Below are 115343 nucleotides of genomic sequence, written 5' to 3' on the forward strand. Positions count from 1 at the left end.
CTGCCAGCGTCCGCCAAGGTCGATCCTATCCGGTAACGCTTCCCGCCGCGATCGTCAACACCATCACCTACGGTACCGGTCGGGTGCTTACCTTTCTCGTCGGGTTGTTCAATTCGGACATGCAATTGAACGAGCGCGGGTATTACTTCACCGTGCTGGTGTATGGGCTCTTTGCCGCCGTCTCCGTGCAGAAGAGTGTGCGAGACAGGCTCGAAGGCATTCCGGTTACAGGCATCTACTACGGCCTGAGCTGGGTGTCGGTGTTGTTGGCTGTCCTGCTGCTTTGCGTGGGTCTTTTTAACGCCACGCTGGCGTTGAGCGAGAAGGGCTTTTACGGCATGTCGTTCGCACTGGCATTGTTCGGCGCCATCGCGGTGCAGAAGAACACCCGCGACATTCAGGCAGCCAAGCCACATGTCATTGATGGCGATCTGGTTCGCCTTTCGGAAGACGGCGTGGGCGCGGAACGCTAAGCGTATCCAACAGCCAAGAGCTTATTACACAAGAGGGCAAGCACCATGGGCGCAGCAGAACACGTACTCGGCATTGGCAGCCACCGCACCGTCAAGGTAACGAGCGCAGCGATCCCCCAATTGTTGGGCGAATCGCAGTTGGAATTCGTGCGCGTGTCTGGCTGCGAGAGCTTGAGCGAACTGTTCACCTACACCGTCGACCTGCGCCCGGTCAACGTGGTTGCCGCCCAAACGATGCTCGAAGCCGATCTCGACGATGCCATTGGTTTGGAGATGACGCTCACGATTGAGTTGGGCGGCATGGGTACAGGCCTGCTAGGTGGAGTCGGTGCGGGCTCTCGCGAAATCACCGGCATCATCAGCGCGGTCGAACAGGTTGGCGGCGTCTCCGACAACAAGTTGTATCGGTTTACCCTGCGCCCCTGGCTGTGGCTTGCCACCCAGACGTCTGATTACAAAGCCTTCCAGAACAAGACCGTCATCGAAATCTTGGATGAAGTCCTGGGCGACTACATCTACAGCGTCGAAAAGCGCCTGGACACCAGCGTCTACCCTAAGCTCGAATGGGAAGTCCAGCACGGCGAGACCGACGCCCACTTCATCCAGCGCCTCACCGAAGAATGGGGCATCACCTACTTCTTCGAACACGACAGCGGCCACCACCGCCTCGTGCTCGTCTCCGAATCCGGCGCCTGGCGCAAATTCCCCAGCGCCGCCTACCACACCCTGCCAATCTACCCGCAAGGCTCCAAGGTCGATGAGGAACACCTCACCCGCTTCGAACCCATCCACCGCCTGCGCACCGGCAAGATCATCCTCAAGGACTACGACCCTCGTGCCCCCAAGGCTGATCTCACCACCGACGACGGCCTGCCGCGTGACACGCACTATTCCGAGTACGAGCGCTACGAATACGCCCCCGGCACCTATGTAGACCGAAGCGAAGGCGACCTGCGTGCCCGCATCCGTATGGAAGAGCGCCGCGCCAAGGGCAAACGTCTGCGCGGCGCCGGCGCCCTGCGTGGCGTCGCAGCCGGCTGCACCTACCAGATCGCCAACCACGACACCCGAGCACTGAACCGCGAAGTGCTCGTCATCCGCACTGAACTCCAACTTGAGGATGTTGGCGTCCAAAGCGGCAGCACCCAACGCTACGCCTGTTACGTCAGCTTCGAGGCTCAGCCTACGGATGAAGTCTTCCGCCCCGAGCACACCGCTCACAAGCCGCGCGTGCGCGGCATCCAGCGCGCCGTCGTCACCGGCCCCGAGAACCAAGAGCTTTGGACCAACGACCACGGCTGCGTCAAAGTCCAGTTCGAGTGGGACCGCTACGGCCAATACGACGAGAACAGCTCCCCCTGGATTCGCGTCGCCAACGCCTGGTCCGGCGACCAATACGGCGGCATGCACATCCCCCGTATCGGTCAGGAAGTGCTCGTTGACTACCTCAACGGCGACCCCAACAAGCCCATCGTCATCGGGCGCGCGCCCAACCAGTTGAACCTGCCGCCCTGGAGTCTGCCCGGCCAGCACGCGCTCTCGGGCATCGCCAGCAAGGAGCTGTTCGGCCGGCGGCGCAACCACCTGGTGATGGACGACACGCAGGGACAGATACAGTCGCAATTGTCGTCGGACTATCTGCTGTCACAACTGAGCATTGGCCATATCACTCGTATCCCAGATTCGGGTGGTCGGAAGGACAAGCGCGGTGAAGGGGCGGAACTGCGTACCGATGGCCACATGGCGCTGCGCTCCGCCAAGGGCACGTTGCTCAGCACGGAGGCGCGCCAGAATGTCCTGGGTCATGCGTTGGACATGCGGGAGACCATCGCTCGCCTGAAGGAAGCGCTCAGTATTGCCGAAACCTTGCATGAAGCCTCATCCAGCGTGCTGGCCCAGGTTGACGAGCAGAAGGGCGTTGCGGATGCCATTCAAGCGCAGAACGATGCCATCAAGGGCTCAGGCGAAGCATTGGGAGAACTGACATCTCCTCATGTCGTGGTATCGAGTGCCGCCGGCATAGCTGCCACTGCGGAAGAAAGCACGCACCTGCACAGCAAACAGCACACCTCTCTGACGACGGGGGAGCACTTGTCCTTCAACGTGGGCAAGAGCTTACTGGCAAGCGTCAAAGACATGGTGTCCATCTGCGCTCACAAGCTCGGCATCAAATTGTTTGCCAGCCGCGGCCCCGTGGATATCCAGGCGCAGAAAGACTCAATGAATCTTCTCGCCAAGCTCGGCATCAGCATCGTCAGCACCGAAGACAGCATTCGCATCATCGCCAAGAAGGAATTGCTGATTGGTGGGGGTGGCAGCCATACCCGATACAACGCCGGAGGCATTACCCATCTGACAGACGGGAAATACATCGCCCATGCAGCCAACCACGCATGGCCGGCAGAGCAGAGCCTGCCAATCGAGATGCCACTGACACCGAAGCCGATTTGTATCGAGTGCCTGCTCAAGGCGATGAAGGCAGGCAGCGCGCTCGCCGCTGTGTAATCCAAAAGGGAAGACATGTACTTTGCTGTTGATCCACTGAATGTGGTGGATGTCACCGACAAGCTGGTGAAACTCATTGCGTTCAATCCGGAGGCAAACTGGACTGCGGTTGTCGATAGTGCTTTCGACTACGGCCGTGGCAAGTGCGATTACCCTGGATCTCCAGAGGCCCTGTACGCCTGCGACGAGTTGGACGCCATGCAGGAGGTTTCGCCACTTCTTGTCCCGCTGGTGACCGGGAAGCCCGCACTATTGGACGAGCAACTAAGCGGTTTGGCGAAGCATTGCTCAGGCCGACCAATGCTCAGTGTGGTGGCGTCACCCAAGAATGCCGAGGAGCTCAAACCAAACTGGCAGAAGTGCGCACGTGTCACCACTGACGACGGGCAGAAGCTGCTGCTGCGTTTTGCCGATACGCGAGTACTGCCGGTCTTGCCAGAAGTCCTACACCCAGCGTCGTGGGCCGCGTTGACACACGAGCTCAGCCAATGGTGGTACGTGGACCGCGCTGGAACTATTGCGCACGTCCCTGTTGCTACTGTCGACACAGCGCCCAAGTTTCCATTCGCCATCGGGAAACGAGAGTTCAAAAAATTGCTGGAACAGGGCGAGCCGGATTCGGTCATCGATGCAATTTCCAGGCAGTTGGCTGAGATCCTGCCGCCCTCCAACAAGGCAGCGTTTTTCGAGCGGATCGAGATCGTGTGCGAGTTTGCACGCGCACGCGAAATCGATGCGTTTCCAGATGTTGTCGCCTTGGGGATCTTCGATACCTTGAATGGCCATCAAAGCCTGAGCAACCCGAAGCTACTCAACCTCGTGGCAGAGCGTGGGTGGAAGCGAGGAGAGATGGCTGCGGCGCTAACCAAGTTGTTCGATTGAGTGGCAAGAAGTGCTTGATAGGAGGGCAAGAGTGAAAAGACTGATGACGTTCTGGACTCGACGAATTCACCGGCACCTGTTGCTATTGCTCGGGGCATTGGTGCTTGGGTGCGCGATGACCGGGCAGGTGAACGCAATGGATATTGTCGGATACAACTACACAGATGAAGTTGTTTCGGCGTTCTCCGTGAATGGCTATCCCGGCCCGAATATCTACCCACACGGAGGTGGTGGTGGGGGGGGCGTTTGCTGCATTTCGGTTCCTGAAGAATGGACGCCTGGGATGACGGTCACCGTGAAATGGACCGCCCACCGCAATGCAAATCCGATTCCTTGGAAGACAAGGGTTGTCGAAGTGCCGCGCTATACACCTGATGACATCAGTCGATTTGCGGTGCACTTCTTTCCGGGCGATGAGGTCAGGGTACTTGTTACTACAAAGGGGCCGGGCCATCCCAACTATCCATATCCCTCACCGAAGGTGGGGAGGAAGCGGCCATGACAACAATTTCGCCCAGCCTACCTTTTTCCCACCGGAGGTTCGAGTTGATAAATGCGATGAACTCTTGGATTCAACACATCTACGCTCGTTGGCTCCTATTGCCGGCACTGCTTGCAGGATGTGCGATGACAGGGCAGGTGAACGCAATGGATATTGTCGGATACAACTACACCGATGACGTTGTCGAGGCATTTAGCGTAAACGGTTATCCAGGCCCGAATATCTATCCACACGGAGGTGGAGGGGGATTCGTTTGCTGCATTTCGGTTCCGCAGGAGTGGAAGCCCGGGATGACGGTCACCGTGAAATGGACCGATGATCGTAATGCCGACCCGATTCCTTGGAAGACACGCGTTGTCGAGGTGCCGCGCTATACGCATGAGGACATGGGTGTCTTTGCAGTGCATTTCTTCCCGGGTGATGAGGTTAAGGTTTTGGTAACCGACAAACTTGCAGGCCACGCTGACTATCCCTACCCCGTACCGCAGGTGGGTAGGAGGCGGCCATGACAACGATCTCGCCCTCGCTATTTCCCACCGATGGTCTTCGCGTGCTGTCGCCACGTGAAGCCATGCAACGTGCGGCTGCTCTTGCTTGTACCTTGCCCAAGGACGATGCCCCTGCATGTACGGGGCAAGTCAATGTCAGCATTTTTTTTGACGGCACTGGAAACAACCGCCTAGAAGACTACGAAGGCATTGCTGCTGCAGACCAAGTCAGGGCCATGAAGGCTGGCGTTTCGCCTGCGCTGCCAGAATCGTTTTCCCCGCAGCGGCGCAAGCATACGAACGTTGTTCGTTTGTTTCATGTCCACAAAGACGATCGACCCAGTGGCTTTTTTCGTTACTACATACCGGGCGTAGGTACGCCGTTCGCGGAAATTGGAGATGCAGGTGGCACCCGTGGCAGTGCTGCTGCTGCTGGTGGAGAGGCTCGCATTCTGTGGGCATTCACACGCTTGCTGAACGCTGTGTATGGCTATGTACTTACAGGCTTTTTGGTCAAGGATGATCAAGCCAAGACAATATCCAACAGCCTATCGAGTGCCTTCAGCCCAGGCTGGCAGCGCCGAACTGCATTAAAGAACTGGCAAGACAAGCTCAAGGCTGCCTTGAGCGGGAAAAAGCCTGAAGTCACGCAAATCAATCTGTCGGTTTTCGGGTTCTCGCGCGGCGCGGCAGAGGCGCGCACGTTCGCGAACTGGTTGTTCGAGGTATGTGAGCAGCAAGACGGCGGCTGGCTATTTGCCGGCATTCCGATTCGTTTCCATTTCCTCGGCATTCTCGACACGGTGGCCTCAGTCGGTGTCGCCGATGCGACTGGCAACGGTATCTCAGAAGGCCATCAGAGCTGGGCTGACCACACGATGGAAATTCATCCAGCCATCGAGCAGTGCGTTCATTACGTGGCGGGGCACGAGGTTCGTGCATGCTTCCCTTTGGATTCTGTGCGGGTGCGAGATGCCTATCCTCCCAACGCCAAGGAGGTGATGTATCCGGGCGCTCACTCAGACGTGGGGGGCGGGTACCCACCGAACGCACTCGGCATCTCGCCAACACCGAACAGCTTCATGAGCACGATTCCTGGCGCAGACATGTACCACGAGGCGCGCCAAGCAGGCGTGCCATTGAAGCACATAGACGAGTTGAGCAAGGGTGACCGCGCTGACCTGACGCCGGCGCCAGAGGTTATTGCTGATTTCAACAACTACGTCCTTGCAAGCAAGATTGGTGATGGGCAGGTTGAAGACATGCATGCCCGGCATATGAGTCTCTATTTCAGCTATCGGTTCAAGTACCGGCTGAACTACAAGGAGCGTCCGTGGTTTGAGCGCGCGTCAGAGGAAGACAAGGCCTGCCTCACCAAGACATCCAGAACCGTCATGGAGCGCATGAGTACGCTTTATGGCCATCTGCTCCCGGTCGACCCCAGTTATGACGCCAGGGCTGCATTGGCCAACAACGACGCTGCGATGAAGTCCGCAGGAATGGAAGGTCAGTACAAAAACAACGTACCTTACCAGCAGCTTCGTAAGGTCATGGCATCCATTGATCCAACCAAACTGTCAGCCCCGATAGAGCGGCTATTCGACGAATACGTTCACGACTCGATGGCAGGTTTCATTGGCTTTGGCATGAATGAGTACAAGGTCAATGGCATGGGCATCATGAAATTCCGCAGGATCTTCGACAAAAACGGATAAATCTATTGTGGCGTCGGTAATTTGTATTGCTGTTGAGGCGCTAGATTTCGGTTTAAATAAGAGTGGAAGACGGTGAAAATAAAAGGCTGGATCTGTCAGGGAGATGCTGCGGCGTGTGGTGCGGTGGTTATTGATGGCATTCCCGAAAGCGATGCGCGTGGGCGAAAAGTGAGCTACGTGGGTGCGCGCATGAGTTGCGACCATCGTTGCGTCATTGCTGAAGGACAGTCGACCATGAGCATGCGGGGAAAGATGCTAGTGCTCAATGGTCACAAGACAACAAAAGGGTGTCCGCTGACTTCGCAGTTGAACCATCAGACTGGTCATGGCGATGTGTCAGAAGCACTCATGCATACGGACTACGTCCAAGACTCGGCCGGGCAATGGGTGCCCAAGAAATTTGACGAGAGCATCCAATTCAAGAGTGCAGAAGGCACACCGTTAAGCGGCGTGTACTACAGCATCCTCATGGAAGATGGCAGCCAACACTCAGGCGTGACAGACAAACAGGGTTATACCCAACGAATCGAGACGGCAGGCAAGCTCAAGATGATCCGCGCAAAACTCAGCCCGGATGGCCGAGTTTCCGGAGACCTCGGGGGTGAGTGATTACGTAGACAACCCGTCTCGTGTGTGGAATTTTGATTTTTCAGATACCTACACAACCTCGGAAGGTATTGGGACCTCCTCAAGGCGGGTCCAAGTCCCGGTGGTGAATCTCTACAACTACAAGGACTTGGAGAACATCACCAGAGAGGAGATTTTTGTATGGGTGCTGATTGATCAAATATTAGTGCACTTCATCGGTGTTGACATTGCCGCGGCCGCTGCGGTGGTGGCGGGCCAGCCATTCATACCAACGAGAGCAAAGTTTGGTGGAGCAACAAAAGGGACATCTCCCTTGTCGATCGTCTCCAGGCGTGCCGTGAATAAGCAAATGCCATTTCGACTGCCGATGATTACAGGCAGGTCGCTCAGTACATTGAAAATCTCAATGACAAAGCGACTGGGTGCCTGGGGTGGAAGAACCGTCCCCATTGTAGGTTGGATCATCCTGGCCTACGACGTGGAGGAAATCATTCGGCATACCTTGGTCAACTACAACAAGCTGGCGAAGCCCGGGGACAAATTATGGTGAATGAAGCGATTTGGACGAGGCTTGTGAAGATCGCTCAGGAGCATCGAGCCTACAGCATCTTTCCACCAGCGAAGCGCGATGCGATCACGCCTAAGACGCGCGTGGTTGAGGACCTCAATTTACAAGGCGAGCTTGCAGAGGATTTTCTGGAAGATGTTGTTCAAGCGTTCCTGGATTTTGAGCTTTCAGAAGGTAGAGGTGACTTCAATTTTGATCGCTACTTTGCATCAGAAATCAGCCGGCGTTCGATGCGCGGCCTTCTGTACCTGCTTTATCCGAAAGCTAAGAAATCAGATCAGGAGAAAAAGGCTGTATTGACTCCTGGCATGCTGCAGGATGCGATTTCAAGAGGCTACTGGGACAGTGCCAGATATGCGAACTGGAACGATGGAGATTGAGTTGGGTGTGTATAAGCCAATGCGTTTAGGAAATCGAGAGGTCATGGAACATATCAGGATGAAGCAGCCCCTATCCTTCCCGATTGTGGTGGGAGCGTAGGTCATGCTTCTCTACACATGGCGCCGTCAGGTCCGTCATCATCATCATCATCACGATTTCATTGCGTTGGCGTGTGTCGTACTTGCATTGCTCGCAGGTTGTGCCAGCACCCCCCCACAGAACGAGCAGATGAAGCTCGATCTGGAGATCGAGGCCAAGTCGACGGTGAATCCGGACGATAAAGACCGCGCCTCGCCGGTGCTCGTGCGTGTGTACGATCTCAAGAGTGAGAACGCTTTCGAGAACGCCGATTACTTCTCGCTCGACAAGAACGACAAGACGCTGCTGAATCAGGACTTGCTGGTACGAGACGAGTTCATCCTCCGCCCTGGCGATTCGCGCGACATCGAACGCAAGCTGAACCCTGAAACGAAGGCGATCGGCTTTCTGGTGGGCTATCGCGATCTGGGTAAGGCCACCTGGCGTGTCGTGCACAAGCTGCCACCGGCTCCGGAGGCTGCGTGGTATCGGGCCGTTGTTCCCGCACGCAAGATCAAGCTGCAAGTGGTCCTTGACCAACAAAGCATCACATTAACCAAGCCTGACTGATTCCATGAGTTGGTATAACAAAGTCGTCTGGAGCGAAGGGTTGTTTCTGCGCCCGCAGCTCTTCCAGCAGCAGGAGCGCTATCTGGAGCATTTCGCCCACAAACGCGCCGCTGCCTTGAGCCCGTTCTTTTGGGGGTTCCATCACTACGCCATCGATGCGGAGGCGCTTGCCTTGGGCAAACTGGTGGTGTCTGGCGCGGCAGGTGTGTTTCAAGATGGCACTCCGTTTGATGCGCCAGCCCACGCTGTGCTTCCCGCGCCGTTGGCGCTGCGGCATGAACACCTGAATCAACTGGTGTACCTTGCCGTGCCCATCCGAACGCCCAACGCAGAGGAAACGAATTTTGGCGACGCTGCCGATTCGCTGGCGCGCTATCGCGCCTTCGAAGAGGAGTTACTGGATGCGAACTCCATCGCCCAGGGGCCCAAGTTGGTTCAACTCTCAGACCTGCGCTTGCGTTTGTTGCCAGAGAAGGAACTGACCAACTCATGGATGGGCCTGCCCCTGGCCAAGGTGGCGGAAATCCGCGCGGACGGTAGCGCCAAGCTGGACCCCGCTTTGATCCCCCCCGTCAATGTGTATCCGGCCAGCAACCAGCTGATGACGTGGCTGACGGAGCTTCAGAGTCTGCTACACCTGCGGGCGGAGTCGATGGCGAAGAACCTCACTGCAGGCAGTACACGTGGCGGCGACGCGGCAGAGATTTCCGAGTATCTGATACTGCAGCTGCTGAATCGCTACGAGCCGGTGCTGACCCATCTTCTGGATGCCAAGGCGGCTTCCCCGGAGACGTTGTACGTACACCTATCTGCGCTGGCCGGTGAGCTTTCCACCTTTGTGAGAACCGACACGCGGCGGCCGCGCAAGTACCCGCCGTATCAGCACGCAGAGCCGCACACGTGCATCAAGCCGCTGGTGGACGATCTGCGCTACCTGCTCAACGTTGTTCTGGAGCGTGGGGCACAACGTATCGAACTGCGTGACCAAGCGCACGGTTTGCGGGTCGCAGTGCTTGAGCCAACGGAGATTGGGCGCTTCTCGACTTTTGTGCTGGCTGTGCATTCGCAAATGCCGGCCGATGTTCTGATGCATCAGTTTCCAGCCCAGGCCAAATTGGGGCCGTCTGAACGGCTGGCCGAGTTGATTCGTTCTCATCTGCCGGGCATCCCGATGGCGGGTATGCCGGTGCCGCCGCGGCAGATTCCGTTCAATGCCGGTCATGTCTATTTCGAATTGAAACAAGACCATCCACTGTGGGAGCAGGTCGCCCGCTATGGTGGGCTTGCCATGCATGTCGCGGGCCATTTTCCTGATCTGCGTCTGGAACTGTGGGGCGTGCGATGAACAAGCGAGCCGATCTGTCAACAATGGGGCTCGAAGACCATATTGTCGCGCCCGAGCAAGACCAACCCGCTACCGCAGCGGCCAGCCCGCAAGCCTCACCCCCTCAGCCGGCACGCGTGCGACGCACACCTTGGCAGTGGCAGGCTCAGGAAACGCAAGACGAATGCGTCGCCCGGATCCTGAAGGAGCCGAATCCTCTGTTGGAAGCGGCGCAACCGTTGCTGCGCGCACTCGCGGAAATGCCAGAAAACCTGCCTGGCTTCCAAGAGCAAGAGACGCAGGGCGATGACAAACAAGATTCAGTCGAGGAGGATGCTGGAGAGGCGCCACATCCCCAAAGTGCAGCAGTAGCGCTGCGCCATCTTCTAGCAGAAGAACTCAATCGGTTTCAACAGATTTGCGAGCGCGCTAATATTCGGCGTGACCACATTCTGGGTGCGCGCTACCTGCTATGCACGGCGCTGGATGAAGCTGCCCATAGGAAGCCATGGGGCACAAAGGGGTGGCCTCAGCACTCTTTGCTGGTCAGCTTCCACCAGGATACAGAGGGCGGCAACAAGTCTTTTCATGTACTGGGCCGGCTGGTCAACAGCCCCGAAGAACACCTGGAGCTGATCGAGGTGTTCTATCAGGTGCTATCCCTGGGGTTCATTGGCCGATACGTTAACCAGACCGATCGAGACCGGCATTTGGATGCCGTCCGCCAACGTCTGCTCAATCTGATCTCCAGCAAACGAGAAGAGGTTCCGCGCGAGCTCTCTCCGCACTGGCGCGGCGCGGCGCCGGGCCGTTTTGGCCTGCTGCGGTCCATCCCCGTATGGGTCAATATTGCTGTACTCGCCTTGGTGGCGTTCGGGCTCTTCGGTTGGTTCAAATACCAACTGATGTTCCACACACACGACGTTGAACAAGTGATTCTGGCCATCGGAAAGGTTACGCCTCCCGAGCCGCCAAAGGCGTTGCGTTTAGCGGAGCTGCTCAAGGGTGAAATCGCCCGTGGTGTTGTCCGTGTGGACGAAGATGCAACGCGTAGCGACGTGATCTTCCGTGGTGACGACATGTTCGGCGGCGGTCGGGCCGAGGTCAGCCGGAAGATCCTCCCGCTGTTGGACAAGGTGGCGGCCGAGATCAGCAAAGTGAACGGCAAAGTCACCGTGATCGGCCATAGCGACAACGTGCCCATCAAGACTGCCAAATTTCCCTCCAACCAAGCGCTCTCGGACGAGCGGGCGGCAACGGTGGTGGAGTATCTGGCCAGCAAGGGCGTAGCCAAGGGCCGGTTGGAGGCGATTGGCAAGGGCGATACCGAGCCGGTGGCGGATAACAAGACGGCGGCGGGTCGCGCACAGAATCGGCGCGTCGAGATCGTCGTGACGCAGTAACGGAATCAAGCGATGGAAATGTTGAAACGAATTGGCGCAATGCTGTTCTCGCGACAGGCTCTTGCGTTCGTTGTCGCGTTGTTGGTGGCGGCTGCCATTTGGTTTATTGGCCCGCTTCTCCGCTTCAGCGGCATGCAGCCATGGGCCAGTGTTGGCATGCGCGTCACCGCTATCGTGCTGCTGCTGGCGTTTGTGCTCTTCTGGCTGGCAGGGTGGCCGGTTTCCACCATTGGGGTGGCGGCGCTGAGCCTGCTGATCTGGCACGCGGGGCCGCTGCTCGCGATCGGGCATGGCAAGCCGTTGGAGCCGACGTCCATCCGCATTCTGCTGATTGCGGGCATTGTGTTTCTGTTTGTGGCTTACGCATTTTATCTGTTGGTCAAGCGCGCCCGTACAGACCGCACATTCCTTGAGCAGGTGCTTAATTTTGGCGGCAAGCCCAAGGAAGCCGTAGCGAAAGTTGAGATCACTCAGCTTGCTGACGAGATTCAACGTGCGTTGCGGCAACTCAAGGGTATGCGGGGCGTTAGCGGCTTCCGCCGCCTGGTGGAGAACAAGCGCTATCTGTACGAGCTGCCGTGGTTCATGATGATCGGCCCCGCCGGGGCCGGTAAGACGACCGCGCTGCTCAACGCTGGCTTGCAGTTTCCGATTGCGGACCAGATGCGCGCTTCGGTCGGCCCGCACGCGGGAACCGCTCATACGGACTGGTGGCTGACCAACGACGCGGTGCTGATTGACACAGCGGGGCGCTATACAACACGTGAGTCGAACGCAGCCATTGATTCTGCCGAGTGGCAAGGGCTTCTTGGATTGTTGCGCAAGTATCGGACGCGAGCACCCATCAACGGTGCACTGCTGGCCGTGAGCAGTACTGACTTGCTGACGTTGTCCCCAGAAGAACGCATAGCGCAAGCCTCCATGCTGCGCGCGCGACTGGCGGAGCTGCGGGACGATCTCGGTATTCAGTTTCCAGTGTACGTCGTTGTTACCAAGCTTGATCAGTTGGTCGGCTTTACCGAGTACTTCCAATACCTATCCAGCGAAGGACGCACTCAGCCGTGGGGGTTCACGCTGCCGCTGGGCGACAAGAAAGGCAAGCGCGGTATGCCTACGTTTGACGTTTTGGCGCGCTGCCGAGAAGAGATGGTGTTACTGGTCGAGCGCTTGCGAGGCAGGCTCAATAACCGCTTCTATGAGGAGTTTGACGAGGCACGGCGTAAGCGCATGCTCGCATTCCGCCCGGAATTCGCCAGCCTGACGCAGCCGCTGATGGAAATGCTGGAGCACGTCTTCCTGGATTCGCGCTTCGATGAAACGGAGCGGCGCCATATGCTGCGCGGGGTGTACTTCACCAGTGCCACCCAGTCCGAACATGTGGTGGCGGGAGACTACAGCACGATCTTCCGCAAACTTGAGCGTGGCGAGGGCCTGCTTAAGGCTTTTGGCGACGAGCCTGAGAAAGACATAGGTAACGGTATTGCCATCGACGCGGCCAAGACGACGGGCAATCGAAGCTATTTCCTGCAGGACGTGCTGAAGCAGATTGTCGTGCCAGAGGCGTATCTGGTTAAGCCGAACTTGCGTTGGGAAATCCGCTTCCGATTGCTGCGTCTGCTCGGGCATGCATTGAGTTTGGTGGCTTTCCTGTGGCTGGTTGGCGCGCTATATGTCAGCTTCGGGCATAACAAGGACTACTTGGCTACGGTGCAAAGTAAGGCCAAGGCCTTGGCCAGCACGGTCACGGCGTTCTTCAAGAAGCCGCAGCCGGAGGCAATGCCGGAAGTACTGGCGGCGGCGCACGATCTGCCTGCCTACCATGGCTTGAATCCGACGGCTCCTGACCTCGATTGGCGCTTCGGCCTCTACACGGCTCCACCCCTGTTGGCCGCCGCCAAGATCACCGATATTCGGTTGCAGGACACGTTGCTTGTGCCCTATCTCGTACGCCGTGTGGAAAGCGTACTTTCCTCGGCCATCAGCAGCAAAGACGCCAAGTTAACCTACGATACCTTGCGTGTCTACCTGATGTTGTACGACAAGGCGCAGTTCAACGCCTCCGATGTGCGAAGCTGGGTACAAAACGATTGGGCGACAGGGGGTGGGGCGGATGCGTTTGGTGGCCGCGTTGCCATCGCAGAGCATCTGAACAATCTGCTCGATGGCAGTCGGCCAATCCAATCGCCGTACGCCAAGAATGAAATACTGATTCGCTCGGCCCGTGATTTCTTGGATGGCAACACTTCGACCGAGCGCCTATACGACCGGGCCAAGGCCGCCATGATGGAAGAGGCACCGCCCGACTTCACGCTCGTGCGTTCGATTGGCCCGCAGGCTGGCACGGTCTTCTCCCGCGCCAGCGGAGAGCCGATCGAGCGGGGAATCCCGGGCCTGTTTACTTATGCAGGCTACCACGAGTTGTTCAATGTCCGGTAGCCCGAGTTCGTCAACAAAGCCCAATCGATTGACGCGTGGGTGATGGGGCGAACAGGCATCGACGCTCAAAAAAAAACGCTTGAAGGGACCGCTGGCAAGCTGACCGGCGACGATCCTCTTACCAAGGAAATTCGTCGCCTGTACTTGACCGAGTACGCCCAACACTGGTCGGAGTTCCTGGCAGACATTCGGGCGCTGACAGGAAACAACCTGGCCTTCGACCTGGAAGTCTTGCGCAACTTCGCCGCGCCAGATTCGCCGCTGGCGCGTCTAGGGCGCGCCGTTACCAGGGAGACGACGCTTAGCCAGCCCATGGAGCAGGAAGCCCCGTCGCTGGCCGACAAGGCGCTCGCCGTGCTGGACAAGAAATCCGGCAAAATCAGCGGCTTTGCAGCGCGTGCGGAAGCGCGCCAAGAACGCGAGCTGGTCGACGGCCGCTTTGCCGCCTTGCGAGAGGTCGTCACAGGGCAAGCCGATGTGGCGACACCCAGTGCTCAAGCCGCGAGCGGTAAGCCGCGCCTGGATGCCATTGCTAGCATGGTGAATGCTTATTACACCACGCTTGTAGTGGCGAGCAACGCGCTGGATACACGTAATCTACCGCCGCCCGCAGATGCAGGCGCTCAATTGCGCATGGAAGCGGCGAAGCTGCCCGCCCCTTTTAAGGAGGTGCTGGCCGACTTGGTGGTGCAGGGCACGCGCGACGTCAACAAGGGCATCGGCGACATTCTGATCGCCCAGATGAACGCCATGATTGGCGAAAGCTGCCGCAGCGCAATTGATGGAAAGTACCCCTTCAACCCCACCTCTGCCCAAGATGTGGATACAGAGGATTTCTCTCGGGTCTTTGCCTCGGGCGGCGTACTGGACGATTTCTTCCAACAGGTGCTGGCGCCGCACGTAGATACCACCATTTCCCCGTGGCGTTACAAGCTAACTGCCCCCGACGTACCCCCAGTGGCAGGCCCGAGCCTGATCCCATTTCAACGCGCCAAGGAAATCCGGGAGGTCTTCTTCCGTGACCCAGGTGCCAAGAAAATGGCTTGGAAGGTTGACCTGAAGGTGGTGGAGCTCGACCCGGAGATCGTTGAGCTGAACATGGACTTCGATGGCCAGAGCCAACGATATGTGCACGGCCCTATCATTCCACTCAAGGTGACATGGCCAGGCCCACGTGGCGGGCAGGGGGCAGAGATCACCGCCAACCCGCGTGCTCGCCCCGAAACCTCTATGCTCACGGCGAACGGCCCGTGGGCCATGATGCGCGTCATTGCCAAGGGCAAGCTCGCCGGTTCCGTATCGCCCAGCCATTTTGTTGCTGAGTACACCTTTGATGGTCGCAAGGCCAAGCTCGACATCAATACTGGCAGCTTGGCGAACCCGTGGACGACCGGGTTGCTGCAAGGCTTCCAGTGCCCAGGGAGATCTGGTTGATTTCGGCCCCCTCCATCTTTGGCAAGCTGCCGGCGCTGGGCGACTATGTTCGCCACAATGCGCCGCTGGAGCAGGTCGAGGCGTGGCGCGCATGGTTTGATGCCGCCGATGCGGAGTCGTCCAGGCGGCAATCACCGCCGCCACACCACGCACATCAATACAAGTACGGTCGCGCGACGTTTCTGTTGCTGTCGGCGCGTGAGTTGGTTTTTCCTGGTGATGGTTACGTGGTGGGTGTTGCGATGCCATCCCATGATCGCGTGGGGCGGCGGTATCCGCTAGTGGTTTGGCAGAGTGCTACTGGCTATTGGGCAGAGCAGCTTCTCGAGGCCCCCGCGACGTGGCTCACCAACCTTGCCAGAACCATGTATGAGCACGTCCATCTGCGCGAGAAACAGAATTTGGCTGCTGCCGTGGATGCGCTTTGGGCGTGGCACCGACCCTACTGGCGCAGCCGTTATGGAATCCGTTTCACGCAGAACATTGGTTCCCACTATGCCGGGACGCTTCTCAGCCCTCGGCTCACACGCCCCTTGGTTCGCCACGATTGGCCTGAGCCTCGCTTACAACGAGGTAGCGGTGGTTGCCTTTGGCAGGTGGATTGCGTCTGCGCCTCTCAAGTCGCAAGTGCAAGCGAGTTGATGCGCTTGATTGCCGAGCTTTAAGCACATGATGTTCACGAATCAAGCGGGCACGCAAAGTGCCGCCAGGAACCACATCCTTCGGCTTGCCCAACCGCTGTTCTGGCTGCTGGACGAGCTGTCGCCGGAATTGAAATCGCTGGCACGGCTGGATGCGCTCAAATCGGAAGCGCGCGTGCGTTTGGCGACCTTCAAGGCCGCCAGTCATGCGGCCGGGCTCAAGGCTGACGGCGTGGAAGCCGTTCACTACTGCTTTTGCGCCGCGATGGATCAGGCGGGAAGCCGCGTGCGTGGCCGCGCAAACAGCCTTCGCGGCGTATGGCTTCAGCCAGGTTTGTTGGCAGAGCTTTACGGTGAGAACAGTGCAGGCCATCGGTGCCGCGCCTGGATCGCCACCTTGCAGCAAGCGCCGAACGTGTTTAGGGATGCGCTCGAAGTGCTCGGCCAATTGATCGACCGTGGGCTGCACGACGAGTATGGGGCTCCGTTGCCGAAACCGGAGCTAGCACGCCAAAGCACAGAAGCACCCGTGCCGATGGCTGCCCAAACTGCAGCACCAAATCCGATACCGGTCCCAAGCGCAGCCGACTCCGGCCCAAAGATGTTCTTCGTGCACGAGGAGCCGCAGAAGCGCAGCCGCGCTCCTGTTGTCATCACGGCTATCGTTGCTGTGCTGGCGGTTGTGCTTGCGCTGGTGGCCTATTTCCAGCACCGCGCCAATCAAGCATTGGCGGGCAAGGTCGAACAACTATCCACGCAGGTCGCTACCGTCGAATCCGCGCAAAGCGATGCTTTGGCGCACCTGGTGGTCAGCGCTGATCTAGGGTTCGCGCCAGGCCGGGCAGAATTGACGCCAATGCTTGTACGTCAACTGGACGGGCTTGCGACAGCGTTGGCCGCGACGCGCGGCACGATCAAGATCGTGGGCCACACCGACGACTCGCTCGGCCCAAAAGGGAGCCTGGAGTCGAATCTTGCACTATCCGAAGCCCGTGCCATGGCGGTTGGGCGCTATCTACACGGGCGAGGCATCGCTATGAGCAGGATGACCATCATCGGGCGTGGCGCACAAGACCCGGTTGGTGACAATCGAACCGCTGCGGGCAGAGCGTTGAACCGGCGTGTGGAAATCATGCTGGATCGCCTGCGAGACGCGGCGTCCTGATGAAACCTAAAGCTGCGGTCAACGGGTGGCTGTACACGCGGACGGATGCGAAGGCGGAGGCTCGATGGCGCAGATAGGGGGGCGGAGGCGTACGTGAATAGCTCCACAAAGATGGCATGGCTTTGTTATCGAGGCCACGCTTGGCGAGCATCATGCGCCGCAATCTTACAAGGCCATTGGTGCCGGGAGTGCGCGAATATGGCCAAGATTAGTAACGCCAAATCTGAGGCTCGCCTTCATTATCAACTGGCAGGCGGCACTCAGATTGATTTGGAGAAGGAAGCAGCGGTAAGCACGTGCACGTCAGATGGAGAATGGTGATGTTAGGGTTGTTTGTTTGGCCCAAGTATGACGACCTTAAGGTCCGCTGGGGTGCCCCCACGATGATCCTTATCGGTGCGGGCCGCGATGAGAACGACAAGGAAGGCCTGGCTTGGTACATCAACAAGCACATGGCAAGGGAAAACGAGGTGGCACGGCCTGTGCTGATCAAGTCCTTGAAGGACCATTTCGGCTTGCAGTTCCAGTAGGCCGTTGCGAGATCGCGGCCCGTAGAGATTGTGCCCCGCTTCGGCGGGGCATTTTCTTATCGACGATCTGCGATGCACGCCCAGGACAGGGAAGGGCGCGACTAGGCTTGTGCGGTGCTATCAGTTGGCTGAGGCGTTGTCGAGCACGTTACCAGTTTCGCGCCTGCCCACTGTGGCAAGAGCAGCCACTCCAATTCCGACCGAACATCTTCCTGTAGTGGGATCGGCGGAAACGGCCAGCACATCTCGGCCTCGGGGCAGACAACGGCGAGTCGGCCCGTCGGTAGCACTCGTAGTGAGAAGGTTGGCGTCGTCACTCCCTTTGACTCTACCTCTGCCATCACCAGGCTCTACCTTGAAACCTGCTTTTCCGACCCCGCCATACACGTATGGCCGCTCCAACTGAGACAAGGAGTGCTCGGCTGCATCAACCGATTTTTCTGCTGCGCGCGCTGCAATAGCGGCGTCTTTGGCGCCTTTAGCCATCAGACGCAACTGGCGCCAAAACATGAAGAACTGGCCGACCCCGACAGCAACCAGCAAGAACGTCGCAATACCTAGCCACTTTGTCCAGACGGCTAAGTTGTGATCGTCAGCTTCCTTCGCCTCGTCCTTGACACTCTTCACGACAACGGGTTGCTCGTCAGTGCCTCGCATGTCCCCGCGTGCGGGCATGCTGGCCGGGCTGCCAAGAGTTTTTTCGTATTGTCGGGTGTCGACCGCCGAGCAAAGCACCGAGAATCAGGTACGAGAGATACGTGCAGCCGGTTTCAACATCGAATCGCGTCGTGTAGTGGTGGAGGTAGTGTCCGGGTCGGTTGCTGCGAGTTAGCGGCAAGGTTTCGCCAAGCTGCGTGACCGCCTGGAAGCCGGGGATGTGTTGGTGGTGACGAAGCTAGACCGGCTAGGGCGCAACGCTATGGATGTCCGCATGACGGTCGAGGACTTGCAACAGGCAGGGGTGCGTGTGCACTGTTTGGCGCTGGGTGGGGCAGATCTAACCAGTGCTGCGGGCAAGATGACGATGTCCGTGCTGACGGCGGTCGCGGAATTCGAGCGCGACTTGTTGCTAGAGCGCACCGCCTCTGGACTTGCTAGGGCAAGAGAGGCCGGCAAGATTCTGGGCCGTCCACGCGCGTTGACGGCCAAGCAAGAAGTCCTGGTTCAACGGCGCCTCGCCCAAGGGGATGCCGTCGCCGCCATCGCCCGAGACTTGGACACAAGCCGCCAGACAGTGATGCGGGTACGGTCCCGCATGTCGGTCGAGCTATCGAGTTGAGCTGTCGCGGTGGTTGGCAACCGGTTGCAAAATCTCTGCCGATTTCAAAGCCATTGCTGGAATGTTGTTGCGGCACGTCAGTTAATCTGAATTCAATATTTCTAAATTCAGATTTAAGTTGCTCGCAACGTCGCGCATTTGCATCGAATTTACGGTTGTTGATTATCAGTAAGGCTGTTTCGATTATCATCCGCGCACACAGCAAAAAGGCAATCGCTCTGCACCAGACAGGGCGAGGCCGCCAGGGGTTTGTTCCGTTCCAGACGGGGCAGGGAGTGCTTTCGCACGAGACGACATCTCGGGCGCGCTTTTGTGTGTCACCGCTTTGTTGGGTCTTCGACCCAGCACTCCTCTAGTCAGCGCCACGTGCTGACCTGCCTTATCGCCTGATCAGGAAGTGCCCGCGCTGTTGTCAGCGCTTGCCTGCTGTCTGTCGTCGTCCCTTTTGTGGCCTGCTTAGCGAACGCTAATGCGTCCGGCAGCAGGCTGTTGCCGTCTGCCGTGTCAGTAGAAAAACACCATGAGCGCCAAGCCTTTCCGAGCGGTCTTCGTCGTCGCATCCGACGAGCATGTGGCAGAAGACATGACGAGTCGTCATGGCCGCGTGCGGCGCTCGCTGTTGATCCGTGCGTTCGCAATGGCGGTCGCCGTGGTGTCCTGGCTCGGCCCGGTGCAAATTTCCTGGCAAGTTGCGCGTCAGAGCGCAGCCATCATCGCCGTTCGTGGCAAAGACTCTCACGTTCCAATTGCTGATCTGCTGGCGTCGTGGCGCACGACTGGCAGCCTGTTGGTGCGTTGGGGCATGCAACAGGCAGACGCTGCGCCGATCACCGATCCCGCCGCGCCGATCCGTTTCACGCCCACCATCACGCAGACCACGGCGGGGGTGCCGACCATCAACGTAACGGCTCCGAACGCGAGCGGCCTGTCGCTGAATCAGCTACGTTCGCTCACGGTCGATCAGAGTGGGCTGGTGTACAACAACTCATTGACTGGGGGCGGCACCTTCCTGGGCGGGAATGTCGCGGGCAATTCGAACCTCGCCGCGTCTGGGCCAGCGTCCACGATCCTCACGCAAATCACCAGCACCGACGCGATCCGACTGAACGGCACCGTCGAGGTGTTTGGGGCGCCGGCGTCCTTGATCTTCGCGGCGCCGGGCGGCTTCTTCTTGGCGGGGGCCGGGTTCACCAACAGCCCCAAAGTCACCCTATCCACGGGCGTGCCGCAGTTCCTCAACAGCAGCGGTGCAAGCGTTCCGTTCGATCAGGCCACCGCTGTCGGCTACTCGGTCACGAGCGGCCGCATCCAGATCGATCCGGTGGCCGGCACGATAAACGGTGCTGGCATCGAGGGCACGGTCGGGGCGATCAATCTCATCGGCCAAACGATCGGCGTCAATGCCGCTCTTTATGCAGGGCAGCAACTGAACTTGATCGCAGGTAACCAGCTGGTGACGCCGGTCGCCACCGGCACCGGCCGCGCAGGCTCAGATTGGCAGGTGAGCGCCAACGGCCAGAATACTGCCGCAAATAGCGCGAGCGCACAGAACGGCCTCGCGATCGACGCCACCGCGTTCGGCGCGATGACGAGCGGTCAAATCAAAATCGTATCGACCGCACAGGGGCTGGGGGTACGTACCGCTGCCGACATGGCCGCGAACACGTCCAACGTGAACATCGACAGCAACGGCAACGTCTCGGTCGGCAACGTCTACGCGCAGCAAAACGTCGGCATCAACTCAACGGCCAACGTCTCCACCACGGGCACCATTCGTGCGCCGCAGGACATCGCGCTGACGGCCGGCGGCGACCTCAGTGTCGGTGGTCCGACCCTGACCGGCAATAACCTGACCTTGAATGCCGGCGGCAACATTAGCGGCGCTGGCAGCCTCTCAGCGACCAATGCGCTCACCGCCACGGCGGGGAATAGCGTGAACCTGGGCGGCAATCTCAACGCCGGCAGCATCGCGGTGACTGCCAAGGGTCAGGACGGCTCCGGCGACATCACGCTGGGCGGTACCGTCTCCTCCCCCGGCACCATCGCGCTCAATGCGGCGCGTGATACGACCATCGCCGGTTCCTTGACCGGTAGTGGAGACCTTACCCTTGCTACCCAGCGCAACCTGCTAGTTTCCGGCAGCATGGGCACCACGTCGGGCAATCTCGGCTTGGCGGCACGGACCGGCAGCGTACAAGTCACCGGCAGCGTGGCCGCACCGCAAGATTTGACGGTCACCGCTGGCACCGATGCGCTGCTGGGCGGCACGATCACGGCCGGTCGCAACGTTTCCGTGACGGCGCAAGGCGGCTCGGCGGACCTTTCCGGCACGCTGACGCACAACGGTAACCTGAACGTCACGGCAGCACAGAACGCTTCCGTCGACGGCCAGGTCAACACGGGCGGCACCGCAAGCCTGCAGGCGCAGTCTGGCAACGTGAACGTGGGCGGCAAGCTCGTCTCCAACGGCGCCTTGAATGCGACCGCCGGCCAAGACGTGTCCGTCACCGGCAGCGCGACGAGCACCAGCACCATTACCACAACAGCCGGTCGCAACCTCTCAGTGGGCGGCACCGTTGCTTCCACAGGCGACACGCAACTGACTGCCACGACCGGCACGCTCTCAACCTCGGGCGTCGTGCAGTCCGGCGGTAACCTGAACACGACGTCGCAAGGCACAATGACCCTAGACGGCATCGTATCGGCCAATCAGGCCGTTACCGCGCAGTCAACGGGCGCGGATGTGAACGCGACGGGCGCGCTGACTGCGCACGGCGGCCCGTTGACGCTCACCGGTGCCACCGACGCCACGGTCAGCGGTACGACCCAATCGGCCGGCGATACCGCGATCACCGCAGCCCAAGGCAGCGCCACCCTGGCTGGCAAGACCACCACGTTGGGCCAGCTCAGTGCCACGGGTGGACAGAACGTCACGGTGACGGGCGCCACGCAGTCGGTGGGCGACACGACGCTGACCGCGACGCAGGGCACCACGACGCTTGCCGGCACGACCGTGGCCGGCGGCAACCTGAACGCATCGGCCGGGCAGGATGTGACGGTAACCGGCACCGTGCAAAGCGGCATCGCCACCGCCCTCAATGCCGGGCGCGATCTGGCCGTGACCTCAACCGGCGCGGTGACAACGAACACGACGCTCAATGCCACCGCCGGCCGGAACCTGGCGGTAGCAGGCAGCGCGATCTCCGGTACCGACACGCAGCTTGTCGCCACGGGCGGGACGTTGACGACAGCGGGGGCGGTTCTCTCCGGCGGCAACCTGAGCGCCACAGCCCATGGGGATGCATCGCTGGGCGGCATCGTGTATGCGGCCAAGGATGTCAGCGCACAGTCCACCGCTGCCAGCGTCACCGTTCCGGGCAGCGTCACGGCAGCCAACGGCAACCTGATCGTGAAGGCAGCCACCGATTCGACCGTCAGCGGCACAACGGTATCGGCCGGCAACACTACGATCCAGGCCGCGCAAGGCAACGCGACGCTCGGAGGCAAGGTCACCGCCCTCGGTGATCTCGCCGCTTCGGCGGGGCAGGATCTGTCCGTGAGCGGGACCGCCCAAAGCACAGGCGCCTGGACCCTTACCGCTGGCCGGGATGCCACGATCGCGAGCACCGGCTCAGCCACGGCGGGCGCAGCGCTGACCGCCACGGCGGACCGCAACCTTGCTATGGCCGGCGCCACAGCCTCGGGCGGTGACACCATGCTCACCGCGAGCACAGGCGCGCTGTCGACCTCTGGGGCCGTGCTGTCTTCAGGCAGCGTGGCGGCCAACGGGCAAACCGGCACCGCCCTGGGCGGCACCGTCTACGCGGCGCAGAATGTTGCCGCGCAATCGAACGCGGGCACGACGAGCGCGACCGGTAACGTGATCGCCTACAGCGGCAATGTCGCGCTCGCGGGGACCAACGTCGCAGTGTCTGGCGCCACCCAATCCGGCGGCGACACGACGCTTACCGCGACGCAGGGCAACACCAGCATCGACGGCCAGGCCTACGCACTTGGCAAACTGACCGCAACCGCCACCCGGGACATCACGGGGGCGGGCGCCACGGCAAGCTTGGGCGACACCACCCTGAATGCGGGGGGCAACATCGCGCTGACCGGCAGCAGCCAGACAGCCGGCAACCTGACGGCAACGGCTGCCAACGGCGTGTCCATCGCCGCGCTGCCCGTCGTGGGCGGCAATGCGACGCTGACAGGCACCAACGTCTCGTTGGGCCGTGCTGGCGCCACCACCCAGGTCAACGGGACGCTTACCGCCACCGGTACCCAAAGCGTTGCCACGGCCGGCACGCTCACTACCAGCTCGGCGAACCTGATCGGCGGCACGGTGACCAATACGGGCACCGTGAGCGCGTCGAACGCGTTGACCGCTACGGGCTCCACGATCACCAATTCGGGCACGCTTGGTGGCGCTACGACCACGGTCCACGGCACGAACGTGGGGAACTCGGGCCTGATCGGCGGCCAGACCGTCAATGTGACGGCCGACAACAGCCTGAACAACCAGAACGGCACGCTGCTCGGCACGAAGACGCTGAACGTCACGACCAGCACGCTCGCCAGCAATCAAAATGGCGTCATCTTCGCGGGAGACCCGACCGGCAAGACTACGGGGGGCGACCTGACCCTGACGATCTCCGGCGGCAACGGTAGCTTCAACAATGCAGGCGGGCAAAGCCTCGCGGCCAACAATGCCACGCTGAACCTGTCGAACCAGGCGCTCGATGGCGCTAACCCGAATCTGGGGACCATCAACGCCGGCAACCAGCTCACCTACAACGTCGGGGCCGTGAACAACACGGGAAGCTGGACCCTGGGCGGCAACAGCGCCACGGTCAATGCCGCTAACGGCATCACGAACTCGGGTTCGATTCAGCATGCCAACGACCTGACCCTCAATACGCCAGGCTCGGTGAGCAATACCGGTCAGATCGTGGCCGGTCACGACTTGACGGTCTCGGGCGGCACGGTGAGCAATGCGGGCGGTGCAACGCTGCACGCCGACAACGACCTCTCCGTGACGGGTGCAACCACCAATCGCGGCACGGTCGAGGCGCTCAATGACATCAAGATCGCCGGCACCGGCTACGACAATGCCGGCGCACTCACGCAGGCCAACCGCGACGTCAACATCAACGTCTCGGGCGATGTGCTGAACCAGGGCGGCACGATTGGCGCTAAGCGCGATGTGAACCTGGTCGCAAGCCGAGTCATTAACGATGCCACTGCACCGAATGGCAGCGGCACCACCGTGGTGACCGGCCAAGAGGTGAATTCCACCTACTGGTCGCAGATTCAGATCGGCACCAAGCAGGTCATGTTGCCGGTTCCCGGTGCGGGGTCGGCAGATGGTGGTCCAGTGTTTGGACCGTATACCTTCGCTGTCACGATCGGCGATTTGAAGCCGAATGCCAACGGCGTGATCTCTGCGTACCAAGGCGTTGAGAATTACACGCCCAGCAGCGGCGGTGGCGACAATGGACCACAAACGCAGCAATTGAACCTGTGGCACCTTGGCGGGACGCCCGATACCACCAGCTTCCCGAGCGCCGATTACAAACCGGCGCCCGGGACGCCGACGCCCTTCATCACGCTACCGACCGTCACGCGTACCGAGACCACCACGGGCAGCGGTACGGGCGGCATCATCCAGGCCGGGCGCAACCTCTCGGTGACGGCCTCCACGCTGTCGAACAATGGCGGGCAGATTAGCGCCGCCAACGACATCAAGATGGCGGTCGGGACGCTGAACAATGGCACCTCGGCGAGCGTGACCAAGACCATCACTGAGTCGCTCGATCAGGGCACGGTCAACGCCTTCATGCAGCAGCTGGCGAGCCAGTTGGGCTACAACGCCATCTCGTCGAACAATCCGCTGGCCGTGCTTAATGACGGATGTCTGCCGACCGAGTGCTACAACAGTGGCAACGGCAACGGCCCGCCCCCGGGGCCGGAGGCACCGCACTGGGTCTGGTTCGGTCCGTCTTCGTCCATGGGGTTCAACGGTGATGTCACCGCCCAAAACGGCCTCGCCGGTTTCACGGCTACGCCGCCCGCACCGCAAACCACGGTGCAGCAGACGGCTGGTAAGCAGGGTGTGATTGCCGCCGGTGGCAACATCGACCTGACGCAAGTCGGAACCTTGAATAACGGCGGCCAGATCGCCGCTGCCGGCAACATCAGCCTTGGCGGCTCGGTCAACAACGTCGGTCAACTGAACGTCAACCGCACCACGCTGCCCGGCTGTGTGGGCAATCCGGCAACCTGTACCGATCCGGGCGTTGCGCCGGGTGGTGGCGGTAGCCCGTACCACGAGGTGATTGATCCCAAACAGCAGGTGGCCAGCATCATTGCGGGCGGCACGCTCACGGCCAATCTGTCGCAACTGACGAACCAGACCGCCACGATCGCGGCGGCGGGGCCCGTGCAAATCACCGCGCCGACGGTGACGAACACCGGAGCGACGATCCAATCGACCGCCAGCTCGGTGACGATCAACGCGGCCACCAGCCTGGTCAACCAGGCCGCGCCTACCACGACGGTCTACGCGAGCCACGGCTCGGACACGTCCGCCTGCGGCAAGGTGGGCGGCACCGCGTGTGCTACCGCCACGCAGACCGCCACGGGCGACGCCGGCATGATCCTCGCCGCGACGGATCTGAACATCAATGCCGGGGCTGTACACAACAATGGCGGCGCAATCGTGGCGCCGGGGGCGGTCTCCATCACGACGGGCAGCTTTGATAACAGCCCTGTCTTCCTGCGCCAGTATTACCACTGGTCGTACTACAACCAGAACTCGACGGCCAGCGACACGTGGGGCTGCGACGTGGCTGGGGACATCTCGGGTTGCCAGCGCGTGTTCGGCAGCAATCTGGCCAACGGCTGGAACGGCACGGCCGAGAACGCCCCGACGATTAGTCAACTGAACTCGTACGTGAGCGGCGGCAATCTTGCCATCCGCTCAGGTGGCGCGCTCATCAACAGCGGCAACATCGAAGGTACGGCCGTCTCGCTGACTGGCGCCTCGATCTCCAACGGCATCTCCAACCCGTCGATCCAGACGCCCCCGTCGACGAGCGGCAAACAGGTAATCAGCCTGGGGCCGGTCGGCACGCCGAACGCGCAATTGCCGGTGACCGGCACACCGGACAGTTTCACCGGGCCGACGACGACTCTGCAGAAGGGTGTGCCGAATCCCACGAATCCGGGCACGTCGAACGGTCAGTATCAGTTCAATCCGGTGATCGTGACGGGGCAACCGGTGAGTCCCGGTCAAGCGGGCCCAAGCGGCGCGCAGGCCGCAAACGTGCCGACGTTGGGTAACCCGAGCGCAGGTGGTGCCGTCAACGGCATCACGTGGCACTTCAACGCGCCGTCGGCGGGTAGTGCGCTGACGACGCCGACCGGCAGCGCGACGACGCAGTATCTGACCAACACCCCGGCGACGGCGGTGCTGGGTGGCATTGGCCCGCAGACGCTCATCAATGCACTGCCGGCCGACCTGCGCCCGGGAAGCACGCCGTTCTATTACGACCCGCAGGCCGAGAATGCGCGACTGGACCAGCAGGCGCTGGCAACAACCGGCCGCACAAGCTTCATCAATGGCCTGACGTACGACAACCAGAACCACCTGACGGTTGACGATCAAGAAAAGCTGGTCCTATATCAGAACGCGGTCGACTACGCGAAGGCCCACAACATCCAGGTGGGGCAGGCGTTGACACCCGACCAGCTGGCTGCGCTCGACAAGCCGATGCTGTGGTACGTGACACAGCAGGTGCCGGACCCGAGTTGCATGAGCGGCGCATGCCCGATGGTGAGCGCGTTGGTGCCGCAGGTGTATCTGCCGCCGGGCTACTCGGGCATCGAGCCGGGTGGCTCGATCGTGGCGAGCAAGAGCCTGGACCTGATCGCCAACAATCCGATCCAGAACACCGGCACGCTGGGCTCGTATGGTTCGCTCACGAGCAACACGACCATCGTTAACCAGCAGCGCGCGGCCGAGATGACGGCGGCGTGGCAGCCGATCGAGGATGGGTGGGCACGTACCACCGGTCAGCAAGGGCAAGCCAATAGCGGCTTCATGTTTGCGGCCAATGCGGCGGACATCGCTGGCCAAGTGCAGAACATCAACGGTGTCCTGGCCCAGCTCAATGCAGATGGGTCGATGAGCGCAGCGGAGTCGGCGCGTGTGGCGCAAGCCATTCAAGCCAACATGGCTGCGGTGACGAGCACGCACACCGACACCTTCGTGCGCGAGGAGGGATGGGCTGGGAAGGTCTTCTCGGGCGTGGTCATGACAATGATTACTGTCATGAGCGGCATGACGTTTGGTCCCGTCATGGGCGCCATGATGAGCTCCACCTTCGGGCAGTTGGCAGCCACAGGTGAAGTCGGCCTCGGGGACGTCTTCAAGGCAGGCGCCGTTGCGGCGCTGACCTACGGCATCTCGAACGGCGTCTCGATCGACGAGAACGGTGCACTTGGAATTGCCGAGCATTTCGGACAGGGAAGCACGCTTGCCAACCTGGCTGGCGCACAAAACATCGCTGGCACCAACCTCGCGCAGGCGAGCGTCAGCGGCGCGAGCAACTTTGCGCTGCAAGCCGAGGCGATTCTTGTGATGAGCGGGGCAACGGCCGCGATCAACACCGCCGCATACGGCGGAAGCTTTGGGCGCTCATTCCTGAATAGCCTTGCATCGAATGCGGGGGCTGCTGCGGCAAATGCGCTGGGCACGTATAGCCCGGGCATTGGCGAAACAAACGCTACTGCGACTTCCATCGCAGGGAACGTGCTCGGCCACGTTGCGATCGGCTGCGCGATTTCCGCGATGGAGGGTACAGGTTGCGCTGGCGGCGCGGCAGGGGGTCTCGCTGGCGCAGTTGCCGCGCCGTTAATCGGCATGGCTCTGAACGCGCCGGCGGGCGGTCCGAATCCGGCTCTGGACCTGCTGACTGTGGCGATGACGGGGATTGCAGGCGGTGCCCTGGCACATGCCATTGGTGGCAATGAAATGGCCGGTGTGACAACGGGCCAGAACGCCGCGCAGAACAACTGGTTGAACCATCGTGCGCCCTTTGTAGGGGCGCTCTCTGAACAGCAGCGGTACGACAACGCAAATGCCGCCTGCCAGCAGAATGGCGAACAGTGTGGCACCGCCCAGGATTTGGCTACCAAGTCTCAGCAGCGGGATGCCGCTTTGGAGGGCGCTTGCTCAGGAGGGGCATCCTCTGGCTGTACGAGCGCCATGCTGGATGCCGTAGCAGCGGGAAATGTAATTCGAATTATCGGAGGCAAAGTATATGCCCTTGACCCCAATGCGTCGTTGATCGTAGCGTCGCCGACCGGGCCAAATATGGCGGCGGTGACGTTGGACACTATGTTGGGCTCACCGTTTGCAGGAATATTCGGAGGAGTCGCCTATCTCAGAGACAATCCAGATCCGGCTGCTGGTTACTACGGCGCCTTGTACGGGACCAGCATCGACGGTTACCTGGCGGGGATTTCCGGCTTCCAGATGCCGCAAGCGCCGAAACCTGGATCATTGGCGGCCGGGCCCAAAATTCCCCCCAAGCTGGATGCTTTGACAAATCCGGAGCAAGGTCCCGTCATTCCTTCTGATTGGCTCTCCAGGCCGGGGAGAACGGCGGGCAGTACCATCTATTATCCACCGGGCACCGATCCAAGTGCCCCAGGGAGTACTTATATTCGAGTTATGCCGCCCGGCTCGACGCAGGTACCTGGCCTTGGGAATGGCTATTGGATATCAGTGGTTAATGGTCAGCCGATTAATCCGGCTAATGGCTCGCCTAATGCAACTCGAGGTGACATTCATGTCCCGTTGCCGCCTAACTCTATGCCCCCTCCAAGATAGGAGTTGTTATGATTGAAAAAGCTGATTTAGATGAAATCGTTGGGCGAGAAATTATTGGTGTTGCTATAAATCCATACTCGGTTTCCATGTCTTTTGGTGATAATAATTCCACTGGATGGATCTTGATTCAATGCGATTTCTCACTAAAAATTCTGGGCGAAGAGCATTTTGGGAGTGCGGCAGATCAAGAGTCGGCTGCTTTCCTGAAAAAATGTTTGGGTGAGAAAGTTATAGGTGCGGATTTTGGGGGCGATAGCACGCTGTCGCTATATTTTGATAAGGGCGGATACCTTCGCATGATTCCGATGAAAGATGGATTGGAGTCTTATGTTCTCCATACGAGAAACGGAATCGTTCCTATTTCGGATTGCTGACCGATATAAATTCCTGCCCGTATTGTTGATGGCGTAAAGCGACATTCGAAAAGTTTCATTTCGATGCGTTGGGGCGACTACTCCAGGAGACGCTCGCAACGCTGAAAACTGATTTATCTGCTCACGATCAGAATGATGTCCGTGAATACATTTAGCACGGCGAACACGGGGTTGCATGTGAATTGCTCGCATTCGATGAGGTGATCTTGGATATAAGCAAGAATAGGCGATATCTGATATCTGATATTTGATCCGGTGAGAGGGTGCCCGGCTGGTTTGCGCATTCGATATGAGTGCGCTGACTGCGGCGAAATACTCGAATCACTTCCCGAACACGCTGCTGCCTGCAAGTGCCGAAACATAATTTTTGACTCCGAGGTGGGCCGCATTTCCGTGAAGGACGCGGGTCAGTTTCGTATCTTTGAACTGTTTTGAACTGCTTTGAACAGACCCTAGATTCGAACCGGAGGTCTTACTGCATTGCTGCTTTACAAGGTCACGAGCGAAGTCAGTCGGATGTGATAACTCATCTTATTCCGTCCACGTGCCACCTTGTCCAGTGGTGGCGATAGAGGGAAACGTGCTCGTAAAGGAATGACGATCGCCGAACTACGTGTGCATTTCACGCACCTGATCAACACCTATGTGACCGATCCGGACCAGAGATCAAGGCTGCTCACACTTGTCAGGTTGGATGATGTTCCTGCGAAAGGAATTTTGGTTGAACTGACGGCATATCTTTCGGCGTGCATTACAGAGCATGATGCGAAGGTAATCAAAGATATTGCGTTCTATTTTTGCTAACCGGAGATGTTGCGGGCGTCGGCTCAGAGAGTCGAGTGATGGCGCCTACCACCGGCACTGAAGATCAGAACTGTGAACCATAGTACAAGGCCAATTGGATTCGGCCGACAAGTTTGTAGAAGGGGAGTTCTTGTGGAATCACCACATCGCGTGGCCGGATTGGCCGTGCTGACCGGCTTGTGCACAGTTTTAGTGCCGCCATTTGCGACTGCGGGTGGCATTGTTCCCGACGGTGGCACAGCTACATCTGTCACGACCGGCGCATCGGGTCGACAAGCAGTCAACATTGCCCCCAGCGTCGCTGGCGTCTCGCACAACACCTATTCGTCCTTCAACGTTGGCACGGCAGGCGCGGACCTCAACAACACGACAGTTGCCGCCCGCACCATCGTCAACCAGGTCACCAGCACCAACCCGTCTCTAATCCAGGGCAACATCGCCGTGCTGGGTCCGCGTGCCAACGTAATCCTGGCCAACCCCAACGGCATTACCGTGGACGGCGGCTCGTTCACCAACACGGGCAACGTGGCGCTCACCACCGGACAGGTGTCGTTTAACGACTTCACCAACAGTGCGGGTCAACTGCAGCGCAACGTGGTGCTCAACACCAACGCAGGCTCCATCAACATTGGTCCGGGCGGCTTGGCCGGCACGATGCTCAACCTGGAACTGATTGCCAAGCAGGTCCGGGTGGCCGGTGCGGTGCAGAACAGCTACACGGACCCCAACAGCCGCGTGCGCGTTGTCGCGGGTGACAGCCGCGCCGAAGTCGACACCAGCGTCTCCCCCACCGACAACCTCGACCCCTGGATTAGCTACAGCAGCACGGGTACCGGTACACCCCTGGGCTATGCAATCGACATCGCCTCGGGCGGATCGCTGACGGGCGGGCGGATTGAACTGATCGCCACCGACCAGGGTGCTGGCGTGCGTCATGCCGGTGCTGCCTATGCAACAGCGGGCGATTTCGTCGTCAGCAGCACGGGCAATCTGCAACTGGTGTCTGGCAGCGTCCAGGCGGCCAACGATGTGCTCGTCAACTCCGCCGGCCTGACCGGCAACGGCTCGTTGAGCGCCAACCGCAACATCCAGATCGCCTCGAACACTGTACGTCTGGACAGCAGCACCTTGACGGCCGGTACCAGTAGCCAAACGGGCAACATCATCATCGGCAGCGCTGGCCAGGTCCACACGGAACCCGTCACCATCGACCGCAGCACACTGACCGCCACCGGCGGTGTGGGCCTCTACGACGCCGGCCCCGGCGTGTCCATGACTGCCACGCAATTGACAGCAGCCGAGAACGTCGTCGCCAAGGTTGCCTCCTTGTCGCTCAACGCTGACGGCACCGGACAGACGCAGTGGACCTCGCAACAGGGCACCGTAGCGATCACAGCACCCGGCGCCGTCCAGCTCGCCGGCAGCAAGGTTGATGGGGTCGGCGGCACATCGATCCAGGCCGGCTCCATCGCGCTCGCGTCCGCAAACGGCAATGCCAGCACCGTCCAATCGTCGGGCGGTGACGTTGCACTGAACGCCGCAGGCGGCTACAGTCAGACTGACTCCAGCGTGATCGCTGCAGGCAATGCCACGATCCACGGCAGCAACGTCACCATCACCTCCTCCGCGCTACCAGCGACCGTCGCCGCATTGGCCGGCGGTGTACTGATTCAGAGCGAAACCGATCTCACCAATACCGGTGGTCTGATCCAAGGCCAGACCCGTAACACGAGCCAGGCGGCTTCAGAGGGCGCCGTCACGTTGCTCGCAGGCCGCACAATCCGCAATGACGCCACACCTAGCACGCAAGGCATTGTCTTCGGGCAGAACGACGACGTGGTACTGCGCGCCGGTGGCGATATCGTCAACCACCAGAGCCGCATCCTCTCCAACGCCAAGCTCATCCTGGCGGCTCAGGGTGACGTGCAAAACCTGCTCGACAAATCCTCAGGCGCCAACGGTGAACAACCGACTGCCTGGACCAGCAGCGGTACCCGCTGGCTGATCCTGCGCAATCACAGCTCGGGCTTCGATGTGGACTACGGCACCATCCCAGCCTTGGGCCAGGTGCCGTACCTGGTGTCGCAGACCGGCACCACAATCAGCGGGCGCAACGTCAGCAACATCGGTGGCCAGATTCTCGGCAACGAAAAAGCCGACATCACCATCACCGCCGTCAACACCTTCCACAACGAAACGCTGGCCACCGGCAGCGCGCACTTCTACCGCTCGTGCACGATCTTCTGCCGAGAAACCGCTTCCAGCACAGTGTCCACCACGGGCGGCGCCATTTCGGCGGGTGGCAACCTGACGATCAATGCCGGGACGCTGGCCGAGAACATCGGCGGCCAAGTCCTGTCGCTGGGCAACCTGACTATCACCGCACCCAAGGTCCGCGCGGTCGGTATCACGGGTTACACGGCGCTCGCGCGTGATCGCGGCTTCAAGGCGTTCTTCGGGGATAGCTGGGCACGCCTGTACGCAGCGGACGTGGGCGGCGCTTGGCTTGCAGCAAAGGGGTTGACCATCAACGGCCAAGGCCAGATCGAAGGCGGCAGCTTCGACGGGCAGACGGTGACAGCCAGCAACGGCATCACGACCGTACGCGCTAAATCGCGCCAACCGGTGTCGATCGAGTCCCATCTGGGCCTGACCTCGTGGCTGTGGCAGTGAGGCGAGTCCATATGAAGCTGAAGCCTCTCGCCATCGCGGCGTTGTTGCTGACCGGTGTCGCCCACGCCCAAACGCCGCCCCTTGAAGACCCGGCCCAGCGCGCACTGCGTGAGCGCCAGGAAGCCGAGCGCCGCCGCGAAGCCACGCAACCGCCGGCGCAGATCGCGGTGCCGGCCGCCGTACCGGAGACGGCCACGGTTGACTCTGTGGTGGAAGCCGGCGCCACGTTCGCGATTCACCGCATCGAGTTGACCGGCAACACGGTGCTCGATGCGGCCACGGTCGCGCGCATCACACAGCCGTTCGTCAACCACGATCTCGGCACCAATCGCATCAACCTGCTGCTGCGCCGCCTCACAGAAGCGTTCGTACAGCAAGGGTTCGTGACGACCCGCGCGTACCTGCCGCCACAGAATCTCAAGGACGGGGTGCTGACCATTGCCGTGTTGCCGGGCAAGGTGGAAAGCCTGCAAATCAACGGCCAGACCGTCAAGACGACGGTTCCAAATCAGCCGACCGCAGAAAGCTCGCGCAACGGCGGGTGGCTCACCGACGCCGGCACCGTTTGGTCCATGCCCGCCGTGGGCGACACGCTAAAACTGACGGACCTGGAGCAAGGCGTGGACCAAATCAACCGTCTGCGCCGCAACCAGGCCGAAGTCCAGATCCTGCCGGGGCAAAGCCCAGGCGGCTCTGTCATCGCATTGACGAACCAGCCAGGCGACCGGTTCCGCTTCAACGTCGGAACGGACAACTACGGTAGTCGCGCCACAGGTGTGACACGTCTGCGTGCGGGCATCGACGCCGACAATGCCCTTGGCTTCCAAGAAGCGCTCTCTCTGTCCTACATCGGCACGACCGACACCAATGCCGCGATCGCCTCGGCGGCCGTGCCATTCGGCTACAACACCTTCAGCTATACCGGCTCGATTTCTGAGTACAACAACCTGATCGGTGACACGGCGCTGGTCTACGGTCGCACCTTTGCGCACACCTTTGGGTGGAATCGGGTCATCGAGCGCGACTCGGCAGGCCGTACGGCGTTTGACGTCACACTCACGCACCGACACACCGAGCGCGAGGTCAACAACCTGCTGCTCGATCCGCAATTTCTGACTGTCCTGCGCGTGGCGATCAACGGATTGCGCAAGTTCGCCGTCGATGGTCAAGGTGCCTATGCCACCTGGGAAGCCGGACTGTCGCGCGGCATGCGCACGCTGGGTGCCAGCCAGGACGCGCCCGACATCATGCGCGACGAGGCACACAGCCAGTTCTGGAAGCTCGATGGCAATGCCAGCACGCAATTGCCGCTGCCGAAGGTCGGTAACGCCGCGCTGGCCTACCGTGGTCAGGTACAGGCGCAGTGGTCCAACGTGGCGTTATTCGGCTCGGAGCAGATATTTGCGGGTGGCATGAGTTCGGTGCGGGGGTTCCGCGAGGGACTCATCAGCGGCGACCGGGGACTGACCTTGCGCAATGAAGTCGTGTGGGCCAACGCGCCCGCGCTGTGGGGCATCCGTATCGAGCCCTACGCCTTTTTGGACGGTGGCCAGACGCAGCTCGTTGCCACGCAGCGCTGGCAGTACCTCGCCGGCACGGGGCTCGGCTTGCGCTTATCGAGAAGCCTTGGCAAGAGCGCTTTCACCAGCGAGCTGCTGCTCGGTCGCGCGCTGGTGCAACCTGCCGCGTTTGGTAGTAAACCCGCCGTCTTGTTAGCTACATTGAATTGGTCGTACTGAAAAACCGGAACCGATATGAACGCATTGATTCGTCGCACAACTTTGGCCGTACTTTCGCTGACTGCCATGGCCACTTCGTTCGCACACGCCGATGGGCTGCCAGCGGGTGTCGTGGCGAGTGTCAACGGCACGCAGATCACGCAAGCGCAACTTGACCGAGCCGTCGCGCAAAGCGGTGCAGGCGCCAATCCGAACGTGATCCAGGCGATCAAGCAGCAACTGATCGCGCGTGAACTGTTCCGCCAGCAAGCAGCCAAGAATCCGACCTACGACAAGCTCCCCGCCGTTCAGCAGGCTGCGAAGGAAGCACACGATGCCGCTGTCACGCAGGCTTGGCTCAAGGACAACATCAAGCCGTCACCGGTGACCGATGAGCAGGTCAAAGCGCGCTATGACGCCATTGTTTCCAGCTTGGGCGACAAGGAATACAAGGCCCGAGTGATTCAGGTGGGCGACGATGTGACGGCCACGCAGGTCATCACGCAACTCAAGCAGGGCACAGACTTTGCCAAGCTGGCGCAGCAATACAGCACAGCGCCGAACAAGGCGCGCGGCGGCGAGTTGGATTGGGTGAGCTTCAAGGTGCCTGTGGAAGAGGGCAAGTTGCAGAATCTGCCGCTGCCGCTGGCGCGCGAGATTGTAGTGCTGCAGCCGGGGGCAATCAGTGCTAATCCGGTCGAAGTCGGTAATCAGCGCTACATCGTGAAGGTAGATGCGGTGCGCCCCACACAGGTGCCGGCGTACGACTCAGTGAAGCCGGCGATTAAGCAGGCGCTGGAGACGGCTGAGCTTGAGCGAGCAACGGTGCAGCTCGTGGGCGGTTTGCTCAAGACCGCCAAGGTAGTGCAGTAACTGCGCACTATGACGATTGAGATCTTTACTGGAGGGCGGCGCAGCTTTCGGGGTGAGGGAGCGGTCCTCACAGTCATTGAAGGGATCTTGCGCGCCCAAGGTGAAGACGCCGTCATTCTCCGTAACGTGCGCGTCGTGGTTCCACACGCCGAAACCAAACGCACTGCCGAAGTCGATCTGTTCGTTGCGACCACGCGCGTAACGCTGGCTATTCAGGTCAAGAATTACCGACTGCGGGTGCTTGGTGGTGTAACTGGAGATTGGACCAGCCCGGATGCGAAGTCAGATTCGAACAGGGCAAACGCGTGGGAAGATGCGCTGGAAGGCGCGTACGCCTTGCAAAACGTCGTCGCGGGAATTGCTGGCATGACCCTCGCCCGGCCGTTGCCGGTAGTGCTCTTCGCACGAGGTATTCCGGACGGCTCGCAATTGCCCCACGGTGTCAACGGAGTGGTGATCTGCGGACCGGACGGGCTTTCCGAATTGTTGGCCGGAACACATTCGCGAGCACAGGCGTGGTCACTTGATCTGGTGAGGGACTTTGCCACCAAGAACCGGTTGGGCTCTAAAGTCGCCTCGGAACCAAACCGAGCCTGGCGCCAGCCGCTGCAATCTCCCCGCGCTGTCGTACATACCCCCGTTGTCGTGCAGCCGCCGCGTCCGGTCGCGCTGGTTGAAAACGCGGGCGTGTCACGCCCAACGAGCATGCCGACCTATAGCCGATCATAGGCTTCATCGGTGCGCATGGTGTTTCGGAACGAAATTTCATCCTGGAACGCATAGACGGCTGCCAGGACGGCAGGCGATGCAATGAGCGTCATAGAGTTGACAGCATCGGAGTATCGAGCTTGGGCAGCCAACGATGACCGGCCCTCCGTGATGCCAGACAACGCGGCAACGTATTCCCGGTAGTGCTCCAGCTTTGCTTTTCGCCACTCGGACTCATGTTCGCGCTTTTTTGTTAGCAGGTATGTCACGACGGCGACAAGGAGCGCGAAGAGTCCTGCGGCGATAGCGGTGAGAGCGGTGTTTCCCAAGGCGTTGTCCATCCCTCTGGTGCGAGTTTCCGGGAGACGCCAGTGTATTCAGTGCGGGCTAGGCTGGACCCTGTAGGGAAGGAGGGTGCAGGAGGGCGTTAGAATCGGTCACACCGTAGTCACACTAAATTGTGACTAGGGCCAACTTTCAACCAACTACCGTTGGATGTGTTTGTCGTAAGCTCTTGATTCTTCTAGAGTTTTTGGCCTGCCCAGAGGGATTCGAACCCCCGACCGTCGGCTTAGAAGGCCGATGCTCTATCCAACTGAGCTATGGGCAGATATGCAGATGCGCAGGCTGCCCAGGCATACCAAAAACTCGCGGCCTCCGGGTGCCTGGGAGGCCGCGATTCTAACAGATGGGATGTTGCGCAGCGCTAGTGCTGGGGCGGGATTTCCGGCGGTAGCTCGCCGGGTGGCAGTTCGATTGGGGGCGTTTGGGGTTCGGGGTCGTGCACTGGGTCGTGGGCCGGTTCGTCGGGCGGCGGCATTTCCGGCGGCGGATGCGGGGGCTGTTCGGGCGGCTGCGGCGGCGTGATGTGGGCGCGCTTGGTCAGATCGGGGAAGGCGGGCATGGGCTGGCTCCATTCATAGGGCGATTTTCGGGTTTGCCCCTAGTCCGGCGAGCAAGCGTCGTTCCTGCGCATCATCCAAACGGTGATACCTAAAATACGTACCCCCCATTAGGGGGATTTTTGATACATTTCGTGGCGTCGGGTAGTGCCACACAACAATAACGTTTCATTCGAAATTCCGCGCAATGACGCGGAACACCGTGCCTACGCGCGCCAAACGGGGCGTGACGAAGCCTTTTCGGTTCCGACCAGACGGGAAATCAGGGAGTCTTGTTTGGGCAGCCATGGAGCGATCCATGGGGCTGCTGTGTTTCGCCACGGCTGCAGGGAGCCGGGCGAGGCGCTAGCCATGGGGCAGGGAGGAAACAATAATGAGCACGCGTCATGCACGACGCCCGGCAGGGTCGTCACGCAGCACCTATATCCGTAGCGCCCAGAGCGGGCGCATCGGCGATCGTTCCAACGCGAACGATCATCGTCTGCCGCCCAGCGGCGTACCGCGCATGCTGCTGTGGCTGTTGGCGGCTACGATCCTTTTCGCCGTGGCCAACTACACGCTGAAGCTGTTTGGCTGAAGCAACGCTGGATCGCCTTACAACACTTTCCCCGGGTTCATCAGGCCGCGCGGGTCCAGCGCCTGCTTGATCGCGCGCATGACTGCCAGTTCAACGGGGCTTTTGTAGCGCGCATTGTCTTCGCGCTTGAGCTGGCCGATGCCATGTTCGGCTGAGATCGAGCCGCCATGCGCATGCACGCTGTCGTGCACGATGCGGTTGATGCCGTCCTGATTGGCCAGGAAGGCGTCATGCGCATGGCCTTCCGGCGGCGACACGTTGTAGTGCAGGTTGCCGTCGCCAAGGTGGCCGAACGTCACCATGCGGATGTTGGGGTAGGCTGCGGCCAGCGCGCGGTCGGTCACGTCAATGAAGTCTGCAATGCGCGAGATGGGCACGCCAATATCGTGCTTGATGTTCTTGCCTTCATCGGCCTGCGCCAGCGGAATGTGCTCGCGCAGGTTCCAGAAGTCGCGCGATTGGGCCACGGATTCCGCCACCGCCGCGTCGTCGATCACGCCGCGCGCGAGCGCATCTTCCATGAGCGATTCGAACAGCGTGCGCGCGTGCTCTTCGCTTTCCAGATCGGACAATTCCAGCAGCACGTATTGCGGATATGCCTGCGAGAACGGCACGCGCAATTGAGGGTAATGCTTGCGCACCAGGTCCAGGCAAAACGCCGACATCAACTCAAAGCCCGTCAGCAGCGTCCCTGCATGGCCTTGCGCCAGCGATAGAAACGCCAGCGCCTGACGCGGCGATTGCAGTGCCGCCAGCGCGGTCACCTTCGCGCGTGGTTGTGGAAACAGCTTCAGCACCGCTCCGGTGATGATGCCCAGCGTGCCTTCAGCGCCGATCAGCAGGTCACGCAGGTCATAGCCGGTGTTGTCCTTGCGCAGACCACGCATGCCATTCCACAGTTCGCCGTTGGGCAGTACCGCTTCGACGCCCAGGCACAGCTCACGCGCGTTGCCGTAGCGCAGGACGGCGGTGCCACCGGCGTTGGTGGCAAGGTTGCCGCCAATTGTGCAACTGCCCTCTGCCGCGAGGCTCAGCGGGAAGAGGCGGTCTGCATCGGCGGCAGCCTGCTGCACGTTGGCCAGGATGCAGCCGGCATCCACGGTGATGGTGTTGTTGATCGGGTCGACGGCGCGCACGCGCTGCATGCGCTGCAACGAGATCACCACGGCACTGCCTTCCATGTCGGGCGTGGCGCCGCCGCACAGGCCGGTGTTGCCGCCTTGCGGGACGATGGGCACGCCGTGCGTGCCACACAGTCTGACGAGCGCTGCGACTTCCTCTGGATTGCCGGGGCGCAACACTGCGCGGGCCCGACCCGAGAAGCGCTTGCGCCAATCGGTGAGATAGGGCGCCTGGTCTTCCGGCGCGGTCAGGACATGCGCTGCACCGATGGCATCAACGCAGGCTTGCAGGAACGCATCGTGAGTCATAGCGGGTCAGGTGCTGTGTCTGGCGCGTGCTTTGGCCGCACGCTTGAATGGGCGCAGGTAGAAGATGGTCGCCGAGAAAAACACCACGCTGAGCACCACCTCGCCCCACGCCAGCGAGCGCGACAGCCCAACGTCCGATGTCGCCCGCACCACGCCTTCCGTAAAGAACAGCAGGATGAACATCGACGCCCATTGCATCGTGTAGCGGTTCTTGCGTAGCACGCCGGGCAGCGGCCACGCCAGCAGCAGCGCCTTGAGCGCGAGCCACGAGCCACCCGGGCGTACGGGCGCGAGCCACAGCTCCCACGCGGCACACAGGAGGATCAATGCGATGAGGCTGCCTGCACTCAGCAAAGACAGCGTCCTGGATTCGGCGACGACGTTGTTGGTGGGGGTCATGCGGCGAGCTTGAGAGCAGTCTGCGCCAGCCGCCGGCCCATGGCTGTGGCGAGCGTGCGTTCGTGGGCGGTCAGCGGTGCGGTATCACCGCGATGCGCGACGTGTGATGGCCCGTATGGCGTGCCGCCCGCGTCGGTGGAAAGCAGTTCGCTCTGCTGATACGGCAGACCGAGCACGACCATGCCATGGTGCAGCAGCGGCAGCATCATCGAGAGCAGGGTGGTTTCCTGCCCGCCGTGCATGCTGCCCGTGGAAGTGAACACGCATGCCGGTTTGCCGGCCAGCGCGCCCGCCAGCCATTGTGGTGTGGTGCCGTCCAGAAAGTACTTGAGCGGTGCGGCCATGTTGCCAAAGCGCGTGGGCGAGCCCAGCGCCAGGCCTACGCATTCCTCCAGGTCGCGCACTTCCGCGTAGGGAGGGCCGCCGTCGGGCACGTCGGGCTGCGTGGCTTCGCAGACGGTGGAGACGGCCGGCACCGTGCGCACCCGCGCCTGGGCGCCGTCGACGCTTTCAATGCCTTGCGCAATGGCTTCGGCCAATGCGCGCGTGCTGCCGTGACGGCTGTAGTACAAGACCAGGATATCTTTCATAACAAAGCGTTGAGAGCGTCGCGGTATTATAGTTGCGCCCCCCAACCCCGCCTCCCGCCTCATTTTTCATGCTTTTTGACACCCGTGCGCTTCGTCAATGGAATGCCGCCAAGCTGCGTGCGTTGGCGCGTTACGCCTTGCGCCGCGCCGGTGAAGACCACCTGCCGCAGGTGGCCGGCAGCCTGACATTCACGACGGTGCTGTCGCTGGTCCCCATTCTGACGGTGGCCTTTGCGCTGTTTACGGCATTTCCGATGTTCAAGAGCTTCCGGGCGGACATCGAGGGCTACATGTTCAGCAATCTCGTGCCGGGCAACATCAGCCGGCCGATCCTGACGTATCTGAACCAGTTTTCAAGCAACGCCAAGGGGCTGACGGCAGCGGGTCTGATCGGCTTGGTCGTGACGTCGGTGATGACCATGCTCACCGTCGAGAACGCGTTGAACGCCATCTGGCGCGTACGCCATCGGCGCCCGCTTGCACAGCGTGTGCTGGTGTTCTGGGCACTGATGACGTTCGCGCCGGTGTTGATTGGCGCAAGCCTGTCGGTCAGTTCGTATCTCGTGTCGATCTCGGCGGGCTATGTGCACAAGCTGCCGTTCGGCCTGGGCGTGGTGGTGGGCTTGATCCCGATCCTGCTGTCGGCGATTGCGTTTGCGATGCTCTACGTGTTTGTGCCGAATACCAATGTGGAACGCCGTGATGCTTTCATTGCCGGCCTGATTGCCGCGGCGGCGTTTGAAATCGCCAAGCGCGTCTTCGGCGCTTACGTTGCGCATATCCCCACGTATACGGCCGTCTACGGCGCGTTTGCCACGCTACCGATCTTCCTGACGTGGATCTACGTGAGTTGGCTGGTGACATTGCTCGGCGCGACCATCGCGTCGACGCTGCCGATCATCCGCCAGGGCTACTGGCAGCGGCGCACATTTCCGGGCAGCGAGTTCTTTGATGCGCTGGGTGTTCTGTTGCTGCTGTATCGCGCACGCGAACAGGCGCCGCGCACGCTTTCCGAGGGCGACATCGGCCGAAGGCTGCAGCTTGAGGCGGATTACCTGGCGGATCTGCTGACCAATCTGAAGGCGCTGCACCTTATCGGCAAGCTGCAGCAGGATCGCGGCGACGCACATTGGGCGCTGCTCTGCGATGCACACACGACCACACTGCGGCCGCTCTATGAAAGGCTGGTGTTGAATCTGCCGCGTTTGCCGCGTACCGCGCTGGCGCGCCATTTGCGTGATACGCATGCGCTTGTCAGCCAACTACGAAACCCGGGGCTCGATGCCACGCTGGAGAGCATCTTTGCGGCGGGCGAGCGCGGCGTGACGGCCGCCGCGCAAGCTGCGAGCGCTGCGGCGCCGGCCTCCGGGGTGCCGGCAGCGGCCAGCGCCTGACGCTTCAGAAGGGGATCTTGCCCATCCAGATGTCGCGGTACATCACCCAGTCGCCCATCAGGCTGTAGAAGGGGTGGCGGAAGGTGGCGGGCCGGTTCTTCTCGAACCCGAAGTGCCCCACCCACGCGAACGCGTAACCGCTCACGGCTGCCCCCAGCAACCACCACAGGTTGCCCGTGAAAGCCAGCAGGATCAGGCATGCCAGCGCCACCGTCGAGCCGACAAAGTGCAGGCGCCGGCAAGTGCGGTCCTGATGCTCGCTCAGGTAGTACGGATAGAACTCGGCGAAGCTGCCGAAGCTGCGGGTGTCGGTGGCCATGGTGGGTCTCCTGAGTCCCGAAGGGTGTACGCAAGAACGTCGTTACGCGGCGGCCGGTTCGCGTTCACGCGCGAAGGCGATCAGCGCATCGAGCGTGCCGTCGGGGCATTCTCCCATGATGGCATGGCCGCCGGGCAGGCCCACGACGCGGCTGCCAGCCAGTCCTGCTGCCACCTGACGGCCTGCTTTCGCGGGGGTCATCTGATCTTTCTCTCCCACGATGACGAGTGACGGGCACTGCACGGCTGCCATGGCTTCTGCGCCGCGCGCATAGGCGTTGCAGGCGGCAAAGTCCGTGTGAAAGACGGGGGCCTCGGTGCCGCGCGCTATACGCTCCATCAGGCGCTGGCTGCCGCCATGCATCCAGAAGCCGGGGCCAGGCGCCGACGGCTTATTGGCGAGGCTCGAATGCGACCATGTATTGACCATATCGATGGCGCCGGCGGTGTTGTTGAGTGCCGCGTCGAGCAGCGCATCCGACACCTTCATTGGCCAAGCCGTCGCCACCAGCGCGATGCGGCGCACGCGCCTTGCGTACCGTGACGCGCACTCCAGCGCAATCAGCGAGCCCATGCTGTGGCCGACGACGATCACCGGCTGCGTGATGCCGGCTGCGTGCACAAGTGCCATCACCCAGTCGGCCATGGCTTCCACCGTCTGCAGTGGGGCGCCGGCGCTGCGGCCGTGCCCGGGCAAATCCACCGCCAGCACGCTGAAGCCGTGGTGCGCAAACCAGCGGGTCTGCAGGCCCCAGACCGAATGATCATTCTGTGCGCCATGCACGAACACGACGCACGGCAAGTCCGCGTTGAACGGCTTGCCACCTGTGTAGGCGTAGGCGGGCTGGCCTTGTACGGTCCATTCCATCAGCGGGCTCCCGTTGCGTTGGCGGCGGCTTTGCCCGGCGCGGCGGACATCGCGCGCTCGGCGGCTTTCAGGCCGCGCTTGAGATCGTCGATCAGGTCGTCGGCGTCTTCCAGACCGATGGACAGGCGGATCGTGCCTTCGCTGATGCCGGCTGCGGCCAGCGCGTCGGCGTCCATGCGGAAGTGCGTCGTCGATGCGGGGTGGATGACCAGCGAGCGTGCATCTCCCACGTTGGCGAGGTGCGAGAACAGGCCGAGGGATTCGATGAATTGCTGGCCGGCACGCCGGTCGCCTCGCAGATCGAAACTGAATACTGCACCGCTGCCGCGCGGCAGCAGGCGCTTGGCCAGCGCGTGATCGGGGTGCGATTCCAGCTCTGGGTAGGCAACTGACGCCACCATCGGGTGGCTCGCCAGGAAGGCGACGATACGGCGGGCGTTGTCCACATGCCTTGCCATGCGCAGCGGCAGCGTCTCAATGCCCTGCAGCAGTTGCCACGCGGCCATCGGATTCATGCAGGCGCCGAAGTCGCGCAGCCCCTCGCGGCGCGCCCGCAGAAGGAAGGGCGCGGCGGTGCTTTCCTCGGCAAACACCATGTCGTGGAAACCCGCGTACGGCTCCGTCAACTCGGGGTGCTTGCCTGCGGCCACGTAGTCGAACGTGCCGCCGTCCACTAGCACACCGCCGATGGTCGTGCCGTGCCCGCCCAGGAACTTGGTGGCCGAGTGGTAGACGATATCTGCGCCATGCGCGAAGGGCTGCAGCAGCCAAGGCGTGGTGAAGGTTGAATCGACCAGCAGCGGCACGCCCGCATCATGCGCAATCGATGCAATGGTCGGGATGTCCAGCACATCCAACCCGGGGTTGCCAAGCGTCTCGCCAAACAGCAGCCGCGTGTTCGGGCGGATGGCCGCGCGCCAGCCATCGATGTCGCCCGGCTTGACGAAGGTCGTCTCGATACCAAAGCGGCGCAGCGTGTAATGCAGCAGGTTGTGCGAGCCGCCATACAGCGCGGAAGAGGCGACGATATGCGAACCGGCCCCCATCAGCGTGACGATGGCCAGATGCAGCGCTGCCTGGCCCGAAGCCGTGGCAATGGCGCCCACGCCGTTTTCCAGCGCGGCCATGCGCTCTTCGAACACGGCAACGGTGGGGTTGGAAATGCGCGAATAGACGTGGCCCGCGCGTTCCATATTGAACAATGACGCCGCGTGTTCGCTGTCGCGGAACACAAACGACGTGCTCAGGTGAATGGGCGTGGCGCGCGCCCCGGTGGCCGGGTCGGGCGCGGCACCGGCATGCAGGGCCAGCGTGTCGAAGCGGGCTTTGGACATGGATTCAAGCACCGAAGTCGGGTTGGGACGGGCCATGCTAGCACTGCTGCCTGTTGCAGCGCATTCCGGGCAAACGCCGAGCGGGCGCGGTTTTTGACAGGTTTTTTCTGCGCTGCATGCTTGTCGAAGCGATCCGGTTTGGGCTAGGATCGAAACACAACCATAACCACAACCCGCGCGCGGTCGCTCCCCGGCAGACCGGCACCCCGAACCCTGGGAGACGCACTATGAAAGTCAGCGACATCCTCCACGTGAAGGGCAACACGCTCTATACCGTGGCACCTGAAACCAAGCTCCAGGTGGCCGTGCAGACGATGGCGGAAAAAGACATCGGCTCGCTCGTGGTCATGGAGTACGGCGAGCTGGTCGGCATGCTGACCTTCCGAGAGATCATCAAGGTTGTCGCCAAGAACCACGGTTCCGTGGGCGACGGCACCACCATCCGCAAGGTGATGGACGATCATCCCGTTACCTGCACGCCCGAAACCGAGGTCAACGAAGTGCGCCGCATCATGCTGGAGCACCATGTGCGCTACCTGCCGGTGCTCGACAGCCGCACGCTGATGGGCGTGATTTCCTTCTACGACGTGGCCAAGGCCGTGCTGGAAGACCAAAGTTTCGAAAACAAGATGCTCAAGGCGTACATTCGCGATTGGCCGGAAGAAAAGGCCAACGAAGACTGATCTGCGCGATCTCTTTACCGCATTCCCGAAACCCGCCCGCCGTTGCGAGCGGGTTTTTTGTTGAACCCCGAACTTCCTGCCGATGAGCCAATCGAGCCAGTTTTCCCTGCTGAAGCAGCGTCGCTTTGCACCGTTTTTCTGGACCCAGTTCCTGGGCGCGATGAACGACAACGTTTTCAAGGTGGCGTTTTCCTCGTTGGTCACGTACCACGCTGCGCTGTTCGGCAATGCGGACCCGGCTTCGGCGGCGTTCCTGATTTCTGCGATCTTCATCGCGCCGTTTGTGCTGCTGTCGGCCACCAGCGGGCAGATTGCCGATCGCATGGACAAGGCGCGGCTGATCCGTCTGGTCAAGACGTTGGAAATCGCCATCATGGCGATCGGCTGCGCGGGTTTTGCGCTGCGCCACGTTGAGCTGCTATACCTGTGCACGTTCTTGATGGGCGTGCACTCGACACTGTTCGGGCCGGTGAAGTACGCATATCTGCCCCAGCATCTGCAATCGACAGAACTGGTGGGCGGCAACGGGCTGGTGGAAATGGGCACCTTCGTCGCCATCCTGATCGGGACCATCGGCGGCGGCGAGCTGGCCAACTACACGCGCAACGGCGAGCTGATCGGCCCGATGTTCACGGGCATTGCCTGCATCGTCATCGCGGTGGCCGGCTGGTTGACGGCGCGCGGTGTGCCAGTGTCGCCGGCGTCGCAGCCGGACTTGCGCATCAACTGGAACCCCATCTCCGAGACCTGGCGCAACCTGAAGCTTGCGAGCAACCAGCGCGCGGTGTTCCTGAGCCTGATGGGCATCTCGTGGCTGTGGTTCGTGGGTGCGACGTTCCTGACGTCGTTCTTTGCCTTTGCGCGCAACGTGCTCGGCGGCGACCAGAACGTCGTGACGCTGCTGCTGGCCGTGTTTTCTGTCGGCATCGGGTTGGGCTCGGTGCTGTGCGAAAAGCTCTCGGGCCGCATGGTGGAGATCGGCCTGGTGCCGTTTGGCTCGATCGGCATGACGGTATTTGCGGTGGACCTGTACTTCGCTTCGCATGCCGAGGCATTGGTTGCGCACGACGTGCTGACGGGCATTTCCGGCTTCCTGCAGAATCACCGCCATTGGCGCGTGCTGGCCGATCTGTTCCTGCTGGCGATGTTCGGGGGCTTCTACAGCGTGCCCTTGTACGCCTTGATCCAGAGCCGCTGCGAACCGACGCACCGCGCGCGCATCATTGCCGCCAACAACATCCTCAACGCGTTGTTCATGATCGCTTCAGCCGTGCTGGCAATGGTGCTCACGCGCGCCGGGTTCACGATTCCGCAGTTGTTCCTGGTCACCGGCATCCTCAACGCAGTGGTGGCGATCTACATCTACTCGCTGGTCCCGGAATTCCTGATCCGCTTTGTGATGTGGCTGCTGATCCATACCGTCTACCGCGTGAAGGTCGAAGGTTCCGAGCAGATTCCCCATGAAGGGCCATGCCTGCTCGTCTGCAACCACGTGAGCTTCGTCGATGCCGTGGTGGTGGGCGCCTTCGTGCGCCGGCCTGTGCGTTTTGTGATGGACCACCGCATCTTCAAGGTGCCGGTGTTGTCGTGGTTCTTCCGGACGGTCAAGGCGATTCCGATTGCGCCAACACACGAAGATCCAGAGATGCTCAAGCGCGCCTACGACACCATTGCGGCCGCGCTGGCGGAAGGCGAGGTGGTCTGCATCTTCCCCGAAGGCAAGATCACCGCCACGGGCGAGATGAACCCGTTCAAGGACGGCATGCGCCGCATCATCGAGCGCACACCCGTGCCGGTGGTGCCGATGGCGCTGCGCGGGCTCTGGGGCAGCTTTTTCTCGCGCAAGGGCGGGGCGGCGATGTCGCGTCCGTTCCGTCGCGGTTTCCTCAACAGGCTGGAGCTGTGCATCGGCACGCCGGTACCGGCGCATGCCGTGTCGCCGGAAGCGATGCAGGCCGCCGTGCTGGCGCTGCGCGGGGAGCGCCTCTAGCGACTGGCGCGCCTTCGGAATTCGATACACTGCCGGTTGGCCTGCAATCGGCCTCCAGGCTTTTCCTGACCTCCAACTCTCCCGTCATCTGCCATGAAACACGTTTCCCCGCTGCTGTGCGCTTCGTTGCTTGCCCTGGCTGCTGTTACTGCGCAAGCCGCATCGCCTGCATCCGAGACGCTGCCCTCCGGTGTGATCGTCCAGACGCTCACCAAGGGCACCGGCTCGTCGCCCAAGGCCAGCGACACGGTCAAGGTGCACTACCGCGGCACGCTTACCAACGGTACCGAGTTTGACAGCTCCTACAAGCGCGGCCAGCCGATCTCGTTCCCGCTGAACCGCGTGATTCCGTGCTGGACCGAAGGCGTGCAGAAGATGCAGGTAGGCGGCAAGGCCAAGCTGACCTGCCCCGCAGCCACCGCTTATGGCGAGCGCGGCGTGCCAGGCACGATTCCGCCCAATTCGACGCTGAACTTTGAGGTCGAGCTGCTGGGTATCGGTGGCTGACCAAGTGGCCGATAGATCGGCCTTACAATAGCGTTTTCCCGATGTCTCGCGCCGCGGCAGTCGCGGCGCCTTCCTGAGCACGATCATGTCTGGCAATACCCTGGGCCTGCTGTTTTCCGTCACCACCTTCGGCGAGTCGCATGGCCCGGCCATCGGCGCTGTCATCGACGGCTGCCCGCCGGGCATGGCGCTGTCGGCAGAAGACATCCAGCCCGATCTGGATCGCCGTAAGCCTGGCACCTCGCGCCACGTTACGCAGCGCAAGGAAGAAGACCTCGTCGAGATCCTCTCCGGCGTGTACGAAGGCAAGACCACGGGCACCCCGATTTGCCTGCTGATCCGCAATACCGACCAGCGCAGCAAGGACTACAGCAATATCGCCGAGACCTTCCGCCCCGGCCACGCCGACTACACCTACTGGCACAAATACGGCATCCGCGACCCGCGCGGAGGCGGCCGTTCTTCCGCACGACTGACGGCACCGACGGTGGCCGCAGGCGCCGTCGCCAAGAAGTGGCTGCGTGAGAAGTTCGGCATTGAAATCCACGGCTTCATGTCGCAACTGGGTGATATCCGGATCCCGTTCATTGACTGGAATGAGGTGCCGAACAACCCGTTCTTCGCGCCCAATGCCGAGATCGTTCCCGAGCTGGAAACCTACATGGATGCACTGCGCAAGGACGGCGATTCCGTCGGTGCACGCATTGAAGTCGTGGCCACCGGCGTGCCGGTCGGCTGGGGCGAGCCGTTGTTCGACCGTCTGGACGCCGACATCGCCCACGCCATGATGGGCTTGAACGCGGTGAAGGGCATTGAGATCGGCGCGGGCTTTCACGCTGTGGCGCAGCGCGGCTCCGAACATGGTGATGAGCTGACGCCGGAGGGCTTCGTCGGCAACAACGCCGGCGGCATCCTGGGTGGGATTTCGACGGGGCAGGACATCTCTGTGTCGCTGGCGATCAAGCCGACGTCGAGCATTCGCACGCCGCGTCGTTCGATCGACAAGGCCGGCGATCCGGCGATGGTCGAAACGTTCGGTCGCCATGACCCGTGCGTGGGCATCCGAGCCACGCCGATCGGCGAGGCGCTGCTTGCGCTGGTGCTGATCGATCACGCGTTGCGCCATCGTGCGCAATGCGGCGATGTGTCGGTCGAGACGCCGGCGATTAAGGCAAAAGTTTCCTGAATCGATTCGCTCAGGCAACAAAAAAGACGGCTTCAAGCCGTCTTTTTTGTTGGACCGTCGCCCAAGACTACATGCCGACGTAGTTCGGGCCGCCACCGCCTTCCGGCGTGACCCACACGATGTTCTGCGTCGGGTCCTTGATGTCGCAGGTCTTGCAGTGCACACAGTTCTGCGCGTTGATCTGCAGGCGTTCTGTGCCCTCATCGTTCTTGACGAACTCATACACGCCAGCGGGGCAGTAGCGTTGCTCGGGGCCGGCAAACTGCGCCAGGTTGATGCGCGTCGGAACGGTCGGGTCCTTCAGCGTCAGGTGGGCCGGCTGGTTTTCTTCGTGGTTGGTGTTCGAGATGAACACCGACGAAAGGCGATCGAACGTAATCTTGCCGTCCGGCTTCGGATACTCGATCTTCGGACTCTCCGATGCCAGCTTGAGCGACTGGTTGTCCGACTTCGTGCCGTGCAGCGTCCAAGGCGGGTTGCTGACGCCAATCTTCGGCAGCAGCCACTGTTCGATGCCGGTCATAATCTTGCCCAGCGTCGGGCTCTTCTTGAACCACAGCTTGAAGTTGCGCGACTGGTCCAGTTCTTCCTTCAGCCAGCTCTGCTCGAAGGCGGCGGGGTAGGCAGACAGCTCGTCAGCGGAACGGCCAGCCGTCACGGCTTCGAACACGGCGTCGCCGCACAACATACCGCTCTTGATGGCCGCGTGGCTGCCCTTGATGCGTGCGGCGTTCAGGTAACCGGCATCGCAACCGACCAGCGCGCCGCCTGGGAACACCGTCTTGGGCAGCGCTTGTGGCGTGCCGTTGTTGATGGCGCGTGCGCCGTAGCCGATGCGCTTGCCCCCTTCGATGTGCGCGCGGATGGCCGGGTGGGCCTTCCAGCGCTGCATCTCTTCAAACGGGCTCATCCAAGGGTTCTTGTAGTCCAGCCCGATCACGAAGCCGAGCGTGACCTTGTTGTCTTCCAGGTGATACAGGAAGCCGCCGCCGAAGGTGTCGTCTTCCATCGGCCAGCCGGCGGTGTGCACCACGAGGCCGGGCTTGGCCTTGGCCGGATCGATTTCCCAGAGTTCCTTGATGCCGATGGCGAAGGTCTGCGGGTCCTTGCCGGCGTCGAGCTTGAACTTCTCCAGCAACTGGCGGCCGAGATGGCCGCGCGCGCCTTCTGCAAAGATGGTGTATTTGCCGAGCAACTCCATGCCGAGCTGGAAGTTCTCGGTGGGCTCGCCGTCCTTGCCGATGCCCATGTTGCCGGTGGCAACGCCGCGCACTGCACCCTTGTCGTCATACAGCACTTCGGCAGCAGCGAAGCCCGGGAAAATTTCCACGCCCAGCGCTTCGGCCTGCGTGGCCATCCACTTGACCACGTTCGACAGCGAGATCACGTAGCAGCCGTGGTTGTGAAAGTTGCGCGGCACGAGCCAGTCGGGCGTACGCTTCGAGTCTGTTTCGCTGAGGAACAGCACGTCGTCGCCGGTGACCGCCTGGTTGAGCGGGGCGCCGTCAGCCTTCCAGTTCGGGAGCAGTTCGGTGATGGCGCGCGGGTCCATCACGGCGCCCGAAAGAATGTGCGCGCCCGGTTCGGACCCTTTTTCCAGCACGACGACGGACACGTCCTTGCCCGTCTCGGCGGCCAGTTGCTTGATGCGAATCGCAGTCGCCAAGCCGGCGGGGCCGCCGCCGACGACAACGACGTCATACTCCATGGACTCTCGCGGGCCGTATTGTTCGAGGAGCTGCTGCTGGTTCATAAGTGTCTCTTCGCTTGTAGGGCGTTTGCTTATTGGTATGACGGATTGCTGCATTAGAATTTTCCGCATTGTCCGGGACACGCCCGGATGCGGCAAGGGAAATTTCTGAACGATCGTTCGATTTTTTGCTAAGCTGCGCGCAAATCACATGCCGGTGTTGCTCCTGAGCAGCCCGGCGCTGCCAAAACCAACACACGGGGATCACGCATCATGGGTTTGTCGATCAATCTGGAAGGCAAGGTCGCGCTGATCACGGGCGCGTCGAGCGGCCTGGGCGCGCGTTTTGCGCACACGCTGGCCGCCGCCGGCGCGAAAGTCGTGCTGGCCTCGCGCCGTGTCGAGCGCCTGAAAGAGCTGCGCGCCGACATCGAATCGAAGGGCGGCAGCGCCCATGTCGTCCGCCTCGATGTGACGGATCCGGACAGCATCCGATCGGCCATCGCCCACGCCGAAACTGAGGCCGGCACGATCGATATCCTAGTCAACAACTCGGGCGTTTCGACCACGCAGCGCATGGTGGACGTCACGCCGGACGACTTCGATTTCGTATTCGATACCAACACGCGCGGCGCCTTCTTTGTGGCGCAGGAAACGGCCAAACGCATGATCGCGCGAGCGAAGGGCGCAGAGAAGAACGGCTCGCCGCTGCCGCAGTCGCGCATCGTCAACATTGCGTCGGTGGCGGGGCTGAAGGTGCTGTCGCAAATTGGCGTGTATTGCATGAGCAAGGCGGCCGTGGTGCACATGACAAAAGCCATGGCGCTGGAGTGGGGCCGTTACGGCATCAATACCAACGCGATCTGCCCGGGCTATATCGATACCGAAATCAATCATCACCACTGGGAAACCGAACCTGGCCAGAAGCTTGTGCAGATGCTGCCGCGCAAGCGCGTTGGCAAGCCGGAAGACCTGGATGGGCTGATTCTGCTGTTGGCGTCGGATCAGTCGGACTTCATCAACGGTGCCGTCATCAACGCCGACGACGGCATGGTGTAAGCCTCTGCGGGCTTAATGCCCCATCAGCCGTTGCACAAGCTCGAGCGAGGTGTTGGCGGCGTACTTCTTCATCAGGCGCGCGCGGTAGATTTCCACCGTGCGCGGGCTGATCTCCAACTGTTTGCCGATCTGCTTGCTGGTCTTGCCTTCGACCAGCTGCGCGGCGATATCGCGTTCGCGCGGCGTGAGCGCTGCCGTCACGGGGCGATGTGCTGACAGATCTTCGAACGTCCAGATGCCTTCGCCCAGCGGTTTGGCGCGGTCCAGGGCGCGGCCTGTGACGTGGCACCAGAACAGTTCGCCATTGGCGCGCTTCATGATGCGTTCGTCAGAATAGCTGCCGCGCGCATTCATGACGGGGATGATGCGCGCGCCGGTGCGCTCGTATTCGTCGTGCGTCGGATAGAGCAGTTCAAAGGATTGCCCGATCATGGTGGTGCGGGCGTGGCCGAAGATGCGGGCGGCTTCGTCGTTGACGTCGAACATCACCCGCTCGCGGGACATCACCATGCCCACAGGGGCAAGCTGGAACGCAGTCTGATAGTCGAGGGCGGGCATATGTATTCGTACGTATTGCTGCGTCGCGCGACGCTTGCGTATTCTCGCCAGATTGTATCGTTACTATTTTCCGGCGCTGCATCGCACAAACCCCAACCGTGTGATCGGTCAAAACCCTGCCGGATTTGTTGGACCACCAAGGAAGGAGCACGCATGAATAAAATCTTCGCCAGCGCCAGCGAGGCGCTCGCGGGCGTCGTCAAGGACGGCCAGACCATCGCCGTGGGCGGCTTCGGCCTGTGCGGCATTCCGGAAGCGCTGATTGCCGCGCTGCGGGATTCGGGCGTCAAGGGCCTCACGTGCATCTCCAACAACGCGGGCGTTGACGGCTTCGGCCTTGGCCTGTTGCTGGAAACCCGCCAGATCAAGAAAATGATCTCGTCCTATGTGGGCGAGAACAAGGAGTTCGAACGCCAGTACCTGGCTGGCGAACTCGAGCTGGAATTTACGCCGCAAGGCACGCTGGCCGAGAAGCTGCGTGCCGGCGGGGCCGGCATCCCGGCGTTCTTCACCAAGACCGGCGTCGGCACGCTGGTCGCCGAGGGCAAGGAGCTGCGCGAGTTTGACGGCGAGACGTACGTCATGGAGCGCTCGCTGGTGCCCGATGTGGCGCTGGTGAAGGCGCAGGTGGCCGACAAGTCCGGCAACCTGCGTTTCAACCTGACCGCGCGCAACTTCAACCCGGCTGCGGCAACCGCCGGCAAGATCTGCATCGTCGAAGTCGAAGAGATCGTTGAAGTAGGCGAGCTTGCGCCGGACGACATCCATCTGCCCGGCATCTACGTGCACCGCATCGTGCTCAACGCCACGCCCGAAAAGCGCATCGAAAAGCGCACCGTTCGTGCCACCAACGGCGCGGCCAACTAAGGAGACCGACATGGCCTGGACACAAGACCAAATGGCGGCGCGCGCTGCCCAGGAGTTGCAAGACGGTTTCTACGTCAACCTCGGCATCGGTATCCCGACGCTGGTCGCCAACCACACCGGCGACAAGGAAGTCTGGCTGCAAAGCGAGAACGGCATGCTCGGCATCGGCCCATTCCCCACGGAAGACGAAGTGGACGCCGATCTCATCAATGCGGGCAAGCAGACCGTGACTACGCTGCCCGGCAGCGCCATCTTCGGCAGCGATCAGAGCTTTGCGATGATTCGCGGCGGCAAGATCAACCTGTCGATTCTCGGGGCGATGCAAGTGAGCGAGACGGGCGACCTGGCCAACTGGATGATCCCCGGCAAGATGGTCAAGGGCATGGGCGGCGCGATGGACCTTGTGGCCGGCGTCAAGCGCGTGATCGTGCTGATGGAACACACCGCCAAGAAGAAGGACGGCACCGAAGACCTGAAGCTGTTGCCCAAGTGCACGCTGCCGCTGACAGGCGTGGGCGTGGTTGATCGCATCATTACGGACCTCGGCGTGATCGACGTGACCGAGCAGGGGTTGAAGCTGATCGAAACCGCGCCGGGTGTTTCGCGCGAAGAGATTCAGGCCAAGAGTGGCGTCAACTTGCTGTAATCGCTGACATCCGGAGACACGCATGCTGCAAGGAAAAACCGCCCTTGTCACGGGCTCGACCAGCGGGATCGGTCTGGGTATCGCCTGCTCGCTGGCCGCGCAAGGCGCCAACATCATCATGAACGGCTTTGGCGATGTGGAAGCGCCCAAGGCGCAGATCGCGGCTGCAGGCAAGAACGCCATCCGCATCGGATACCACGGCGCCGACATGAGCAAGCCTGCCGAGATCGAAGCAATGTTCGCCTATGCCGACGCAGAGTTTGGCGGGGTGGACATCCTCGTCAACAACGCCGGCATCCAGTACGTGGCCAACGTGGAAGATTTCCCGACCGAACGCTGGGACGCCATCATCGCCATCAACCTCACCTCGGCTTTCCACACGACGCGGCTTGCCGTGCCGGGGATGAAGCGCAAGAACTGGGGTCGCATCATCAATATCGCGTCGGCGCATGGGTTGGTGGCATCGGCGCAGAAATCGGCGTACGTGGCGGCCAAGCACGGTATCGTCGGCTTTACCAAATCGGTGGCGCTGGAGACGGCGCAGACGGGCATTACGTCCAACGCGATCTGCCCGGGCTGGGTGCTGACGCCGCTGGTGCAGAAGCAGATCGATGCCCGCGCCGAGAAGGATGGCCTGTCTGCGCTCGAAGCCAAGAAGGATCTGCTGATGGAAAAGCAGCCTTCGGGCGAGTTCGTTACGCCCGATCAACTCGGCGCACTGGCGGTTTTCCTGTGCAGCGATGCGGCTGAACAGGTGCGTGGCGTGGCGTGGAACATGGATGGCGGCTGGGTGGCGCAGTAAGCCGAGCTGCGTTTCAGAAGAGCCTCGCTGCGGCGAGGCTTTTTTGTTTTTGATGGGCATGGATGTCTGTTGCGCCGCCGCATGCTTGCGGGCCCGCGTACAATCAGGCTTCGCTGTCTCCGTCATTCACGTGTAGGAGTTGTTCATGCCAGTTTCGCCACGCCTTGCCTTCGTGCAGTGCCTGAGTCCGTCCGGCTTGCACCGGATGGCGTATCACGAGTGGGGCGATTCGCAGAATCCGCATGTGCTGGTTTGCGTGCATGGCCTCTCGCGCACGGGGCGCGATTTCGACGTGCTGGCGCAGGCGCTGTGCAACGACTATCGCGTCGTCTGTCCCGATGTGGTCGGCCGCGGGCGCTCCGATTGGCTGGCCGATCCGAAAGGCTACGTGTTGCCGCAGTACGCGTCCGACATGGTCACGCTGCTCGCGCGCCTGAATGCCGAGTCGGTCGACTGGTTCGGTACGTCGATGGGCGGCCTGATCGGCATTGGCTTGGCGGGCTTGCCGAAATCGCCGATTCGCAAGTTGCTGCTCAACGATGTGGGTCCGCGCGTCACGGAATCGTCATTGACGCGCATCGGTGCTTACCTCGGGCTGAACGTCCGCTTCAAGACCTTCGATGAAGGGCTGGCGTATCTCAAGACCATCAGCGCTTCGTTTGGCCCCCATACGCCGGAGCAGTGGCGTGAGTTGAATACCGCAATCCTGAAACCACAGGGCGGCGAGTGGATCCTGCACTACGACCCGCGCCTGGCCGAGCCGTTCAAGAACACCACACCCGAAATGGTCGCCGCCGGCGAAGCCACGCTCTGGAAGCTGTTCGAGGCGATTCCCAGCGAGGTGCTGGTCGTGCGCGGCGCGCAGTCCGACTTGCTCACGCGCGAGACCGTCGAGGCCATGATGCAGCGCGGCCAGCATGTGAATACGGTGGAAATTCCTGATGTGGGCCATGCACCGACCTTCATCCAGCCGGATCAGGTAGCGATCGCCCGCAAGTTCTTCCTCGGTCAATGACCATTTTTTTTTGACCCCATTCGATTTGCAGCATGAGCACTGAACTGAAGCGTTACAACGTCGAACATCGCTATTCCGACGCAGCCGTCTACAACGGCGTCGTCTACCTGGCCGGCCAGGTGCCCGAGACCACGCTGGACGCCGGCATTGCCGAACAGACGGCAGAAGTGCTTGCCATCATCGATCGCGTGCTGGCCGCTAATGGCAGCGACAAGACGCGCATCCTGATGTGTCAGATCTTCCTCACAGACATCAGCGAGATTGGTGAGATGAACAAGGTGTGGGACCAATGGGTCGCCGCCGATTCCAAGAACTCGCCGCCGCGCGCCACCGTTGAGGCTGCACTGGCCAATCCGAAGTACCGCATCGAAATCGTCGTGACGGCCGCGCAGAAGAACTGAGCCCGTCGCGTCACAGCAGGACGCATCATGGACAACAAGACCGAACGGCCGGCCGAGGGGCCCGGATCGACGGCAGAGCAGGTCGCACGGGCAATCGAATACCTCGTGGCCAATGCCGCAGACCGCGTCACGCTGACCGGCGAGCCGCTGGAGTCGCACGCGCTCGGCACGATCGCCATCCTTGAAGGGTTGCGCGTCGATGCGCCGTCGTTGCAGGCGGCCGCGCTGTTTCTGTTGCCCACACTGGCAATGGACAACGAAAAGGCGCTCGAGCCCGCGTTCGGTGCCGAGGTTGTCAAGCTCGTGCACGACGTGCGGCAACTGCTGCGCATTGGCGCGATTGCGGGCCTCGTCAGCCCCACCGATGCCAGCATCACGCGCAAGAACGAAGCCGAAGCGCGCCGCGCCCAAGTCGAGGCATTGCGCAAGATGTTGCTCGCGTTCGCGCAGGATATTCGCGTGGTGTTGATCCGGCTGGCGTCGCGGCTGCAGTCGCTGCGCTGGCTCGCGCAGACGAAGCGCTCGGCGCCGGAAGGCATGGCGCGCGAAACGCTGGATATCTACGCGCCGCTCGCTAACCGCCTGGGCATCTGGCAGCTCAAGTGGGAGCTTGAAGACCTCGGCTTCCGCTTTGAGGATCCCGACACCTACAAGCGCATCGCCCGCCTGCTGGATGAAAAACGCATCGAGCGCGAGAAGTTCATTGGACAGGCCATCGCGCAGTTGCAAAAGACCTTGCACGACGCCGGCATTCAGGCCGAGGTAAGCGGGCGGCCCAAGCACATCTACAGCATCTGGAAAAAGATGCGCGGCAAGGAACTCGACTTTGCCGATCTGTACGATGTGCGCGCCTTCCGCGTCATCGTTGACGACATCAAGGATTGCTACACGGTGCTCGGTTTCGTGCACCACATGTGGCAGCCGATCCCGAAGGAGTTCGACGACTACATCTCGCGCCCGAAGGCCAACGGCTACATGTCGCTGCACACGGTGGTGATCGGCGACGACGGCCGTGCGCTGGAGGTGCAGATCCGCACGCGCGAGATGCACCACTTTGCCGAGTACGGCGTGGCCGCGCACTGGCGTTACAAGGAGGCGGGCAACAAGGGCTACGCCGGCCAGTTCTCCGCGAGCGAACGCTACGACGAGAAAATCGCCTGGCTGCGTCAACTACTCGCCTGGAAGGATGACGCCGAGCACACCGTCGCGCATGAGGATTCCCCGTGGGAGCAACTCAAGCACACCGAGCTGGATGACCACATCTATGTGCTGACGCCGCAGGCGCGCGTGATCGCGCTGCCGCAAGGTGCCACGCCGGTCGACTTCGCTTACTACCTGCACAGTGATCTCGGCCACCGCTGCCGCGGCGCGCGCGTCGACGGCACGATGGTGCCGCTGAACACGCCGCTCAAGAACGGCCAGACCGTCGAGATCGTCACCGTCAAGCAGGGCGGGCCGTCGCGCGATTGGCTGAACACCGAGCTGCACTATCTTGTCAGCCCGCGTGCCCGCACAAAAGTGCGTGCGTGGTTCAACGCGATGGAGCTGGAAGAGACGCTCGCGCAGGGCCGGGCGCTCATCGACAAGACGTTGCAGCGTGAGGGCAAGACCGCTGTCAACTTGGAAGAGCTGGCTGCCAAGCTCGGCTACAAGACGCCGGACGATCTCTATGCCGTGGTCGCCAAGGACGAGCTGAGCCTGCGCCGCATCGAGGCTGTCTTGCGCTCGGATGGGGCGCCGCCGCCTGCGCCCGTCGATGACGAGGCGGCCATTACCAAGAAAAGCCGTGCCACCAGCGTTGCCCGGGGCGCCAAGAGCGGCGTGTTGGTGGTGGGCGTCGATTCACTCCTCACGCAGATGTCGCGCTGCTGCAAGCCGGCACCGCCGGACCCCATCGTTGGCTTTGTCACGCGCGGGCGCGGCGTATCGATCCACCGGCAGAGTTGTGCGACGTTCCAGCAACTGGCCGCCCGGGCGCCGGGCCGCGTGATCCAGACGGAGTGGGGTCAACGCAGCGATTCGGTCTACCCGATCGACATCCAGGTCGAGGCGCTGGACCGGCAGGGCTTGTTGCGCGACATCTCGGAAATCCTCTCGCGCGAGAAGATCAACGTGACTGGCGTGCGCACGCTGTCGAGCAAGGGCGTTGCGAAAATGCAGTTCACTGCAGAGGTGTCAGAGGCGACGCAGCTGCAGCGCGCGCTGACTTTGATCGAAGAGGTGCAAGGGGTGTTGACAGCCCGAAGGAAGTGACGGTATAGTTTCGTTCTTCGGCAGGCTCGTAGCTCAGCTGGTTAGAGCACCACCTTGACATGGTGGGGGTCGTTGGTTCGAGTCCAATCGAGCCTACCAACGCATTTAGCAGGACGCGTCGGGTAGGGTGTCCAAGCCGTCATCCTCGCAATTCCCGGGCTTGTCCCGTACAACTGAACACAGGGCGAAATATGATTCAGGCACCGCGAACTACAACCGCTTCGGAGCGACAGTAGTCAAGGTGCGTTTTTCGCCCTTTGCGGTCTGCCCTGGCGGTGGATGGCGCAAATGAAAACGCGGCCTTGGCCGCGTTTTTTTTTCGTCCGCAGTTTCGTGTCACGCGTGGCGATCAAGCAGAAAGCGCTTCGAAGCATTCGATTCGACAACCTGCTGCGTTGACTTGGCGCGGCGCACGACAGAATAACGACCGCTGCGCATCTCTGAAATGCGCGACGGTGACTCCACAGGAGCAAGCATGATCGCAATCACGTTGCCGGATGGTTCCCGGCGTGAGTTTCCCGGCCCCGTGACGGTGGCAGAAGTGGCGCAGAGCATCGGTGCGGGTCTGGCTAAGGCCGCGCTGGCTGGCCGTGTGGACGGCCAGATGGTCGACACGAGCTACACGATCGACCGCGACGCCAAGCTCGCCATCATCACCGACAAAGACGCCGACGGCGTCGACGTGATCCGTCACTCCACGGCGCACTTGCTGGCCTACGCCGTCAAGGAGCTGTATCCGGAAGCGCAGGTCACCATCGGTCCGGTCATCGAGAACGGCTTCTACTACGACTTCGCCTACAAGCGCCCCTTCACGCCAGAGGACCTCGTCGCCATCGAGAAGAAGATGGGTGAGCTCGCAAAGAAAGACGAGAAGGTCACGCGTGAAGTGCTGAGCCGCGACGACGCCGTCAAGCTGTTCGAGGGCATGGGCGAGAAGTACAAGGCCGAGATTATCGCCTCTATTCCGGAAGACCAAGAGATTGGCCTGTACCGCGAAGGCAATTTCGTTGACCTCTGCCGCGGCCCGCACGTGCCGTCCACGGGCAAGCTCAAGGTCTTCAAGCTGATGAAGGTGGCTGGCGCCTACTGGCGCGGCGATCACAACAACGAGATGCTCCAGCGCATCTACGGCACGGCCTGGGCCAAGAAGGAAGACCAGGAAGCCTACCTGCGCATGCTGGAAGAGGCCGAAAAGCGCGACCACCGCAAGCTCGGCCGCGAACTCGACCTGTTCCATATCGACGAGTACTCGCCCGGCACGGTGTTCTGGCACCCCAAGGGCTGGACGCTGTGGCAAGAGATTGAGCAGTACATGCGCCGCGTGTATCGCGAGAATGGCTATCAGGAAGTGAAGGGGCCGCAGATTCTCGACAAGACGCTGTGGGAGAAGACCGGCCACTGGGACAAGTACCGCGAGAACATGTTCATCACGGAATCGGAAAAGCGCGAATACGCGCTCAAGCCGATGAACTGCCCGGGCCACATCCTCATCTACAAGCAGGGCATCAAGAGTTACCGCGACCTGCCGCTGCGCTTCGGCGAGTTCGGTGCGTGCCACCGCAACGAGCCTTCGGGTGGCCTGCACGGCATCATGCGTGTGCGCGGCTTCACGCAGGACGATGGTCACATCTTCTGTACGGAAGACATGATCCAGGCCGAGGTGACGGCGTTTACCACGCTCCTGCAGAAGGTCTACAAGGACTTTGGCTTTACCGAGATTCTTTACAAACTGTCGACACGTCCGGACAAGCGCATCGGCACCGAGGAGAGCTGGGACCGAGCCGAAGCTGCGTTGGCCGAGGGCTTGCGCGCGTCGGGTTGCGAGTTCGAGTACCTGCCGGGCGAGGGCGCGTTCTACGGTCCGAAGATCGAATATGTGCTTAAAGATGCGCTTGGCCGACAGTGGCAGTGCGGCACGATCCAGGTCGACCCGAACCTCCCAGAGCGCCTGGACGCCGAGTTTGTCGGCGAAGATGGCGCGCGCCATCGTCCCATCATGTTGCACCGGGCCATCGTCGGCAGCCTGGAGCGCTTTATCGGTATCTTGATCGAGCAATATGCCGGAGCGCTGCCGACGTGGCTTTCGCCCGTGCAGGTTGCGGTGCTCAGCATCACCGATTCGCACGCCGAGTACGCACAATCCGTTGTGCAATCCCTGCAAAAACAAGGATTTAGGGCGGTCGTTGATTTGCGGAATGAGAAGATTGGGTATAAAATCCGCGAGCATTCCGTGCAGAAGGTTCCCTACCAGGTTGTGGTTGGCGACAAAGAGCGGGATGAAAATCAGGTGGCCGTGCGTGCCCGTGGCAACGTCGATCTAGGCTCCATGCCGCTGTCGGCGTTCGTTGAGCGACTGCAGAACGATCTCGCCAACAAGTCATGAGCTGGGCACGGCCTGTTTTTTTGATTCTTTGAGGACATCAACATCGCTACTGAGAAATCTCACCGCATCAACCGCGAGATCAGCGCACCGGAAATCCGGCTGACCGGGGTTGAGGGAGAAGCGCTCGGCATCGTCAAACTGTTCGACGCACTGCGTCTTGCAGAAGAGAAAGACGTCGATTTGGTCGAGATCGCGCCGACCGCGCAGCCGCCCGTCTGCCGCCTGATGGACTATGGCAAGTTCAAGTATCAGGAACAGAAGAAGGCCCACGAGGCCAAGCTGAAGCAGAAGGTCATCCAGGTGAAGGAAGTCAAGTTCCGCCCTGGTACCGACGATAACGACTACGGCGTCAAGCTGCGCAACGCAACGCGCTTTCTGGAGGATGGCGACAGGGTAAAGGTTACCTTGCGTTTCCGAGGCCGCGAAATGGCTCACCAGGAAATCGGTATGCGCGTGCTGGAGCGTATCAAGACTGACCTGGAGGAATTCGGCCAGGTTGAGCAGATGCCGAAGATGGAAGGGCGCCAGGCAGTGATGATGTTGGCACCCAAGAAGAAGAAGTAATGCAGTGGCGGCCGGACGATTCCGGTTGCGCTGAGCAGGTTCCAGACGGAAACGTCGGAAAACGCGGCAGGTGTTAAAGCCTGCCGCGATACAACAAGTGAGCCCGGGTCTTGCAAGTGTCGGCGCCAGCCGTCCACCTGGCTTCATGTCAAAAACGGAGTTGTTCCATGCCGAAGATGAAGACGAAGAAAAGCGCCTCCAAGCGCTTTACTGCCCGTCCTGGTGGCACGATCAAACGTGGCCAAGCCTTCAAGCGTCACATCCTGACCAAGAAGACCACCAAGAACAAGCGTCACCTGCGCGGTACCGAGGGCGTCCATGAGACGAACCTGAAGTCCGTTCGCGCAATGATGCCGTACGCCTAACCCTAACTAACTACGAAAGGAGCATTTCATGCCTCGAGTAAAACGTGGGGTCACAGCGCGGGCCCGTCATAAGAAGGTTATCAGCGCAGCCAAGGGTTTCCGCGGCCGCCGCAATAACGTCTATCGCATCGCCAAGCAGGCGGTTATGCGTGCTGGCCAGTACGCTTACCGCGATCGTCGCAACAAGAAGCGCGTGTTCCGCGCGCTCTGGATTGCACGTATCAACGCTGGCGCACGCGAGCATGGTCTGACCTACAGCAAGTTCATGAACGGCCTGAAGAAGGCGTCCATCGAGCTGGACCGCAAGGTGCTGTCGGACATGGCCATTCACGACAAGGTGGCTTTTGCTGCCATCGTGAACCAGGTGAAAGCCAACGTCGCCTGAATTGGATTGGCCGGGCGGGCTGCTGGAATTGCCCAGTAACTTTGCCGGCTGATCACCCTGACGGGGCTCTCACCGAGCCCCGTTTTTTATTCCGCATTTCCGAATCACCCGAATTTTTTCGCTCGCCTTCCCATGTCACTGGATCTGGATCAAGTCGTCGTCGATGCCCAAAACGCGTTTGCCTCCGTGGAGGATAACGCCTCGCTGGAAAACGAGAAGGCACGCTTTCTCGGTAAGTCCGGCGTGCTGACCGACTTGCTCAAAGGCTTGGGCAAGCTCGATCCGGAGACACGCAAGTCTGAAGGCGCGCGCATCAACCAGGCCAAGAGCCGCGTTGAAGAGGCGTTGACAGCTCGCCGTCAGGCGCTGGCCGATGCGCTGATGAACGCGCGCCTGGCCGCCGAGGCGATCGACGTAACACTGCCCGGCCGCGACGTGGCCGAGGGCAGCCTGCACCCGGTGATGAACACCTGGGAGCGGGTCGCCAAGATCTTCGGCTCGATCGGTTTCGATGTGGCTGACGGCCCCGAAATCGAATCTGACTGGATGAACTTCACGGCGCTGAATAACCCGGACAATCATCCGGCGCGCTCGATGCAGGACACGTTCTACATCGACGGTCGCGACAGCGAAGACAAGCTCCTGCTGCTGCGCACGCACACCAGCCCGATGCAGGTGCGCTACGCTCGCATGCACGTTGAGAAATACAAGCACCTCGACCGCATTCCCCCCATCAAGGTCATCGCGCCGGGCCGCACGTACCGCGTCGACAGCGATGCCACGCACTCGCCGATGTTCCATCAGGTCGAAGGTCTCTGGATTGCCGACAACATCAGCTTTGCCGACCTGAAGGGCGTCTATACCGATTTCCTGCGCAACTTCTTTGAGCGGGATGACATCCAGGTGCGTTTCCGTCCGTCGTACTTCCCATTCACCGAGCCGTCGGCTGAGATCGATATGGCGTTCGGCAACGGCAAATGGCTGGAGATTTCCGGTTCCGGCCAGGTGCACCCGACCGTGGTGCGCAACATGGGCCTGGACCCTGAGCGCTACATCGGCTTTGCGTTCGGCTCCGGCCTGGAGCGCCTGACGATGCTGCGCTATGGCATCAACGATCTGCGCCTGTTCTTTGAGGGCGATGTGCGTTTCCTGCGCCAGTTCGCGTAAGCGCCGTTCGCTGTTTTTGCCGCCCCGTTAATCGAATTCTCTTTCCTGTCGCGCCATGCAATTTCCGGAATCCTGGCTTCGCAGTTTCGTCAATCCGTCGATCACCACGGATGAACTCTCCCATCGCCTGACGATGGCTGGCCTCGAGGTGGAAGAGGTCGATCCCGTTGCACCGCCGTTCTCGCAGATCGTCGTCGGTCATGTGGTCGAGGTGAGCAAGCACCCGGATGCCGATCGGCTCAACGTGTGTAAGGTCGATGCGGGCACTGGCGAGTTGCTGCAGATCGTCTGCGGCGCGCCGAACGTGTCGGTCGGCATCAAGGTACCGTGCGCAATGGTGGGTGCCGAGTTGCCGCCGGGCGAAGATGGCAAGCCGTTCAAGATCAAGATCGGCAAGCTGCGTGGCGTGGAGAGCTACGGCATGCTGTGTTCGGCACGCGAGCTGAAGCTCTCGGAGGATCACGGCGGTCTGCTGATCCTGCCGGAAGACACGCCGGTGGGCGAAGACATCCGCAAGGTGCTCGATCTGGACGACCAGATCTTCATCATCAAGCTCACGCCCAACAAGGCGGACTGCCTGTCGATCCACGGCGTGGCACGTGAAGTATCCGCGCTGACGGGCGCGCCGATCACGGTGCCGTCGATGGCGCCCGTGGTGGTGACGCTGGCGGACAAGCTCCCGGTGAAGGTGGAAGCGCCGGACCTGTGCGGTCGCTTTTCGGGCCGCATCATCCGCGGCGTGAACGCGCATGCGAAGACGCCGGCCTGGATGGTCTCGCGCATCGAGCGCGCTGGCATGCGCAGCGTGTCGGCGCTGGTCGATATTTCTAACTACGTGATGCTGGAGCTGGGTCGTCCGTCCCACGTATTCGACCTGGACAAGATCCACGGCGGCCTGACGGTGCGCTGGGGCAAGGCCGGCGAAGAGTTGAAGCTGCTCAACGGCGACACCATCACCGTCGACGAAAAGGTCGGCGTGATCTCGGACGAAGAGGCGATCGAAAGCCTCGCCGGCATCATGGGCGGCGACAAGACTGCCGTCACGCTCGACACGCAGAACATCTACGTCGAGGCAGCATTCTGGTGGCCGGCGGCTATTCAAGGCCGCGCGCGCCGCTATAACTTCTCGACCGATGCAGGCCATCGCTTCGAGCGCGGCGTCGACTACGCGACCACCGTTGAGCACATCGAGCGCATCAGCGCGCTGATCCTCGAAATCTGCGGTGGCCACGCTGGCCCGATCGACGATCAGATCATCAATCTGCCCAAGCGCGAGCCGGTGCGCATGCGTGTCGCACGTGCAGCGCGTGTGCTCGGTATTCCGCTGTCGCACGACGTCGTGGCGGACGTGTTCAAGCGCCTTGGCCTCACGTTCAGCGTGGACGGCGATGTGTTTATCGTCGAACCACCGTCGTATCGCTTCGACCTGGAAATCGAGGAAGACCTGATCGAAGAGGTCGCCCGCATCTACGGTTTCGAGCAAATTCCCGCCAAGCCGCCGGTGGCCGAGAGCGCGATGCGCCCGACCGACGAGGCACGCCGCACGATGCACGATGTGCGTCATGCCGTGGCTGCGCGCGACTATCACGAGGTCGTCAACTTCGCTTTTGTCGAAACCGAATGGGAGGCCGACTTTGCCGGCAACACCAACCCCATTGCGCTGCTGAACCCGATTGCCAGCCAGTACTCGGTGATGCGCAGCACGCTCATCGGGGGGCTGCTCGACAAGGTGCGCTACAACCTGAACCGCAAGGCTTCGCGCGTGCGCATGTTCGAGGTGGGGCGCGTGTTTCTCCGCGATGCGGGTGTCGCCGATGGTGGTCTGTCGATCGCCGGCTACGCACAGCCGATGATGGCGGGCGGCATTGCGTATGGTCCGGCCAAGGAAGAGCAGTGGGGCGTGCAGACACGCCCGGTTGATTTCTTCGATGTGAAGGGCGATGTCGAGTCGCTGCTGTGGCCGCTGCAGGCGCGTTTCGAGCGCGCTGAGCATCCCGCGCTGCATCCGGGCCGCTCCGCGCGCGTAGTGCTCAACGGTCGTGCCGTGGGCTGGATCGGTGAACTGCATCCGCGTTGGCTGCAGAAGTACGATTTGCCCACTGCGCCGGTGGTGTGGGAAGTGGAGCTTGACGCGATCACCGCAGTCGGCCTGCCGAAGTATCGTGAAGTGCCGCGCGTGCCGGCCGTAACGCGCGATGTCGCGCTGGTCGTGCGTCAGGATGTGGCCGTGCAGGATCTGGTCGACACGTTCGAGAAAGCGGCCGTCGGTACCCCGTGGCAGCGTTATCTGCAGGGCGTTGTGCTGTTCGATGAGTTCCGTCCGAAGGCCGCCACGGCTGCCATTGGGGCGCAGGAGAAAAGCCTTGCCTTCAGAATTACGTTGCAAGATACTGACAGCACCCTTCAGGACGACATTGTCGAGGCCGCCACACAGCAACTGATTCGAGCGGCCGGCGATGCATTCGGCGCGCGCCTGCGCGCTTGACGTCTCAGACGTCCGCACTGCGCTAGAGACAGCTCGAACGAACCTCCGCATTCGGATCGAATACGCTAAGCGAATCCTATGAACGATCAACACGCGCCCGCGTTGGCGGCATCCTTGGGCGACTCGCTCGGTTCTTCTTCGGCAGCATTGGCCGACGCGCGTGACGCGCGCGGTCAGGAGGTGCCGACGCTTACCAAGGCCGAGCTTGCCGAGATGCTGTTCGAGCAGGTCGGCTTGAACAAGCGTGAATCGAAGGACATGGTCGAAGCGTTTTTCGACGTGATTCGCGAGGCGCTCGAACAAGGTGATAGCGTCAAGCTGTCCGGCTTCGGTAACTTCCAGTTGCGAGACAAGCCGCAGCGCCCGGGCCGAAATCCAAAGACGGGGGAGATCATCCCCATCACCGCGCGTCGCGTCGTTACGTTCCATGCGAGCCAGAAGCTCAAGGCGCTCGTTGAAGAGCGAGTCGAGCCCCTGCCGGTCGACGTTGCGTAATTCTGCAGCGTGATTTCGCTCAGCTGTCCGTTCAATTCGCTTCTTTCGCCAGCCCTGTAGTTCAGTCCTGTATGGCCGCCGATAAACATACGGAGCGGGTCAACCTGCCGCCGATTCCTGCCAAACGCTACTTCACCATTGGTGAAGTGAGCGACCTGTGCGCCGTCAAGCCGCACGTGCTGCGCTATTGGGAGCAGGAGTTCACGCAGCTCAAGCCGGTCAAGCGACGCGGCAATCGGCGCTACTACCAGCATCATGAAGTGCTGCTGATCCGGCGTATCCGCGAGCTGCTGTACGAGCAGGGCTTCACGATCAATGGCGCGCGCAATCGGTTGGATGAGTTGCGGCATGGCGTGAGTGCTGCGTCGCCAGCCGAGGCCGATGAGCCGGAAATGGAAGTTGCGGCGCCGATGCCTGCCGCTGCGAGCGGGTCGGTTGATGTACAGAGCTTGCGGCGTGCGCTGTCGGCCGTGCTGGAAGTGCTGCGTACCGACAAGCCATAAGCCGATATCGCGACAAGAAGTGCGCAGATAGAAACGAAAAAGCCCGCGTAACGTGATCCGTTACGCGGGCTTTTGTTTTGGTCGGGGCGAGAGGATTTGAACCTCCGACCACCTGCACCCCATGCAGGTACGCTACCAGGCTGCGCTACGCCCCGAAGCCTGAAAGTATAACAGAGGGGCAGCGCCGATGACTAGTGGTTCGCTCGTAGTTCGATCAAGCGCCGTAGGGTCGTGCTGTACCTGGCGGCGGCAAAGAAAGTCCTTGCGCTAGAGTGCGCTCTAGCACCTGTAATCGAAGCGTTCCCCCTAGGAGACTCGCAATGAACGCGCTCGAGAACAAGCAGATCTTGCAGACGGCTTTTGCCGAACTGGCTGCGAGCAACGCCAAGCCCTTCGTTGATCTCATGGCAGATGATTTCTGCTGGGTGTGTACCGGTACGACGCGGTGGTCGCGACGCTATGCAGGCAAGCAGACGGTGCTGGACGAACTGTTGGCTCCGCTGCGCGCAAAGCTCGGGCGCATCACGACGGTTGCCAAGCGGTTTACTGCCGATGGCGATACCGTGGTCGTGGAAGCGCAAGGTCGCAACACGACGCGCGACGGCGTCTCCTATAACAATCAGTACTGTTTCGTCATCCGCATGCACGAGGGCAAGATGCGCGAGCTGATCGAATACTTCGACACCGATCTCGTCAACCGGGCGCTCGGCGATCCGGCGGATGTCTCCACCGAGTCCCATGGCTGAGCGCGATCCGGCGCATTTGCTGATCGGTGCCTTGGCTGAACGCACGGGCCGCAGCATTCATACGATTCGTTGGTACGAGGCGCAGGGCCTGATTCCTGGTGTTGCGCGTAATGCAACGGGGCGACGTGTCTACACCGAGCAGCACGTCAACTGGCTCGAGTTGATGGAGCGCCTGCGCGACACGGGGATGTCGGTCGCACAGATGCGCGAATACACGGCGCTGGTGTGCGAAGGCCGCAGCACCTTGAAGGCTCGGCATGCGTTGCTGGTTGCGCATCGTGCGCAGGTGACGCAGACGATTGCCGAGTGGACGCGCTCGCTCGCGCTGATCGACGGCAAGATCGATTTCTACGGTGAATGGGTGGCCACGGGAACACGCCCGGCACGCGAGCCCAGCCTGTCGCAAAGCACCGCGAAAACCAGCACTCGCCGCAAGCCCTCGCGCTAGCGAGGTGGCGGCGGCGATGATCGATCCGTTGCCCGCCGATACCGCGCCGGCGTCATCCCCAGTTGCTGCTTGAACGCTTTGCCGAACGCCGCCTCGGATTGGTAACCGACACGCGCGCCGATTTCGCCTGCACTGAGCCCTGTATGAATCAACGCATCGCACGCGAGTGTCATGCGCACACGCGTGAGGAAGTCCCACACCGTCATGTCGGCTCGCGCCTTGAAGTGTCGCGCGTAGGTGGCGCGTGACATGGCCGCCAGATCGGCGAGGGTGTCGATGGTCCACGCGCGTTCGGGCGCGCTGAGCAGGGCCTGTATGGAGGGCCCGAGGCGCGCGTCCGACAGCAGCGTCAGCGTGCCGGGGCTCGCGTTTTCCCGCTGGCCGTAGACGCGCAGTGCCATTGTCAGCAGCGCCTGGCTCAGTGAGGTGACGATCGCCAGCGCGCCGGGCGCGCGCGTTTCGGCTTCGTCGCGCATCAGCCCAATGAGTGCTTGCAGCGCCGGAAACGACGCGCTATCGCGCAATGACACGTGCAGCGGATCGGGCAACGTACGTACCAGCAACGTGGTCGATCCGTGCTCGTGAACGAAGCGTCCGCAGAGCAGGTCGACCTCGGCGGCACCCCGGCCGGTTTGGCGAAGCGGCAGCATGCCGTCGTGCGATGTGCGGGGCTTGCGGGTGGGCGTGTCCGCAGCGCCGGGGTCATGAATCGTGTGTGCTGCGCCGCGCGGGAAGAGGATGAAATCGCCTTCGCGCAGCGTGAGCGTGCGGCCGCCGGTGTCGACCAGGCAACTGCCCGACAGGACGAGGTGGAACAGGACTTGGTCATTCGGTTCCAGATCGTGCGGGATCGAGAACGGCCCCTGGAACAGGCAGCGCAAATCGAGACTGGCCTGTGGCCGGGTGAGCTGAATGAATTGGCTGAGCGCGTCCATTGAGACGATTTCGACAAAAATTTCGTGAAACAAGTATTCAATGGATCGCCATTGAAGGCAATACTCTTCCCAAGGGCGCCGGCATCGGGCCAGCGCCACACCACCGGAGCACATCATGCTGAATTGGGTCGAGTATCGGAAGGAATTGCTGGGTCGCATTGGCGAGATCGGTCAAATCACGCCGGATACGGTGAAGGGCTACAAGACGCTGTCGGCTGCGACGACCGGCAGCCTGGATGCGAAGACACGCGAGTTGATTGCGCTGGCTGTGGCGGTGACCACGCGTTGCGATGGCTGTATCACCGTGCATACGGCCGAGGCGATCAAGCATGGCGCAACGCACGAGGAGATTGCCGACGCGCTCAGCGTGGCGATTTCGCTCAATGCCGGGGCAGCGTTGGTGTACTCGGCGCGCGTGATGGACGCGGTGCAGGCCTACGAGAAGACCTGACGGAGTCGGTTAGCGTGCGATCCGCAGACGGCAGGTTGCCTGTCGGGCCTCCCCGGGGGCGAGCAGGTGCAGGCCTTCGCCGTGGTGGATCGCATTTGGCAGGCCCATCCATGGTTCGATGCAGTAGAAGTCGGATGTGGCGTTTTCCGTCCAGGTGGTGATGGCGTGCCAGGGTACCGGTGCGCCGTCTACCTCGAAACGAATGCGCCGGCCGAGCGGCGCGTCTGAATGCGGCGGGATGACCAGCGTGGCTGCGCCGGCGTCATCGAGCAGGTGATAGCGGTCTTGCAGCGCTGGGTCGTCGAGCTGGTAGGTCCTGCGGCCCGGCTCGGGTCTGTCGAGACTGCCATCGGACAGTTGGCGCGACAGCCGCGTCGGCGGCATCGACAGCTCCGTCGCGCCACGCAATGCATGCGGTAGCGCGAGGTAGAAATGATGACCGGCGTAGAACGGCATCGGCGCATGCGCGTCGCCTTCGTCCAGATGCTTGACGGAGAAGACGGCTTCCAGCCCATCGTGAATCAGCCGGTACGTCACGCGAAATTCAAAGGCAAACGGATAGCCTTGGCGCGTCTCGGGGCTGTCGGACAGCAGGAGGACGATGTGCGCGTCGCTCGCGTCTTCCACCTTGAACGGCAGGTCGCGTGCAAAGCCGTGTTGCGGCAGTGCGTGAAGTTGTCCGCGCGCGTCGCGCCAGCGACCGATCTCGCCATCCACGAAATGCCGGCCGATGAAGGGAAACAGCAGCGGATTGCCGCCACGGACCTTGGCAGGATTGGACCAATCGGCCGGTTCGGGCCAGAAAAGGACGTCTTCGCCGCGATGGCGCCAACGCACCAACCGGCCGCCGGCTTCGGGGGCGAGCAGCAGCATGGAGCCGTCGGTGTGCCGGTCACCGATGCGGATGAGCGTGCGGTCCTGAAAGCGGGCGGTGGGCAGGTCGTGCATGGGCTGGGCGGAGTGGCTTGTTGGCATGGGAATCGCGTACTAGATTGTCAATGCGTTTTGCCCGGAGGGAAACCATGTCCGTCAATTGCATGCTGCCCGCACATACCGTTCCCCAGCCCGACGAGCCTTCGCCGCCGGGGATTCCCCCAGATCTGCCATCGCCCGATGAACCGCCGCCGCCAGTCGAGCCACCGGAGGTGTCGAGCAAGTAATCTGCTGTTACCAATCGTCACAGCTTTGCGTGAAGCGGTTCGTAAGATAGCGCCAGTTCCCGCGCAACTGCGCGTTTCCACAACGACAATACGAGCCCAATCATGTCGATTCTCCCGCGTCTGACCCTGTGCGCTGTACTGGCGGCCTCCATGGCCGGCTGTGTCGTGGCGCCGCCGCAGCCAACGCGAACGGTTGTGGTGCGTGAGCCGGTTCCGGTCGCGGCGCCTGCGCCGGTGGACCCGCGCGCCCGCTTCGATCAAGTGCAGGGCCGCCTCGCGGAAGAATTCCATCGCGTCGATGTACGCCAATCGCAGGGCTACATCGATCCGTACCGCGCTGATGGCCTGCGCGACCGCCTGCGCCGCATCCGCCAGGAAGCCAATGACATGGCCAGCCAGCATCGCGGCGGCTTGTCCGGCGATGAGCAGCGCGCGCTGAACGACGAACTCGGCGCCGTGGCGCACGATATCGGCCGCTAAATCGCCTTCTCCCATCCCCTCATTCGCCGATGTTGCGTTGCAATATCGGCGAAATGCATTGTTGCGCCGCGATGCGTGCGCAACCGGCGGAAGCTGATACGCTTGCGTTCCTCCTGAACGAGCAAGCCCGACTCCGACGCAGCTTCCTGCGGCCGGTTCTGGCCTTGTGCCGTGCGAAAGATCATCCACTGCGACTGCGATTGTTTTTACGCTGCCATCGAAATGCGCGACGATCCGCGCCTGGTCGGCAAGCCGCTGGCCGTCGGGGGACGGCCAGAGCGGCGCGGCGTGGTCGCGACCTGCAACTACGAGGCGCGCAAGTTCGGCATCCATTCGGCGATGCCCATGGCGCAGGCCGTCAAACGCTGCCCGGACTTGCTGATCGTGCCGCCGTCCATGGACAAGTACCGGCAGGTCGCGCGCCAGATCTTTGCCATCTATCACAGCTATACGCCGCTGGTGGAACCGCTCTCGCTGGACGAGGCATACCTGGACGTGACCGATAGCCCGATGCTAGCGGGCAGCGGCACGCGAATCGCTGAAGACATCCGCCACCGCGTGCGCGAAGAGATCGGCATTACCGTGTCGGCGGGCGTAGCGCCGAACAAGTTCATCGCCAAGATCGCCAGTGACTGGAACAAGCCCGACGGCCTGTTCGTCGTGCGACCAGAGCAGATCGACGCGTTTGTTGCGCAACTGCCCGTCGATCGCCTGTTCGGGGTGGGCAAGGTGACCGCTGCCAAGCTGCGCCGCCTCGGTGCTGAAACCTGCGGCGACTTGCGCGCCTGGGGCACCGACCGCTTGCAGCAGCATTTCGGCGTGTTCGGTTTCCGGCTGCACGACCTTTGCCGCGGCATCGATCATCGGCAGGTACAGCCCTCGCAGATCCGCAAGTCGGTCAGCGTGGAAGAAACCTACGCCACCGATCTGCGCACGCTCGATGACTGCCAGCGTGAACTGATCATCCTCGTCGAGCAGCTTGCCGCCCGCGTCGAGCGTGCCCGCGCCGCCAACATGATCCACAAAACCTACGTCAAGCTGCGCTTTGCCGATTTTCGTGGCACGACGGTGGAGTGCATCTCGCCGCAGGTGTCCTTGCCGGTGTTCTCCAAGCTGCTGACGCAGGGGTTTGAGCGCCGCGGCATTCCTGTGCGATTGCTCGGCGTGGGCGTACGGTTGTATGAATCGGATGCGCATGCGCGCCAGCAACCGCTGTTTGCCGAAGACCCAGCCGCCGAGTGAGAGGGCCCCTCCCCCCGGCAATCGGGTCGGAATTATCCTATTTTCCTGTCTACTTGACGGCGATAGAAGGGCGGTATGTCGCCTGCGGGTAAAATGCCCGCTTTTTTGCATAATCCGCCGCCGCGCACCAAACGTGCGCGACAGTGCATGCCGTCACATTCGGCTGCACGCAGACAGGAGACGCAGTCAATGAGTTTGTTTCGTACCAAAAACGTGGATCACATGATCCGCACGGGTCACAGCGATACCGGCCTGAAGAAAGTCCTCGGTCCGCTCGATCTGACCTTCCTGGGCGTCGGCGCCATCATCGGTACCGGCATCTTCGTGCTGACCGGCACCGGAGCCCTGACCGCAGGGCCGGCGCTAACCTTGTCCTTCATCGTTGCAGCGCTCGCCTGCGGGTTTGCCGCGCTGTGCTATGCCGAATTCGCCTCGACCATTCCCGTGTCGGGCTCCATCTACACGTATGCCTACGCCACGATGGGCGAACTGGTCGCCTGGATCATCGGCTGGGATCTGATGCTCGAATATGGCTTGGCCACATCCGCTGTGTCGGTGGGCTGGTCGGGCTATTTCCAATCGCTGCTGTCGGGCTTCGGCCTTCATCTGCCTGTGGCGCTCACCGCCGCACCGGGCGCGATTCCGGGCGTGCCGACGCTGTTCAACCTGCCGGCGATGGTGATCATGCTGCTGATCACGACGCTGCTGTCGTTTGGCATTCGCGAATCGGCGCGCGCCAACAACATCATGGTGGCGATCAAGGTGACGGTGGTGCTGCTGTTCATTGTCGTGGGTGTGCGCCATGTGCAGCCGGCCAACTGGCAGCCGTTCATGCCGTTCGGCATGGAAGGCGTGTTCGGCGCGGCGGCCATCGTATTCTTCGCTTTCATCGGCTTCGATGCGGTGACGTCCGCGGCCGAAGAGGTGCGCAATCCAAAGCGTGACTTGCCGATCGGCATCATCGGTTCGCTGGCTGTCTGTACGATTCTCTATGTGCTCGTGGCCGCCATCATGACGGGCATCGTGCCGTTCGCGAAGTTTGCCGGCGTGGATCACCCCGTGTCGCTGGCGCTGCAAGTGGCCGGCGAAAGCTGGGTGGCGGGTTTTGTCGACCTGGGCGCCATCATCGGCATGACCACCGTGATCCTGGTGATGGCGTACGGCCAGACGCGCATCATCTTCGCCATGTCGCGCGACGGTCTGCTGCCCAAGCGCCTGTCGCACATTCATCCGCGCTATGCGACGCCGTTCCTGAACACCTGGGTGGTCGGCATCGTCTTCGCGGTGATTGCCGCATTCGTGCCGCTGAACGTGCTGGCCGAGCTGATCAACATCGGCACGCTGGCGGCGTTCTCGCTGATTGCCGTTGCCGTGCTGGTACTGCGTCGTACGCGTCCGGACCTGCATCGCGGCTTCCGCTGCCCTGGCGTGCCGGTGGTGCCGCTGCTGGCTATTGGCATGTGCCTGTTCCTGATGAGCCATCTGCAGGCCGTCACCTGGATAGCCTTCGTTGTGTGGGTCGCAATCGGCTTGCTGGTGTACTTTGGCTACGCGCGCCGCCGTTCGTTGCTGCACACGTCGGAACATGGCGCCGCGCCGGTTTCCGAAACGGCGCACTGATCAATAGCGGCGCGTCCATTCCCTGACGACATGGTTGCCACGCGGCCGCGCACTGTCGTTCAGGCCGCCGGCTGAGTGGATTTCCGCTCAGTCGGCGCGCAACTATTACAACGCCGGTGTATTGCGTTCAATTGCCGCGCTTTTTTGGCGATGGTTCCAACGCATCGGGCGCTGACATCAACGTGTCGCAAACCATGTGGTTGCATGAGCAGGCACACTTTGGCTGCATGTCCGGCACGCGCCTTGCATGTGGCTTCCGCTTTGCTCGGATGAGCAAGTGCGCGACCCTGACAAAAAAGCATAGCTGCGACGAGGGGCGCGCGAGGCCTGATGCTGCCTAGGATGGCGGCCTTAAGTCACCGTTCAAGGGCTGCGATGCGGCAAATGACGCTCGCACGTGCATCGCAAGCTGTGGTTAAAATGATCTGTGCAGTCAGACACGATGTCTGACGAAACCTTGCCGGCCCCCCCGCACGGTTTCCACGCAACAGCGTGTGCGTTGTTGTCCATTGCAATCGGAGGGCTTTGACGATGGAAATCAAGTTCGAAAAGAAAGAAGCGTACGACATCAACAACGAAGGCTTGTTGTTCGACGCACTGGTCGACGGTGAAAAGGTGACTTGCGTGGCAACGCGCGAGGCCCTTTGGGAAGGCCTGGAAGGTGATCAGGTGTTGTCGCTTCAGGCAGCCTTTGAGGCTGGCCAAGAGCGGATCCAGGATGCCGCCCGCGTGCTCATTGCAGACGGCGTGCAGCGATCTCATGGATTGGATGATTTGCCGCAACCGGTCGTGGTCAAGCGCGCGCACATTGCCGTGGTCTGAGTCTGATCGATTGCCCGCGTAGACATCGACGTGCTCGATGCCTCTGCCTGGCGGACACATCGTCCGCTGCCTGAAAAGCCGGTCCGCGTGACCGGCTTTTTCATTGCGCCGCAGTTTCCCGACTTGACATGACCGCCATCCGACTTGATTATTAACATGTTAATTAGTTGAGGTGACAGGAGACACCATGCTGCGAAGCAGAGTGGTATTGCCGGAAGGCCAAGTACTGCAGACGGTGTTTGCATCTGCCGCCGAACCTGCGGGTTCCTTGCGTTGGCTGCCACCGGTTGAAGGCACCGTCGTCGGCACGTTGCTGAACTACCGCGGCGAACTGGATGCGCTGGGCGACACGCTATCTGCGCCGCCTTACCAGGCGCCGCCCAAGGCGCCCATCCTGTATCTCAAGCCGGCCAACACGCATATCGGCCATGGCCACGATGTGGCGATGCCGGCAGACGTCGATGGCGTTTGGGTCGGTGCTTGCCTGGGCGTGGTGATCGGTTGTACTGCCACGCGCGTGCCTGCGCCGCACGCCGCGGATGTCATCGCCGGCTACATGATCGTCAACGACCTGACCGTGCCGCATGCGAGCTACTACCGCCCGGCGATCCGCCACAAGTGTCGCGATGGCTTTTGCCCGATGGGGCCATGGATCGTCGACTGCGATGATGTACCGGACGCCGATGCACTCGACATCACCGTGCGCATCAACGGCGAGATCAAACAGCGGGCAAACACATCGACGCTGGTGCGGCCGATCGCGCAACTGCTTGCCGACGTGACGGCATTCATGACGCTTGAAGCGGGCGATGTGCTGCTCGTTGGCATGCCCGAGAATCCGCCGCTGGCGCGCGCCGGTGATCGCATCGATATCGAGATCGCCCACATTGGCACGCTGACGACGGCGTTGGTCTGCCCAGCGCAGGAGGGTTCGCGATGAAACACGCGCGGATTGCCTATGAGGGTGCGATCCATCATGTCACTGCCGTGCACGGCAGTGACATCCACCTGCAACTGGCCGACGGCCGCGTCCTCCACGAAACCGAAGTCGTCTGGTTGCCGCCGGTCGAGCCGCGCACGGTCTTCGCGCTGGGCCTGAACTACGCCGACCACGCCAAGGAGCTGGCCTTCAAAGCGCCCGAGGAGCCGCTGGCGTTCTTGAAGGGCCCGAATACCCTGATTGGCCATCGTGCCCGCACCGTGCGTCCGGCTGGCGTCGCGTTCATGCACTACGAATGCGAGCTGGTCGTGGTGATCGGCAAGACCGCGTGCAATGTGCCGCGCGAGCAGGCTTATGAATACGTGGCCGGATATACAGTGGCCAACGATTACGCCATCCGCGACTACCTCGAGAATTACTACCGCCCGAACCTGCGCGTGAAGAGCCGCGACACGTGCACGCCCATCGGGCCATGGCTGGTCGACCGGGACGACGTGCCCGATCCCATGAGCCTCGCGCTGCGCACCACCGTCAACGGCCGTGTCACGCAAGAAGGCAGCACGCGCGACATGATCTTCGACGTTCCGGCGTTGATCGCGTGGTTCTCCAGCTTCATGACGCTCAGCCCCGGCGACATGATCCTGACCGGCACGCCCGAGGGTTTGGCCGACACGCAACCCGGCGATGAAGTCATCACCGAAATTGAAGGCATCGGCAGGCTGGTGAACACCATCGAAGCCGAACAACTGAACAAGGAGCGCGCATGAGCCCCGTCAAGGTGGACCCTGTCAAGCATTGGATCGACGGCCGCCAGGTCGACAGCGTCGAGCGTTTCATCACGACCAACCCCGCGACGGGCGAGGCGTTTGCCGAGGTGGCGTCAGCTGGCGAGGCGGAGATCAACGCGGCGGTAGCGGCAGCCAAGGCGGCATTCCCGGCGTGGGCCAACATGCCGGCCAAGCAGCGCGCCAAGCTGATGCGCCGCCTGGGCGAGCTGATCGAGCAGAACGTCCCGCACCTGGCCGCGCTGGAAACAATGGACACCGGCCTGCCGATTGCGCAGACGAGCAAGCAACTCATTCCGCGTGCTTCCGAGAATTTCCATTTCTTCGCCGAGGTGTGCACGCAGGTCAACGGCCGCACGTATCCGGTTGATGATCAGATGCTGAACTACACGCTGTATCAGCCGGTAGGCGTGTGCGCTTTGATCTCGCCGTGGAACGTGCCGTTCATGACGGCCACCTGGAAGGTCGCACCGTGTCTGGCGCTGGGCAATACGGCAGTGCTGAAGATGTCGGAACTGTCGCCGCTGACGGCGGATCAGCTTGGCCGCCTGGCGCTGGAAGCAGGCATTCCGCCGGGCGTGCTGAACGTGGTGCAAGGCTATGGCGCCACGGCGGGCGACGCGCTGGTGCGCCATCCGGATGTGCGCGTGGTGTCATTCACCGGCGGTACGGCTACCGGCAAGCGCATCATGGAGCGCGCTGGGCTGAAAAAATTCTCGATGGAGCTGGGTGGCAAATCGCCTGTGCTGGTCTTCGAAGATGCGGACCAGGATCGCGCGCTGGATGCCTCGCTATTCACCATCTTTTCGATCAACGGCGAGCGCTGTACGGCCGGTTCGCGCATCTTTGTGCAGGAGCGTGTCTACGACGATTTCGTGCGCAAGTTTGCCGAGCGTGCCAAGCGGCTTGTGGTGGGCGATCCGACCGATGACAAGACCCATGTCGGCTCGATGATCACGCGCGCGCATTGGGAGAAGGTCACGGGCTATATCCGCCTGGGCGAGCAGGAAGGCGCGAGAATTTTGGCTGGGGGTGCGGAGAAGCCCGCGGGCTTGCCCGACCACCTGAAGAACGGCCACTTCGTCGCACCCACGGTGCTGGCCAACGTCGACAATCGCATGCGCGTGGCCCAGGAAGAAATCTTCGGCCCCGTGGCTTGCCTGATCCCGTTCAAGGATGAAGCCGATGGCCTGAAACTCGCCAATGACGTGGAGTACGGGCTGGCCTCGTATATCTGGACGCAGGATGTAGGCAAGGTGCACCGTGTGGCGCGCGCGATCGAGGCCGGCATGGTGTTCGTCAACAGCCAGAATGTGCGCGACCTGCGGCAGCCTTTTGGGGGTGTAAAAGCATCCGGTACCGGGCGGGAGGGCGGCGAGTACAGTCTGGAGGTATTTGCCGAGATCAAGAACGTCTGTATCTCGATGGGCAGCCACCATATCCCGCGCTGGGGCGTTTGACGCACCGCCGGGCACACCAAAACACAAGGGCGGAAGGAGACACCATGGGCAAGCTGGCCTTGGCCGCGAAGATCACCCACGTGCCGTCGATGTATCTGTCGGAACTGCCGGGCAAACACCATGGCTGCCGCGACGCGGCCATTGACGGGCATCGCATCATCGGGCAGCGTTGCCGCGATCTGGGTGTGGACACCATCGTCGTGTCCGACGTGCACTGGCTGGTCAACGCTGGCTACCACGTCAATTGCAATGCGCGCTTCGAAGGCGTCTACACGAGCAACGAGCTGCCGCATTTCATCAAGGACATGCGGTATGCCTATCCCGGCAATCCGGCGCTGGGCCGATTGATTGCGGAGACGGCAACGGAGCGCGGCGTATTCACGCGTGCGCACGAGATCGACAGCCTCGAACTCGAATACGGCACGCTGGTGCCGATGCGCTACATGAACAGCGACCAGCACTTCAAGGTCGTGTCGATTGCAGGCTGGTGCGCGTGGCACACACTGGATGAAAGCCGCCGCTTCGGTGCCGCGCTGTTCGACGCCATCGAGGCCAGCGACAGCACCGTCGCGTTCCTCGCCAGCGGGTCGCTCTCGCACCGCTTCAACGACAACGGCAGCCCCGAAGAATCCATCCACCAGATCAGCCGCGAGTTCTACCGGCAAGTCGACCTGCGCGTGGTTGATCTGTGGAAGCAGGGCGACTGGAAGACCTTCTGCGCGATGCTGCCCGAGTACGCATCGCTGTGCGAAGGCGAGGGCGGCATGCACGACACGGCCATGCTGCTTGGCTTGCTGGGCTGGGATGCTTATGACAAGGGCGTCGAGGTCATCACTGAATATTTCCCCAGTTCCGGCACGGGCCAGATCAACGCGATCTTCCCGTTGCCCGAATGTGGGCAAACCGGAGCATGAGGAGGCCACCATGCCGCATGTCATCGTCGAATACACCGACAACCTGGGCGCCGACGCCCGCATCCCCGAATTGCTGCAGACGATGAACGAGACGCTGATTGCGCAGCATGGCGTGTTTCCGACCGGCGGTATCCGCTCGCGCGCCATCAAGCTGACCGACTACCGCGTGGCCGACGGCAAGGAGGACGACGCCTTCGTCCATGTCACGCTCAAGATCGGAGCGGGCCGCACGCCCGAGGTCAGGCGGGCCGCGTGTGATGCGCTGTTCGAGGCGGTCAAGGCGCATTTTGCGGAAGCCTTCGCGCGCCGTTATCTGGCGCTGTCGATGGAGCTGACCGAATTCGACGAGGGCGGCAGCTACAAGCACAACAACATCCACGCGCGTTTTCGCAAGGCTTGACCCATGCTCGACACCACGACCATCCAGACCATTGCGCGCCGCTTGCATCAGGCCGAGATCGACCGCAAGCAGATCCGCCAGGTTTCGCTTGATCACCCCGACATCACCATCGAAGACGCCTATGCCGTCCAGCGCGAATGGGTCGCGATGAAGCTCGCGGCGGGGCGGCGCCTGAAGGGCCACAAGATCGGTTTGACGTCACGCGCAATGCAGCAGTCTTCACAGATCGACGAGCCGGACTACGGTGCGCTGCTTGACGACATGTTCTTTGCCGAGGGCAGCGAGATCCCGGCCAGCCGTTTCATCGTGCCGCGCGTGGAAGTGGAACTCGCCTTTGTGCTCGGCAAGCGACTGGAGGGGCCGGAGGTGACGCTGTTCGATGTGTACGACGCGGTGGACCACGTGATACCTGCGCTGGAGATCATCGACGCGCGTTCGCAATCGATCGATCCCGACAGCGGGCGCCCACGCAAGGTGTTTGACACGATTGCCGACAACGCCGCCAATGCCGGCGTCGTGATGGGCGGCCGACCTATCCGTATGCGCGATGTGGACCTGCGTTGGGTCAGCGCCATCTTTTCACGCAACGCGGTCATCGAAGAGACGGGCGTGGCGGCCGGAGTGCTGAACCACCCGGCCAACGGTGTCGTCTGGCTGGCCAACAAGCTGGCGCCGCACGGCGTGGCGCTGGAGCCAGGGCAGGTCATCCTCGGCGGTTCGTTCACACGGCCGGTGCCTGCCCGGCCCGGTGATACATTCCATTGCGACTACGGTCCGCTCGGCAGCATCGCCTGCCATTTCGTCTAACGCTCAAAGGACGCCTCGCCATGCAACTCCCGGTGAACAACTTCAAGCACGCGCCGAATCAGCTGCAATCGACACTCGCGCAGTTGCAGGCGGTTGCACCGTACGTGTCGCATCCCATCGTGCGGCCTGCCTGGAACGATGCGGTCGAGATCAAGCGCCTGCTGGATATCGGCGCGCAGACACTGCTGGTTCCGATGGTCCAGAACGCCGACGAGGCGCGGGCCGCCGTGGAGGCCATGCGCTATCCCCCGAACGGCATTCGCGGCGTTGGCAGTGCGCTGGCTCGTGCATCACGCTGGAACCGCGTGGACGATTACCTCCACCAAGCCGATGCGCAGATGTGCACGCTCATCCAGGTCGAAACTGCAGAAAGCCTGGAGCATCTCGACGCAATTCTTGCAGTGCAAGGCGTAGATGGCGTCTTCATTGGCCCTGGCGACCTAGCGGCGTCCATGGGGCACCTCGGCGCGCCTGGGCATCCGGAAGTCCGCAAGGCGATCGACGCAGCGATTGAACGCATCGTTGCGTCCGGCAAGGCGGCGGGCATTCTGTCAGCGGATCAGGCGCAGGCGAAGCACTACCTGTCGCTCGGTGCGACCTTCGTTGCGGTGGGGACGGATGTCACGCTGCTGGCGCGCAGTGCCGAACAACTGGCGCAGGCATTCAAGGGAGAGGGCGCTGCCCAGCCGCAGCCGCAGCCGGTTGGCAGCGTGTATTGACGGGCGCTACTCGTCGTCAGTGAAACGCCCGATTGGCGTGTGCGTTTCCATGACGTGGATCGACTCGTCGATGGTGGCGTAGAGCGCGTCCAGCCGCGCGCGACCCAGTTGCGCTTCGATGCGCGCGTACTCGGCATCCACCTGCGGTTCCACATCGGCCAGGAACTGGCGGCTCTTGGGCGTGAGCGAAATCACCTGTCGGCGCTGGTCCACCGACGACTTCGTCCGCACGATCATTTCGGATTGTTCCATGGCCGCCAGCATGCGCGTCAGGCTCGGGCTCAGGATCAGGCATGCATCGGCGAGCTGGTTGGGCTCCATGTCGCCGGTATCGTTGAGCGTACGTAGCACGCGCCATTGCTGTTCAGTGATGCCGTGCTCGCGCAGGATCGGCCTAAAGCGCGCCATGAAAGTCTCACGCGCGCGCAGCAGCAGATGCGGCAGATTGCGGTGCTTGAAGGCGGAAGGCATGCCCGGCGCTCCTTATGCGCTGCGCAAGGCGGCGACCACGGGCGTGTGGTCCGAAGGCTGCTCCCACGTGCGTGGCACGCGGTCGATATGGCACGACTCGCACAGCTTGGCGAGTTCAGGCGACAGCATGATGTGGTCGATCCGCAGGCCGGCGTTGCGCTTGAAGCCGAACATGCGGTAATCCCACCACGAGAACAGCTTGTCTTCCTGCTCGAACAGCCGGAAGGCATCGACCAGTCCGGCGCCTTCCATCGCACGAAACGCCGCGCGCTCTTCGGGCGAGACCAAGTTCTGGCCCTCCCACTTTTTCGGGTCGTGTACGTCGCGGTCTTCGGGGGCGATGTTGAAATCGCCCAGCAGCATCAGGCGCGGGTTTGCGGCCATCTCGCTCGTCAGCCACGCCTGTAGCGCCTCCAGCCAGCGCAGCTTGTAGACGAACTTGTCGGAATCGAGTGCCTGTCCGTTGGGAATGTAGGCAGAAATCACGCGGACCGGGCCACCGTCCACGTCATACGTGGCAGCCACGATGCGCTGCTGCTCGTCGGCAAAGCCCGGGATGTTCTTCACCACATCGCGGCCTTCGGGCACAGACGCCTTGCGCGCTAGGATGGCGACACCGTTGTATGTCTTCTGACCGGTGAACAACGACGCGTAGCCGGCGGCGTCCAACTCGGCCAGCGGGTAGCGGTCATCGGGCAGCTTGAGTTCCTGCAGGCAGAGCAGGTCGATGGGCGTGGCGTCGGCTTCGCGCTCGGCCAGCCACTGCAGCACGTGCGGTAGGCGGACCTTCAGGGAGTTGACGTTCCAGGTGGCGACACGCATGAGGGCTCGGTCCTTGCAAATGGCGACGGCGTGCAAGTTGGCGCCGTCCAGGGGTGCGGTATTGTGCCATCAAGCGCTGCGGACTCGAATGAAAAGCGCCGCTTCGGCGCAAAGCACGAAGCGGCGTTGTCATGGCTGGCGCAGCAGGCTGTTACGCGGCTTCCGCCATCATGCCGCCATGGCGCAGCAATGCATCGATGCTCGGCGCACGGCCGCGGAAAGCCGTGAACGATTCGATAGCCGGGCGGCTGCCGCCAACGGCCAGCACTTCACGGCGATAGCGTGCTCCGGTTTCCGCATCGAGTACCGAGCCACCGAGCTTGCTGGCCTCTTCAAACGCCGCATAAGCATCTGCCGACAATACCTCGGCCCACTTGTAGCTGTAGTAGCCCGCCGCATAGCCACCCGCAAAGATGTGGCTGAACGTGTTCGGCCAGCGCGACAACTCGGCCTGCGGCACCACGTGGAAGCGATTGTTGATCTGGCGCGACAGCTCCAGCACCGACGTTGTGCCCTTGGGGTCGAAGTCCGTGTGCAGGTGCATGTCGAACGTCGAGAACACGATCTGGCGCAGCGTCGCCATGCCGTTCTGGAAGTTCTTCGCGGCCAGCATGCTGTCGTACAGCTTGCGCGGCAGCGGTTCGCCGGAATTCACATGGCGGGTCATGCGCGAGAGCACTTCCCATTCCCAGCAGAAGTTTTCCATGAACTGCGATGGCAGCTCCACCGCGTCCCATTCCACGCCGTTGATGCCCGACACGCCCAGCTCATCCACCTGCGTGAGCATGTGGTGCAGGCCGTGGCCGAACTCGTGGAAGAGGGTGATGACCTCGTCGTGGGTGAACAGCGCGGGCTTGTTGCCGACCGGTCCGGAGAAGTTGCAGGTGAGGTAAGCCACCGGGGTTTGCACGCCCGCATCGTCCAGCAGCTTGCGCCCGCGTGCGTCGTCCATCCACGCACCGCCGCGCTTGCCTTCGCGTGCGTACAGGTCGATGTAGAACTGTGCGAGCAGCTCGCCCTGGGCAGATTCGACTCGGAAGAAGCGTACGTCCGGATGCCATACCGCCGCGGGTTCCGGCTGGATCTTCACCGAGAACAGCGTCTGCACGACATTGAACAGACCATCCAGCACGGCGGGTTCCGGGAAGTACTGTTTCACTTCCTGCTCGGAGAAGGCGTAGCGGGCCTCGCGCAGCTTTTCCGATGCGTAGGCCATGTCCCACGGTTCGAGCCTGTCGATGCCGAGCGTGGTCTTGGCAAAGGACTGCAGCTCTTCCCAATCCTTCTCGGCAAAGGGGCGGGCGCGGTCGGCCAGTTCACCCAGGAAGCGCAGCACGTCTTCGGGCGAATCGGCCATCTTCGGCACGAGCGACACCTCGCCGAAATTGCGATACCCCAGCATGTGCGCTTCTTCGGTACGCAGCGTGAGCTGTTCGGCCATGTTGGCGGTGTTGTCCCACTCGGCCTTGCCGCCGCCGTACTGCGCGCCCAGTTCGGACGCGCGCGTGACATTGGCCTCGTACAGCGTGCGGCGCAGCGCGCGGTCGTCCGCGTATTGCAGCACCGGGAAGTACGACGGGAAGTGCAGCGAAAACTTCCAGCCGGTCGCGGCGGGATTGTCGCGGCGTGCAGCTTCCTGCGCAGCCTGCTTGGCGTCGTCGGGCAGGCCGGCCAGGCGGGCTTCGTCCTCGATCACCAGTGCGTAGGCGTTGGTCGCATCCAGGACGTGGTCGCTGAAGGCCTTGGTCAGTTGCGCCTGCTGTTCCTGAATGGCGGCAAAGCGAGGTTTTTGGTCTTCGGGGAGTTCAGCGCCACCCAGGCGGAAGCCACGCAGTTCGTTCTCCAGCAGCTTCTTGCGGGCGGGCGACAGGGTGGCGTATTCCGCGCTGTCGGCAATCGCCTTGTACTTCTCGAACAGTTCCAGATCCTGACCCAGGCCCGACCAGAACTCGGTCACGCGCGGCAGATTGGCGGCATGGGCCTCGCGCAGCGCCGGCGTGTCGGCTACGGCGCTCAGGTGGCTGACGATGCCCCAGGCGCGGCCCAGCGGCTCGGTCGCGTCTTCCAGTGCGGTCACGACGGTGTTCCAGCTCACTGGCGTGGCCGGGTCTTTGACCTGCGCGACCGCCGATGCGGCGCGCTCGAGCAGCACGTCGACGGCGGGCGTGATGTGTTCGGGGCGGATGTCCGCAAAGCGCGGCAGACCGGAAAAATCGAGCAGCGGATTGTTGGCCGGGGTGGCAACCTTGGGCGAAATGTCGGTCATGGCGGGCTCGATAGAAATATTCGTGGGACAAAAAAAGCGTCCGATCCAAGAGGTGGGGACGCTTTTTCCGTTTCCAACTGGATCAAGGTGAAGCTTACGCCGCCAGCGCGGCTCCTTCAGCAGCGCGCTCGGCGGCTTCCAGGGTATTGATCAGCAGCATGGTGATCGTCATCGGGCCGACACCGCCCGGCACCGGGGTGATGTAGCCCGCGACTTCCTTGACGCCGGCAAAGTCGACGTCGCCACACAGCTTGCCCGCGTCGTCGCGGTTCATGCCGACGTCGATGACGACGGCGCCCGGCTTGACCATGTCGGCGGTGATGATGTTGCGACGGCCCACGGCGGCCACGATGATGTCAGCCTCACGCGTGTGCGCGCCCAGATCGCGTGTCTTGCTGTTGCAGATCGTGATGGTGGCGCCGGCTTGCAGCAGCAGCATCGCCATCGGTTTGCCGACGATGTTCGAGGCGCCGACCACGACCGCATTGGCGCCGCGCACCGGGTAGTTGATCGATTCCAGCATCTTCATGCAACCGTACGGGGTGCATGGGCGGAACAGCGGGGCGCCGGTCATCAGGGCACCGGCATTGGCCACGTGGAAACCATCGACGTCCTTCTCGGGCGCGATGGCTTCGAGCACCTTGTGGCTATCGATGTGCTTGGGCAGCGGGAGTTGGACCAGGATGCCGTGGATGCGCGGGTCGCGGTTCAGCGCGTCGATGCGGCCGAGCAGGTCAGCTTCGGTCAGATCAGCGGGGTAGCGGTCGAAGCTGGACAGAAAGCCGTTGTCTTCGCAGGCCTTGATCTTGTTGCGAACGTAGACCTGGCTTGCCGGGTCTTCGCCGACGAGGACGACAGCGAGGCCGGGCTGGTGGCCGCGCGCGGTCAGGGCTGCGGCGCGTTGTGCGGCCTCGGCACGGAGTTGTTTGGCAAGCGCGTTGCCGTCAATGAGTTGGGCGGTCATGGCTGGGCGGAGGAGGGAGAGGGCAAACCGCGATTATAAATCGCCGCCTTCCTTCCAGCCGCCCGGACGAGCACTTGGCCGTTCCTGCGGCGAATCAGGCGTTGCGCGACAGGGCCAGGCGCAGCAGGTCTGCCACCGTGTTCACGTTGAGTTTTTCCATGATGTTGGCGCGGTGCGCTTCCACCGTCTTGATGGAAATGCCCAGGTCGTCGGCAATCTGCTTGTTCAGGCGGCCGGCGACGATGCGCTCCAGCACTTGCTGCTCGCGTGTGGTCAGGCGGCCGAGCAGGTCCTTGGCGGCCTTTTGTTCGCGGGCGACCGAGTCTTCGCTGCGCGCCTTGCTGAGCATGCGTTCAACCAGCTCGCGCAGTTCGGATTCATCGAACGGCTTTTCGATGAAGTCGACCGCGCCTTTCTTCATGGTCGACACCGCCATCGGCACGTCGCCGTGGCCAGTGACGAAGACGATGGGCATGCGGCTGTTTTCGGCCAGCAGGCGGTCTTGCAGCTCGGGGCCGCTCATGCCTTGCATGCGCACATCGAGGATCAGGCAGCCGACGCCCTCGCCGCGCTTGTCGTCCACCAGGAATTCTTCGGCACTGCGGTAGGTGCGGACGGTGTAGCCGTTGCCTTCGAGCAGCCACGTCAACGAGTCACGCATGGCTTCATCGTCGTCGACGACGAACACGGTTTCGTTGCGCGGCGCAACTGCAGCGGGCGTTGTGCTCATGGAGGAGTCCTCGGTCTACGTTCTATGTTTTAACAACGATTTACAGCGGATTCAGCGGCAGGATGATTTTAAACGTACAGCCGATGCCATCGGCATTGTTTTCTACCCAAAGCCTGCCGAGGTGGGATTCTATGATGGAGCGGCAAATATTCAGCCCCATGCCCATGCCGTCGGATTTTGTACTGAAGAATGGCTCGAACAGCCGCTCCTTGGTGCTGTCGTCCACGCCCGGGCCTTGGTCGATCACCTCGATCAGCACGGAGTTTTCCGGGTCGTTAATCAGGTTGGCGTGCAGGCGCAGGACGCTGGCAGCGCGCAGGCGCGGGTGGGCTGCCATGGCTTCGGCGGCATTTTTGAGCAGATTGACGAGCACCTGCTCGATCAGCACCGGGTCGACATACAGAGGCGGCAGGTCGCCCGGCAAGCGCGTGAGGATGGTGATGCCGCGCCGCGTAGCTTCCAGTTCGGCCAGGCCGACGGCGTCGGCCACGATCTCGCGCAGGTCGGATTCGCGCCGCTGCGGCTGACTGCGTTTCACGAAGCCGCGGATGCGCTGGATGATGGTGCCGGCACGCACGGCCTGGGCGGAGGTCTTCTCAAGCACGGGGATCAGCTCTTCCGGCGTGCTGCGTCCGCTCTTGAGGCGCCCGACGGCGCCCATGCAGTAGTTGTTGATGGCGGCCAGCGGCTGGTTCAGTTCGTGTGCCAGCGACGAGGCCATCTCCCCCATCGTCGTCAGGCGGCTGGTGAACTGCAGGCGTTCTTCGTGCTGGCGCGTCATCTCTTCAGCGGCCTTGCGCACGGTGATGTCGGTGGCGATCTGCATCTGTGCGAGGTGGCCGTCGACCCATTGGATGTAGCGGCGCCGCACTTCAAACCACTTTTGCATCGATGGCACGTAGATTTCGCGCGCGTCCGCCGCATGCGGCGTCAGCTCGGAGGCGGGCAGGCCGGCGTAGGCGTCCACCAGATCGAGCGCATCGCTGGAAACGTCTTCCGTGCTGACGTCATTACCGGAAAGCTGCAGATGGCCGAACGCCTCCCAGCCGAAGAGCTGGCGGTAGTAACGGTTGGCGAACAGCAGCTCGGCCTTGTCGGTCGAGAGCACGGACACGGCCGCGTCCAGGCTTTCCAGCACGGTGGTGAATCGGTCGTGCGCGGCGGCCAGGTCTTCACGGGCGCGCTTGGGCTCGGTGATGTCCGTGATGGAACTCATCCACCCTGTGTGCCGGCCGCGCGCGTCGATCAACGGCGAGACGTACATTCGCGCATAGAAGCTCGTGCCGTCGCGGCGCATCATGCGCAATTCCATGCCGTTGGCCGGCGCCTTGCCGCGCAGGGTCAGCTCGATGTGCTTCTGCATCTCGCCGATCTCATTGGGCGGCCAGTAGGGGAAGGGCGGCATGCGGCCGACCAGCTCGGCTTCGGTCCAGCCGATCATGCGGCAGAACGCGGGGTTCACGTAGGTGATGCGGCCGTTGAGGTCGAGCGAACGCATGCCGATCACCATGGAGTTCTCCATGGCGCGCCGGAACGACGTTTCCGCCAGCAGCGCGCGCTGCGCTTCAGAACGGCGGCTGGTGTGTCGCCATACGCTCCAGAGGCTCCAGATCACAAAGCATGACAGGCCGGCGACCAGCCACATCAGCATGTTGTTGGGCAGGTTGGACGGTGCCGGATACGCCTCGGCCCGCAGCGACAGCGAATGCCCCGGCGGATCCAGCAGCACCTCGTAGGACGCTGCCGCCTTGGGCACTGGCCGCAACGACGTGCTCGCGCGGACCACGTTGTTTTTGTCGACCAGCGAAAAGCGGTAGCGGTCGGTCAGTTCGCCCGGTAGCAGTTGCGTGAGGATGCCTGTGACCGAATACATGGCGCCGACCGTGCCCAGGAATTCGTTGTCGCGCACGATGGGGACTTCCATGAGCATGAAGCTCTCGCCGCGCTCATTCTGGATGGGGCGGGAATAGACGGCGCGCTGCGTTTCACGCGCGGCGTCGTAGGCGGCTTGGATTTCGGGCTCGAGCGGGTGCTCGCGCGTTTCGCGCACGCGCGCAGTGAATTCGGAGGTGGACGGGAACGCCCAGCGCGGGCGGCGCGTGGCATCCAGCCAGTTGATGAAGACCAGTTCGGGGTTCTCGCGCAGAAGCTGGCGGGCAGCATCGCGATAGGCGCTCGGGTCAAGCTGCGCGGCCCCGATATCGCGCGCCAGGGCGGCCACTTGATCCTGGTTGCTCTGCAGGGACAGGCGAACCTTCTGCTCGGCCCAGGCGGCATCGCGGTAGAGGGCGTCGCGCTGCTGCTGCACCTCGGTCGCGTGCAACTGATACAGGATGAAGATCATCGCGCCGGCAAACAGCACGATTGCCACCAGCGGGATGAACATGAACCAGCTGGTCGTCCACAGCCGGCCCAGTCGGGTCAGCCACAGGCGGCGAGGCATGTTCGGACGCACGACTTCGTCTGACGGCAACTCGGACGCGTTCACGGAAATGGGCGCAGGCGCAGCAGGCGTTGACGGCTCGGACTTGGCGGCCGGGTCCTGCGAAGCGTGGGAGGGGGCAAGCATGATGGGCGGACGAACGCCGGAATTCTGCGGAGGTAAGGGAGTGGACATCTGTGCAACTGCGCAAAACTAAGTGTAACGGCAATCAACTTGCGGGTCGCTTGGGGAAACCGCTTGGTGAGGTGTCTTGCCCGCTCGAAAAATGCTGCGATGCAATATCAAAAGTGATTTGTTTTGCATCGCAGTAATATTCCGCATTATAAAAAACCATATCGCAATTTGAAAATTCCGCTTGTGCTGCATTTGCGGGTGCCCATAGAATCAGCGCAAAAGTCGGGGTGGCCCCCTTGCGTGCGAACGCGCGTGCCAGTGGGCGCCTCACAAGAGACGCAACTTCCGTTACTGCTACCAAGGAGACCGCCATGTCGGCCGTACCAGAACAAGTCCTGGGTGCCACGAGCGCCAGCGACGTTGATCCCCAGGAAACCAAGGAATGGCTGGAGGCGCTGCAAGGCGTCATCGGCGCGGAAGGCCCGCAACGTGCGGCGTTCCTCCTCGACAAGCAGATCGAGTACGCACGCATCAACGGCGTGACGTCTCCGCTGCACGCAGAAACCCCCTATATCAATACGATCCCGGTCGAGAACCAGGACCGCATTCCTGGCAACCAGGAAATCGAGCACCGCATCCGTTCGTACACGCGCTGGAACGCCATGGCGATGGTGCTGCGTGCGAACAAGGACACGAACGTCGGCGGGCATATCTCGTCGTTCGCTTCGGCGGCCACGCTGTATGACGTCGGCTACAACCACTTCTGGCACGCCCCGTCGGACAAGCACGGCGGTGACATGGTTTTCGTGCAGGGCCACTCGGCGCCAGGCGTGTATTCGCGCGCCTTCCTGCTGGGCCGTCTGAACGAAGAGCAACTCGACAGCTTCCGCCAGGAAGTCGACGGAAAGGGCATCTCGTCGTATCCGCACCCGTGGCTGATGCCGGATTTCTGGCAGTTCCCGACCGTGTCGATGGGCCTGGGCCCGATCATGGCGATCTATCAGGCGCGCTTCACCAAGTACCTGGCCAGCCGCGGCCTGATCCAGAACTGGGAAAACCGCAAGGTCTGGGCGTTCCTGGGCGACGGCGAAACCGACGAGCCGGAATCGCTGGGCGCGATCGGCATGGCCGGCCGTGAAAAGCTGGATAACCTTGTCTTTGTGATCAACTGCAACCTGCAGCGCCTGGACGGCCCGGTGCGCGGCAACGGCAAGATCATTCAGGAACTGGAATCGGAATTCCGCGGCGCCGGCTGGAACGTCATCAAGGTCATCTGGGGCAGCCGCTGGGATCAACTGCTCGCCCGCGACACCAAGGGCCTGCTGATGAGCCGCATGATGGAATGCGTCGACGGCGAGTACCAGACCTTCAAGTCCAAGAGCGGTGCCTATGTGCGCGAGTTCTTCTTCAACACGCCGGAACTCAAGGCCATGGTGGCCGACTGGTCCGACGACGACATCTGGGCGCTGAACCGCGGCGGCCATGACCCGCACAAGATCTACGCGGCGTTCCAGGCGGCCAGCAACCACAAGGGCCAGCCGACCGTCATTCTCGCCAAGACCATCAAGGGCTATGGCATGGGCGAAGCCGGCGAAGCGATGAACATCGCACACCAGCAGAAGAAGATGCCGGTGGACGCCATCCGCAAGCTGCGTGATCGCTTCAACATTCCGGTTGCTGACGACCAGCTCGAGCACGTTCCGTACGTCAAGTTCGAAGAAGGCTCGAAGGAACTCGAATACATGCGCAAGGCGCGCATGGATCTGGGCGGCTACCTGCCGGCCCGTCGCCAGAAGGCCGACGCGCTGCAAATTCCGGCGCTGGCTGCGTTCGACGCGTTGCTCAAGGCCACCGGTGAGGGCCGCGAAGTGTCCACGACGATGGCCTTCGTGCGTATTCTGAACATCCTGCTGAAGGACAAGAACATCGGTAAGCACGTGGTGCCCATCGTGCCCGATGAGTCGCGCACGTTCGGTATGGAAGGTCTGTTCCGCCAGGTTGGTATCTGGAACCAGGAAGGCCAGAAGTACGTGCCGCAGGATCACGACCAGCTGATGTTCTACAAGGAATCGCAGACGGGTCAGGTGCTGCAGGAAGGCATCAACGAAGCCGGCGCCATGTGCGACTGGATCGCGGCAGCCACGTCGTATTCGACGCACGGCGTGGCGATGATCCCGTTCTACATCTACTACTCGATGTTCGGTATCCAGCGTATCGGCGACCTCTGCTGGGCCGCCGGCGACATGCGCTCGCGCGGCTTCCTGCTGGGCGGCACCGCTGGCCGTACCACGTTGAATGGCGAAGGCCTGCAGCACGAAGACGGTCACTCGCACGTGTACCACGCTGCCATCCCGAACTGCATCTCGTATGACCCGACCTTCCAGTACGAACTGGCGGTGGTGATGCAAGATGGCCTGCGTCGCATGTATGTCGAGCAGGAAGACGTCTATTACTACCTGACGGTGATGAACGAAAACTACGAGCACCCGGAAATGCCGGCGGGTGTCGAGGGCGACATCATCAAGGGCATGTACCAGTTCAAGAAGGGCGTCGAAAACAGCAACGCACCGCGCGTGCAACTGCTGGGCTCGGGCACGATCTTCCGTGAAGTGATTGCCGCGGCCGAGTTGCTCAAGAAGGACTGGGGCGTGGAGTCCGACTTGTGGGGCTGCCCGAGCTTTACCGAGCTGGCCCGTGAAGGCAACGCCATCGCACGCTGGAACCTGCTCAACCCGACCGAACCGCAACGCGAGTCGCACGTCGAAAAGCTGCTCAAGAACGCACGCGGCCCGGTCATCGCATCGACCGACTACGTTCGTACTTTCGCCGAGCAGATCCGCGCCTTCGTGCCGCGTCGCTACGTGGTGCTGGGCACCGACGGCTTCGGCCGTTCGGATACCCGCGAGAAGCTGCGTCACTTCTTCGAGGTGGATCGCTACTGGGTGACCGTCGCGTCGCTCAAGGCGCTCGCCGACGAAGGCGTGCTGCCGCGCGAAAAGGTGGCCGAGGCACTGAAGAAGTACAACCTCGATCCGAACAAGCCCAACCCGATGACCGTATAACGGAGCCGCCGGGCGCGCGTGTTGCGTCCCGGCCGGGCACCGCCCTGACAGACTTCCCGCAACGTGCATTTGCCTGCACGATGCGGTAGCCTGCGGGGCAATGCGTGTCCGCCGCCGGATGCTCTCGCCGCCAGACCCTCTGGAGACAGAAGAATGAGTCAAGTCGTAGAAATCAAGGTGCCGGACATCGGCGACTACAAAGACGTCCCGGTGATCGAAGTGCTGGTCAAGGCGGGCGATACCGTCAACGCCGAAGATTCGCTGGTCACGCTGGAGTCGGACAAAGCGACCATGGACGTGCCCTCGCCTAAGAGCGGCGTCGTCAAGGAAGTGAAGATCAAGGTGGGTGACACCGTGTCGGAAGGCTCGCTGGTGCTGCTGCTCGAAGAGCAGGGCGCTGCCGCCGCACCGGCCCCGGCGCCCCAAGCTGCGCCCGCACCGGCTCCCGCCGCTGCTGCGCCTGCACCTGCACCTGCAGCACAAGCTCCGGCGCCCGCGCCGGCTGCTGCGGGTGGCGGCACGGTTGAAGTGAAGGTGCCGGACATTGGCGACTACACGGACGTGCCGGTCATCGAGATCAGCGTGAAGGTGGGCGACAAGGTGGAAGCCGAGCAGTCGCTGATCACGCTCGAATCGGACAAGGCCACGATGGACGTGCCGTCGCCGGCCGCAGGTACCGTGAAGGAAATCCGCGTGAAGGTGGGCGATGCCGTGTCGCAAGGCACGCTGATCGTCGTGCTGGAAAGCGCGGGCGGCGCGAGTGCTGCGCCGGCACCTGCACAAGCTCCGGCGCCCGCACCGGCTGCTGCTGCACCGAGCCCGGCCCCTGCTGCTGCACCCGCTGCCGCTCCGGCCGCAGCGCCCGCGACGTACACCGCCGATACCGTCGGTACGGTCGGCAAGGCCGCCCACGCCAGCCCGTCGGTGCGCAAGTACGCGCGTGAGTTGGGCGTCAACGTGAATCTCGTCGGCGGCACGGGGCCGAAGAACCGCATTACGCAGGAAGACGTTCAGCGCTACGTCAAGGGCGTCATGAGCGGCCAGGCTGCAGCACCGGGCAAGGCTGCCGCAGGTGCACCGGCCGGTGGCGGCGAGCTGAACCTGCTGCCGTGGCCGAAGGTGGACTTCACCAAGTTCGGTCCGATCGATCCGAAGCCGCTGTCGCGCATCAAGAAGATTTCGGGTGCGAACCTGCACCGCAACTGGGTCATGATCCCGCACGTCACCAACAACGACGAAGCGGACATCACCGAGCTGGAAGCCTTCCGCGTGCAGATGAACAAGGACCACGAAAAGGCTGGCGTGAAGTTCACGATGCTGGCGTTCGTGATCAAGGCAGTGGTAGGCGCGCTGAAGAAATTCCCGACCTTCAACGCGAGCCTGGACGGCGACAACCTGGTCTTCAAGCAGTACTTCCACATCGGCTTTGCGGCCGATACGCCCAACGGGCTGGTGGTGCCGGTGATTCGCGATGCGGACAAGAAGGGCCTGATCGACATCGCCAAGGAAATGGCGGACCTGTCGAAGGCGGCCCGCGACGGTAAGCTCAAGCCGGACCAGATGCAGGGCGGCTGCTTCTCGATCTCGTCGCTGGGCGGCATCGGTGGCACGCATTTCACGCCGATCATCAACGCACCGGAAGTGGCGATCCTGGGTCTCTCGCGCGGCTATCAGAAGCCGGTGTGGGACGGCAAGCAGTTCGTGCCGCGCCTGACGCTGCCGCTGTCGTTGTCGTACGATCACCGCGTAATCGACGGCGCGGAGGCTGCGCGCTTCAACGCGTATCTGGCCAGCGTGCTGGCGGACTTCCGCCGCGTCAGCCTGTAAGCCCGCGTGGGCGCGGCACGCATCTGGCTTCTGGCCTGTGCGTGCCGGCCCCGTTGGGTTTGCAGCGGTCGGCGGACTGGTCAGTGGACTGATGGCGAGGACGACATGACGACGTGCGTGGTGGTCAAGAAAGACGGCGAAGTGGCGATTGCGGCCGATTCGCTGGTGACGTTCGGCGATACGCGCCTGGCGCGCGGCTACGAGCAGAACCAGAAGATCTTCCAGGTGGGCGATTCGCTGATCGCGCTGGCGGGCACGACTGCCCACTTTCCGGTTATGCGCAGCCTGCTGACGGGGCTGTCCGATGAGTGTCGCCTCGGCACGCGCGACGACGTCTTCCGGACCTTCCTGAAGGTGCATGAAAAGCTCAAGGACGAGTATTTCGTCAACACCAAGGAAGACGACGACGATCCCTACGAGTCGTCGCAGATCACGTGCCTGATCGCCAACGCAACCGGCATCTACGGCGTCTATTCGTACCGCGAGGTGTTTGCGTTCGACCGCTTCTGGGGTATCGGCTCGGGGCGCAATTTTGCGCTGGGTGCCATGTCGGCGGTGTTCGATATGCCCGGCAAGTCGGCGGCGGATGTTGCGCAGGTAGGCGTGTCCGCAGGCGTGGAGTTCGACAAGAGTTCGGGCGGCCCGATCGAAGTGCACACAGTACGTCTGCAGGATTGAAAAGCGTCAGCGGGCCCGGGCGATGCCGGGTGCCGACGACAAGAACAAGGAGTCAGGAATGAGCGTGGTGGAAATCAAGGTGCCGGACATCGGCGATTTCGATGCGGTGGAAGTCATCGAAGTGCTGATCAAGACGGGCGATACCGTGGCGCCCGAGCAGTCGCTGATCGTGCTGGAGTCCGACAAGGCCAGCATGGAAGTGCCGTCGGACGTGGCCGGCAAGATCGTCGACGTGAAGGTCAAGGTGGGCGACAAGGTCAGCAAGGGCACGGTGATCGCGACGGCGGAAGCCGGCGCGGCGGCTGCTCCGGCGCCTGCTCAAGCCCCGGCCCCGGCCGCAGCGCCTGCTGCCGCACCGGCCGCGTCGGCCCCCGCTCCGCAAGCGGCCAAGCACGCCGGCGGTGCCGACATCGAATGCGACATGCTCGTCCTCGGCTCGGGCCCGGGTGGGTATTCGGCCGCATTCCGCAGTGCGGATCTGGGCATGAACACTGTGCTGGTGGAGCGTTTCTCCACGCTGGGCGGCGTTTGCCTGAACGTGGGGTGTATCCCGTCGAAGGCGTTGCTGCACACGGCGGCCGTCATGGACGAAGTCAAGGCGATGGCCGCTCACGGCATCGTCTACAGCGAGCCCACGGTTGATATCAACCAACTGCGCAAACACAAAGAATCCGTTATCGGCAAGCTGACCGGCGGCCTGGCCGGCATGGCCAAGGCGCGCAAGGTGCAGGTCGTGCGCGGCGTCGGCACGTTCCTCGATCCGAACCACCTCGAAGTGCAACTGACGGGTGGCGACGGCAAGGCGACCACCGGCGAGAAGAAGGTCATCCGCTTTGCCAAGGCGATCATCGCTGCAGGTAGCGAGGCCGTGAAGCTGCCGTTCATTCCGCAAGATCCGCGCATCGTCGATTCGACCGGCGCGCTGGAACTGCGCGAAGTGCCGGCCAAGATGCTGGTCATCGGCGGCGGCATCATCGGCCTGGAAATGGCAACGGTGTACAGCACGCTGGGTTCCCGCATCGACGTGGTGGAAATGCTCGACGGCCTGATGCAGGGCGCCGACCGCGACCTCGTCAAGGTGTGGGACAAGATGAACAAGGGCCGCTTCGACAAGGTCATGCTCAAGACGAAGACGGTCGGGGTCGAAGCCAAGCCGGACGGCATCTACGTCAAGTTTGAAGGCGAAGCTGCACCGGCCGAGCCGGAACGCTACGACATGGTGCTGGTGGCCGTGGGCCGCACTCCTAACGGCAAGCGCATTGGCGCGGAAAAGGCCGGCGTGGCTGTGACCGACCGCGGTTTCATCGACGTGGACAAGCAGCAGCGCACGAATGTGCCGCACATCTTCGCGATCGGCGACATCGTGGGGCAGCCGATGCTGGCACACAAGGCCGTGCATGAAGGCCACGTGGCCGCCGAAGCCGCGCACGGCGAGAAGGCGTATTTCGATGCCAAGCAGATTCCGTCGGTCGCCTATACGGATCCGGAAGTGGCCTGGGCAGGTTTGACCGAGGACCAGTGCAAGGCGCAGGGCATCAAGTACGGCAAGGGCGTATTCCCTTGGGCGGCTTCCGGCCGGGCCATCGCCAACGGCCGAGACGAAGGTTTCACCAAGCTCATCTTCGACGAGGAAACCCACCGCATCATCGGCGGCGGCATCGTTGGCACACATGCGGGCGACCTCATCGGCGAGATCTGCCTGGCCATCGAGATGGGCGCGGACGCCGTGGATATCGGCAAGACTATCCACCCGCACCCGACGCTGGGTGAGTCGGTGGGTATGGCTGCGGAAATCTATGAGGGCGTTTGCACGGACGTACCGCCGGCTCGTAAGCGCTGATTTGCAATTAACCGCCAGATTTTTCAGGCAACTCGGAAATCTGGTCAGCAAGAAAAAGGGCCGCTCGATTGAGTGGCCTTTTTTTTTGAAGTGACGCGGCGGTGGGTTAGTGGCGAGGCTCAGCCGGGCGTCGATGCCGACGCAGCAGGCGCAGGGCTGCGATCAGGCGGCGCCACATCTGTTGCATCAGCCCATGCCGACGGGCGCGCCAGACGGCAATTCGCACCTGCAGGGCTTGCCAGGTCGGCATGGCTTGCAGGGCGGCCACCATGCGCTGCTTCCAAGCCAGGAAAGCGGATTCCCAGCGGGAATACCAAGCGATCGTGTGCAACTGTGGCCGTACGGCGGAATAGATGCGCACGCCCAACCCCGTGCTGACGATTTTCGCTGCGACAAGAACCAGTGTGCCCGCAATAAGATGGCCGCGCGCCAGCACGTAGACGGCCGCCAGCTTGAACGGCAGCAACGCCAGCATCGGCAGAGCAAAAGCGCAGAGGGCTTCGATGGGCTCCAGCTCGGCCAACTTCCGCTCCGCCGCTTGAACCCAGGGATGCGCCGCCAGATGGGCGGTTGCCCGCCGCATGGCGTTCCAGATCCACTCTTCTAATAGCAGGATGAGCGCCGCGGTGACGATCAGACTGCGCTTGGCCAGGGATTCGCGAGACATGGGACAGGAGAGGAGGCGGCGGGCTGCAATACAGAATGGAGCGTCGGCTGGGCGCAAAAGTTCGCAATTTGAGGGCGAGACGTTTCCGGCGCACATAAAAAACCCGGCCGAAGCCGGGCTAAAGGTACCCACTGATCACCACTGAGGACAGGTTTCGGTAGCGGGACCGAGGAGACAATCTAGCGAACACGGTGGAATGGACCGCTGGCCGTGCGTTTCGGTTCCGCGCAAATGCACGCAAACGACGTGTTTGGAGGCGTAGCTCGACGGCCGAAACAAAACGGGCCTCCCGAAGGAGGCCCGCTTGAATAACTAGGTGGACGACAGCAGCTTAGTGCTTAAGCAGCAGTCGTTGCCGACTTCTTGCCCGTAGCAGCGCGCGCCTGAGCGGAGGCTTGGGCGGTTGCCTTGCTGGCAGCGTTGGCAGCAGCGTGGAAGTTGCTTTCAGCCAGTTCCACAGCTTGCTTGGTGGCCTTCTGCACCGAGTCGTAGGCGTTGTTGGCGGCCGACAGGGCCGATTTCACCAGAGCAACTGCCGATTCCGAGCCAGCCGGCGCGTTCTTCGACACATTGTCGACCAGTGCTTGCAGCTTGCGGCTGTTTTCAGCGATTTGCACTTCAGCAGCCTTGCTGAACTCGGTTTGCGTGTCCGAAGCGATTTCGTACAGGTGACGGCTGTAAGCCAGAACCTTTTCAGCCAGCGGCTGCACCGCGGCGGTTTGCACCGACAGCAGCTCTTGGGCGTCCTTGGCGGTCAGTGCCTTCTTGGCGTGTTCGACGTTTTCGGCCAGGGTGGCCTTGACGACCTGCAGGTTCAGTTCGACCAGCTTTTCGACGCCTTCAAATGCCTTGTTGGTCAGGCCGAAGAACGTTTCCAGGTTGGCCTTGTGCGCCGCAGCGATCTGTTCCTGAGTCAGCATGTTGTCTCTCCAAATACAAAGGTGGGTAGGGAAATCAAAAATGAAAATTTAGATCGCCCAGATGTACAAAGCATGACGGTCAGCGTCGGGCCTTCCAGGCGACATCGCGATGAATTAGGGATGGTGCATCGCAACAATTTCATTGTTGTTGAACGGCAAACCAGTGTCAAGCATTATTTGTGCATCGCACAAAAATCAGAATTCGCTGATTTTTCGTGCACAGGAATTGCGTGACCAACCGTTTGGCGTAATTTTTTGTGGCAGAAAAATGCGCGTTTGTGGTGCAGGTGAAATGCATTTGACCACTTCCCGCCGCAAATCCGTCTCAAAAAACACACGAGTGCAGCGTAGGTTAGGATGCGTCCGAGTGCCATTTTTGTTGCGTTGCGTTTTCTGATTCACATGCGGGCGTTCTATACCGACCACTTTGTTTTGCCGTTGCCACCGGGCCATCGGTTTCCGATGCGCAAGTACAGCGAGCTGCGCGCACGGGTCTTGGCCGAGGTGCCGGGGCTGTCCATGCACGAGGCGCCGCGCGCCGATGACGACGCGTTGCTGCTGGCGCACGCGCCTGAATATATTGAGGCGGTAAGCACCGGTCGGCTTGACCCGGCGCGCCAGCGCGAGATCGGGTTTCCCTGGTCGTCGGAGATGGTCGAGCGCAGCCGCCGTTCGGCGGGGGCCACGATGGCCGCGAGCGAGGCCGCGTTGGCGGATGGCATTGCCGTCAACCTGGCGGGTGGCACGCACCACGCCTATGCGGAAAAGGGCGGCGGTTTCTGTGTATTCAACGACGCAGCCATCGCCTCGCGCTGGATGCAGCGCCGGCCGGGTAGGACGCCGACGGATTTTCCGGTCGCGATCGTCGATCTGGACGTACATCAAGGCAACGGCACGGCGTCGATCCTGCGCGACGACGCCACCGTTTTCACCTTGTCGCTGCACGGCGAGAAGAACTACCCGTTCCGCAAGGAAGCGTCGGATCTGGACATTGGCCTGCACGATGGTTGCGGCGACGAGGGCTATCTGCAGGCGCTGACCGGCGCACTCGATATCCTGGCCGGGCGCTTCAAGCCACAGTTGATCATCTATCTGGCCGGCGCAGATCCGCACGAGGGCGATCGTCTGGGCCGGCTCAAACTGACCCTGCAGGGCCTGGCCCGGCGCGATCAGGAAGTCTTCGACTTCGCATATCAACGGCGCATACCGATTGCCGTTACCATGGCGGGCGGCTACGGCAACAATATCGACGATACCGTGGCCGTCCACGCGCAGACCATCGCGCTGGCTGCCCGGCACGCACAACGCTGGGCGGCACGCGACGAGGTCGCCGCCGCATCGATCTCTCTTCCGCTTTCCGCATGACCCAAGCGTCTTCCGTCGCGCCAACCTCGGCGCGCGACTCCCTGTTTGTCGTCGCCATGCCGTGGCTGTTCGTGCTGATCTGGAGCACGGGCTTTATCGTGGCCAAGTACGGGATGCCGTACGCCGAGCCGATCACCTTCCTGTTCCTCCGCTTCGTGGGCGTGCTGGTGTGCCTGCTGCCGCTGGTATGGTTGGCGCGCGTGCCGCTGCCGCGCCGAGCGGGCACGGGCGAGACCGATTGGGCGACCGTCGGCCATATCGCGGTGGCTGGTTTGCTGATGCAATGGGGTTACCTGGCGGGCGTGTGGGCAGCAGTCAAGCTTGGCATGCCTGCAGGGATGACTGCGCTGATCGTCGGCATGCAGCCGATTCTGACCGCGCTGTATGTGTCGATGCGTGGGGAGCGCGTGTCGGGCCGCCAATGGTTGGGGTTGTTGTGTGGCATCGCCGGCGTGGGTCTGGTGGTGGCCAACAAGCTGCATCTGGCGGGCGTGAGCATGACGACGCTTGCGCTGTGTGTGGGCGCGCTGCTGTCGATCACCGTTGGCACGCTGTACCAAAAGCGCCATTGCCCGGTGTTCGACTTGCGGGTGGGCGCGTGCATCCAGTTCGGGGCATCGGCGCTGCTGTGTCTGCCGTTCATGTTTCTGTTTGAGACGCGTGAGGTGCATTGGACGCTGCCGATGATCGGCTCGCTGGTGTGGTCGGTGCTGGCGTTGTCGATCGGCGCGATCTCGCTGCTGTTTGTGCTGATCCGCAAGGGTGCGGCCACCAAGGTGACGTCGCTCCTGTATCTCACGCCACCTACGACAGCCGTGATGGCCTGGGCGCTGTTCGGCGAGCGTTTTCCGCCGCTGGCAGCGTTGGGCATGGTGATTGCCGCGTGTGGTGTGGCGCTCGTCATCCGCAAGTAACCGAGATTGAGCGGCTGACGTATCCTGATCACTTTCCACTGCCACCCGCCCGCCGCCCATGAGCACGCCCCGCCAGACGCGCGACGACTACCGCCACTTCCATACCATCACCACGCGCTGGATGGACAACGACGTCTATGGCCACGTCAACAACGTCGTCTATTACAGCTACTTCGACACCGTGGTGAACGCCTACCTGATCGAGCAGGGCGTGCTGAACCCCGAACACAGCGACACCATCGGCCTTGTCATCGAGACGCAATGCAACTATTTCGCGCCGCTCTCGTTTCCTGATCCCGTGGTGGCTGGGCTGCGCGTTGCACGCCTGGGCAACACGAGCGTGCGCTATGAGGTGGGCCTGTTCCGTGGCGACGCGCAGGAGGCCGCCGCGCAGGGCCATTTCGTGCACGTCTACGTTGACCGCGAAACGCGTCGTCCAGTGCCGCTGCCCGATGCGCTGCGTGCCGTTCTCGAGCCGCTTGCGTCCAATATCACCGCTTGAGTCTTGCGCATCATCATGACCGACCGACGCCCCACCTCCGCAGAAGTCGAACTCGTCGATCAGGCAATCACTTCGCGCCGTTCCGTTCGCGCATTTCTGCCGACGCCCGTCGCCCGCGAAGACATCGAAGCGATTCTGGATGTGGCGCGTCGTGCGCCGTCAGGCAGCAATACGCAGCCGTGGAAGGTCTATGTGCTGATGGGCGAATCGAAGGCGCGCTTGTCCGAATCTGTGTTGGCGGCGTACGACCACCCGGAAGTCGGCACGCTGCATCGCGAGGAATATCCGTACTATCCGCGCACATGGATCGATCCGTACCAGAGCCGACGCCGCAAGGTCGGCTGGGATCTGTATGGCTTGCTCGGCATCGAACGCGCCGACAAGGAACGCATCCACGCGCAGCACGCGCGCAACTTCCGCTTCTTCGATGCGCCGGTCGGCATCATCTTCACGATCGACCGGGTGATGGAGCAGGGAAGTTGGCTCGATTACGGCATGTTCCTCGAAGCCTTGATGGTGAGTGCGCGTGCTCGCGGCATCGATACGTGTCCACAGGCCGCTTTCACGCAATTCCATCGGATCATCGGCGAGCATCTCGGGTTGACCGATGACGAGATGGTCGTCTGCGGCATGTCGATGGGTTATGCGAACCCGGCCGCCATCGAAAACACGCTCATCACCGAGCGCGCACCAGTCTCCGACTTCACTCGCTTCCTCGACTGACGTCGTCATCACGCCGCCGCCGGGACGCTACAGCGCACATCTTCGTGTAAAGCGAGAATTGGCGGTGAAAAGTCGTCGAATTATGTCAACAAATACGACCGATCGTCGTTAGACTTTCAGTATGCGACTCCGCGTATGGCACGCGTGTTGTGAGGAAGTGTTGTGGGCTGGTTGTACACCGTGATTGTCGGCATGCGCGATGGAGTTCACGGGGTATTCTCAGAATCCGCCGCTGACTCCGCACTCGTTTCCATGTGCGTCATGCGCAACTTTCTTCGCGATTGGAATCCTGCCGCAGCAGACAATTGCGTCGAAATGATGACCGAATGATAAGGCTCCAGAGGTCAAACTTTAAGGCTGTGAGCTAAGTCCTTCATCTTGCTAAGAATTTTGTTTTTGCCTACACTTGCGCCATCTCACGCGCGGGTGATCGAATCATGTCACGGTCTGTTTCCTCATTTTTTCGACGTCTCGGCTTCGTTTCGCTGATGACCGTCGCGCTCGCCGCCGTCTCCGTCGCTACCGTGGCCAACGCTGCCACGTCCGACAAAAAGCCCGCCGCCAGCAAGAAAGCCAAAGTCAAATCCACGGGCAAGACCGTCGCCAATCGCAAGGCCAGCGCCAAAGTCGCGGCTGCGAGCGGCGATGAAGTCGCCTCCATCAAAGTCCGCAAGGTCGTCACCGTCAAAGGCAAGCGCCGCGTGATCATGGTCGAGCGCGGTGCTCGTCCGGTGCGCGCCGCTTTCGTGCCGGCATCTCCGACGCTTGGTGAAGCGATGGGCCTGCGTTCGACGCCCGATGCGTTGGCGCTGCGTTCTTCCGTCGCGCTGGTGATGGACCAGAACAACGGCGAAGTGCTGTTCCAGAAGAATTCGTCGGCCGTGCTGCCGATCGCCTCGATCACCAAGCTGATGACTGCGCTGGTCGTGACCGACGCACATCAGCCGATGGATGAGCTGCTTGAAATCACCGATGAGGATCGCGACTACGAGCGCAACACCGGCTCGCGTCTGCGCTTCGGCACGATGCTCACGCGTGAAGACTTATTGCTGCTGGCGCTGATGTCGTCGGAAAACCGCGCAGCCTCGGCGCTGGGTCGCAATTTTCCGGGTGGTCGTCCGGCATTCGTTGCGGCCATGAACCGCAAGGCGCACGAACTGGGCATGAACGACACGCACTATGTCGATTCGAACGGCCTGTCGAGCAGTAACGTGTCGAGCGCGCAGGATCTCGCGAAGATCGTGATGGCTGCCTACAAGGTGCCGACCATTCGTCAATTCACGACCACCCCTGAACATACGGTCAACGCCAACGGCCGCACGCTGCACTACGTCAACACCAACCGTCTGGTGCGCGGTGGCGAATGGGATATCGGTCTGCAGAAGACCGGCTTCATCAACGAAGCGGGCCGCTGCCTGGTGATGCAGGCGAACGTGCATGGCCGGAACGTTGTGATGGTGTTCCTGGATTCGGCCGGCAACCTCACGCGCTTTGCGGACGCTACGCGCGTGCGCAATTGGCTGGAGCGCAATCCGCATATCGAGCCGGCAACGCAAGCTGCAGCGCCGCTGCGGAATGTGCCGGTGTCGACGCAGCCGACAACCGTGCTGGCTTCGGAGCAGCACGGCGCCTGAGCCACGGCATCACCCATCAAAAAAGCGCGTCATCGAACGCGCTTTTTTGTTGGGCAAAACCGGCGGGCTCACCCTGCACGCACAGCGTCTTCTTCGTGCGTGTAGCCCATACCTTTGGAGATCTGCAAGGCGGTGTCCTTGAGGTTGTCGAGCCAACTGTCCTGCAACCGGTCTGCCGGTGCAGACAGCGACAAACCTGCTACCAGCCGCCGCGAATCATCGTAGATGCCGGCAGCGATACAACGCACGCCGAGTTCCAGTTCTTCGTTGTCGCGTGCGTAGCCGTTGGTACGCACCCAGTTGAGTTCGCGTTCGAGCTTGGGCAAGTCCGTGATCGACGTGCGGGTATGACCAGAGAGACCGGTACGCGTGGCATAGGCCCGTACGCGGCCGAGTTCGTCTGCAGCCAAGAACAGCTTGCCGACCGAAGTCAGGTGCAGCGGCGCGCGGCCACCGATCGCACGTACCACTTGCATGCCCGAGCGTTCGGAATATGCGCGCTCGATGTAGACAATCTCATCGCCCTGGCGTACCGAGAGGTTGACGGTCTGGCCGGTCAGGCGGTGCAGGGCGCGCATTGGCGCGAGGGCCGCTTCACGCACCGAGAGGCGTGCCTTGACGAGGTTGCCGAGTTCAAGCAAACGCATGCCGAGACGGTAGCTGCCCGGGTCGGAGCGATCGACAAAGCGGCAAGCCACCATGTCGTTCAGGATGCGGTGCGCGGTGGACGGGTGCAGGCCTGTGCTGGCCGACAGCGCCTTCAGGCTGACCGGATCGGCGTGATCGGCAAGGGCGTCGAGCAGCATCATCATGCGTTCGATGACCTGGATGGACGTCTTGCCGGGGTCCTTGTCTGCTTCTGCCATGGGTGCAGTGGGTTGCGGATGCGATGCAAAATTCTATCCCACGATGTGAAAATACGCACCATCCCGACGCATGATTTCGGGTATTTTCGAGGGCTTTCTCAGTCGGCCAGCGAGTGTGCTTAGTGGGGCCTCGTGAAGCGCACTCACCACTGGCATGAAGAAGTTCTGTGCCTTGAGGTCCGCGCCGGACGGGGCAGCGGGCGCATAATGGCGGCTTCCCGCAGAACACACGAGACTCCCATGCGCGTAGGTTTGTTCGTCACTTGCCTCATTGATCTGATGCGGCCCGAGATCGGGTTTTCGGTGCTCAAGCTGCTGGAAAAGGCCGGTTACGAAGTCGAGGTGCCGCCCGCGCAGACCTGCTGTGGCCAGCCTGCCTACAACTCCGGTGACCGCCCGCTGGCCCGCGACCTGGCCGAGAAAACGCTCAGGGAATTCGAGCAGTTCGACTACATCGTCATCCCGTCTGGTTCGTGTGGCGGCATGATTCGCAAAGGCTACGCCGACCTGTTTCGCGACGATCCGGAGCTTGCGGGCCGCTACGAGCGCCTGGCGCCGCGTGTGTACGAATTGACCGACTTTCTCGTCAACGTGGCACGCGTCGAATCACTTGACTCCGAATTCCACGGACATGTGACGTACCACGATTCGTGCTCCGGCCTTCGCGAATTGGGCGTGAAAGCGCAACCGCGTGAGTTGCTCGGCAAACTGCCGGGCGTGCAGTTGACCGAAATGCCCGCATGCGAAGCGTGCTGCGGTTTCGGCGGCACGTTCTCGATCAAGTACGGCGATATCTCCACCGCTATTGCGGATGAGAAATGCGCCAACATCAAGGCCAGCGGGGCCGATGCCGTGGTGCTCGGCGACGTGGGCTGCATGCTCAACATCGAAGGTCGGCTGCGCCGTACAGGCGACACGCACACGCGCGTGCTTCACATCGCGCAAGTCCTTGCCGGCGACGCGTAAATCGCAACGCCAAGAACTCGACGGAGACGCAATCGCATGCAAGTCCGCAGCATGGAATTCAAGGCACGCGCCGGGCAGAAGCTCGCCGACAAGCGCCTGCAGCAGAACCTCACCAAACTCTCGACCAAGTTCGTCACCGCACGTGCGGCGGCCATCCAGGACATCGATTTTCCGGCCACGCGTGAAGCGCTGAAGGAGCGCCGCAACCGCGCGCTGGAAAACCTGGACGTCTGGCTCGCGACGTTCGAGGCAGAGGCGACGCGCCGCGGCGCCAAGGTGCTGTTTGCTGAAACGACGGCCGATGCCGCGCGCCTAGTGGCAGATATCGCTCGCAAGCACGAGGTCAAGAAGGTCATCAAGAGCAAGTCGATGGTGACCGAGGAGATGCGCTTGAACCAGGTGCTCGGCGAGATGGGCGTGCAGAGCATCGAGACCGATCTGGGTGAGTACATCCTGCAGATCAACGATAGCGAGCCGCCATCGCACATCATTGCGCCGGTGGTGCACAAGGATAAGGAGGAGATCGCCGATCTCTTCGCCAAGACGCACAACAAGCCGCGCCTGACCGACATTCCCGAGATGACGCGCGAGGCGCGCGAAGTGCTGCGGCCCCAGTTTCTGTCTGCCGACATGGGCGTGACGGGCGGCAACTTCATCATTGCCGAGACGGGTTCCGTGGCGGTCGTCACGAACGAGGGCAACGAAGGCATGTGCACGATCATGCCGCGCGTGCACGTTGCCGTGACGGGCATCGAGAAGGTGCTGCCGACGCTCGAAGATCTGGCGACTGTCATGCGCTTGTTGCCGCGTTCGGCCACGGGGCAGGCGATCTCGAACTATTTCTCGCTGCTGACCGGCCCGCGCGCGCCCGGCGAGAAGGATGGTCCCGAGCATATGTACTTCGTCATCGTCGACGGCGGCCGCAGCGGCCTGATCGGCGGCGAATTCCAGGAGATGCTGCGCTGTATCCGATGCGGCGCGTGCATGAACCATTGCCCGGTCTATCAGAAGATCGGCGGCCATGCGTACGGCTGGGTGTATCCGGGCCCGATGGGCAGCGTGCTGACGCCAAGCTACGTTGGGCTGTCGAACGCGTTGGACCTTCCGCAAGCGGCTACGCTGTGCGGTGAATGCAATCGTGTGTGCCCTGCGTCCATCCCGCTGTCGGATTTGCTGCGCACGCTGCGCGAAAAACAAATGGAGCGCGAATTGCGCCCGCAAGCGGAGCGCTTTGGCTTGCGCGTGTGGGGCTTCATGGCACGGCGACCGGCGTTGTATTCGGCGGGCACCTGGGTTGCAGCGCGCGTGCTGCGCTGGATGGGCGGTGACAAGAAACTGATTCACTCGCTGCCGGTCGGCAAAGGTTGGACCGACACGCGTGACATGCCGGCCCCCGCGGGCAAAACGTTCCGCGAGCTGTACCGTGAAAAGAAGGCCCGAGCATGACCACAGCTGAATCCCTCCAAACGCTGCGCGACGCGCTCGATCGTCACGCAAAGTCACCCGACCTGCCGCACCTGCTCAAGCAGTGGCGAGACGATGCTGTGCTCGTGCCGTTGGCGATCTTGCCGCCGGCGTACGACCAAGTGCGGCGTACCTTGCTGCAGCGGCTGGATATGGCCGTGTCGTTCGGCGAGGAAAGCTGCTCGTTCTCGCCGTCGTCGCTGCTGGCCGAAATGCGTCTGTGGGCGGACAAGGCTGAGGCCAAGCTCGCCAGCATGTAATCGGCAGGCGACATTGAACGCGGGATGCGTGCTAGTGTCTGACACGTTATTCCCGTGTCAGCCAATGCCATGAATCAGACCGCGCGCGAAATCATGCTGTACGACGCCCAGAAGAAGAGTTCGGGCGTTGCCTACCTCTGGTGGTTTCTGCTGGGCTTCCTGGGGGCGCATCGCTTCTATCTGAAGCGGCCTGGCAGCGGTATCGCGCAGGCCATCGCCAACATCGGCGGCACATGGCTGGCGTTTCGCGACATGGGTAATACCGCGGGCTGGGTGCTGGCCGTCATCGGGGGGCTGTGGGTGCTGGTGGACATGTTCCTGATCCCGGGGATGGTCAGCGCATACAACACGGTGCTCGCGGGGCGGCTTTCGACCGCACCCTGAAAGGAATCGATTTCATGAACAAAATGACTTGGTGGATGCGCGCCGCACTGTGGCTGGCCGGTTTGGCATGCCTGAGCGGCGCGTTGGCGGGTTGCACGACTTCGCGCGATCAATACAGCCAGAGTTCCAACATCAGTACGTACGGTGTGGTCGACGTCGGGATCGAGCGCACGTCGCGCTGATCATGATTCCGTGGCTGGCGGCGCCACCTCTTCAAATCGCCGCCACTCGCCGTTGACAAGCAGTTCCAGCGGTTGGAACAGCGCCTTGTAGGCCATCTTGCGGCTCTGTTCGATCCAATAGCCGAGATAGACGTAGGGCAGGTCCAGCGCCTGCGCCTGGGCGATCTGCCACAGGACGTTGTACGTCCCGTAGCTCGCCTTCTGCTCGATCGGATCGTAGAAGGTGTAGACGGACGACAGTCCATCTTCCAGCACGTCGATCATGCTCACCATGCGCAGCTTGCCCGCCGATGGCGATTCGGGCGGCTCGCGAAATTCCACCAAACGCGAATTCACCCGGCTCTGCAGCAGGAACTGCTCGTATTGATCGCGGCTGTCGTGGTCCATGCCGCCGCCCGCATGGCGGACCGACTGGTACAAGAGATAGAGCTGATAGTGCTCTTCCACATAGGTAAGGGGTGCAACCAGCGCTTCAAGCGCCTGATGCCGCTCGGCGGCACGGCGTTGCGCCCGCGACGGTGAATATTGATCAACGACGACGCGGCACGGCGTGCATGCGTGGCAGTCGTCGCAATGGGGGCGGTAGGTGAAGATGCCGCTGCGCCGGAAGCCGGCGCGCACGAGCTTGGAATAGACGTCCGCGTTGATCAGGTGCGCTGGCGTGGCGACCTGCGAGCGCGCCAGGCGGCCATCGAGATAGCTGCATGCGTACGGCGCGGTGGCATAGAACTGCAATGCCGAGAGGGGAAGTTCCTTAAGCTTGCTCATTGCGCACGGTCCACCGGCGGAGTACCGATTTGTCGAAGTACCACGGGACAATGGCCGGCGCGTTGGCCGCTTCCCGCACATGTGCGAGAAACGCCGCGCGCGGCACCGGGGCACCGCCCAGCGACGCCAGATGCTCGGTCTCCTGCTGGCAGTCTATCATCGCGACGCCCTGACCGCCGAGGAAGGCGCAGAGTGCGGCCAACGCGATTTTCGAGGCATCGGTGCGGTGCGCAAACATCGATTCGCCGTAGAACATGCGGCCGAGCGCCACGCCGTACAGGCCGCCCACGCGTTTCCCCCTATACCAAGCCTCGACGCTGTGTGCGTAGCCGCGGCGATGCAGGGCAGTGTAGGCGAGGATCACGTCTTCCGTGATCCACGTGCCGTGCTGGCCGGGCCGCGCTGTGGTGGCGCAGGCGACCATCGTTTCGCGGAAGGCGTGGTCGACGCGGATTTCCCACGCCGGATCATTCAGCACGCGGCGCAGCGTTTTACGAAAGGTGGTTGATACGCGAAAGTCTTCCGGGCGCAGCACCATGCGCGGATCGGTGCTCCACCACAGCACCGGCTGGCCCTGGGCATACCACGGGAAAATGCCTTGCCGATAGGCAATCAGCAGCCGTTGCGGCGATAGCTCTGCACTGGCGGCCAGTAGCCCCGGCGCCTCAGACTCCGGCCCGAGCGCACGATCGACCGGCGGGAAGGGATCATGCGGATCCAGCCAGGCGATCATGGTGTGGACAACGTTGACTGGGTGTTACGGCGTCGTGGCCGGCGTGTCGATCGCCGCTGAGCGCATCGGCTTGTAGATGTCCAGCGTGTGGAGGCGGAAGCTGCCGTCTTCCAGCTTGCCGGCCGCGCGGTCGGCAAAGAAGCAACGCAGTGTGTGGATGACAGTCGGGAAGGCGAGATCATCCCAGGGGATGTCGGCCTCTTTGAAGAGCGCGACTTCAAGGCTTTCTTCGCCCGGCGCGAAATCCAGATCGTTCAGCTTGGCCAGATAGAACAGGTGCACCTGGTGCACGTGCGGTACATTGAGCACCGAATACAGCTCGCCGATTTCCACATTGGCACCGGCTTCTTCCTGCGTTTCGCGGTTGGCGGCCTGCGCGGTGGTCTCTCCAATTTCCATGAAGCCTGCGGGCAACGTCCAGAAGCCGTAGCGCGGTTCGATGGCGCGCTTGCACAGGAGAATCTGATCATTCCAAACGGGCACGGTGCCGACCACGTTGCGCGGATTCACATAGTGAATCGTATTGCAATGGTCGCAAACGTCGCGCAGTCGGTTGTCACCGGCGGGAATGCGCGAGACGACTGACTGGCCGCAGTTGGAACAGAATTTCATGGGGAATCGTCGCGGGTGGAATGTCTCAGTGTATCACCGCGGCGATGCGGCCCCGCGCGGTACAGGGTGGGGCGGGAGTATCGACTGAGTTGCGCGCGAAACGGTGCGTAGAAACGTAGAAAAGCAAAAAGCCCGCTGTGTGCGGGCTTGATGATTCGGCTCAGGTCTTGGAGCGAGCCGTTCTACTTTGGCTGGTTGCGGGGGCAGGATTTGAACCTGCGACCTTCGGGTTATGAGCCCGACGAGCTGCCAGACTGCTCCACCCCGCGTCCGTAGAAACACGTTCGACTTCTGGCTGGTTGCGGGGGCAGGATTTGAACCTGCGACCTTCGGGTTATGAGCCCGACGAGCTGCCAGACTGCTCCACCCCGCGTCCGTCGAATAAAAGAGTATAGCGAGGCTTGTGCGGCAATGCAACACCTTTCTCGCGTCACATGCATGTTGATGGTGCATGTGGTCCATGTAACGGGCCCGCGAAGCCAAGCGCGGACACGTCTTTGGACACATCGTGCGCAGCAATGTTCGAAAGCGGCGAGCGCGATGCATTGAGGTGCCCCGGCCGTTTACAATGCGGCCTTTCGCGTTCTTCTCTTGATCCCGATCGTGCTCAACGCCCTGTACCCGTTTGCCCGCCCGCTGCTGTTTTCGATGGACCCGGAAGACGCGCATCACTTCACGCTCAACCAGCTCAAGCGGGCACACGCGATGGGGCTTTCGGGCTGCATCGGTGGACGCGTGGCCCCGCAGCCGCGCACGGTGATGGGCGTGAAGTTTCCCAACCCAGTGGGGTTGGCTGCGGGCCTGGACAAGGATGGTGCATATATCGACGCGCTGGGCGCCCTCGGCTTCGGCTTTATTGAAGTTGGCACGGTCACGCCGCGTGCGCAGCCCGGCAACCCGCGCCCGCGCATGTTCCGTCTGCCAGCGGCCAACGCGCTTATCAACCGCATGGGTTTCAACAACGGCGGCGTCGACGCGTTCATCAATAACGTGAAGGCATCGAAGTGGCGCGAGGCGGGCGGGGTGCTCGGCCTGAACATCGGCAAGAATGCCGACACGCCCATCGAGCGCGCTGTCGACGATTACCTGCATTGCCTAGAGCGTGTGTATCCGCATGCGAGCTATGTGACGGTGAACATTTCGTCGCCGAACACCAAGAACCTGCGTCAACTGCAGGGCGCGAGCGAGTTGGACAGCTTGCTCGGTACGCTGCGTGACGCGCAACAGCGTCTGGCGGACCAGCACAAGCGCTACGTGCCAGTGGCACTCAAGATTGCGCCGGACCTGGATGACGATCAGATTGCCAACGTTGCCGACGCCCTGCTGCGCCACAAGATGGATGGTGTGATTGCGACCAACACGACGATCAGCCGTGAGGCCGTGGCTGGTCTGGCGCACGCAGAGGAGGCAGGCGGGCTGTCGGGGCAGCCGGTGCGTGAAGGCTCGACGCGGGTGATTCGCGCCTTGCGTGGTTTGCTGGGCGATGCGGTGCCCATCATTGGCGTGGGCGGCATCCTCGCCGGCGAGCATGCGCGCGAGAAGATCGATGCCGGCGCGCAGCTGGTACAGCTTTATACGGGGTTGATCTATCGTGGCCCGGCGCTGGTGGCGGAATGCGCTCGCGCACTGGCGCGCTGAAGCCGCGCCGGCTGCTTAGCGGCGGACCAGGAAGATGATGAACGCGCTGGCCGCCACCACGGCGGCTGCCAAGTCGTACGGGCCCGCGTAATCGGCCCACACCACTGGGTCGAGCCGCTGCATGAAGGCTGATTGCGCCCACGGCAGGATCATGCGTGGGATCGCAAACAACAGGGCAGCCACGACCAGCAGCACAATCAGTGCAGTCAGCGAAGGCTTGGATCGCCCCAAGATGCGCATGGATGAGTGGGGCAATGCCGTCCCCGTTTCGGAAGCGTCGGGCGGCTGGTTGCCAGTCGCTCAACAAAGTTTGCAATAAAGGTTTGTCAGGCATTTTCCTACAAAGTTCTGTCGGATGCAGTCCTACTTTTGGCTATGTGCAGTACAGCATGCCCCACGTAGTGCGGGCGCGCTCAGGAGCCCGCTTGCGCGCTGCGCCATCTGATTCATTCGGGTTTTTATGCTTGGGCAATGTTTCTTCGGCCCCGCAGAACGCTTTATCAGCAAGGTTGTGCATCGTGATGCACTGCAGCAACGAATGCCTTCCCGAGGGGTTGGCGTGACGGAGGCGGGGAGTACAATCCGCCCTCATTGTGCGATGCACTATTTTTTGAGCGGCCCGCAGTTCGGCCGATTTCCAAGTTCATGAGTCAAGCTCTCACAGCAACCGGGTCGCCCCAGACCAACGTGAACCTGCGCGCCATGGTGATCGGCGCCGTGGGTGTGGTGTTCGGAGACATCGGTACCAGCCCGCTGTATTCGCTCAAGGAATGCTTCAGCCCAGATCACGGCATTCCTTTCTCCAGTGGTGCGGTGCTCGGCATCATTTCGATGCTGTTCTGGGCGATGGTGATTGTGGTGTCGCTCAAGTACGTGCTGTTCGTCATGCGCGCCGACAACAACGGCGAAGGCGGCATCCTCGCGCTGATGGCGCTGTCGCTGCGCACGGCCAATACCAGTTCCAGGCGCATGTCGCTGCTGATGATGCTGGGCGTCTTCGGTGCTTGCATGTTCTACGGCGATGCGGTGATCACGCCGGCCATCTCGGTCCTGTCGGCCATGGAAGGTCTTGAAATCGCTGCGCCGGCGTTGTCGCCGTTCGTGTTGCCGATCACGATCGTGATTCTGGCGGTGCTGTTCCTCATCCAACGCAGCGGCACGTCGGTAGTCGGCAAGCTGTTCGGTCCGGTGATGCTGCTGTGGTTTGCCGCGCTGGCCGCGCTGGGCATGATGAATCTCGTGAAGGCCCCGCAGATCCTGGTTGCCGTCAACCCGATGTACGCGATTTCGTTCCTGCATGACCACGCACTGCAGGCGTTCATCGTGCTGGGTTCGGTGTTCCTGGTGCTGACCGGCGCCGAAGCACTGTATGCCGACATGGGCCACTTCGGCGCACGCCCGATCCGCTGGGCGTGGTTCTTTATCGTGGCGCCGAGCCTGCTGGTGAACTACTTCGGCCAGGGCGCGATGCTGCTGACCGACCCGAGCACCATCGAAAACCCGTTCTATCGTTCCGTGCCCGAAGCGCTGCAGCTCCCGATGGTGGTGCTCGCGGCGGCGGCTACCGTCATTGCCTCGCAGGCCGTGATTTCGGGCGCGTTCTCGCTGACGAGCCAGGCGATTCAGCTGGGTTTTGTGCCGCGCATGCGCATTCGCTACACGTCGGAAGCCGAGATCGGCCAGATCTACGTGCCGATGGTCAACTGGATGCTGCTGATCCTGGTGGTGGGCGTGGTGCTCGCGTTCAAGAAGTCCGACAACCTGGCCGCGGCCTACGGTATTGCCGTGACGACCACGATGGTCATCACCACGGTGCTGGCCGCGGTGGTGATGCGCTCGGTCTGGCGTTGGCACCCGGCGCTGGTGACGCTTGTGAGCCTCTGTTTCCTGGTGGTCGACCTGGCGTTCTTCGCGGCGAACCTGTTGAAGATCCGCGATGGCGGTTGGTTCCCGTTGACGCTGGGCGCTGGTGTGTTCTTCCTGCTGATGACCTGGTACAAGGGCAAGAAGCTTCTGCGTGCTCGCAGCCTGGAGGATGGCATTCCGCTCGAGCCGTTCCTGGCCGGGTTGCTGGCGCATCCGCCGCATCGTGTCGAGGGCACGGCGGTTTTCCTCACCGGCAATACCGAATTCGTGCCGGTGTCGTTGCTGCATAACCTGAAACACAACCGCGTGCTGCACGAGCGCGTCATCTTCATCAGCTTCGTCACGCGCGATATTCCTTACGTAGACGACAAGCGCCGCGTGTCCGTGCGCGACCTGGGCAGCGGCATCTACATCGTCAAGGCGGAATACGGCTTCAAGGAAACGCCGGACGTGTACCGTGTGCTCGAACTGGGGCAGCCGCAGATCGGCACGCGCTGTGAACTGATGGATACGTCGTTCTTCATCGCGCGCGAATCGGTGGTGCCGTCCAAGCTGCCGGGCATGTCGATGTGGCGGGAGCGCCTGTTTGCGTGGATGCATCAGAACGGCGCCAAGCCGTCGGACTTCTTCCACATCCCTGCGAACCGCGTGGTGGAGTTGGGCACCAAGGTCGAGATCTGATCGACCCTATCGCTGCATAACAAAACGGCCCGTGCGAGAGAGACGCACGGGCCGTTTTTTTATTTGCGGGTCGAGCGACGCCTGGGTTAGATCTTCGAGGCGTCGCGGTCGCGCTTGTGGACTTCGTGGTTGCGCGCGTGCACGTCGTGGTTGCGGTCCTTGACGTCGGCGTGCAGGTCTTTGCGGTCTTGGTGCAGATCGTGGCGCTCGACGTTGACCTGATGCTGGTCTTGAGCGCGTTGCTTGTTCCAGTATTCGGCGCCCTTGACGTTGCCATTGGCCAGATCGCGGTCTTCCCGGCGTTGCGCGGCGTTGCGCTCGGCGCGTTCGTCAGCCAGGGCAGCCTTGTCCTTGCCGATGTCGGCACGGTCGTGGCGAATGTCGCGGTTGTCCTGATGGATCTTCTGGTTGTCTTGCTGGATTTGCGTGACAGGCGACACAGGAGCTGGCGGCGTGGTTTGCGCGAAAGCAGCGGTACCGGCAACAGCAAGCAGGGCAGCAATCAGGGTGTGGCTCGTCTTCATGGAGTTTCTCCTCGTGGGTGTGCCAGGCGGTGTGTGCCTGTGTCTCCTTAACGGGCCGAAAAGACGAATCGGCGACGCGCGAGTGTTAGGAAAGATCCATGCGCGTAAGGACTTGTAACGGCTGCGCCAAGCATGAAAAAACCCGCCGAGTCTGAAAACTGGGCGGGTTTCGCTAAACAGAACGTGCGTTAGCGCTTGAGCTTGGCGAAGGCTTCTGCCATGGCGCCGGACGGTTCCGGTGCGCGGCGTTGCTGGCCGCCGTGGCGATTGCCGCCACTGCTCGGACGATCACCGCCGCCGGTGCGTGCAGGCGCCTGGCCGGGCTCGTCGGACAGGCGCATCGTCAGGCCGATGCGGTTGCGCTTCACGTCCACCTCCATCACCTTGACCTTGACGATCTGGCCGGGCTTGACCACCTCGTGCGGGTCGCGCACGAACTTGGTAGACAGCGCCGACACGTGTACCAGACCATCCTGATGCACGCCGATGTCGATGAACGCGCCAAACGCGGCCACGTTCGTCACCACGCCTTCGAGCACCATGCCGGGCTGCAGGTCCTTGATGTCTTCCACGCCGTCCTGGAACGTCGCCGTCTTGAACTCGGGGCGCGGGTCACGGCCGGGTTTTTCCAATTCGGAAAGGATGTCGACCACGGTCGGCAGGCCGAACTTCTCGTCGGTGAATTCGCGGGCGGTCAGGCCGCGCAGTGCCTCGCGGTTACCGAGCACGTCGCCGATGCCCTTCTTGATGCTGTCCAGAATGCGCTTGACCACCGGATACGCTTCCGGGTGCACCGAGGAACGATCGAGCGGATTGTCGCCATCATTGATGCGCAGGAAGCCCGCGGCCTGCTCGAACGTCTTGTCGCCCAGGCGCGGCACTTTCTTGAGCGCATCGCGGTTGGCGAACGCGCCGTTGGCATCGCGATACTCGACGATGTTCTTGGCGAGGATCGAGTTCAGGCCCGAGACACGCGCCAGCAGCGGGGCAGAGGCGGTGTTCACATCCACGCCGACCGCGTTGACGCAATCCTCGACGATGGCGTCCAGCGCGCGGGCCAGCTCACGCTGGTTCACGTCGTGCTGATACTGGCCGACGCCGATCGACTTCGGGTCGATCTTCACCAGTTCGGCCAGTGGGTCTTGCAGGCGACGAGCGATCGACACCGCGCCACGCAGCGACACGTCCAGCTCCGGAAATTCCTTGGCGGCCAGTTCCGACGCCGAATATACCGACGCGCCGGCCTCGCTCACCACGATCTTGGTGAGCTTCAGCTCCGGAGCGTTGCGCATCAGGTCTTGCACCAGCTTGTCGGTCTCGCGGCTCGCTGTGCCGTTGCCGATGGAAACCAGTGCCACGCCGTGCTGCTTGGCCAGGCGTGCCAGCGTCGCGAGCGAGCCGTTCCAGTCACGACGCGGTTCGTGCGGGTAGATCGTGGCGGTTTCGAGCAGCTTGCCGGTGTGGTCGACCACTGCGATCTTGCAGCCCGTGCGGATGCCCGGATCGATGCCCATCACGGCCTTCGGGCCAGCCGGCGCGGCCAGCAGCAGGTCGTGCAGATTGCGGCCGAAGATTTTGATCGCCTCGGCTTCGGCCGATTCCCGGAGTTGCGTGAGCAGTTCGGTTTCGATATGCGGCTGGACCTTGACGCGCCAGCACCAGCGGCACACGTCCGATAGCCACTTGTCAGCCGCTCGGCCCTTGTTTTCGATGCCGACGTGGCGCGCGATCATGGTTTCGCACGGGTGCGGGTTCAGCGCGTCCTGTTCTTCGCCCAAACCGAGCTTCACGAACAGCACGCCTGCATTGCGGCCGCGGAACAGCGCCAGCGCACGGTGCGAGGGTACGTTGCGGATCGGCTCGCTGTACGCGTAGTAATCGCGGAATTTTTCCTCTTCGGCAGTTTCCTTGCCTTCCACCACCGTCGACGAAACCTGGCCTTGATTCCAAAGGTGGTCGCGCACCTTGCCAAGCAGCTCGGCCGTTTCGCCAAACTGTTCGGACAGGATGTCGCGCGCGCCATCCAGGGCGGCCTTCACGTCGGGCACGCCGCCATCGGCAGTCGGATTGCCGTTGACGAACTTGGCGGCTTCGGTTTGAGGGTCGAGCGTCGGGTCGGCCAGCAACGCCTGGGCCAGCGGCTCCAGGCCGCATTCGCGGGCGATCTGGGCGCGCGTGCGGCGCTTGGGCTTGTAGGGCAGGTAGAGATCTTCCAGCACCTGCTTGGTTTCGGCCGCCTCGATGGCGGCGCGCAGGGCGTCGGTCAGCTTGCCTTGCTCTTCAATGGAAGCCAGGATGGCCGCGCGGCGGTCTTCCAGTTCGCGCAGGTACAGCAGGCGCTCTTCCAGGTTGCGCAGTTGCGTGTCGTCCAGGTTGTCCGTCACTTCCTTGCGGTAACGTGCGATGAAGGGCACGGTGGCGCCTTCGTCCAGCAGTTGCACGGCGGCGGCAACCTGCTGCGGCCTGACCGCCAGTTCAGTGGCGATGCGGGAGACGATCTTCTGCAACACGGAATCAGTCATTGCTTCCAGAGAGTGCGATGGAAAGCCGCGCATTTTGCCACAACGCGAACCCTGTCCCTGAGCTGAAATCCGTGGCCGCGCGACGTTTGCCGCACAGGCGCGGTGATAAAATGCGCGTTATGCCTACGCTCCCGTTTTCTGCCCGTCGCCGCGCTGCTGCGCGCCGCGCTTCCCGTCTGG

At 62.0% G+C, this 115343-nt stretch carries 102 protein-coding genes, 5 tRNA genes and 3 pseudogenes (1 of these 110 running past the window's edge); 78 read left to right on the forward strand and 32 right to left on the reverse strand.

The annotated features are described in order from the left end of the window. Window positions 1-50: 50 nt before the first annotated feature. The 17 genes and pseudogenes from yiaA (at window position 51) to R2N16_RS19770 (ending at window position 17683) form a co-directional block, all read left to right on the forward strand. On the forward strand, window positions 51-473 hold the full coding sequence (gene yiaA, locus R2N16_RS19690; protein ID WP_316668000.1) for an inner membrane protein YiaA: 423 nt from the start codon (window positions 51-53) through the stop codon (window positions 471-473). Window positions 474-518: 45 nt separating this feature from the next. Further along, entirely contained in the window at window positions 519-2978 is a 2460-nt protein-coding gene (locus R2N16_RS19695) for a type VI secretion system Vgr family protein (RefSeq protein WP_316667760.1), read from the forward strand. A 15-nt stretch (window positions 2979-2993) separates the two neighbouring features. After that, on the forward strand, window positions 2994-3860 hold the full coding sequence (locus R2N16_RS19700; protein ID WP_316667762.1) for a DUF4123 domain-containing protein: 867 nt from the start codon (window positions 2994-2996) through the stop codon (window positions 3858-3860). 31 nt (window positions 3861-3891) lie between these two features. Then, window positions 3892-4362 (forward strand): DUF3304 domain-containing protein, encoded by a 471-nt coding sequence (locus tag R2N16_RS19705; RefSeq protein ID WP_316667764.1) that lies wholly within the window; start codon window positions 3892-3894, stop codon window positions 4360-4362. Continuing rightward, complete coding sequence (locus tag R2N16_RS19710; RefSeq protein WP_316667766.1) at window positions 4359-4871, forward strand: DUF3304 domain-containing protein; 513 nt, start codon at window positions 4359-4361, stop codon at window positions 4869-4871. Before R2N16_RS19705 ends, R2N16_RS19710 begins: the two co-directional genes overlap by 4 nt. Then, complete coding sequence (locus R2N16_RS19715; protein ID WP_316667768.1) at window positions 4868-6565, forward strand: T6SS phospholipase effector Tle1-like catalytic domain-containing protein; 1698 nt, start codon at window positions 4868-4870, stop codon at window positions 6563-6565. Before R2N16_RS19710 ends, R2N16_RS19715 begins: the two co-directional genes overlap by 4 nt. 72 nt (window positions 6566-6637) lie before the next feature. Next, complete coding sequence (locus tag R2N16_RS19720) at window positions 6638-7174, forward strand: PAAR domain-containing protein (RefSeq protein WP_316667770.1); 537 nt, start codon at window positions 6638-6640, stop codon at window positions 7172-7174. Beyond that, a complete protein-coding gene (locus R2N16_RS19725) occupies window positions 7167-7703 on the forward strand; it encodes an STM2901 family protein (RefSeq protein WP_316667772.1) in 537 nt (178 codons plus the stop codon). Before R2N16_RS19720 ends, R2N16_RS19725 begins: the two co-directional genes overlap by 8 nt. A 23-nt stretch (window positions 7704-7726) precedes the next feature. Continuing rightward, a complete protein-coding gene (locus R2N16_RS19730) occupies window positions 7727-8101 on the forward strand; it encodes a hypothetical protein (protein ID WP_428984149.1) in 375 nt (124 codons plus the stop codon). Between the two features lie 103 nt (window positions 8102-8204). Next, window positions 8205-8750, forward strand: a complete 546-nt coding sequence (gene tssJ / locus R2N16_RS19735) for a type VI secretion system lipoprotein TssJ (RefSeq protein ID WP_316667776.1) — start codon at window positions 8205-8207, stop codon at window positions 8748-8750. A gap of 4 nt (window positions 8751-8754) precedes the next feature. Then, window positions 8755-10095 carry a type VI secretion system baseplate subunit TssK gene (tssK, locus tag R2N16_RS19740; protein WP_316667778.1) on the forward strand — a complete coding sequence of 447 codons (1341 nt, stop codon included), beginning with the start codon at window positions 8755-8757 and terminating at the stop codon, window positions 10093-10095. Beyond that, window positions 10092-11477 (forward strand): type VI secretion system protein TssL, long form, encoded by a 1386-nt coding sequence (gene tssL, locus R2N16_RS19745; RefSeq protein WP_316667780.1) that lies wholly within the window; start codon window positions 10092-10094, stop codon window positions 11475-11477. The genes tssK and tssL overlap by 4 nt, the downstream gene beginning before the upstream one ends. Window positions 11478-11633: 156 nt before the next feature. Continuing rightward, window positions 11634-14201, forward strand: a pseudogene (gene tssM / locus R2N16_RS19750) (type VI secretion system membrane subunit TssM); the annotation flags it as partial. 750 nt (window positions 14202-14951) lie between these two features. Next, window positions 14952-15347 (forward strand): type VI secretion IcmF C-terminal domain-containing protein, encoded by a 396-nt coding sequence (locus R2N16_RS19755; protein WP_316668002.1) that lies wholly within the window; start codon window positions 14952-14954, stop codon window positions 15345-15347. After that, window positions 15344-16012, forward strand: a complete 669-nt coding sequence (gene tagF / locus R2N16_RS19760; protein ID WP_316667782.1) for a type VI secretion system-associated protein TagF — start codon at window positions 15344-15346, stop codon at window positions 16010-16012. Before R2N16_RS19755 ends, tagF begins: the two co-directional genes overlap by 4 nt. A gap of 4 nt (window positions 16013-16016) precedes the next feature. Further along, window positions 16017-17153, forward strand: a complete 1137-nt coding sequence (locus tag R2N16_RS19765; protein WP_316667784.1) for a DotU family type IV/VI secretion system protein — start codon at window positions 16017-16019, stop codon at window positions 17151-17153. A 320-nt stretch (window positions 17154-17473) separates the two neighbouring features. Continuing rightward, complete coding sequence (locus R2N16_RS19770; RefSeq protein ID WP_316667786.1) at window positions 17474-17683, forward strand: hypothetical protein; 210 nt, start codon at window positions 17474-17476, stop codon at window positions 17681-17683. 120 nt (window positions 17684-17803) lie between these two features. Here R2N16_RS19770 and R2N16_RS19775 read toward each other — a convergent pair whose 3' ends face one another. Next, window positions 17804-18340, reverse strand: coding sequence for a hypothetical protein (locus R2N16_RS19775; RefSeq protein ID WP_316667788.1), 537 nt, complete (start codon window positions 18338-18340; stop codon window positions 17804-17806). Window positions 18341-18368: 28 nt separating this feature from the next. On the opposite strand from R2N16_RS19775, the pseudogene R2N16_RS19780 reads away from it, so the two are divergent. The 8 genes and pseudogenes from R2N16_RS19780 to R2N16_RS19815 all read left to right on the forward strand — a co-directional run bounded on the left by R2N16_RS19780 (window position 18369) and on the right by R2N16_RS19815 (window position 36031). Then, a pseudogene (locus tag R2N16_RS19780) lies at window positions 18369-18962 on the forward strand (recombinase family protein). Window positions 18963-19482: 520 nt separating this feature from the next. Next, window positions 19483-28860, forward strand: a complete 9378-nt coding sequence (locus tag R2N16_RS19785) for a beta strand repeat-containing protein (protein ID WP_316667790.1) — start codon at window positions 19483-19485, stop codon at window positions 28858-28860. An 8-nt stretch (window positions 28861-28868) separates the two neighbouring features. Then, window positions 28869-29234, forward strand: coding sequence for a hypothetical protein (locus R2N16_RS19790; RefSeq protein ID WP_316667792.1), 366 nt, complete (start codon window positions 28869-28871; stop codon window positions 29232-29234). Between the two features lie 594 nt (window positions 29235-29828). After that, window positions 29829-30038: a hypothetical protein gene (locus R2N16_RS19795; protein ID WP_316667793.1), complete on the forward strand. Its 210-nt coding sequence runs from the start codon at window positions 29829-29831 to the stop codon at window positions 30036-30038. Between the two features lie 132 nt (window positions 30039-30170). Then, a complete protein-coding gene (locus tag R2N16_RS19800; RefSeq protein WP_316667794.1) occupies window positions 30171-32711 on the forward strand; it encodes a filamentous hemagglutinin N-terminal domain-containing protein in 2541 nt (846 codons plus the stop codon). Window positions 32712-32722: 11 nt separating this feature from the next. After that, window positions 32723-34450: a ShlB/FhaC/HecB family hemolysin secretion/activation protein gene (locus R2N16_RS19805; protein ID WP_316667796.1), complete on the forward strand. Its 1728-nt coding sequence runs from the start codon at window positions 32723-32725 to the stop codon at window positions 34448-34450. A 15-nt stretch (window positions 34451-34465) separates the two neighbouring features. Continuing rightward, window positions 34466-35302: a peptidylprolyl isomerase gene (locus R2N16_RS19810; RefSeq protein WP_316667798.1), complete on the forward strand. Its 837-nt coding sequence runs from the start codon at window positions 34466-34468 to the stop codon at window positions 35300-35302. A gap of 9 nt (window positions 35303-35311) precedes the next feature. Continuing rightward, window positions 35312-36031, forward strand: a complete 720-nt coding sequence (locus R2N16_RS19815; protein WP_316667800.1) for a nuclease-related domain-containing protein — start codon at window positions 35312-35314, stop codon at window positions 36029-36031. On the opposite strand, the gene R2N16_RS19820 is transcribed toward R2N16_RS19815, so the two are convergent. The 3 genes from R2N16_RS19820 to R2N16_RS19830 all read right to left on the reverse strand — a co-directional run bounded on the left by R2N16_RS19820 (window position 36016) and on the right by R2N16_RS19830 (window position 36914). After that, window positions 36016-36351, reverse strand: a complete 336-nt coding sequence (locus tag R2N16_RS19820; RefSeq protein WP_316667802.1) for a hypothetical protein — start codon at window positions 36349-36351, stop codon at window positions 36016-36018. The genes R2N16_RS19815 and R2N16_RS19820 overlap by 16 nt on opposite strands. A gap of 192 nt (window positions 36352-36543) precedes the next feature. Further along, window positions 36544-36620, reverse strand: a tRNA-Arg gene (locus tag R2N16_RS19825). Window positions 36621-36716: 96 nt separating this feature from the next. Further along, a complete protein-coding gene (locus R2N16_RS19830; RefSeq protein ID WP_316667804.1) occupies window positions 36717-36914 on the reverse strand; it encodes a hypothetical protein in 198 nt (65 codons plus the stop codon). 371 nt (window positions 36915-37285) lie between these two features. On the opposite strand from R2N16_RS19830, the gene R2N16_RS19835 reads away from it, so the two are divergent. Next, window positions 37286-37489 carry a hypothetical protein gene (locus R2N16_RS19835; protein WP_316667808.1) on the forward strand — a complete coding sequence of 68 codons (204 nt, stop codon included), beginning with the start codon at window positions 37286-37288 and terminating at the stop codon, window positions 37487-37489. A 17-nt stretch (window positions 37490-37506) separates the two neighbouring features. On the opposite strand, the gene R2N16_RS19840 is transcribed toward R2N16_RS19835, so the two are convergent. From R2N16_RS19840 to wrbA, 3 genes are read right to left on the reverse strand one after another with little or no spacing between them, the layout of a single operon-like run. Further along, window positions 37507-38919 (reverse strand): FAD-binding oxidoreductase, encoded by a 1413-nt coding sequence (locus tag R2N16_RS19840; RefSeq protein ID WP_316667809.1) that lies wholly within the window; start codon window positions 38917-38919, stop codon window positions 37507-37509. Between the two features lie 6 nt (window positions 38920-38925). Next, on the reverse strand, window positions 38926-39318 hold the full coding sequence (locus R2N16_RS19845; protein ID WP_316667811.1) for a DUF2069 domain-containing protein: 393 nt from the start codon (window positions 39316-39318) through the stop codon (window positions 38926-38928). Continuing rightward, on the reverse strand, window positions 39315-39908 hold the full coding sequence (wrbA, locus tag R2N16_RS19850) for an NAD(P)H:quinone oxidoreductase (protein WP_311528887.1): 594 nt from the start codon (window positions 39906-39908) through the stop codon (window positions 39315-39317). Before wrbA ends, R2N16_RS19845 begins: the two co-directional genes overlap by 4 nt. A 68-nt stretch (window positions 39909-39976) precedes the next feature. Between wrbA and R2N16_RS19855 the strand changes: the two genes are divergently transcribed. Next, on the forward strand, window positions 39977-41302 hold the full coding sequence (locus R2N16_RS19855; protein WP_316667818.1) for a YihY family inner membrane protein: 1326 nt from the start codon (window positions 39977-39979) through the stop codon (window positions 41300-41302). Between the two features lie 4 nt (window positions 41303-41306). On the opposite strand, the gene R2N16_RS19860 is transcribed toward R2N16_RS19855, so the two are convergent. Genes R2N16_RS19860 through R2N16_RS19870 form a run of 3 tightly spaced genes read right to left on the reverse strand, consistent with a single transcriptional unit; the run spans window position 41307 to window position 43822 of the window. Next, entirely contained in the window at window positions 41307-41621 is a 315-nt protein-coding gene (locus R2N16_RS19860; protein ID WP_316667819.1) for an Mpo1-like protein, read from the reverse strand. 42 nt (window positions 41622-41663) lie between these two features. Continuing rightward, window positions 41664-42488, reverse strand: coding sequence for an alpha/beta fold hydrolase (locus R2N16_RS19865; protein WP_316667822.1), 825 nt, complete (start codon window positions 42486-42488; stop codon window positions 41664-41666). Continuing rightward, entirely contained in the window at window positions 42488-43822 is a 1335-nt protein-coding gene (locus R2N16_RS19870; RefSeq protein ID WP_316668004.1) for an O-acetylhomoserine aminocarboxypropyltransferase, read from the reverse strand. Before R2N16_RS19870 ends, R2N16_RS19865 begins: the two co-directional genes overlap by 1 nt. 227 nt (window positions 43823-44049) lie before the next feature. Here R2N16_RS19870 and R2N16_RS19875 point away from each other — a divergent pair, with 227 nt between their 5' ends. From R2N16_RS19875 to aroC, 4 genes are all read left to right on the forward strand, one after another. Further along, window positions 44050-44505, forward strand: a complete 456-nt coding sequence (locus tag R2N16_RS19875; protein ID WP_009240853.1) for a CBS domain-containing protein — start codon at window positions 44050-44052, stop codon at window positions 44503-44505. An 82-nt stretch (window positions 44506-44587) separates the two neighbouring features. Then, complete coding sequence (locus tag R2N16_RS19880; RefSeq protein ID WP_316667824.1) at window positions 44588-46495, forward strand: MFS transporter; 1908 nt, start codon at window positions 44588-44590, stop codon at window positions 46493-46495. Between the two features lie 93 nt (window positions 46496-46588). Beyond that, the gene (locus tag R2N16_RS19885) at window positions 46589-47002 is read left to right on the forward strand and encodes an FKBP-type peptidyl-prolyl cis-trans isomerase (protein WP_316667826.1); all 414 of its coding nucleotides are present in this window, start codon (window positions 46589-46591) and stop codon (window positions 47000-47002) included. Window positions 47003-47087: 85 nt separating this feature from the next. Continuing rightward, window positions 47088-48188, forward strand: coding sequence for a chorismate synthase (aroC, locus tag R2N16_RS19890; protein ID WP_316667828.1), 1101 nt, complete (start codon window positions 47088-47090; stop codon window positions 48186-48188). Between the two features lie 67 nt (window positions 48189-48255). Here aroC and R2N16_RS19895 read toward each other — a convergent pair whose 3' ends face one another. Beyond that, entirely contained in the window at window positions 48256-49941 is a 1686-nt protein-coding gene (locus tag R2N16_RS19895) for an electron transfer flavoprotein-ubiquinone oxidoreductase (protein WP_316667829.1), read from the reverse strand. Window positions 49942-50151: 210 nt separating this feature from the next. On the opposite strand from R2N16_RS19895, the gene R2N16_RS19900 reads away from it, so the two are divergent. Further along, window positions 50152-50937, forward strand: a complete 786-nt coding sequence (locus R2N16_RS19900) for an SDR family oxidoreductase (RefSeq protein WP_004636023.1) — start codon at window positions 50152-50154, stop codon at window positions 50935-50937. 12 nt (window positions 50938-50949) lie between these two features. Here R2N16_RS19900 and R2N16_RS19905 read toward each other — a convergent pair whose 3' ends face one another. Further along, a complete protein-coding gene (locus R2N16_RS19905) occupies window positions 50950-51495 on the reverse strand; it encodes a LuxR C-terminal-related transcriptional regulator (protein WP_316667832.1) in 546 nt (181 codons plus the stop codon). 153 nt (window positions 51496-51648) lie between these two features. On the opposite strand from R2N16_RS19905, the gene R2N16_RS19910 reads away from it, so the two are divergent. The 15 genes from R2N16_RS19910 (at window position 51649) to R2N16_RS19980 (ending at window position 65826) form a co-directional block, all read left to right on the forward strand. Next, window positions 51649-52362, forward strand: coding sequence for a CoA transferase subunit A (locus R2N16_RS19910; protein ID WP_316667834.1), 714 nt, complete (start codon window positions 51649-51651; stop codon window positions 52360-52362). A gap of 10 nt (window positions 52363-52372) precedes the next feature. Beyond that, window positions 52373-53008: a 3-oxoacid CoA-transferase subunit B gene (locus R2N16_RS19915; RefSeq protein ID WP_316667837.1), complete on the forward strand. Its 636-nt coding sequence runs from the start codon at window positions 52373-52375 to the stop codon at window positions 53006-53008. Between the two features lie 22 nt (window positions 53009-53030). Continuing rightward, a complete protein-coding gene (locus tag R2N16_RS19920; RefSeq protein WP_065856452.1) occupies window positions 53031-53810 on the forward strand; it encodes a 3-hydroxybutyrate dehydrogenase in 780 nt (259 codons plus the stop codon). 145 nt (window positions 53811-53955) lie between these two features. After that, on the forward strand, window positions 53956-54825 hold the full coding sequence (locus tag R2N16_RS19925; protein WP_316667840.1) for an alpha/beta fold hydrolase: 870 nt from the start codon (window positions 53956-53958) through the stop codon (window positions 54823-54825). A gap of 32 nt (window positions 54826-54857) precedes the next feature. Further along, a complete protein-coding gene (locus R2N16_RS19930; RefSeq protein WP_316667842.1) occupies window positions 54858-55226 on the forward strand; it encodes a RidA family protein in 369 nt (122 codons plus the stop codon). Between the two features lie 27 nt (window positions 55227-55253). Further along, window positions 55254-57479, forward strand: a complete 2226-nt coding sequence (locus tag R2N16_RS19935; protein ID WP_316667843.1) for a RelA/SpoT family protein — start codon at window positions 55254-55256, stop codon at window positions 57477-57479. Window positions 57480-57501: 22 nt separating this feature from the next. Next, window positions 57502-57578 (forward strand) — tRNA-Val (locus R2N16_RS19940). A 376-nt stretch (window positions 57579-57954) separates the two neighbouring features. Beyond that, window positions 57955-59862, forward strand: coding sequence for a threonine--tRNA ligase (gene thrS / locus R2N16_RS19945; RefSeq protein ID WP_316667845.1), 1908 nt, complete (start codon window positions 57955-57957; stop codon window positions 59860-59862). Window positions 59863-59904: 42 nt separating this feature from the next. Further along, window positions 59905-60426 carry a translation initiation factor IF-3 gene (gene infC / locus R2N16_RS19950; protein ID WP_428984151.1) on the forward strand — a complete coding sequence of 174 codons (522 nt, stop codon included), beginning with the start codon at window positions 59905-59907 and terminating at the stop codon, window positions 60424-60426. Window positions 60427-60593: 167 nt separating this feature from the next. After that, window positions 60594-60791, forward strand: coding sequence for a 50S ribosomal protein L35 (rpmI, locus tag R2N16_RS19955; protein WP_004636003.1), 198 nt, complete (start codon window positions 60594-60596; stop codon window positions 60789-60791). Between the two features lie 28 nt (window positions 60792-60819). After that, a complete protein-coding gene (gene rplT / locus R2N16_RS19960) occupies window positions 60820-61176 on the forward strand; it encodes a 50S ribosomal protein L20 (protein ID WP_004636001.1) in 357 nt (118 codons plus the stop codon). A gap of 138 nt (window positions 61177-61314) precedes the next feature. After that, window positions 61315-62343, forward strand: a complete 1029-nt coding sequence (pheS, locus tag R2N16_RS19965) for a phenylalanine--tRNA ligase subunit alpha (protein ID WP_260802717.1) — start codon at window positions 61315-61317, stop codon at window positions 62341-62343. Window positions 62344-62398: 55 nt separating this feature from the next. Further along, window positions 62399-64828 carry a phenylalanine--tRNA ligase subunit beta gene (gene pheT, locus R2N16_RS19970; protein ID WP_316667848.1) on the forward strand — a complete coding sequence of 810 codons (2430 nt, stop codon included), beginning with the start codon at window positions 62399-62401 and terminating at the stop codon, window positions 64826-64828. 78 nt (window positions 64829-64906) lie between these two features. After that, the gene (locus R2N16_RS19975; protein WP_316667850.1) at window positions 64907-65323 is read left to right on the forward strand and encodes an integration host factor subunit alpha; all 417 of its coding nucleotides are present in this window, start codon (window positions 64907-64909) and stop codon (window positions 65321-65323) included. 71 nt (window positions 65324-65394) lie between these two features. Further along, window positions 65395-65826, forward strand: coding sequence for a MerR family transcriptional regulator (locus R2N16_RS19980; RefSeq protein WP_316667852.1), 432 nt, complete (start codon window positions 65395-65397; stop codon window positions 65824-65826). Window positions 65827-65904: 78 nt separating this feature from the next. Here the strand turns inward: R2N16_RS19980 and R2N16_RS19985 are convergent. Further along, window positions 65905-65981 (reverse strand) — tRNA-Pro (locus R2N16_RS19985). Between the two features lie 165 nt (window positions 65982-66146). Here R2N16_RS19985 and R2N16_RS19990 point away from each other — a divergent pair. Then, a complete protein-coding gene (locus R2N16_RS19990) occupies window positions 66147-66572 on the forward strand; it encodes a nuclear transport factor 2 family protein (RefSeq protein ID WP_316667854.1) in 426 nt (141 codons plus the stop codon). After that, the gene (locus R2N16_RS19995; protein WP_316667856.1) at window positions 66565-67020 is read left to right on the forward strand and encodes a MerR family transcriptional regulator; all 456 of its coding nucleotides are present in this window, start codon (window positions 66565-66567) and stop codon (window positions 67018-67020) included. The genes R2N16_RS19990 and R2N16_RS19995 overlap by 8 nt, the downstream gene beginning before the upstream one ends. On the opposite strand, the gene R2N16_RS20000 is transcribed toward R2N16_RS19995, so the two are convergent. Continuing rightward, window positions 67017-67955, reverse strand: coding sequence for an AraC family transcriptional regulator (locus tag R2N16_RS20000; protein ID WP_316667858.1), 939 nt, complete (start codon window positions 67953-67955; stop codon window positions 67017-67019). The two genes, R2N16_RS19995 and R2N16_RS20000, sit on opposite strands and share 4 nt — an antisense overlap. Window positions 67956-68070: 115 nt before the next feature. Here R2N16_RS20000 and R2N16_RS20005 point away from each other — a divergent pair, with 115 nt between their 5' ends. Further along, complete coding sequence (locus tag R2N16_RS20005) at window positions 68071-68406, forward strand: carboxymuconolactone decarboxylase family protein (protein WP_316667859.1); 336 nt, start codon at window positions 68071-68073, stop codon at window positions 68404-68406. A gap of 9 nt (window positions 68407-68415) precedes the next feature. Here R2N16_RS20005 and R2N16_RS20010 read toward each other — a convergent pair whose 3' ends face one another. Further along, on the reverse strand, window positions 68416-69354 hold the full coding sequence (locus tag R2N16_RS20010; RefSeq protein ID WP_316668008.1) for an aldose epimerase family protein: 939 nt from the start codon (window positions 69352-69354) through the stop codon (window positions 68416-68418). 314 nt (window positions 69355-69668) lie between these two features. On the opposite strand from R2N16_RS20010, the gene R2N16_RS20015 reads away from it, so the two are divergent. The 11 genes and pseudogenes from R2N16_RS20015 to R2N16_RS20065 form a co-directional block, all read left to right on the forward strand. Further along, a complete protein-coding gene (locus R2N16_RS20015; protein WP_316667862.1) occupies window positions 69669-70046 on the forward strand; it encodes a hypothetical protein in 378 nt (125 codons plus the stop codon). A gap of 171 nt (window positions 70047-70217) precedes the next feature. Beyond that, the gene (gene dinB, locus R2N16_RS20020) at window positions 70218-71288 is read left to right on the forward strand and encodes a DNA polymerase IV (RefSeq protein WP_316667865.1); all 1071 of its coding nucleotides are present in this window, start codon (window positions 70218-70220) and stop codon (window positions 71286-71288) included. Between the two features lie 189 nt (window positions 71289-71477). Further along, window positions 71478-72908 carry a branched-chain amino acid transporter BcaP gene (gene bcaP, locus R2N16_RS20025; RefSeq protein ID WP_316667867.1) on the forward strand — a complete coding sequence of 477 codons (1431 nt, stop codon included), beginning with the start codon at window positions 71478-71480 and terminating at the stop codon, window positions 72906-72908. 531 nt (window positions 72909-73439) lie between these two features. Beyond that, the gene (locus R2N16_RS20030; protein ID WP_316667869.1) at window positions 73440-73730 is read left to right on the forward strand and encodes a DUF1488 family protein; all 291 of its coding nucleotides are present in this window, start codon (window positions 73440-73442) and stop codon (window positions 73728-73730) included. A gap of 187 nt (window positions 73731-73917) precedes the next feature. Next, entirely contained in the window at window positions 73918-74670 is a 753-nt protein-coding gene (locus R2N16_RS20035) for a fumarylacetoacetate hydrolase family protein (protein WP_316667871.1), read from the forward strand. Continuing rightward, on the forward strand, window positions 74667-75437 hold the full coding sequence (locus R2N16_RS20040; RefSeq protein WP_316667873.1) for a fumarylacetoacetate hydrolase family protein: 771 nt from the start codon (window positions 74667-74669) through the stop codon (window positions 75435-75437). Before R2N16_RS20035 ends, R2N16_RS20040 begins: the two co-directional genes overlap by 4 nt. Then, complete coding sequence (gene hpaE, locus R2N16_RS20045; protein WP_316667874.1) at window positions 75434-76915, forward strand: 5-carboxymethyl-2-hydroxymuconate semialdehyde dehydrogenase; 1482 nt, start codon at window positions 75434-75436, stop codon at window positions 76913-76915. The genes R2N16_RS20040 and hpaE overlap by 4 nt, the downstream gene beginning before the upstream one ends. Before the next feature lie 44 nt (window positions 76916-76959). Further along, the gene (gene hpaD / locus R2N16_RS20050; RefSeq protein WP_316667877.1) at window positions 76960-77829 is read left to right on the forward strand and encodes a 3,4-dihydroxyphenylacetate 2,3-dioxygenase; all 870 of its coding nucleotides are present in this window, start codon (window positions 76960-76962) and stop codon (window positions 77827-77829) included. 10 nt (window positions 77830-77839) lie between these two features. Next, the gene (locus tag R2N16_RS20055; protein WP_316667879.1) at window positions 77840-78229 is read left to right on the forward strand and encodes a 5-carboxymethyl-2-hydroxymuconate Delta-isomerase; all 390 of its coding nucleotides are present in this window, start codon (window positions 77840-77842) and stop codon (window positions 78227-78229) included. A gap of 3 nt (window positions 78230-78232) precedes the next feature. Beyond that, window positions 78233-79036: a 2-oxo-hept-4-ene-1,7-dioate hydratase gene (gene hpaH, locus R2N16_RS20060; protein WP_316667881.1), complete on the forward strand. Its 804-nt coding sequence runs from the start codon at window positions 78233-78235 to the stop codon at window positions 79034-79036. A 44-nt stretch (window positions 79037-79080) separates the two neighbouring features. After that, window positions 79081-79755, forward strand: a pseudogene (locus R2N16_RS20065) (aldolase/citrate lyase family protein); the annotation flags it as partial. Window positions 79756-79761: 6 nt separating this feature from the next. On the opposite strand, the gene hpaR reads toward R2N16_RS20065, so the two are convergent. From hpaR to R2N16_RS20095, 6 genes are all read right to left on the reverse strand, one after another. After that, window positions 79762-80226 (reverse strand): homoprotocatechuate degradation operon regulator HpaR, encoded by a 465-nt coding sequence (gene hpaR / locus R2N16_RS20070; protein WP_316667883.1) that lies wholly within the window; start codon window positions 80224-80226, stop codon window positions 79762-79764. 12 nt (window positions 80227-80238) lie between these two features. Further along, window positions 80239-81048, reverse strand: coding sequence for an exodeoxyribonuclease III (xth, locus tag R2N16_RS20075; RefSeq protein ID WP_316667885.1), 810 nt, complete (start codon window positions 81046-81048; stop codon window positions 80239-80241). Between the two features lie 151 nt (window positions 81049-81199). Beyond that, window positions 81200-83314: a M3 family metallopeptidase gene (locus tag R2N16_RS20080; protein ID WP_316667886.1), complete on the reverse strand. Its 2115-nt coding sequence runs from the start codon at window positions 83312-83314 to the stop codon at window positions 81200-81202. A gap of 94 nt (window positions 83315-83408) precedes the next feature. Beyond that, a complete protein-coding gene (folD, locus tag R2N16_RS20085; RefSeq protein WP_316667888.1) occupies window positions 83409-84278 on the reverse strand; it encodes a bifunctional methylenetetrahydrofolate dehydrogenase/methenyltetrahydrofolate cyclohydrolase FolD in 870 nt (289 codons plus the stop codon). A 94-nt stretch (window positions 84279-84372) separates the two neighbouring features. Next, complete coding sequence (locus R2N16_RS20090) at window positions 84373-85008, reverse strand: response regulator transcription factor (RefSeq protein ID WP_024975528.1); 636 nt, start codon at window positions 85006-85008, stop codon at window positions 84373-84375. 40 nt (window positions 85009-85048) lie between these two features. Further along, entirely contained in the window at window positions 85049-87625 is a 2577-nt protein-coding gene (locus R2N16_RS20095) for a PAS domain S-box protein (protein WP_428984150.1), read from the reverse strand. Between the two features lie 311 nt (window positions 87626-87936). Between R2N16_RS20095 and aceE the strand changes: the two genes are divergently transcribed. The 4 genes from aceE (at window position 87937) to lpdA (ending at window position 94972) form a co-directional block, all read left to right on the forward strand. Next, window positions 87937-90627, forward strand: a complete 2691-nt coding sequence (aceE, locus tag R2N16_RS20100; protein ID WP_316667893.1) for a pyruvate dehydrogenase (acetyl-transferring), homodimeric type — start codon at window positions 87937-87939, stop codon at window positions 90625-90627. A gap of 153 nt (window positions 90628-90780) precedes the next feature. Further along, window positions 90781-92454, forward strand: coding sequence for a dihydrolipoyllysine-residue acetyltransferase (gene aceF / locus R2N16_RS20105; protein ID WP_316667896.1), 1674 nt, complete (start codon window positions 90781-90783; stop codon window positions 92452-92454). 105 nt (window positions 92455-92559) lie between these two features. Beyond that, window positions 92560-93132, forward strand: coding sequence for an Ntn hydrolase family protein (locus tag R2N16_RS20110; protein ID WP_316667898.1), 573 nt, complete (start codon window positions 92560-92562; stop codon window positions 93130-93132). A 58-nt stretch (window positions 93133-93190) separates the two neighbouring features. After that, window positions 93191-94972 (forward strand): dihydrolipoyl dehydrogenase, encoded by a 1782-nt coding sequence (lpdA, locus tag R2N16_RS20115; RefSeq protein WP_316667900.1) that lies wholly within the window; start codon window positions 93191-93193, stop codon window positions 94970-94972. A gap of 106 nt (window positions 94973-95078) precedes the next feature. Here lpdA and R2N16_RS20120 read toward each other — a convergent pair whose 3' ends face one another. Further along, a complete protein-coding gene (locus R2N16_RS20120) occupies window positions 95079-95639 on the reverse strand; it encodes a hypothetical protein (RefSeq protein WP_316668010.1) in 561 nt (186 codons plus the stop codon). A gap of 338 nt (window positions 95640-95977) precedes the next feature. Next, window positions 95978-96559, reverse strand: coding sequence for a phasin family protein (locus tag R2N16_RS20125; RefSeq protein ID WP_024975535.1), 582 nt, complete (start codon window positions 96557-96559; stop codon window positions 95978-95980). A 357-nt stretch (window positions 96560-96916) separates the two neighbouring features. Between R2N16_RS20125 and R2N16_RS20130 the strand changes: the two genes are divergently transcribed. From R2N16_RS20130 to pbpG, 5 genes are all read left to right on the forward strand, one after another. Continuing rightward, window positions 96917-97924, forward strand: coding sequence for a histone deacetylase family protein (locus R2N16_RS20130; protein ID WP_316667902.1), 1008 nt, complete (start codon window positions 96917-96919; stop codon window positions 97922-97924). Next, window positions 97921-98838 (forward strand): DMT family transporter, encoded by a 918-nt coding sequence (locus R2N16_RS20135; RefSeq protein ID WP_316667904.1) that lies wholly within the window; start codon window positions 97921-97923, stop codon window positions 98836-98838. The genes R2N16_RS20130 and R2N16_RS20135 overlap by 4 nt, the downstream gene beginning before the upstream one ends. A 58-nt stretch (window positions 98839-98896) precedes the next feature. After that, window positions 98897-99340 (forward strand): acyl-CoA thioesterase, encoded by a 444-nt coding sequence (locus R2N16_RS20140; RefSeq protein ID WP_024972634.1) that lies wholly within the window; start codon window positions 98897-98899, stop codon window positions 99338-99340. A 15-nt stretch (window positions 99341-99355) separates the two neighbouring features. Beyond that, the gene (locus R2N16_RS20145; protein ID WP_316667907.1) at window positions 99356-100063 is read left to right on the forward strand and encodes a nitroreductase; all 708 of its coding nucleotides are present in this window, start codon (window positions 99356-99358) and stop codon (window positions 100061-100063) included. Window positions 100064-100500: 437 nt separating this feature from the next. Further along, complete coding sequence (pbpG, locus tag R2N16_RS20150; RefSeq protein ID WP_316667908.1) at window positions 100501-101697, forward strand: D-alanyl-D-alanine endopeptidase; 1197 nt, start codon at window positions 100501-100503, stop codon at window positions 101695-101697. A 68-nt stretch (window positions 101698-101765) separates the two neighbouring features. Here pbpG and R2N16_RS20155 read toward each other — a convergent pair whose 3' ends face one another. Beyond that, window positions 101766-102563 carry an IclR family transcriptional regulator gene (locus R2N16_RS20155; protein ID WP_316667910.1) on the reverse strand — a complete coding sequence of 266 codons (798 nt, stop codon included), beginning with the start codon at window positions 102561-102563 and terminating at the stop codon, window positions 101766-101768. Between the two features lie 240 nt (window positions 102564-102803). Between R2N16_RS20155 and R2N16_RS20160 the strand changes: the two genes are divergently transcribed. From R2N16_RS20160 to R2N16_RS20180, 5 genes are all read left to right on the forward strand, one after another. Further along, window positions 102804-103529, forward strand: coding sequence for a (Fe-S)-binding protein (locus R2N16_RS20160; protein WP_316667912.1), 726 nt, complete (start codon window positions 102804-102806; stop codon window positions 103527-103529). Between the two features lie 36 nt (window positions 103530-103565). Further along, window positions 103566-104975, forward strand: coding sequence for a LutB/LldF family L-lactate oxidation iron-sulfur protein (locus tag R2N16_RS20165; protein WP_316667914.1), 1410 nt, complete (start codon window positions 103566-103568; stop codon window positions 104973-104975). Further along, window positions 104972-105253: a hypothetical protein gene (locus R2N16_RS20170; RefSeq protein WP_316667916.1), complete on the forward strand. Its 282-nt coding sequence runs from the start codon at window positions 104972-104974 to the stop codon at window positions 105251-105253. The genes R2N16_RS20165 and R2N16_RS20170 overlap by 4 nt, the downstream gene beginning before the upstream one ends. 69 nt (window positions 105254-105322) lie before the next feature. Next, the gene (locus R2N16_RS20175) at window positions 105323-105637 is read left to right on the forward strand and encodes a TM2 domain-containing protein (protein ID WP_316667918.1); all 315 of its coding nucleotides are present in this window, start codon (window positions 105323-105325) and stop codon (window positions 105635-105637) included. Window positions 105638-105651: 14 nt separating this feature from the next. Continuing rightward, the gene (locus R2N16_RS20180) at window positions 105652-105819 is read left to right on the forward strand and encodes a hypothetical protein (protein ID WP_316667920.1); all 168 of its coding nucleotides are present in this window, start codon (window positions 105652-105654) and stop codon (window positions 105817-105819) included. Here the strand turns inward: R2N16_RS20180 and R2N16_RS20185 are convergent, their stop codons facing one another. From R2N16_RS20185 to R2N16_RS20205, 5 genes are all read right to left on the reverse strand, one after another. Continuing rightward, window positions 105820-106587 carry an arginyltransferase gene (locus tag R2N16_RS20185; protein WP_316667922.1) on the reverse strand — a complete coding sequence of 256 codons (768 nt, stop codon included), beginning with the start codon at window positions 106585-106587 and terminating at the stop codon, window positions 105820-105822. Continuing rightward, complete coding sequence (gene aat / locus R2N16_RS20190) at window positions 106574-107320, reverse strand: leucyl/phenylalanyl-tRNA--protein transferase (protein WP_316667924.1); 747 nt, start codon at window positions 107318-107320, stop codon at window positions 106574-106576. The genes R2N16_RS20185 and aat overlap by 14 nt, the downstream gene beginning before the upstream one ends. A 24-nt stretch (window positions 107321-107344) precedes the next feature. Next, the gene (locus R2N16_RS20195) at window positions 107345-107932 is read right to left on the reverse strand and encodes an NUDIX hydrolase (RefSeq protein ID WP_316667926.1); all 588 of its coding nucleotides are present in this window, start codon (window positions 107930-107932) and stop codon (window positions 107345-107347) included. A 192-nt stretch (window positions 107933-108124) separates the two neighbouring features. Continuing rightward, window positions 108125-108201 (reverse strand) — tRNA-Met (locus R2N16_RS20200). 27 nt (window positions 108202-108228) lie between these two features. Next, window positions 108229-108305 (reverse strand) — tRNA-Met (locus tag R2N16_RS20205). A gap of 230 nt (window positions 108306-108535) precedes the next feature. Between R2N16_RS20205 and R2N16_RS20210 the strand changes: the two genes are divergently transcribed. Continuing rightward, on the forward strand, window positions 108536-109570 hold the full coding sequence (locus R2N16_RS20210) for a quinone-dependent dihydroorotate dehydrogenase (RefSeq protein ID WP_316667928.1): 1035 nt from the start codon (window positions 108536-108538) through the stop codon (window positions 109568-109570). Between the two features lie 15 nt (window positions 109571-109585). Here R2N16_RS20210 and R2N16_RS20215 read toward each other — a convergent pair whose 3' ends face one another. Then, window positions 109586-109825 carry a hypothetical protein gene (locus R2N16_RS20215; RefSeq protein ID WP_316667930.1) on the reverse strand — a complete coding sequence of 80 codons (240 nt, stop codon included), beginning with the start codon at window positions 109823-109825 and terminating at the stop codon, window positions 109586-109588. 390 nt (window positions 109826-110215) lie between these two features. Between R2N16_RS20215 and R2N16_RS20220 the strand changes: the two genes are divergently transcribed. Further along, window positions 110216-112117 carry a potassium transporter Kup gene (locus R2N16_RS20220; RefSeq protein ID WP_316667932.1) on the forward strand — a complete coding sequence of 634 codons (1902 nt, stop codon included), beginning with the start codon at window positions 110216-110218 and terminating at the stop codon, window positions 112115-112117. Window positions 112118-112203: 86 nt separating this feature from the next. Here the strand turns inward: R2N16_RS20220 and R2N16_RS20225 are convergent, their stop codons facing one another. Together R2N16_RS20225 and R2N16_RS20230 are read right to left on the reverse strand one after the other, a co-directional pair. Next, window positions 112204-112641, reverse strand: coding sequence for a hypothetical protein (locus R2N16_RS20225; protein WP_316667934.1), 438 nt, complete (start codon window positions 112639-112641; stop codon window positions 112204-112206). Window positions 112642-112829: 188 nt separating this feature from the next. Next, a complete protein-coding gene (locus R2N16_RS20230; RefSeq protein ID WP_316667936.1) occupies window positions 112830-115163 on the reverse strand; it encodes a Tex family protein in 2334 nt (777 codons plus the stop codon). Between the two features lie 110 nt (window positions 115164-115273). On the opposite strand from R2N16_RS20230, the gene R2N16_RS20235 reads away from it, so the two are divergent. Continuing rightward, window positions 115274-115343 carry the 5' end (the start) of a hypothetical protein gene (locus R2N16_RS20235; RefSeq protein ID WP_316667938.1) on the forward strand. Its footprint extends 695 nt past the window's final position, so only the first 70 of its 765 coding nucleotides appear in the window; its start codon is at window positions 115274-115276; its stop codon lies off the right edge, out of view.

It is taken from the genome of Ralstonia psammae (assembly GCF_958405935.1).
Taxonomy (GTDB): domain Bacteria; phylum Pseudomonadota; class Gammaproteobacteria; order Burkholderiales; family Burkholderiaceae; genus Ralstonia; species Ralstonia psammae.

Excerpts from the sequence above, each read along its gene's own strand:
- R2N16_RS20125 (WP_024975535.1), bottom strand. The coding sequence starts at position 96,559 with ATGCTGACTCAGGAACAGATCGCTGCGGCGCACAAGGCCAACCTGGAA.
- R2N16_RS19915 (WP_316667837.1), top strand. The coding sequence starts at position 52,373 with ATGGCCTGGACACAAGACCAAATGGCGGCGCGCGCTGCCCAGGAGTTG.
- R2N16_RS20140 (WP_024972634.1), top strand. The coding sequence starts at position 98,897 with ATGAGCACGCCCCGCCAGACGCGCGACGACTACCGCCACTTCCATACC.
- R2N16_RS20055 (WP_316667879.1), top strand. The coding sequence starts at position 77,840 with ATGCCGCATGTCATCGTCGAATACACCGACAACCTGGGCGCCGACGCC.
- thrS (WP_316667845.1), top strand. The coding sequence starts at position 57,955 with ATGATCGCAATCACGTTGCCGGATGGTTCCCGGCGTGAGTTTCCCGGC.
- wrbA (WP_311528887.1), bottom strand. The coding sequence starts at position 39,908 with ATGAAAGATATCCTGGTCTTGTACTACAGCCGTCACGGCAGCACGCGC.
- R2N16_RS20130 (WP_316667902.1), top strand. The coding sequence starts at position 96,917 with ATGCGTCCGAGTGCCATTTTTGTTGCGTTGCGTTTTCTGATTCACATG.
- R2N16_RS19830 (WP_316667804.1), bottom strand. The coding sequence starts at position 36,914 with ATGCCCGCCTTCCCCGATCTGACCAAGCGCGCCCACATCACGCCGCCG.
- R2N16_RS20195 (WP_316667926.1), bottom strand. The coding sequence starts at position 107,932 with ATGAAATTCTGTTCCAACTGCGGCCAGTCAGTCGTCTCGCGCATTCCC.
- R2N16_RS19840 (WP_316667809.1), bottom strand. The coding sequence starts at position 38,919 with ATGACTCACGATGCGTTCCTGCAAGCCTGCGTTGATGCCATCGGTGCA.
- rpmI (WP_004636003.1), top strand. The coding sequence starts at position 60,594 with ATGCCGAAGATGAAGACGAAGAAAAGCGCCTCCAAGCGCTTTACTGCC.
- aroC (WP_316667828.1), top strand. The coding sequence starts at position 47,088 with ATGTCTGGCAATACCCTGGGCCTGCTGTTTTCCGTCACCACCTTCGGC.
- R2N16_RS20180 (WP_316667920.1), top strand. The coding sequence starts at position 105,652 with ATGAACAAAATGACTTGGTGGATGCGCGCCGCACTGTGGCTGGCCGGT.
- R2N16_RS20040 (WP_316667873.1), top strand. The coding sequence starts at position 74,667 with ATGAAACACGCGCGGATTGCCTATGAGGGTGCGATCCATCATGTCACT.
- R2N16_RS19810 (WP_316667798.1), top strand. The coding sequence starts at position 34,466 with ATGAACGCATTGATTCGTCGCACAACTTTGGCCGTACTTTCGCTGACT.
- hpaE (WP_316667874.1), top strand. The coding sequence starts at position 75,434 with ATGAGCCCCGTCAAGGTGGACCCTGTCAAGCATTGGATCGACGGCCGC.
- lpdA (WP_316667900.1), top strand. The coding sequence starts at position 93,191 with ATGAGCGTGGTGGAAATCAAGGTGCCGGACATCGGCGATTTCGATGCG.
- R2N16_RS19765 (WP_316667784.1), top strand. The coding sequence starts at position 16,017 with ATGATGTTCACGAATCAAGCGGGCACGCAAAGTGCCGCCAGGAACCAC.
- aat (WP_316667924.1), bottom strand. The coding sequence starts at position 107,320 with ATGATCGCCTGGCTGGATCCGCATGATCCCTTCCCGCCGGTCGATCGT.
- tssL (WP_316667780.1), top strand. The coding sequence starts at position 10,092 with ATGAACAAGCGAGCCGATCTGTCAACAATGGGGCTCGAAGACCATATT.
- R2N16_RS19790 (WP_316667792.1), top strand. The coding sequence starts at position 28,869 with ATGATTGAAAAAGCTGATTTAGATGAAATCGTTGGGCGAGAAATTATT.
- pheT (WP_316667848.1), top strand. The coding sequence starts at position 62,399 with ATGCAATTTCCGGAATCCTGGCTTCGCAGTTTCGTCAATCCGTCGATC.
- hpaH (WP_316667881.1), top strand. The coding sequence starts at position 78,233 with ATGCTCGACACCACGACCATCCAGACCATTGCGCGCCGCTTGCATCAG.
- R2N16_RS20010 (WP_316668008.1), bottom strand. The coding sequence starts at position 69,354 with ATGCACGACCTGCCCACCGCCCGCTTTCAGGACCGCACGCTCATCCGC.
- R2N16_RS19920 (WP_065856452.1), top strand. The coding sequence starts at position 53,031 with ATGCTGCAAGGAAAAACCGCCCTTGTCACGGGCTCGACCAGCGGGATC.
- R2N16_RS20090 (WP_024975528.1), bottom strand. The coding sequence starts at position 85,008 with ATGAGCACAACGCCCGCTGCAGTTGCGCCGCGCAACGAAACCGTGTTC.
- R2N16_RS19990 (WP_316667854.1), top strand. The coding sequence starts at position 66,147 with ATGAACGCGCTCGAGAACAAGCAGATCTTGCAGACGGCTTTTGCCGAA.
- R2N16_RS19905 (WP_316667832.1), bottom strand. The coding sequence starts at position 51,495 with ATGCCCGCCCTCGACTATCAGACTGCGTTCCAGCTTGCCCCTGTGGGC.
- R2N16_RS19925 (WP_316667840.1), top strand. The coding sequence starts at position 53,956 with ATGCCAGTTTCGCCACGCCTTGCCTTCGTGCAGTGCCTGAGTCCGTCC.
- hpaR (WP_316667883.1), bottom strand. The coding sequence starts at position 80,226 with ATGCCTTCCGCCTTCAAGCACCGCAATCTGCCGCATCTGCTGCTGCGC.
- folD (WP_316667888.1), bottom strand. The coding sequence starts at position 84,278 with ATGACCGCCCAACTCATTGACGGCAACGCGCTTGCCAAACAACTCCGT.
- xth (WP_316667885.1), bottom strand. The coding sequence starts at position 81,048 with ATGCGTGTCGCCACCTGGAACGTCAACTCCCTGAAGGTCCGCCTACCG.
- R2N16_RS19715 (WP_316667768.1), top strand. The coding sequence starts at position 4,868 with ATGACAACGATCTCGCCCTCGCTATTTCCCACCGATGGTCTTCGCGTG.
- aceF (WP_316667896.1), top strand. The coding sequence starts at position 90,781 with ATGAGTCAAGTCGTAGAAATCAAGGTGCCGGACATCGGCGACTACAAA.
- R2N16_RS19980 (WP_316667852.1), top strand. The coding sequence starts at position 65,395 with ATGGCCGCCGATAAACATACGGAGCGGGTCAACCTGCCGCCGATTCCT.
- R2N16_RS19870 (WP_316668004.1), bottom strand. The coding sequence starts at position 43,822 with ATGTCCAAAGCCCGCTTCGACACGCTGGCCCTGCATGCCGGTGCCGCG.
- aceE (WP_316667893.1), top strand. The coding sequence starts at position 87,937 with ATGTCGGCCGTACCAGAACAAGTCCTGGGTGCCACGAGCGCCAGCGAC.
- R2N16_RS20000 (WP_316667858.1), bottom strand. The coding sequence starts at position 67,955 with ATGGACGCGCTCAGCCAATTCATTCAGCTCACCCGGCCACAGGCCAGT.
- R2N16_RS19895 (WP_316667829.1), bottom strand. The coding sequence starts at position 49,941 with ATGAACCAGCAGCAGCTCCTCGAACAATACGGCCCGCGAGAGTCCATG.
- R2N16_RS19700 (WP_316667762.1), top strand. The coding sequence starts at position 2,994 with ATGTACTTTGCTGTTGATCCACTGAATGTGGTGGATGTCACCGACAAG.
- pbpG (WP_316667908.1), top strand. The coding sequence starts at position 100,501 with ATGTCACGGTCTGTTTCCTCATTTTTTCGACGTCTCGGCTTCGTTTCG.
- R2N16_RS20120 (WP_316668010.1), bottom strand. The coding sequence starts at position 95,639 with ATGTCTCGCGAATCCCTGGCCAAGCGCAGTCTGATCGTCACCGCGGCG.
- R2N16_RS19900 (WP_004636023.1), top strand. The coding sequence starts at position 50,152 with ATGGGTTTGTCGATCAATCTGGAAGGCAAGGTCGCGCTGATCACGGGC.
- R2N16_RS20005 (WP_316667859.1), top strand. The coding sequence starts at position 68,071 with ATGCTGAATTGGGTCGAGTATCGGAAGGAATTGCTGGGTCGCATTGGC.
- R2N16_RS19845 (WP_316667811.1), bottom strand. The coding sequence starts at position 39,318 with ATGACCCCCACCAACAACGTCGTCGCCGAATCCAGGACGCTGTCTTTG.
- R2N16_RS20165 (WP_316667914.1), top strand. The coding sequence starts at position 103,566 with ATGCAAGTCCGCAGCATGGAATTCAAGGCACGCGCCGGGCAGAAGCTC.
- R2N16_RS19855 (WP_316667818.1), top strand. The coding sequence starts at position 39,977 with ATGCTTTTTGACACCCGTGCGCTTCGTCAATGGAATGCCGCCAAGCTG.
- R2N16_RS20080 (WP_316667886.1), bottom strand. The coding sequence starts at position 83,314 with ATGACCGACATTTCGCCCAAGGTTGCCACCCCGGCCAACAATCCGCTG.
- R2N16_RS20030 (WP_316667869.1), top strand. The coding sequence starts at position 73,440 with ATGGAAATCAAGTTCGAAAAGAAAGAAGCGTACGACATCAACAACGAA.
- R2N16_RS19795 (WP_316667793.1), top strand. The coding sequence starts at position 29,829 with ATGACGATCGCCGAACTACGTGTGCATTTCACGCACCTGATCAACACC.
- R2N16_RS20225 (WP_316667934.1), bottom strand. The coding sequence starts at position 112,641 with ATGAAGACGAGCCACACCCTGATTGCTGCCCTGCTTGCTGTTGCCGGT.
- R2N16_RS20145 (WP_316667907.1), top strand. The coding sequence starts at position 99,356 with ATGACCGACCGACGCCCCACCTCCGCAGAAGTCGAACTCGTCGATCAG.
- R2N16_RS19695 (WP_316667760.1), top strand. The coding sequence starts at position 519 with ATGGGCGCAGCAGAACACGTACTCGGCATTGGCAGCCACCGCACCGTC.
- R2N16_RS20095 (WP_428984150.1), bottom strand. The coding sequence starts at position 87,625 with ATGTCCACTCCCTTACCTCCGCAGAATTCCGGCGTTCGTCCGCCCATC.
- R2N16_RS19785 (WP_316667790.1), top strand. The coding sequence starts at position 19,483 with ATGAGCGCCAAGCCTTTCCGAGCGGTCTTCGTCGTCGCATCCGACGAG.
- R2N16_RS20170 (WP_316667916.1), top strand. The coding sequence starts at position 104,972 with ATGACCACAGCTGAATCCCTCCAAACGCTGCGCGACGCGCTCGATCGT.
- R2N16_RS20135 (WP_316667904.1), top strand. The coding sequence starts at position 97,921 with ATGACCCAAGCGTCTTCCGTCGCGCCAACCTCGGCGCGCGACTCCCTG.
- R2N16_RS20015 (WP_316667862.1), top strand. The coding sequence starts at position 69,669 with ATGTCGATTCTCCCGCGTCTGACCCTGTGCGCTGTACTGGCGGCCTCC.
- R2N16_RS20160 (WP_316667912.1), top strand. The coding sequence starts at position 102,804 with ATGCGCGTAGGTTTGTTCGTCACTTGCCTCATTGATCTGATGCGGCCC.
- R2N16_RS20220 (WP_316667932.1), top strand. The coding sequence starts at position 110,216 with ATGAGTCAAGCTCTCACAGCAACCGGGTCGCCCCAGACCAACGTGAAC.
- R2N16_RS19880 (WP_316667824.1), top strand. The coding sequence starts at position 44,588 with ATGAGCCAATCGAGCCAGTTTTCCCTGCTGAAGCAGCGTCGCTTTGCA.
- R2N16_RS19755 (WP_316668002.1), top strand. The coding sequence starts at position 14,952 with ATGGCTTGGAAGGTTGACCTGAAGGTGGTGGAGCTCGACCCGGAGATC.
- tssK (WP_316667778.1), top strand. The coding sequence starts at position 8,755 with ATGAGTTGGTATAACAAAGTCGTCTGGAGCGAAGGGTTGTTTCTGCGC.
- R2N16_RS19995 (WP_316667856.1), top strand. The coding sequence starts at position 66,565 with ATGGCTGAGCGCGATCCGGCGCATTTGCTGATCGGTGCCTTGGCTGAA.
- R2N16_RS19710 (WP_316667766.1), top strand. The coding sequence starts at position 4,359 with ATGACAACAATTTCGCCCAGCCTACCTTTTTCCCACCGGAGGTTCGAG.
- R2N16_RS19865 (WP_316667822.1), bottom strand. The coding sequence starts at position 42,488 with ATGGAATGGACCGTACAAGGCCAGCCCGCCTACGCCTACACAGGTGGC.
- rplT (WP_004636001.1), top strand. The coding sequence starts at position 60,820 with ATGCCTCGAGTAAAACGTGGGGTCACAGCGCGGGCCCGTCATAAGAAG.
- R2N16_RS20230 (WP_316667936.1), bottom strand. The coding sequence starts at position 115,163 with ATGACTGATTCCGTGTTGCAGAAGATCGTCTCCCGCATCGCCACTGAA.
- R2N16_RS19875 (WP_009240853.1), top strand. The coding sequence starts at position 44,050 with ATGAAAGTCAGCGACATCCTCCACGTGAAGGGCAACACGCTCTATACC.
- R2N16_RS19775 (WP_316667788.1), bottom strand. The coding sequence starts at position 18,340 with ATGCGAGGCACTGACGAGCAACCCGTTGTCGTGAAGAGTGTCAAGGAC.
- R2N16_RS19910 (WP_316667834.1), top strand. The coding sequence starts at position 51,649 with ATGAATAAAATCTTCGCCAGCGCCAGCGAGGCGCTCGCGGGCGTCGTC.
- bcaP (WP_316667867.1), top strand. The coding sequence starts at position 71,478 with ATGAGTTTGTTTCGTACCAAAAACGTGGATCACATGATCCGCACGGGT.
- R2N16_RS19820 (WP_316667802.1), bottom strand. The coding sequence starts at position 36,351 with ATGGACAACGCCTTGGGAAACACCGCTCTCACCGCTATCGCCGCAGGA.
- R2N16_RS20175 (WP_316667918.1), top strand. The coding sequence starts at position 105,323 with ATGAATCAGACCGCGCGCGAAATCATGCTGTACGACGCCCAGAAGAAG.
- R2N16_RS19815 (WP_316667800.1), top strand. The coding sequence starts at position 35,312 with ATGACGATTGAGATCTTTACTGGAGGGCGGCGCAGCTTTCGGGGTGAG.
- R2N16_RS20185 (WP_316667922.1), bottom strand. The coding sequence starts at position 106,587 with ATGAGCAAGCTTAAGGAACTTCCCCTCTCGGCATTGCAGTTCTATGCC.
- R2N16_RS19935 (WP_316667843.1), top strand. The coding sequence starts at position 55,254 with ATGGACAACAAGACCGAACGGCCGGCCGAGGGGCCCGGATCGACGGCA.
- R2N16_RS19885 (WP_316667826.1), top strand. The coding sequence starts at position 46,589 with ATGAAACACGTTTCCCCGCTGCTGTGCGCTTCGTTGCTTGCCCTGGCT.
- R2N16_RS20110 (WP_316667898.1), top strand. The coding sequence starts at position 92,560 with ATGACGACGTGCGTGGTGGTCAAGAAAGACGGCGAAGTGGCGATTGCG.
- R2N16_RS19860 (WP_316667819.1), bottom strand. The coding sequence starts at position 41,621 with ATGGCCACCGACACCCGCAGCTTCGGCAGCTTCGCCGAGTTCTATCCG.
- R2N16_RS20155 (WP_316667910.1), bottom strand. The coding sequence starts at position 102,563 with ATGGCAGAAGCAGACAAGGACCCCGGCAAGACGTCCATCCAGGTCATC.
- R2N16_RS19930 (WP_316667842.1), top strand. The coding sequence starts at position 54,858 with ATGAGCACTGAACTGAAGCGTTACAACGTCGAACATCGCTATTCCGAC.
- R2N16_RS20035 (WP_316667871.1), top strand. The coding sequence starts at position 73,918 with ATGCTGCGAAGCAGAGTGGTATTGCCGGAAGGCCAAGTACTGCAGACG.
- tssJ (WP_316667776.1), top strand. The coding sequence starts at position 8,205 with ATGCTTCTCTACACATGGCGCCGTCAGGTCCGTCATCATCATCATCAT.
- R2N16_RS19975 (WP_316667850.1), top strand. The coding sequence starts at position 64,907 with ATGAACGATCAACACGCGCCCGCGTTGGCGGCATCCTTGGGCGACTCG.
- R2N16_RS19835 (WP_316667808.1), top strand. The coding sequence starts at position 37,286 with ATGAGCACGCGTCATGCACGACGCCCGGCAGGGTCGTCACGCAGCACC.
- hpaD (WP_316667877.1), top strand. The coding sequence starts at position 76,960 with ATGGGCAAGCTGGCCTTGGCCGCGAAGATCACCCACGTGCCGTCGATG.
- R2N16_RS19770 (WP_316667786.1), top strand. The coding sequence starts at position 17,474 with ATGTTAGGGTTGTTTGTTTGGCCCAAGTATGACGACCTTAAGGTCCGC.
- R2N16_RS19805 (WP_316667796.1), top strand. The coding sequence starts at position 32,723 with ATGAAGCTGAAGCCTCTCGCCATCGCGGCGTTGTTGCTGACCGGTGTC.